General features: G+C 64.3%; 98 protein-coding genes, 1 tRNA gene and 1 pseudogene (1 of these 100 running past the window's edge). 53 read left to right on the top strand and 47 right to left on the bottom strand.

Annotation, left to right across the window (positions count from 1 at the left end; translation table 11 throughout):
• The 3 genes in view from ispG to AC0L3U_RS13040 are tightly spaced (at most 36 nt apart) and all read right to left on the bottom strand, a layout consistent with a single transcriptional unit that may run on beyond the window.
• Positions 1-779, bottom strand: partial view of a flavodoxin-dependent (E)-4-hydroxy-3-methylbut-2-enyl-diphosphate synthase gene (gene ispG / locus AC0L3U_RS13050; RefSeq protein ID WP_027514566.1) — the 5' portion only. The gene continues 505 nt to the left of window position 1, outside the view; the window shows 779 of its 1,284 coding nt (coding positions 1-779); it begins with the start codon at positions 777-779; the stop codon falls past the left edge of the window.
• 12 nt (positions 780-791) lie between these two features.
• A complete protein-coding gene (locus AC0L3U_RS13045) occupies positions 792-1,745 on the bottom strand; it encodes a DMT family transporter (RefSeq protein ID WP_007615962.1) in 954 nt (317 codons plus the stop codon).
• Positions 1,746-1,781: 36 nt separating this feature from the next.
• Positions 1,782-2,276, bottom strand: coding sequence for a Fur family transcriptional regulator (locus AC0L3U_RS13040; RefSeq protein WP_007615963.1), 495 nt, complete (start codon positions 2,274-2,276; stop codon positions 1,782-1,784).
• Positions 2,277-2,432: 156 nt separating this feature from the next.
• Here AC0L3U_RS13040 and AC0L3U_RS13035 point away from each other — a divergent pair, with 156 nt between their 5' ends.
• Genes AC0L3U_RS13035 through AC0L3U_RS13025 form a run of 3 tightly spaced genes read left to right on the top strand, consistent with a single transcriptional unit; the run spans position 2,433 to position 5,656 of the window.
• A complete protein-coding gene (locus tag AC0L3U_RS13035) occupies positions 2,433-2,915 on the top strand; it encodes a MarR family winged helix-turn-helix transcriptional regulator (RefSeq protein ID WP_007598134.1) in 483 nt (160 codons plus the stop codon).
• Entirely contained in the window at positions 2,908-4,083 is a 1,176-nt protein-coding gene (locus AC0L3U_RS13030) for an HlyD family secretion protein (RefSeq protein ID WP_473362023.1), read from the top strand. Before AC0L3U_RS13035 ends, AC0L3U_RS13030 begins: the two co-directional genes overlap by 8 nt.
• A 16-nt stretch (positions 4,084-4,099) precedes the next feature.
• Positions 4,100-5,656 carry an MDR family MFS transporter gene (locus AC0L3U_RS13025; RefSeq protein WP_473362022.1) on the top strand — a complete coding sequence of 519 codons (1,557 nt, stop codon included), beginning with the start codon at positions 4,100-4,102 and terminating at the stop codon, positions 5,654-5,656.
• Positions 5,657-5,837: 181 nt separating this feature from the next.
• Here AC0L3U_RS13025 and AC0L3U_RS13020 read toward each other — a convergent pair whose 3' ends face one another.
• From AC0L3U_RS13020 to pcaF, 6 genes are all read right to left on the bottom strand, one after another.
• Complete coding sequence (locus AC0L3U_RS13020; RefSeq protein WP_473362021.1) at positions 5,838-6,926, bottom strand: phosphotransferase; 1,089 nt, start codon at positions 6,924-6,926, stop codon at positions 5,838-5,840.
• A 48-nt stretch (positions 6,927-6,974) separates the two neighbouring features.
• Positions 6,975-8,666 (bottom strand): methyl-accepting chemotaxis protein, encoded by a 1,692-nt coding sequence (locus AC0L3U_RS13015; RefSeq protein WP_473362020.1) that lies wholly within the window; start codon positions 8,664-8,666, stop codon positions 6,975-6,977.
• Between the two features lie 207 nt (positions 8,667-8,873).
• Positions 8,874-9,464 (bottom strand): protocatechuate 3,4-dioxygenase subunit alpha, encoded by a 591-nt coding sequence (gene pcaG / locus AC0L3U_RS13010; RefSeq protein ID WP_473362019.1) that lies wholly within the window; start codon positions 9,462-9,464, stop codon positions 8,874-8,876.
• Positions 9,465-10,166, bottom strand: coding sequence for a protocatechuate 3,4-dioxygenase subunit beta (gene pcaH / locus AC0L3U_RS13005; protein ID WP_473362018.1), 702 nt, complete (start codon positions 10,164-10,166; stop codon positions 9,465-9,467).
• A 92-nt stretch (positions 10,167-10,258) separates the two neighbouring features.
• Complete coding sequence (locus AC0L3U_RS13000; RefSeq protein WP_473362017.1) at positions 10,259-11,152, bottom strand: dioxygenase family protein; 894 nt, start codon at positions 11,150-11,152, stop codon at positions 10,259-10,261.
• A gap of 190 nt (positions 11,153-11,342) precedes the next feature.
• A complete protein-coding gene (gene pcaF / locus AC0L3U_RS12995) occupies positions 11,343-12,551 on the bottom strand; it encodes a 3-oxoadipyl-CoA thiolase (RefSeq protein WP_473362016.1) in 1,209 nt (402 codons plus the stop codon).
• Between the two features lie 214 nt (positions 12,552-12,765).
• Between pcaF and mutS the strand changes: the two genes are divergently transcribed.
• Positions 12,766-15,504, top strand: coding sequence for a DNA mismatch repair protein MutS (mutS, locus tag AC0L3U_RS12990; RefSeq protein WP_473362015.1), 2,739 nt, complete (start codon positions 12,766-12,768; stop codon positions 15,502-15,504).
• 109 nt (positions 15,505-15,613) lie between these two features.
• Here mutS and AC0L3U_RS12985 read toward each other — a convergent pair whose 3' ends face one another.
• The 6 genes from AC0L3U_RS12985 to AC0L3U_RS12960 form a co-directional block, all read right to left on the bottom strand.
• The gene (locus AC0L3U_RS12985; RefSeq protein ID WP_473362014.1) at positions 15,614-17,290 is read right to left on the bottom strand and encodes a methyl-accepting chemotaxis protein; all 1,677 of its coding nucleotides are present in this window, start codon (positions 17,288-17,290) and stop codon (positions 15,614-15,616) included.
• 355 nt (positions 17,291-17,645) lie between these two features.
• Positions 17,646-18,449, bottom strand: coding sequence for a hypothetical protein (locus tag AC0L3U_RS12980; protein ID WP_473362013.1), 804 nt, complete (start codon positions 18,447-18,449; stop codon positions 17,646-17,648).
• 197 nt (positions 18,450-18,646) lie between these two features.
• The gene (locus tag AC0L3U_RS12975; protein ID WP_027566043.1) at positions 18,647-19,156 is read right to left on the bottom strand and encodes an OsmC family protein; all 510 of its coding nucleotides are present in this window, start codon (positions 19,154-19,156) and stop codon (positions 18,647-18,649) included.
• A 53-nt stretch (positions 19,157-19,209) separates the two neighbouring features.
• Positions 19,210-19,995 carry an ABC transporter ATP-binding protein gene (locus AC0L3U_RS12970; protein ID WP_473362012.1) on the bottom strand — a complete coding sequence of 262 codons (786 nt, stop codon included), beginning with the start codon at positions 19,993-19,995 and terminating at the stop codon, positions 19,210-19,212.
• 4 nt (positions 19,996-19,999) lie between these two features.
• Positions 20,000-20,842, bottom strand: a complete 843-nt coding sequence (locus AC0L3U_RS12965) for an ABC transporter permease (RefSeq protein ID WP_473362011.1) — start codon at positions 20,840-20,842, stop codon at positions 20,000-20,002.
• Positions 20,843-21,003: 161 nt separating this feature from the next.
• Entirely contained in the window at positions 21,004-21,975 is a 972-nt protein-coding gene (locus tag AC0L3U_RS12960; protein ID WP_473288391.1) for an aliphatic sulfonate ABC transporter substrate-binding protein, read from the bottom strand.
• Between the two features lie 187 nt (positions 21,976-22,162).
• On the opposite strand from AC0L3U_RS12960, the gene AC0L3U_RS12955 reads away from it, so the two are divergent.
• Positions 22,163-24,949 (top strand): [protein-PII] uridylyltransferase, encoded by a 2,787-nt coding sequence (locus AC0L3U_RS12955; RefSeq protein ID WP_473362010.1) that lies wholly within the window; start codon positions 22,163-22,165, stop codon positions 24,947-24,949.
• A gap of 25 nt (positions 24,950-24,974) precedes the next feature.
• Here the strand turns inward: AC0L3U_RS12955 and AC0L3U_RS12950 are convergent, their stop codons facing one another.
• Complete coding sequence (locus AC0L3U_RS12950; RefSeq protein ID WP_473288390.1) at positions 24,975-25,877, bottom strand: LysR substrate-binding domain-containing protein; 903 nt, start codon at positions 25,875-25,877, stop codon at positions 24,975-24,977.
• A 184-nt stretch (positions 25,878-26,061) separates the two neighbouring features.
• Between AC0L3U_RS12950 and AC0L3U_RS12945 the strand changes: the two genes are divergently transcribed.
• Complete coding sequence (locus tag AC0L3U_RS12945) at positions 26,062-26,430, top strand: nuclear transport factor 2 family protein (protein WP_473288389.1); 369 nt, start codon at positions 26,062-26,064, stop codon at positions 26,428-26,430.
• Positions 26,431-26,523: 93 nt separating this feature from the next.
• Here AC0L3U_RS12945 and AC0L3U_RS12940 read toward each other — a convergent pair whose 3' ends face one another.
• Positions 26,524-27,054, bottom strand: coding sequence for a methylated-DNA--[protein]-cysteine S-methyltransferase (locus AC0L3U_RS12940; protein WP_473288387.1), 531 nt, complete (start codon positions 27,052-27,054; stop codon positions 26,524-26,526).
• Positions 27,055-27,063: 9 nt separating this feature from the next.
• Between AC0L3U_RS12940 and AC0L3U_RS12935 the strand changes: the two genes are divergently transcribed.
• The 3 genes from AC0L3U_RS12935 (at position 27,064) to AC0L3U_RS12925 (ending at position 30,366) form a co-directional block, all read left to right on the top strand.
• On the top strand, positions 27,064-27,507 hold the full coding sequence (locus AC0L3U_RS12935; protein WP_473288385.1) for a DUF1304 domain-containing protein: 444 nt from the start codon (positions 27,064-27,066) through the stop codon (positions 27,505-27,507).
• Positions 27,508-27,642: 135 nt separating this feature from the next.
• Complete coding sequence (locus AC0L3U_RS12930) at positions 27,643-28,869, top strand: ABC transporter substrate-binding protein (RefSeq protein ID WP_473345771.1); 1,227 nt, start codon at positions 27,643-27,645, stop codon at positions 28,867-28,869.
• Between the two features lie 270 nt (positions 28,870-29,139).
• Complete coding sequence (locus tag AC0L3U_RS12925; protein ID WP_007615994.1) at positions 29,140-30,366, top strand: ABC transporter substrate-binding protein; 1,227 nt, start codon at positions 29,140-29,142, stop codon at positions 30,364-30,366.
• A 56-nt stretch (positions 30,367-30,422) separates the two neighbouring features.
• Here AC0L3U_RS12925 and AC0L3U_RS12920 read toward each other — a convergent pair whose 3' ends face one another.
• Entirely contained in the window at positions 30,423-30,848 is a 426-nt protein-coding gene (locus tag AC0L3U_RS12920) for a DUF1330 domain-containing protein (protein WP_473362009.1), read from the bottom strand.
• A gap of 167 nt (positions 30,849-31,015) precedes the next feature.
• Here AC0L3U_RS12920 and AC0L3U_RS12915 point away from each other — a divergent pair, with 167 nt between their 5' ends.
• Both AC0L3U_RS12915 and AC0L3U_RS12910 read left to right on the top strand, forming a co-directional pair.
• Positions 31,016-33,229 carry a transglycosylase domain-containing protein gene (locus AC0L3U_RS12915; RefSeq protein WP_473362008.1) on the top strand — a complete coding sequence of 738 codons (2,214 nt, stop codon included), beginning with the start codon at positions 31,016-31,018 and terminating at the stop codon, positions 33,227-33,229.
• A gap of 352 nt (positions 33,230-33,581) precedes the next feature.
• Positions 33,582-34,241 carry a hypothetical protein gene (locus tag AC0L3U_RS12910; protein WP_473362007.1) on the top strand — a complete coding sequence of 220 codons (660 nt, stop codon included), beginning with the start codon at positions 33,582-33,584 and terminating at the stop codon, positions 34,239-34,241.
• Positions 34,242-34,413: 172 nt separating this feature from the next.
• Here the strand turns inward: AC0L3U_RS12910 and AC0L3U_RS12905 are convergent, their stop codons facing one another.
• The 4 genes from AC0L3U_RS12905 to AC0L3U_RS12890 all read right to left on the bottom strand — a co-directional run bounded on the left by AC0L3U_RS12905 (position 34,414) and on the right by AC0L3U_RS12890 (position 38,652).
• The gene (locus AC0L3U_RS12905) at positions 34,414-35,253 is read right to left on the bottom strand and encodes a M48 family metallopeptidase (protein ID WP_007615997.1); all 840 of its coding nucleotides are present in this window, start codon (positions 35,251-35,253) and stop codon (positions 34,414-34,416) included.
• A gap of 217 nt (positions 35,254-35,470) precedes the next feature.
• Positions 35,471-36,799 carry a polyhydroxyalkanoate depolymerase gene (locus AC0L3U_RS12900; protein ID WP_456767092.1) on the bottom strand — a complete coding sequence of 443 codons (1,329 nt, stop codon included), beginning with the start codon at positions 36,797-36,799 and terminating at the stop codon, positions 35,471-35,473.
• Between the two features lie 121 nt (positions 36,800-36,920).
• Entirely contained in the window at positions 36,921-37,739 is an 819-nt protein-coding gene (locus AC0L3U_RS12895) for an ABC transporter permease (RefSeq protein WP_456767091.1), read from the bottom strand.
• A gap of 109 nt (positions 37,740-37,848) precedes the next feature.
• Entirely contained in the window at positions 37,849-38,652 is an 804-nt protein-coding gene (locus AC0L3U_RS12890; protein WP_473362006.1) for an ABC transporter ATP-binding protein, read from the bottom strand.
• Between the two features lie 105 nt (positions 38,653-38,757).
• Here AC0L3U_RS12890 and AC0L3U_RS12885 point away from each other — a divergent pair, with 105 nt between their 5' ends.
• Together AC0L3U_RS12885 and AC0L3U_RS12880 are read left to right on the top strand one after the other, a co-directional pair.
• Positions 38,758-40,068 carry an ActS/PrrB/RegB family redox-sensitive histidine kinase gene (locus tag AC0L3U_RS12885; protein WP_473362005.1) on the top strand — a complete coding sequence of 437 codons (1,311 nt, stop codon included), beginning with the start codon at positions 38,758-38,760 and terminating at the stop codon, positions 40,066-40,068.
• A 103-nt stretch (positions 40,069-40,171) separates the two neighbouring features.
• Entirely contained in the window at positions 40,172-40,726 is a 555-nt protein-coding gene (locus AC0L3U_RS12880; protein ID WP_007598178.1) for an ActR/PrrA/RegA family redox response regulator transcription factor, read from the top strand.
• A gap of 109 nt (positions 40,727-40,835) precedes the next feature.
• Here AC0L3U_RS12880 and AC0L3U_RS12875 read toward each other — a convergent pair whose 3' ends face one another.
• The gene (locus AC0L3U_RS12875; RefSeq protein ID WP_247357492.1) at positions 40,836-41,324 is read right to left on the bottom strand and encodes an MmcB family DNA repair protein; all 489 of its coding nucleotides are present in this window, start codon (positions 41,322-41,324) and stop codon (positions 40,836-40,838) included.
• A 276-nt stretch (positions 41,325-41,600) separates the two neighbouring features.
• Here AC0L3U_RS12875 and AC0L3U_RS12870 point away from each other — a divergent pair, with 276 nt between their 5' ends.
• The gene (locus AC0L3U_RS12870; RefSeq protein WP_473362004.1) at positions 41,601-43,298 is read left to right on the top strand and encodes an alpha-amylase family protein; all 1,698 of its coding nucleotides are present in this window, start codon (positions 41,601-41,603) and stop codon (positions 43,296-43,298) included.
• Between the two features lie 164 nt (positions 43,299-43,462).
• Here the strand turns inward: AC0L3U_RS12870 and AC0L3U_RS12865 are convergent, their stop codons facing one another.
• Positions 43,463-45,064 (bottom strand): alpha-amylase family glycosyl hydrolase, encoded by a 1,602-nt coding sequence (locus AC0L3U_RS12865; protein WP_473362003.1) that lies wholly within the window; start codon positions 45,062-45,064, stop codon positions 43,463-43,465.
• 171 nt (positions 45,065-45,235) lie between these two features.
• Here AC0L3U_RS12865 and AC0L3U_RS12860 point away from each other — a divergent pair, with 171 nt between their 5' ends.
• On the top strand, positions 45,236-45,916 hold the full coding sequence (locus AC0L3U_RS12860; RefSeq protein ID WP_473362111.1) for an MBL fold metallo-hydrolase: 681 nt from the start codon (positions 45,236-45,238) through the stop codon (positions 45,914-45,916).
• A gap of 118 nt (positions 45,917-46,034) precedes the next feature.
• On the opposite strand, the gene AC0L3U_RS12855 is transcribed toward AC0L3U_RS12860, so the two are convergent.
• Positions 46,035-47,201: an extracellular catalytic domain type 1 short-chain-length polyhydroxyalkanoate depolymerase gene (locus AC0L3U_RS12855; protein WP_473362002.1), complete on the bottom strand. Its 1,167-nt coding sequence runs from the start codon at positions 47,199-47,201 to the stop codon at positions 46,035-46,037.
• Between the two features lie 141 nt (positions 47,202-47,342).
• On the bottom strand, positions 47,343-48,755 hold the full coding sequence (locus AC0L3U_RS12850; protein WP_473362001.1) for an MFS transporter: 1,413 nt from the start codon (positions 48,753-48,755) through the stop codon (positions 47,343-47,345).
• Positions 48,756-48,990: 235 nt separating this feature from the next.
• Between AC0L3U_RS12850 and AC0L3U_RS12845 the strand changes: the two genes are divergently transcribed.
• Together AC0L3U_RS12845 and AC0L3U_RS12840 are read left to right on the top strand one after the other, a co-directional pair.
• Entirely contained in the window at positions 48,991-50,226 is a 1,236-nt protein-coding gene (locus AC0L3U_RS12845; RefSeq protein WP_473362000.1) for an LLM class flavin-dependent oxidoreductase, read from the top strand.
• A gap of 218 nt (positions 50,227-50,444) precedes the next feature.
• A complete protein-coding gene (locus tag AC0L3U_RS12840) occupies positions 50,445-51,821 on the top strand; it encodes a cytochrome P450 (protein WP_473361999.1) in 1,377 nt (458 codons plus the stop codon).
• A 119-nt stretch (positions 51,822-51,940) separates the two neighbouring features.
• Here AC0L3U_RS12840 and AC0L3U_RS12835 read toward each other — a convergent pair whose 3' ends face one another.
• The gene (locus AC0L3U_RS12835) at positions 51,941-52,780 is read right to left on the bottom strand and encodes an SDR family NAD(P)-dependent oxidoreductase (protein WP_473361998.1); all 840 of its coding nucleotides are present in this window, start codon (positions 52,778-52,780) and stop codon (positions 51,941-51,943) included.
• Positions 52,781-52,975: 195 nt separating this feature from the next.
• Here AC0L3U_RS12835 and AC0L3U_RS12830 point away from each other — a divergent pair, with 195 nt between their 5' ends.
• From AC0L3U_RS12830 to AC0L3U_RS12785, 10 genes are all read left to right on the top strand, one after another.
• Positions 52,976-53,941, top strand: coding sequence for a sensor histidine kinase (locus AC0L3U_RS12830; RefSeq protein WP_027566067.1), 966 nt, complete (start codon positions 52,976-52,978; stop codon positions 53,939-53,941).
• Between the two features lie 208 nt (positions 53,942-54,149).
• The gene (locus AC0L3U_RS12825; RefSeq protein WP_473361997.1) at positions 54,150-55,886 is read left to right on the top strand and encodes a putative bifunctional diguanylate cyclase/phosphodiesterase; all 1,737 of its coding nucleotides are present in this window, start codon (positions 54,150-54,152) and stop codon (positions 55,884-55,886) included.
• Between the two features lie 237 nt (positions 55,887-56,123).
• On the top strand, positions 56,124-57,290 hold the full coding sequence (locus AC0L3U_RS12820) for a substrate-binding domain-containing protein (RefSeq protein ID WP_473362110.1): 1,167 nt from the start codon (positions 56,124-56,126) through the stop codon (positions 57,288-57,290).
• Positions 57,291-57,510: 220 nt separating this feature from the next.
• A complete protein-coding gene (locus tag AC0L3U_RS12815) occupies positions 57,511-58,287 on the top strand; it encodes an ABC transporter ATP-binding protein (protein WP_473361996.1) in 777 nt (258 codons plus the stop codon).
• On the top strand, positions 58,284-59,006 hold the full coding sequence (locus tag AC0L3U_RS12810; RefSeq protein WP_473361995.1) for an ABC transporter ATP-binding protein: 723 nt from the start codon (positions 58,284-58,286) through the stop codon (positions 59,004-59,006). The genes AC0L3U_RS12815 and AC0L3U_RS12810 overlap by 4 nt, the downstream gene beginning before the upstream one ends.
• The gene (locus AC0L3U_RS12805) at positions 59,003-60,013 is read left to right on the top strand and encodes a branched-chain amino acid ABC transporter permease (protein WP_473361994.1); all 1,011 of its coding nucleotides are present in this window, start codon (positions 59,003-59,005) and stop codon (positions 60,011-60,013) included. The genes AC0L3U_RS12810 and AC0L3U_RS12805 overlap by 4 nt, the downstream gene beginning before the upstream one ends.
• A complete protein-coding gene (locus AC0L3U_RS12800) occupies positions 60,010-61,095 on the top strand; it encodes a branched-chain amino acid ABC transporter permease (RefSeq protein ID WP_473361993.1) in 1,086 nt (361 codons plus the stop codon). The genes AC0L3U_RS12805 and AC0L3U_RS12800 overlap by 4 nt, the downstream gene beginning before the upstream one ends.
• A gap of 136 nt (positions 61,096-61,231) precedes the next feature.
• On the top strand, positions 61,232-64,342 hold the full coding sequence (locus AC0L3U_RS12795; RefSeq protein WP_473361992.1) for a bifunctional diguanylate cyclase/phosphodiesterase: 3,111 nt from the start codon (positions 61,232-61,234) through the stop codon (positions 64,340-64,342).
• Position 64,343: 1 nt separating this feature from the next.
• Positions 64,344-65,399: a sensor domain-containing diguanylate cyclase gene (locus tag AC0L3U_RS12790; protein ID WP_473361991.1), complete on the top strand. Its 1,056-nt coding sequence runs from the start codon at positions 64,344-64,346 to the stop codon at positions 65,397-65,399.
• A gap of 73 nt (positions 65,400-65,472) precedes the next feature.
• Positions 65,473-65,549: transfer RNA gene (locus tag AC0L3U_RS12785), tRNA-Arg, on the top strand.
• 92 nt (positions 65,550-65,641) lie between these two features.
• Here the strand turns inward: AC0L3U_RS12785 and AC0L3U_RS12780 are convergent.
• A complete protein-coding gene (locus AC0L3U_RS12780) occupies positions 65,642-65,851 on the bottom strand; it encodes a hypothetical protein (protein ID WP_007616043.1) in 210 nt (69 codons plus the stop codon).
• 122 nt (positions 65,852-65,973) lie between these two features.
• On the opposite strand from AC0L3U_RS12780, the gene dinB reads away from it, so the two are divergent.
• A complete protein-coding gene (dinB, locus tag AC0L3U_RS12775; protein WP_473361990.1) occupies positions 65,974-67,077 on the top strand; it encodes a DNA polymerase IV in 1,104 nt (367 codons plus the stop codon).
• Positions 67,078-67,192: 115 nt separating this feature from the next.
• Here the strand turns inward: dinB and AC0L3U_RS12770 are convergent.
• The 3 genes and pseudogenes from AC0L3U_RS12770 to AC0L3U_RS12760 form a co-directional block, all read right to left on the bottom strand.
• Positions 67,193-67,486 (bottom strand): annotated as a pseudogene (locus AC0L3U_RS12770) (hypothetical protein).
• A 204-nt stretch (positions 67,487-67,690) separates the two neighbouring features.
• Positions 67,691-67,984: a DUF1330 domain-containing protein gene (locus AC0L3U_RS12765; RefSeq protein WP_106943743.1), complete on the bottom strand. Its 294-nt coding sequence runs from the start codon at positions 67,982-67,984 to the stop codon at positions 67,691-67,693.
• 24 nt (positions 67,985-68,008) lie between these two features.
• Entirely contained in the window at positions 68,009-68,698 is a 690-nt protein-coding gene (locus tag AC0L3U_RS12760) for a DNA-3-methyladenine glycosylase I (RefSeq protein ID WP_473361989.1), read from the bottom strand.
• 219 nt (positions 68,699-68,917) lie between these two features.
• Between AC0L3U_RS12760 and AC0L3U_RS12755 the strand changes: the two genes are divergently transcribed.
• The gene (locus AC0L3U_RS12755; protein ID WP_473361988.1) at positions 68,918-69,745 is read left to right on the top strand and encodes a metallophosphoesterase family protein; all 828 of its coding nucleotides are present in this window, start codon (positions 68,918-68,920) and stop codon (positions 69,743-69,745) included.
• Here the strand turns inward: AC0L3U_RS12755 and AC0L3U_RS12750 are convergent.
• From AC0L3U_RS12750 to AC0L3U_RS12730, 5 genes are all read right to left on the bottom strand, one after another.
• Positions 69,684-70,169: a Crp/Fnr family transcriptional regulator gene (locus tag AC0L3U_RS12750; protein ID WP_473361987.1), complete on the bottom strand. Its 486-nt coding sequence runs from the start codon at positions 70,167-70,169 to the stop codon at positions 69,684-69,686. The two genes, AC0L3U_RS12755 and AC0L3U_RS12750, sit on opposite strands and share 62 nt — an antisense overlap.
• A 56-nt stretch (positions 70,170-70,225) precedes the next feature.
• Positions 70,226-70,774: a GNAT family N-acetyltransferase gene (locus AC0L3U_RS12745; protein ID WP_473361986.1), complete on the bottom strand. Its 549-nt coding sequence runs from the start codon at positions 70,772-70,774 to the stop codon at positions 70,226-70,228.
• A 122-nt stretch (positions 70,775-70,896) separates the two neighbouring features.
• Positions 70,897-71,637 (bottom strand): di-trans,poly-cis-decaprenylcistransferase, encoded by a 741-nt coding sequence (locus tag AC0L3U_RS12740; protein ID WP_473361985.1) that lies wholly within the window; start codon positions 71,635-71,637, stop codon positions 70,897-70,899.
• A gap of 31 nt (positions 71,638-71,668) precedes the next feature.
• Entirely contained in the window at positions 71,669-72,043 is a 375-nt protein-coding gene (locus AC0L3U_RS12735; RefSeq protein ID WP_007616058.1) for a winged helix-turn-helix domain-containing protein, read from the bottom strand.
• Positions 72,030-72,647 carry a hypothetical protein gene (locus AC0L3U_RS12730; RefSeq protein ID WP_473345801.1) on the bottom strand — a complete coding sequence of 206 codons (618 nt, stop codon included), beginning with the start codon at positions 72,645-72,647 and terminating at the stop codon, positions 72,030-72,032. The genes AC0L3U_RS12735 and AC0L3U_RS12730 overlap by 14 nt, the downstream gene beginning before the upstream one ends.
• A 202-nt stretch (positions 72,648-72,849) precedes the next feature.
• Here AC0L3U_RS12730 and AC0L3U_RS12725 point away from each other — a divergent pair, with 202 nt between their 5' ends.
• Positions 72,850-74,100 (top strand): S1C family serine protease, encoded by a 1,251-nt coding sequence (locus tag AC0L3U_RS12725; protein WP_473361984.1) that lies wholly within the window; start codon positions 72,850-72,852, stop codon positions 74,098-74,100.
• 75 nt (positions 74,101-74,175) lie between these two features.
• Here AC0L3U_RS12725 and AC0L3U_RS12720 read toward each other — a convergent pair whose 3' ends face one another.
• The gene (locus tag AC0L3U_RS12720) at positions 74,176-74,454 is read right to left on the bottom strand and encodes a DUF3551 domain-containing protein (RefSeq protein ID WP_247404867.1); all 279 of its coding nucleotides are present in this window, start codon (positions 74,452-74,454) and stop codon (positions 74,176-74,178) included.
• 166 nt (positions 74,455-74,620) lie between these two features.
• A complete protein-coding gene (locus tag AC0L3U_RS12715; RefSeq protein ID WP_473361983.1) occupies positions 74,621-75,595 on the bottom strand; it encodes a Bug family tripartite tricarboxylate transporter substrate binding protein in 975 nt (324 codons plus the stop codon).
• A gap of 125 nt (positions 75,596-75,720) precedes the next feature.
• Between AC0L3U_RS12715 and AC0L3U_RS12710 the strand changes: the two genes are divergently transcribed.
• Both AC0L3U_RS12710 and AC0L3U_RS12705 read left to right on the top strand, forming a co-directional pair.
• Positions 75,721-76,140: a VOC family protein gene (locus tag AC0L3U_RS12710; RefSeq protein WP_473361982.1), complete on the top strand. Its 420-nt coding sequence runs from the start codon at positions 75,721-75,723 to the stop codon at positions 76,138-76,140.
• Between the two features lie 183 nt (positions 76,141-76,323).
• Positions 76,324-77,904 carry an AMP-binding protein gene (locus AC0L3U_RS12705; RefSeq protein WP_473361981.1) on the top strand — a complete coding sequence of 527 codons (1,581 nt, stop codon included), beginning with the start codon at positions 76,324-76,326 and terminating at the stop codon, positions 77,902-77,904.
• 117 nt (positions 77,905-78,021) lie between these two features.
• On the opposite strand, the gene AC0L3U_RS12700 is transcribed toward AC0L3U_RS12705, so the two are convergent.
• From AC0L3U_RS12700 to AC0L3U_RS12690, 3 genes are all read right to left on the bottom strand, one after another.
• Positions 78,022-79,116: an HD-GYP domain-containing protein gene (locus AC0L3U_RS12700; RefSeq protein ID WP_473288351.1), complete on the bottom strand. Its 1,095-nt coding sequence runs from the start codon at positions 79,114-79,116 to the stop codon at positions 78,022-78,024.
• A gap of 263 nt (positions 79,117-79,379) precedes the next feature.
• The gene (locus AC0L3U_RS12695; RefSeq protein ID WP_473361980.1) at positions 79,380-81,662 is read right to left on the bottom strand and encodes a xanthine dehydrogenase family protein molybdopterin-binding subunit; all 2,283 of its coding nucleotides are present in this window, start codon (positions 81,660-81,662) and stop codon (positions 79,380-79,382) included.
• Positions 81,659-82,150: a (2Fe-2S)-binding protein gene (locus AC0L3U_RS12690; protein ID WP_007616069.1), complete on the bottom strand. Its 492-nt coding sequence runs from the start codon at positions 82,148-82,150 to the stop codon at positions 81,659-81,661. Before AC0L3U_RS12690 ends, AC0L3U_RS12695 begins: the two co-directional genes overlap by 4 nt.
• 307 nt (positions 82,151-82,457) lie before the next feature.
• Here AC0L3U_RS12690 and AC0L3U_RS12685 point away from each other — a divergent pair, with 307 nt between their 5' ends.
• The 4 genes from AC0L3U_RS12685 to AC0L3U_RS12670 all read left to right on the top strand — a co-directional run bounded on the left by AC0L3U_RS12685 (position 82,458) and on the right by AC0L3U_RS12670 (position 85,010).
• The gene (locus AC0L3U_RS12685) at positions 82,458-83,222 is read left to right on the top strand and encodes an alpha/beta fold hydrolase (protein WP_473361979.1); all 765 of its coding nucleotides are present in this window, start codon (positions 82,458-82,460) and stop codon (positions 83,220-83,222) included.
• 24 nt (positions 83,223-83,246) lie between these two features.
• Positions 83,247-83,582 (top strand): hypothetical protein, encoded by a 336-nt coding sequence (locus AC0L3U_RS12680; protein ID WP_473361978.1) that lies wholly within the window; start codon positions 83,247-83,249, stop codon positions 83,580-83,582.
• A gap of 158 nt (positions 83,583-83,740) precedes the next feature.
• Positions 83,741-84,412 (top strand): dienelactone hydrolase family protein, encoded by a 672-nt coding sequence (locus tag AC0L3U_RS12675; protein WP_473361977.1) that lies wholly within the window; start codon positions 83,741-83,743, stop codon positions 84,410-84,412.
• Positions 84,413-84,530: 118 nt separating this feature from the next.
• On the top strand, positions 84,531-85,010 hold the full coding sequence (locus tag AC0L3U_RS12670) for a hypothetical protein (protein ID WP_473361976.1): 480 nt from the start codon (positions 84,531-84,533) through the stop codon (positions 85,008-85,010).
• Positions 85,011-85,035: 25 nt separating this feature from the next.
• Here AC0L3U_RS12670 and AC0L3U_RS12665 read toward each other — a convergent pair whose 3' ends face one another.
• From AC0L3U_RS12665 to AC0L3U_RS12655, 3 genes are all read right to left on the bottom strand, one after another.
• A complete protein-coding gene (locus AC0L3U_RS12665; RefSeq protein WP_473361975.1) occupies positions 85,036-85,782 on the bottom strand; it encodes a polysaccharide biosynthesis/export family protein in 747 nt (248 codons plus the stop codon).
• Positions 85,783-86,054: 272 nt separating this feature from the next.
• Positions 86,055-86,711 carry a peptide-methionine (S)-S-oxide reductase MsrA gene (gene msrA / locus AC0L3U_RS12660; RefSeq protein WP_473361974.1) on the bottom strand — a complete coding sequence of 219 codons (657 nt, stop codon included), beginning with the start codon at positions 86,709-86,711 and terminating at the stop codon, positions 86,055-86,057.
• A gap of 183 nt (positions 86,712-86,894) precedes the next feature.
• Positions 86,895-87,212, bottom strand: coding sequence for a hypothetical protein (locus AC0L3U_RS12655; protein ID WP_007616084.1), 318 nt, complete (start codon positions 87,210-87,212; stop codon positions 86,895-86,897).
• A 404-nt stretch (positions 87,213-87,616) separates the two neighbouring features.
• On the opposite strand from AC0L3U_RS12655, the gene rpsT reads away from it, so the two are divergent.
• From rpsT to AC0L3U_RS12590, 13 genes are all read left to right on the top strand, one after another.
• Positions 87,617-87,883 (top strand): 30S ribosomal protein S20, encoded by a 267-nt coding sequence (rpsT, locus tag AC0L3U_RS12650; protein ID WP_007598259.1) that lies wholly within the window; start codon positions 87,617-87,619, stop codon positions 87,881-87,883.
• 1,267 nt (positions 87,884-89,150) lie between these two features.
• Positions 89,151-90,563 carry a chromosomal replication initiator protein DnaA gene (gene dnaA, locus AC0L3U_RS12645; RefSeq protein ID WP_027514654.1) on the top strand — a complete coding sequence of 471 codons (1,413 nt, stop codon included), beginning with the start codon at positions 89,151-89,153 and terminating at the stop codon, positions 90,561-90,563.
• A gap of 382 nt (positions 90,564-90,945) precedes the next feature.
• Positions 90,946-92,064 carry a DNA polymerase III subunit beta gene (dnaN, locus tag AC0L3U_RS12640; RefSeq protein WP_473361973.1) on the top strand — a complete coding sequence of 373 codons (1,119 nt, stop codon included), beginning with the start codon at positions 90,946-90,948 and terminating at the stop codon, positions 92,062-92,064.
• A gap of 210 nt (positions 92,065-92,274) precedes the next feature.
• Positions 92,275-92,640 (top strand): endonuclease domain-containing protein, encoded by a 366-nt coding sequence (locus tag AC0L3U_RS12635; protein WP_473361972.1) that lies wholly within the window; start codon positions 92,275-92,277, stop codon positions 92,638-92,640.
• A gap of 87 nt (positions 92,641-92,727) precedes the next feature.
• Positions 92,728-93,864 carry a DNA replication/repair protein RecF gene (recF, locus tag AC0L3U_RS12630; RefSeq protein ID WP_473361971.1) on the top strand — a complete coding sequence of 379 codons (1,137 nt, stop codon included), beginning with the start codon at positions 92,728-92,730 and terminating at the stop codon, positions 93,862-93,864.
• Between the two features lie 135 nt (positions 93,865-93,999).
• Positions 94,000-94,737, top strand: coding sequence for a hypothetical protein (locus tag AC0L3U_RS12625; protein WP_473361970.1), 738 nt, complete (start codon positions 94,000-94,002; stop codon positions 94,735-94,737).
• Between the two features lie 125 nt (positions 94,738-94,862).
• Complete coding sequence (locus AC0L3U_RS12620) at positions 94,863-97,031, top strand: hypothetical protein (protein ID WP_473361969.1); 2,169 nt, start codon at positions 94,863-94,865, stop codon at positions 97,029-97,031.
• A 196-nt stretch (positions 97,032-97,227) separates the two neighbouring features.
• On the top strand, positions 97,228-97,803 hold the full coding sequence (locus tag AC0L3U_RS12615; RefSeq protein ID WP_473361968.1) for a hypothetical protein: 576 nt from the start codon (positions 97,228-97,230) through the stop codon (positions 97,801-97,803).
• 281 nt (positions 97,804-98,084) lie between these two features.
• On the top strand, positions 98,085-100,520 hold the full coding sequence (gyrB, locus tag AC0L3U_RS12610) for a DNA topoisomerase (ATP-hydrolyzing) subunit B (RefSeq protein ID WP_473361967.1): 2,436 nt from the start codon (positions 98,085-98,087) through the stop codon (positions 100,518-100,520).
• 238 nt (positions 100,521-100,758) lie between these two features.
• Positions 100,759-101,226 (top strand): hypothetical protein, encoded by a 468-nt coding sequence (locus AC0L3U_RS12605; protein ID WP_456767052.1) that lies wholly within the window; start codon positions 100,759-100,761, stop codon positions 101,224-101,226.
• Positions 101,227-101,469: 243 nt separating this feature from the next.
• A complete protein-coding gene (gene murA / locus AC0L3U_RS12600) occupies positions 101,470-102,765 on the top strand; it encodes a UDP-N-acetylglucosamine 1-carboxyvinyltransferase (RefSeq protein ID WP_247426415.1) in 1,296 nt (431 codons plus the stop codon).
• Between the two features lie 259 nt (positions 102,766-103,024).
• Entirely contained in the window at positions 103,025-104,419 is a 1,395-nt protein-coding gene (locus tag AC0L3U_RS12595) for an MATE family efflux transporter (protein ID WP_473361966.1), read from the top strand.
• Positions 104,416-105,066, top strand: coding sequence for a 2-hydroxychromene-2-carboxylate isomerase (locus tag AC0L3U_RS12590; RefSeq protein ID WP_473361965.1), 651 nt, complete (start codon positions 104,416-104,418; stop codon positions 105,064-105,066). Before AC0L3U_RS12595 ends, AC0L3U_RS12590 begins: the two co-directional genes overlap by 4 nt.
• A 1-nt stretch (position 105,067) precedes the next feature.
• Here AC0L3U_RS12590 and AC0L3U_RS12585 read toward each other — a convergent pair whose 3' ends face one another.
• Positions 105,068-106,183, bottom strand: coding sequence for an FUSC family protein (locus AC0L3U_RS12585; protein WP_473361964.1), 1,116 nt, complete (start codon positions 106,181-106,183; stop codon positions 105,068-105,070).
• Between the two features lie 124 nt (positions 106,184-106,307).
• On the opposite strand from AC0L3U_RS12585, the gene AC0L3U_RS12580 reads away from it, so the two are divergent.
• On the top strand, positions 106,308-107,675 hold the full coding sequence (locus AC0L3U_RS12580) for an MmgE/PrpD family protein (protein WP_456767049.1): 1,368 nt from the start codon (positions 106,308-106,310) through the stop codon (positions 107,673-107,675).
• Between the two features lie 188 nt (positions 107,676-107,863).
• On the opposite strand, the gene AC0L3U_RS12575 is transcribed toward AC0L3U_RS12580, so the two are convergent.
• On the bottom strand, positions 107,864-109,291 hold the full coding sequence (locus AC0L3U_RS12575; protein WP_473361963.1) for a serine hydrolase domain-containing protein: 1,428 nt from the start codon (positions 109,289-109,291) through the stop codon (positions 107,864-107,866).
• 146 nt (positions 109,292-109,437) lie between these two features.
• Positions 109,438-110,499, bottom strand: coding sequence for an AraC family transcriptional regulator (locus tag AC0L3U_RS12570; RefSeq protein ID WP_473361962.1), 1,062 nt, complete (start codon positions 110,497-110,499; stop codon positions 109,438-109,440).
• Positions 110,500-110,755: 256 nt separating this feature from the next.
• Between AC0L3U_RS12570 and AC0L3U_RS12565 the strand changes: the two genes are divergently transcribed.
• The 3 genes from AC0L3U_RS12565 (at position 110,756) to AC0L3U_RS12555 (ending at position 115,214) form a co-directional block, all read left to right on the top strand.
• Complete coding sequence (locus AC0L3U_RS12565; protein WP_473361961.1) at positions 110,756-111,673, top strand: pirin family protein; 918 nt, start codon at positions 110,756-110,758, stop codon at positions 111,671-111,673.
• Between the two features lie 77 nt (positions 111,674-111,750).
• Positions 111,751-112,665, top strand: coding sequence for a phosphoribosylaminoimidazolesuccinocarboxamide synthase (locus tag AC0L3U_RS12560; protein ID WP_473361960.1), 915 nt, complete (start codon positions 111,751-111,753; stop codon positions 112,663-112,665).
• A 332-nt stretch (positions 112,666-112,997) separates the two neighbouring features.
• Positions 112,998-115,214, top strand: a complete 2,217-nt coding sequence (locus AC0L3U_RS12555) for an SLC26A/SulP transporter family protein (RefSeq protein WP_473361959.1) — start codon at positions 112,998-113,000, stop codon at positions 115,212-115,214.
• Positions 115,215-115,343 lie beyond the last annotated feature (129 nt).

Genomic DNA, 115,343 nt, shown 5'->3' with positions numbered 1-115,343 from the left:
AGCGCCGCCGAAGACGCCACGATGCCCTTGGTGCCCATGCCGGCCTCGGTCAGGCCGAGATGGATCGCGTAATCGGAACGGCTGGCGAGATCCTGATAGACCGCGATCAGATCCTGCACGGCCGAGACCTTGGCCGAGAGAATGATGCGATCTTTGGGCATGCCGAGTTCTTCGGCGCGCGCGGCCGAGAGCAGCGCGGACTGCACCATGGCCTCGCGCGTCACCGCGCGCACGTCGCGCGGATCGGCGGACGCGGCGTTCTCGTCCATCAGCTTGGTCAGCAGCTCCTGGTCGAGCGAACCCCAATTGGCGCCGATGCGCACCGGCTTGTTGTTCTTGTTGGCGATCTCGATGATGTCGGCAAACTGGGTGTCGCGCTTGTCCTTGAAGCCGACATTGCCGGGATTGATACGATATTTGGCGAGCGCCTCGGCGCAGGCCGGATAGGCCGCGAGCAGCTTGTGGCCGATATAGTGGAAGTCGCCGATCAGCGGCGTGGTGATGCCGCGCTTGAGCAGGCCGTCGCGGATGTGCGGAACGGCGGCGGCCGCCTCCTCACGGTCCACGGTGATGCGGACCATTTCGGAGCCGGCGCGGGCGAGCGCTGCGACCTGGGCAATGGTGCCGTCGATATCGGCGGTGTCGGTGTTGGTCATCGACTGCACGACGATCGGCGCACCGCCGCCGACGGCGACGTCGCCGACCTTGACCTGGGTGGTCTTGTGCCGGGGCGCGGGGCCCGCAACGTCGGAATCGATGGTCTTTTCGAGCTTGTTCATGGCGTCCAAATATCAGGTTTTGGTGACGTTCAGCAATGCATCGCGCGGTGCCGCAGCGGATTGGCTGGGACGGTTAACCAGAAAAAGCCCAGCAATGACAAGGACGGCGGCAGCCCCGAATGTCAGGTTCAGCGTGTCGTGCATGATGAAATAGCTACCCACCACGCCAAACAAAGGGGTGATGAAGGTAAAAGCCGACAATTTGCTGGCCGAATAGGTCTTCACCAGCGCGAACCAAAGCGTGAACGTGGTTCCCACGACCCAGATCGCCTGGAAGGCCATCAGGCCCAGCGACAGCGGCGACGGGGTGTGGGGGATGGTCTCCCCGAACAGCCAGGCGGCCAGCCCCAGGATCGGGATCGAGGTCGCGACCTGGTAGCCCAGCGCCTTCTCGGGCGCGGCGAAGCGCAGCCGCGTTCCCTTGGCAACCAGCGTGGTCGCCGCCCACAGCGCGGCGCCGCCGACAATCATGAGGTCGCCGAGCAGAACATGCGAATCGACGTTGGGCTGCGGCACGCCGATCGCGAGTGCGACGCCTGCAAAGCTGATGGCGAGCCCCAGCCATTGCGTCCCGCCAAGTCGCTCGCCGAGCACCTGGTAGGAGCCGAGCGCGACGAAGAACGGCGCGGTGTAGAGGAACACGACCGCCCGCGATGCCGGTGTGAAGCGCAGGCCCTGGAAGATCAGCACGAACTCGATGCCGAACATCAGTCCGGCGATCACGCCGGGCTTCCAGGTGCCGTCGCGCTCGAAGAATTTAACGCCGCGCAAGCTGCCGATGATGAACAGCACCGGCAGCGCGCCCATCGAGCGGAACGTGGCCTGAAGCATCGGCGGAATGTCCGGCAGCACCAGCTTCACCGCGATCTGGTTGAATCCCCAGGTCAGGCACAGCATGAGCATCAGGGCGATGGCGCCGGCACTGAGGGGACGACCGGCGGACGGTATGGCTTGAGGTGAGGACATTTCTTCCTGAAAAACCGGCTTTGCGCCGTTGTTGCTCTATGCAGCTTTCTGACAATGCGCACAAACGCCCGTGATTTCCACCACGGACAATTTGGGAGCGAAGCCTGAGCTGCGCGCGGCGGCGTTGAGATCCCTGGCGAAGGAAGCCGACGGAATCTCACCGACCAGGCCACAGCGCTCGCAGATCAGGAACGTCACCGCCGAGGTCGCGTCGTGGTCGTGAGCGGCGCAGGCGAGATAGGCGTTGCGGCTTTCGATGCGGTGCACGAGGCCGTTGGCCATCAGGAAATCGAGAGCACGATAGACCGTGATCGGCGCCGGCCGCGGCATCGACTTCGCCAGCTCGTCGATCACCTCATAGGCGCCGAGCGGCCGGTGGCTCGAGAGCAGCGCCCCCAGCACATGGCGGCGTATCGGCGTGAATTTCTGCGCGCGCTCTCCGCAAACAGCCTCGGCATGCGCCAGCGCATCCGCGGTGCAGCGGCCGTGATCGTGGTCGGGCGCGGGAAATGCCGGCTTTGCGAGGGTCATGCGACGGCCTTCTAGCATTTCGAAAGGGGAACCCAAAGCGGGACCGGCGATGCGGCCATCAGCCATGCTCGGCCTGCGGGACAGTGTCCCGCAAACCCGCCATGAAATAATCATAAGCTTGCTTATTATATTCCAAGCTTATTGGAGACCAAGCTCATGAGCCCAGGGCCCGTGGACCAAAACTTCCTGTTTACGCTCGCCGAGCTCTATCGCCTGCTCCGGGTCTATGCCGACAAGGAAGCCTCGCGCTTCGGCATCACCCGCGCGCAATGGGCGGTGCTGGCCAAGGTCGAGCGCAGCGAAGGCATGAAGCAGTCGGAACTCGCCGAGCTTCTCGAGGTGCAGCCGATCACGCTGACGCGCCTGATCGACAAGCTCTGCGACAGCGACTGGATCGAGCGACGCAACGATCCTTCGGATCGCCGCGTCAAGCGGCTGTATCTGAAGAAGGCCGGGCGGCAATTGCTCGGGCGGATGAGCGGGCTGAAGTCCGAGCTCACGGCCAACGCGCTCGACGGCATCACTCCGGCGGACGCCCACCGCCTCCTCACCCAACTCGAAACAATCAAGGAAAACGTGCGGTCCGCGATCCAGACCAGCGGAGCGGAACAAGCGCGTAAGGAGCAGCGCTATGGCTGATCAGGTTCTCAAGTTCCAACCCGAGCAGAAAATCGACGGCGGCAAGCCCACCAAGAAAGCCGGCACCAATCCGCGCCGCCGCCTGGTGGCGGGCCTGCGCCGCTATCGCCGCGTGCTGCTCCTGGTCGTGCTGCCGGTCGTCGTCGCGGTTGCCGGCTTCACCTTCTATCTCAATGGCGGCCGCTATGTCGGCACCGACGATGCCTATGTCGGCGCGCAGAAGGTGCTGGTGACGCCCGACATCTCCGGCAAAATCCAGAAGGTCGTCGTCAAGGAAGGCCAGATCGTCAAGCACGGCGACGAGCTGTTCGAGATCGACCCCGCTCCGTTCCGTCACGCGCTGGAAGAAGCCAAAGCGCAACTCGCCCAAGCCCGCGTCACCTATGACAATCTCGTTGCCAACATCAAGATCTACGGCGACATGCTCAATCTCGCTCAGCAGGGCATGGACCTGAAGCAGCGCGACGTCGAACGCAAGCAGTCGCTGGTGAAGAACAATTACGGCTCGCAGCTCGATCTCGACAACGCGTCGAATGCACTGGTGACCGCCGGCGCGCAGGCGCAATACATCAAGCAGCAACTCTCCAATGCCAGGACCCAGTTGCTCGGCAACCCCGAGTTGCCGCTGGAGCAGTTCCCGGCCTATGCGCAAGCGAAAGCCAAGCTGGACGATGCCCAGCGCAACCTCGACCACACCGTGCTGCGGGCGCCGATGGATGGCGTGGCAACACAAGTCGAGCAGATCCAGCTCGGCCGCTACGTCGCTGCCGGCACGCCGGTGTTCTCCATCATCGACGTGGCCCATCCCTGGGTCGACGCCAATCCGAAGGAGAGCGACCTCACCTACGTCACCGAAGGACAGCCGGTCACGCTCGAGGTCGACGCGTTCCCGAACCATATCTTCAAAGGCAAGATCGGCTCGCTCTCGCCCGGCACCGGCGCGCAATTCGCGATCCTGCCGCCGCAGAACGCCAGCGGCAATTTCGTCAAGGTGGTGCAGCGCGTGCCGATCCGCATCTATTTCGACGAGACCGATAATTCCGTGCGCAAGCTGAAGGCCGGCATGAGCGTCTACGCCACCATCGATACCGGTCACCGGCGCTCGCTCGCCGGCCTGCTCGGCCTGTCGGCGACCGCGAGCCAGGACAAAGATACGGACAAAGACTGAGACAAGGACTGATCCGATGTCCGGCCCCAATGCCCATTTGATGGTTCCCGGCCTGCGCCGGAACATGGTGACGATCTGCGCCATGACGGCAACCATCATGCAGGCGCTGGACACCACCATCGCCAATGTTGCCCTGCCCTACATGCAGGGCACGCTGTCGGCTTCGCAGGACCAGATCAACTGGGTGCTGACCTCCTACATCGTCGCCGCCGCGATCATGACGGCACCGGTGGGCTGGATCGCCAACCGCTTCGGCCGCAAGCGCATCTTCATCATCTGCTCAGCCGGCTTCACCATGGCATCGGTGCTGTGCGGGCTTGCGCAGGACATCAACCAGATGGTGCTGTTTCGCCTGCTGCAGGGCGTGTTCGGCGCGGCCCTGGTGCCGTTGTCGCAATCGGTGATGCTCGACTATTACACGCTCCAGGAACGCGCCAAGGCGATGTCGATCTGGGGCATGGGCGTGATGATGGGGCCGATCATGGGTCCCTCGCTCGGCGCCTGGCTGACCGAGACTTATTCCTGGCACTGGGTGTTCTTCGTCAATTTGCCGTTCGGCGCCATCACCGTGATCGGGCTCATCATCTTCATGGACGAGACCCGGAAGGATCTCAGTCTCAGATTCGACTGGTTCGGCTTCGCGGCGCTGGCGCTCGCGATCGGCTCGCTTCAGCTCGCGCTCGACCGCGGCGAGCAATTGGGCTGGCTCGAATCGGCCGAGATCCTTGCGGAGTTCATCGTCTCGGCCGTCGCCTTCTACTTCTTCATCGCGCACTCCTTCACGACCTCGACGCCGTTCATCCGCTTCGCGCTGTTCAGGGATCGCAACTTCGTCACCGGCTGCATGTTCATGGTCGTGATGGGGCTCGTGCTGTTCTCGACCATGGCGCTGGCCTCGCCCTACATGCAGAACGTGATCGGCTATCCCATCATCACCGCGGGCCTGCTGCTGGCGAGCCGCGGCTTCGGCACCTTCTTCGCCATGATGCTGGTCGGCCGCATGATGCGTTACATCGAGGCCCGCACGCTGATCATCACGGGCCTGACGCTGACCGCGGGCTCGCTGTTCCAGATGACCGGCTGGACCGATTTGACCCAGGTGCCGGAGATCGTGACCGTCAGCGTCATCCAGGGCTTCGGCTTCGGCCTCGTCTTCGTGCCGCTATCGACGGTGGCGTTCCTGACCTTGTCGAACGAGCTGCGCACCGACGGCACCGCGATGCTGACCCTGATGCGCAACGTCGCGAGCTCAGTGGGCATTTCCGTCGTCATCGCCCAGCTGACGCAGGGTACACGGCGGACCTATGCGATCCTGTCCGAGCACATCAACCCATTCAACCACGCGCTCCAGATGCCCAGCGTCAGCGGCATGATCAATCTCTCCACCGACGCCGGCCGTGCCATGGCTGATCGCATGGTCAGCGTGCAGGCGCAGATCATCGCCTTCGCGCACGACTACCAGCTGGTGATGTTCTTCATCCTCTGCACCATCCCGCTCGCCCTGCTGATCGGCTCGACCAAGGCCACCCTGCGCAAGCAGGCGGCGGGGCCGGAACATGCGGTGATGGAGTAACGCCGTCGTCCCGGCGAAGGCCGGGACCCATTACCACAGAGCGCAGTTTGACGAAGACCGGGAATGATCTTCGTTCGGGACGAACATCGTTCGAGACCGATAGACCTCGCGGTATGGGTCCCGGCCCCCGTGCGCAATTGCGCACTAGGCCGGGACGACAGCGGTTTTGTGGCGCGAGCAGTTACAAAAGCTCCTCGCAGCCCAGATCCTCGACCGCCATCATCACCCGCTCCAGATTATTCCACCAGATCACCGGCGGGAGGTTGATGCTCCATTGCCAGACCGGCCTCGTGATGTGCCAGAGCACCGACAGACGATAGTCCTGGTCGAGCGCGCCGCGCGTATAGCCGCTGACGCCGCTGGCGATCAGCGTCTCGTGATACAGGTTGAGCAGCGGCCGCTCGAGCATCTGCCTGCGGTCCGGATACCACTGCATCGCCATCATGTAGGCGAGGTCACTCGTAGGCACGTTGATGCGCCACTGGTCGAAATCGAAGATGCGTGCGGTATCCGCGACACCGGCGCGCGGCAGCAGGAAATTCCAGATGTGGGCGTCACCATGGGCAATGCTGATGTGACGTCGCGAATGATAGCGCTGGGATAGCCGGTCCGAGTGCTCGATCAGGCGGCGGTAGAGGGTGCGGCGCTCTTCGCCGAGGCGATCGCCGAGCAGATCTGCAAAACGGTCGTAATGGCCGGCGAAGGTCTCCATGTGCTGCATGCGGTCCTCGGGGCTCGCCCAGGTCCCGACGGTATCACCAAGACCAGGATGGTCCCACCATGCCGCATGCCAGCGTGCCAGCGTCGTGACGATCGCCACCGCCTGCTCACGTGAGGGCGGCAGCGGCCATTCGGTCGCGATCTCATGGCTGTCGGTGAGATCCTCGAGCAGGAGGTGCCAATTGAGGCTTTCCTTGTCGAAACTCCCGTCGAAGCAGCGCGGCGCGAGCCCCTGCGGCATGCTTGGCGCGAGCTGCGTGTAGAAAGCCACTTCCTGTCGACCAGCATCTGCAAGCGTCTTGGCGAAGTCGGAATTTGCAGTCTTCAGGATCAGCGATTGCGGCGCACCGGCGGATTCCCCGACATAGCGCAGGCCGAGGCGAACGATGTGTGAGACGACGGTGTCGCGCTGATGCAGCACCTTCACTTCGCGCACTGCACCAGCGTCCAGTACGCCACTCCTGCGCAGCGCAGCTGTCAGTTGGGCGGGCTCAACGACCGCCGGCAATTGTGGAGTTGTCATAACCACGATGCCCCTGCCCCGCGTCATACTGCACGATCACGGCCGCAGGCGCCAGCGAACGACGTCGCGCCCGGCTCAAGCCGCGGCGGTCGAGTCGCGCACGGTCCTGACGACGACCGACCTGAGCTGTTCGAGATTGGCCGCCATGCCGGCGATCGCCTGGCTGACCTCCGCGGCGCGCTCGTTCACGGAGGCGGCGTCACGGCTGACATCACCGATCTTGGCCGAGACCTCCTTGGCCGCGGACGCCGATTCGGAGATTGACCGCGTGATCTCTCGCGTCGCGGCGTCCTGCTCTTCCATCGCGGCGGCAACCGAGGTGGCGACGCCGTCGATCTCAACGATGTGGCCTCCCATGGTTTCGACGGCATCGACTGCGGCCTGCGTCGAGGCCTGGATCTCGGCAATCAGCCGCGCGATCTCCTCGGTGGATTTGGCAGTCTGGTCGGAGAGGGATTTCACTTCGGCGGCGACCACCGCGAAGCCACGGCCGGCCTCCCCGGCGCGCGCCGCCTCGATGGTGGCGTTGAGTGCCAGCAGATTGGTCTGGCCGGCGATGCCGCCGATGAGGTCGGAGACCTCGGCGATCTTCTTCACCGATCCGGCCAGCGTCTGGATGGTCGAGCGCGCCTGTTCCCGACCGGCGACCGCCGATTTCGTCACCGTGCTGGTCCGCGCGACCTGGGTTGCGATCTCGCGGATCGAAGCACTGAGTTCTTCAGCTGCGGCCGAGACAGTCTGCGAGCTGCCGAGAGCCTGGTTGGAGGCGGCTGCGACCGCCTGCGATTGTGTCGAGAGCGACCTTGCGATCTCGGACAGACTGGAGGCGGCACGCTCCACGCCTTGCGTCGCGGCGCTCGCGGTGTCGACCGAGCGGCCGGTCTCGCGCTCGACAGTTTCGGCCATCTGGTGCAGGGCCTCACGTTTGGCGAGCGCCGCCTCCTGCGCCTTCTGCAACTGCTCCTCGCGCAGGCGGGAATTCTCGACCGCCGCCTGCTTGAACACCAGGAGCGCGCCCGCCATCGAGCCGACTTCGTCCTGCCGGTGCGCGAAAGGGATGTCGGCAGCGAGATCGCCGGTCGCGAGCTTTTGCATCGTGCTGGTCATCCGCACGATCGGGCGCATCACGCCGAGGGCGACGCCGAGCAGGCCCGCCGCAATGAAGGCGAGGACGGCGGCGGAGACGCCGAGGAGGATATAAAGCATGGAGCTGTCGCGGTCCGCGGCCAGCTTCTCCATGTCGGCATTCTGCTTGTTGGCGCTCTCGACGATGCTGTCGATGATGGCGCGATGCGCGGTGTAGGCGTCCTTGAGCTGCGCGTAGGCGCGCTCGGAGGCGGCGGTGTCCTTGGCCTTGAGCGCGGGGAGGAGCTGGTCGGACAACAGCTTCCAGAACTTCTGCACCTCGGCGTCCGATTTCGACACCAGGGCGGTCTTCAAGTCGGCCGAGAGGCTGGAGGTGACCCAGAATGCCTTGCGCTCGTCGTAATCCTTGCGGAGCTGGACCAGCCGTTCGCCATGGGCCGCCAGCTGGTCGGGCTCGCGCATGGCGAGCGTAGCCTCGAGATAGGCCTCGATCACATATTCCGGCGGCGGCAGGATGTCGGCGATGAGATCGTTGCCGAGCTTGATGTCGGAATAGAGCGGGCCGCCGACCTTGAGCTCTTTCAAGGCGTAAAGGCTGGTGGAGACCACGGCGGTGAAACCGAGGGCCAGAACGACTCCGAAAGCAATGATTGCGGAAGAAAGCGAAAGGCGAATTTTCATGGAACAATCCAATGGGGCGGCGCCGAATCCCACGGACCCTAAAGGATTACGGTAAACACGGGATTGCATCGCGCGGAAATTGCATCGCGCGAACTCCGGAAAAGTACGGGAAATGGCGTCAGGTGAACGGTTTCGGGCAGCGAAATCCGGCCCGTCCTTTGCTGTCGTCCCGGATCGGCGCTCCGCCTGTCCGGGACGACGCTGGACTCACACGTCGAAAAACACCGTTTCGTTGTCGCCCTGAAGCCGCAGGTCGAGCCGGTACAGCGGCTTGCCGGCCTCGCGCACGGCCGTCAGCGTGGCGCGACGGTCGGCGGGTACCACCGCCAGCACGGGATCGGCGGCATTGCCGGCCTCGTCGCTGAAATAGATGCGGGTGTAGAGATGCCGCAGCATGCCGCGGCCGAACACCGCAAGCAGGATATGCGGTGCCTGCGGCTTGCCGTCGGGATCGGGCACCGCGCCCGGCTTGATGGTTTCAAAGGAATAATTGCCGTCCTTGTCGGTGCCGCAGCGGGCAAAGCCACGGAAGCTCGCATTCGGCAGCGCGCGCTTGTCCTGCGGATCGGCGAAGCGCCCCTGCGCGTCGGCCTGCCAGATCTCCAGCATGACATCGGGCACGACGACGCCATCGCCGTCGAACACGCGGCCCTCGATCCGGACGCGATCGCCGGTGACGTCGGGCGTCAGGGTGGAGTTGGTAAACGCATCGTTCCAGGCGTACTCGCCGGTCGGCGTCAGGCCATACTTGAAGAACGGGCCGACGGTCTGCGACGGCGTGATCCCATTGTCCTGCACTTAATGGTTCTCCATAGGGGTAGCGTTCTTGCCGCGCAGCACGATGTCAAAGCGGTAACACAGCGCCCATTCGGGCTGGGTATTCTCGATATCGAACGATGACACCATCCGCGCCCGCGCCTTCTCGTCCGGCACCGAATTGAAGATCGGATCGAACGGGAATAGCGGATCGGCCGGGAAGTACATCTGCGTCACGAGACGCGTGACGAAGGAATGGCCGAACACCGAGAGATGGATGTGTGCGGGACGCCAGGCGTTGTGATGATTGCCCCAGGGATAGGCGCCAGGCTTGATCGTGACGAAACGGTAGTAACCGGAGGCGTCGCTCACGGTGCGACCGGCGCCCGTAAAGTTCGGATCGAGCGGCGCCGGATGCTGGTCGCGGACGTGAACGTAACGGCCGCAGGAATTGGCCTGCCAGATCTCGACCAGCGAACTCGGCACGCCGCGGCCGTCCTCGTCGCGCACATGGCCATGCACAATGATGCGTTCGCCGAGCGGCTCGCCAGTGTGTTGGGTGGTGAGGTCGTTGTCGCCCTCGCGCACGGTCTCGTGGCCGTAGACCGGGCCGGTCAGCTCCGACAGCGTATGGCGCATCGGGATCAAGGGCTTGTTCGGCGCGCGCTTGATCGAGCTCTTGTACTCGGGCGACAGCGGCAACGGATGCGCCGTGTTGCTGTCGACGGGATAGATGAATGTCATTGGCGAACTCCTCCCCCGGCCCTTTTCCGACCGGTCTACGCTTCAGCCAATCATTATAGGATATAACTAATTGGGGGAAGCGGCTTTGCGCCCTATTTGATCGGCGGACGCGGCAGGACGGCCTCGCCGGCTTCGAGCCGGTAGACATGGTCGAGCGAATACCAGGGCGTCACGACGTCGCGCTCGGTCGGATGTGGCGTGTCATGGCGCAGGAACTTGCCGACCAGCGCCTTGGTGACGCCGAACTGCACATCGCTATCGATATGCGGATCGGCGGGGTCGTAGACCTGCGAGATCAGCACCTTGAATCCGGGCTTGAAGACCAACGCGTGCAGGTGGGCGGGACGATAGGGATGCCGGCCTTGCGCCTCCAGGAGGCGGCCGACCACGCCGTCGGTCGGAATGGGATAGCCGACCATCATCACGGAGCGAAACGAGAAGCCTCCGTCCTGGTCGGTCGTAAACTTGCCGCGCAGGTTCATGTCGGCCTGCTCGGGGTCCTGGTTTTCATAGAGACCCACGGGCGATGCGTGCCAGACGTCGACCTCGGCGCCGGCGACGGGACGACCGTCCTTGTCCACGACGCGGCCGTTGACGAACAGCGGCGCGCCCGGCGTCTCGGAGCGGACGATCGATCCGCCATTTTCCACCCGCGGCGAGTTCAGCCGCCAGAACGGTCCGAGCAGCGACTGGTCGGTTTCCGTGTTGCCCTCATCGCCGTTGTTCAGCAGGCACACCAGCGGCGAGACGCCGAGCGAGCCTGCCATCAGCACGACCTCGTTATGCGTGTCGGTCGAGAGCTGGCCGAGCTCGGCGATGACAGCGGTGGCGTCGCGAAACTCTTTCTCGGTCAGGCGAACGTCGCGGACGAAGGCATGCAGGTGCTTGACCAGAGAGGTCATGATCTGGCGCAGCCGGGGATTGGACGTCTGCTCCATCACCGCCAATGCCGCAGCCGTGACGTCCTGCTCGCTCGCGATGATCATGGGATGCTCTCCTCACCTTGCGTCATGGCCGGGCTTGTCCCGGCCATCCACGACCTTCTCGCGGCACCAAGAACGTGGATGCCCGGGCCTTAGCCTCGCCGAAGCGGCTTCGGCCGCGCAGGCGGGCCAAGCCCGGGCATGACGAGTCTGGGGCACCCGGCTCCGGGATGCCCGAACGCTGCGCGTCCGCTCAGTTCAGCTTCTCGATCGCCACCGCAACGCCCTGACCGACGCCGACGCACATGGTGGCGAGCGCCAGCTTGCCGCCGCGCTTCTCCATGCCGTGCACCGCGGTGAGCGCAAGGCGCGCGCCGCTCATGCCGAGGGGATGACCGAGTGCGATCGCGCCGCCATGCGGATTGACGAAATCGGCATCGTCGGCAACGCCGAGCTGGCGCATGCAGGCGATCCCCTGCGAGGCAAAGGCTTCGTTGAGCTCGATCAGGTCGAAATCGCTGATTTTCTTGCCGAGACGTTCCATCAGCTTGCGGGTGGCCGGCACAGGTCCAATGCCCATGATGCGCGGCGGCACGCCGGCCGAAGCGAGGCCGAGGATGCGCGCACGCGGCGTCAGGCCGTGCTTCTTCACGGCAGCCTCGGACGCCAGGATCATCGCGGCGGCGCCGTCATTGACGCCGGAGGCATTGCCGGCGGTCACCGTGCCGGGATTGCGCACGATCGGCCTGAGCTTGGTCAGGGCTTCGAGCGTGGTCTCGGGACGCGGATGCTCGTCCTTGTCGACGGTCACAGGGCCGGCCTTGCCGCCGGGAATGATGATCGGGGTGATTTCCTCGGCGAAATAGCCGGCCGCGATCGCGACGCCCGCGCGCTGCTGCGAGCGGATCGCGAAGGCGTCCTGATCGGCGCGCGAGACCTGGAATTCCTCGGCGACGTTTTCGCCGGTCTCGGGCATCGCGTCGACACCATACTGCGCCTTCAGCAGCGGATTGATGAAGCGCCAGCCGATCGTGGTGTCGAAGATCTCAGCCGAGCGCGAGAACGCCTCCTGCGCCTTGCCCATCACGAAGGGCGCGCGCGTCATGGATTCGACGCCGCCAGCAATCGCAAGCTCGATCTCGCCGGAACGGATGGCGCGGCCGGCGGCACCAACCGCATCGAGGCCGGAGGCACAGAGCCGGTTCAGGGTCTGGCCCGGAACCGAATCCGGCAGACCCGCAAGCAGGAGCGCCATGCGTGCCACGTTGCGGTTGTCCTCGCCGGCCTGGTTGGCACAGCCGAAGAAGACCTCGTCAACCTGTGCCCAATCGAGATTGGGGTGCTTGGCCATCAGAGCCTTGATCGGGGCCGCAGCCAAGTCGTCGGCACGCACCTTGGCGAGCGAGCCGCCAAACCGGCCGATCGGGGTCCGCACGGCATCGCAGATAAAGACGTCACGCATCGTTGTTCTCCCTGATTGCCGCGGTCCGGCCAAATTCTTCAATGTCGGCGGAGTTTTAGGAGGGTGCCCGCGGCAGGTCAATTGACTGGGGCGCGCGTGTTCCGGGGACGTGCACGCCTGCGGCGCATGCCGCGGTGCGGACAACGTGGAAAACCTCCCCTCCGCGGCCAAAGCGATAGGAGCGCGGGGTGAAATTTTGTAGGTTGCGCCGCTCATGACGATGCAACAGCCGATCCCAGTGCCGCCCCCCGACGAAGCGCCCGCGCCGCAGGCGGAAGCTGCCGCGCGCGTGACCCCGATGATGGAACAGTACCTTGAAATCAAGGCGGCGCATCAGGGCCTCCTGCTGTTCTACCGGATGGGCGACTTTTACGAGCTGTTCTTCGAGGACGCCGAGATCGCCTCCAGGACACTCGGCATCGTCCTGACCAAGCGCGGCAAACATCAGGGCGCCGATATCCCGATGTGCGGCGTGCCGGTCGAGCGCTCCGAGGATTATCTGCACCGGCTGATCGCCGGCGGGCACCGGGTCGCGGTGTGCGAGCAGACCGAGGATCCCGCCGCCGCCAGGGCGCGCGGCAACAAGAGTGTCGTGCGCCGCGGCGTGGTGCGCCTGGTCACGCCGGGCACGCTGACCGAGGACACGCTGCTCGACGCGCGCGCCAACAATTACCTGCTGGCGCTCGCGCGCGCGCGCTCATCGGCGGGCGGTGACCGCTTTGGCCTCGCCTGGATCGACATCTCGACCGCCGAATTCATGGTGACGGAATGTTCGGGCGGCGAACTCGCTGCGACGCTCGCGCGCATCAATCCGAACGAGGTGATCGTCACCGACGCGCTCTATAACGATAGCGAGCTTGGACAGACCCTGCGCGAGCTGCCGGCGGTGACGCCGCTGACCCGCGACGTCTTCGACGGCGCCACCGCCGAGAAGCGGCTGTGCGACTATTTTGCCGTCGCGACCATGGACGGACTATCGCAGCTCACGCGGCTGGAAGCCACTGCTGCCGCCGCTGCCGTCACCTATGTTGACCGCACCCAGGTCGGCAAGCATCCGCCGCTGTCGCCGCCAGCGCGCGAAGCCTCGGGTGCGACCATGGCGATCGATCCCGCCACCCGCGCCAATCTCGAACTGACGCGGACGCTGGCCGGAGAACGCCGCGGTTCGCTGCTCGATGCGATCGACTGCACGGTGACCTCGGCCGGTTCGCGCCTGCTGGCGCAGCGGCTTGCCGCGCCGTTGACCGATGCGGCGGCGATTGCGCGGCGGCTCGATGCCGTCGGCAGCTTCGTTGCCGACTCGGCCGCGCGCGAGGACATCCGCAGCATCCTGCGTGGCGCCCCGGACATGTCGCGGGCGCTGGCCCGTATATCCGTCGGCCGCGGCGGGCCGCGCGACCTCGCCGGCCTGCGCGACGGCATCATCGCCGCCGACCAGGTGCTGACGCGGCTTGACGAACTCGACCAGCCGCCGCAGGAGATCGCCGCGGTGACGGCGGCGCTGCAAAGGCCATCGCGCGAGCTCGCGGCGGAATTCGCCCGGGCGCTCGACGATCAACTGCCGCTGATCAAGCGCGACGGCGGGTTCGTTCGACAGGGCTATGAGCCCGCGCTGGACGAAACGCGAAACCTGCGCGACGCCTCGCGCCTGGTGGTGGCCTCGATGCAGGCGCGCTACGCCGACAACACGGGGGTGAAGGGTCTCAAGATCCGGCACAACAACGTGCTCGGCTATTTCGTCGAGGTCACCGCGCAGCACGGCGACAAGCTGATGTCGGCGCCGCTGAACGCAACCTTCATCCATCGCCAGACGTTGGCCGGCCAGGTCCGCTTCACCACCTCGGAACTGGGAGAGATCGAAGCCAAGATCGCCAATGCCGGCGACCGCGCACTCGGGCTCGAGCTCGAGATTTTCGAGCGGCTCTGCGCCAAGGCGTTGGCAATCAGCGAGGAGCTGCGCGCCGCCGCCCACGCCTTTGCGCTGCTCGACGTCGCGACGTCGCTGGCCAAGCTGGCGATCGACGAGAACTATGTACGGCCCGAGGTGGACTCGTCTCTCGGCTTTGCCATCGAGGCCGGCCGTCATCCGGTGGTCGAGCAGGCCTTGAAGCGCAATGGCGAGCCGTTCATCGCCAATGCCTGCGACCTCTCGCCGGGCCCTGCGCAAAAATCCGGCCAGCTCTGGCTGCTGACCGGTCCGAACATGGCCGGTAAGTCGACCTTCCTGCGCCAGAATGCGCTGATTGCGTTGCTTGCCCAGATCGGCAGCTTCGTGCCGGCGACACGCGCGCGGATCGGCATCATCGACCGCCTGTTCTCGCGTGTCGGCGCCGCCGACGATCTCGCCCGCGGCCGTTCCACCTTCATGGTCGAGATGGTCGAGACGGCCGCGATCCTGAACCAGGCCGGCGAGCGCGCGCTCGTGATCCTCGATGAAATCGGCCGCGGCACCGCCACCTTCGATGGCCTCTCGATCGCCTGGGCCGCGATCGAGCATCTGCACGAGAGCAATCGTTGCCGCACGCTGTTCGCGACGCATTATCACGAGCTGACCGCGCTCTCGGCCAAGCTGCCGCGGATGTTCAACGCCACGGTGCGGGTGAAGGAGTGGCAGGGCAATGTCGTGTTCCTGCACGAGGTGCTGCCGGGCTCGGCCGATCGCTCTTACGGCATCCAGGTCGCCAAGCTCGCGGGCCTGCCGCCGGCCGTGATCACGCGCGCGAAATCGGTACTGGCGAAGCTGGAAGCCCAGGACCGCGGTCAGACGGCGCGCGCGCTCGCCGACGATCTGCCGCTGTTCGCAGTGCCCTCGCGCGCCGCCGCAGAAGCCGCCCCACTGAGCGAGGCCGAACTGCTGGTGGACGCGGTGAAGGCGCTGCATCCGGACGAGATGTCGCCACGCGAAGCGCTCGATGCGCTGTATGCGTTGAAGGCCAAGCTGCCGAAGCAGTGACGGTGCCGTAGGTGGGTCAGCCGAAGGCGTAACCCACCACTTCTGTCACCGCAGAAACTAAAGAGGTGGGTTACGCTCCGCTAACCCACCCTACCGTTCCGAGCGCTGGCTACGCCCTCGCCGAGATCGCCGCGGCTTCCGCAGCGGCGCGTTGCATGCTGGTCGACATCTCGTTGGTCACCGTGCTTTGCTCTTCGATTGCCGCGGCCGTCGACGTCACATATTCGCTGACGTTGCTGATGGCCGTCTTGATCGAAGCCAGGGCAGTGACGACGTCTCCGGAGATGCCGTTGAGGCTGCCGATCTCCGCGCCGATCTTGTCAGTGGCCTGCTTGGCTTGGTTCGCGAGGCTCTTGACCTCCGAAGCCACCACCGCAAAGCCCCGACCGGCTTCGCCGGCGCGGGCGGATTCGATGGTGGCGTTAAGTGCCAGGAGGTTGATCTGCCCGGTGATGTTGTTGATGAGCTCGACGATCCCGCTCATCGCCAGCGCCGCTTCAGTGAGGCGCTGGGCCTGGGCATCAGCGGACGCGACCTGCTCCACCGCGCTCATCGCGGTCTCGCGCGATTTGGTCATGGCCTCGGAAATCTCCCGCACCGAGGCGTTCAGCTCCTCCGAACCCGCGGCGACCGATTCCATCATGCTGCGGACGCGCTCGTTGCCCATGCGGACCAGCACCTGCTTCGTGACGTCGGTCGCATATTTCACGACCTTGAACGGCTTGCCGTTGAGATCCATGATCGGGTTGTAGGAGGCCTGGATATAGACCTCCCTGCCGCCCTTGCCAATGCGCTTGTATTCGGCCGCCTGATACTGGCCGCGGTTGAGCGCGGCCCAGAACTCGCGATAGCCATTGCCATCGCGCTCCGAGGGCTCGACAAACATGCTGTGATGCTTGCCCTTGATCTCCGCCAGCGAATAGCCGAGGGCGCCGAGGAAATTGGAGTTAGCGGTGATGATCGTGCCGTCCATGTTGAACTCGATCACCGCCTGCGCCTTCTCGATCGCCGCAATCTGACCGGCGAGATCGGCACTCTTGAGCTTCTGTTCAGTGACATCGGTCGCGAACTTCACCACCTTGGTGGGCCTGCCCTTCTCGTCGAAAACGGGATTGTATGAGGCTTGGATCCAGACTTCCTTGGCGCCCTTGCCGATCCGCTTGTATTCGGCGGCCTGATATTCGCCGCGGTTGAGCGCAGTCCAGAACTCGCGATAGGCCGGGCTTTCGCGTTCGACAGACGGAACGAACATGCTGTGATGTTTGCCCTGGATCTCGTTCATCGTGTATCCGAGCGTACGCAGGAAATTCTCGTTGGCGGTGAGGACCGTGCCATCCATCGCGAACTCGATGACCGCCTGTGAGCGGTTCGCGGCCGCAACCTGTCCCCCGAAGTCGAGGTTCTGAAGGCGGATCGAAGCATCGGACCATTCCACGACAGTTCCGGCCCGGCTGCCGTCTTCGTTCTTCAGCGGTGTCGCGACGAGGTCGAATTTGTGGCCACCAACCTGGATCATCGCACGATGCACCGCGGTGAGGCTCGCTAGCATCTTGCTCTGATGCTGGGGATTCTTATGAAACACATCGATGTTGGTTCCAACGAGCGTCGCCACATTGAAGTGGGGCAGCTCTTTCTTGAGATCGGGCTCAGCCGCGCGCAGCAGGTCTGTCACCGCATCATTCATGTAGACGATGTTCAGGTCGTTGTCGGCCACCATCAGGTTGGCGCTCACAGCCTTGGCAGCCATCATAACCAATGCACCGCTATTCGACTTGCGCTTGAACATGGTGTCTCCAAATTGATCTGGTTGTGCTCGGTGCCATGGACCGATGGCCGAAAAAAAATGGCGTTGAATGCTAAACTGGACGCCAACGAGTCCAAGGATAGGACGCAAGCTGAAACAAACCGCTAACTAAGCTATCGATAAATGGCACGCGCGAGTGATTGAAGAACGCTCGAAAAAAACCTGCACCGGAGCGCCGACGCATCGGCAGATGAATGATCATTCAATGACTTAGCGGGGCAACGATGCCTGGCAAGGATGAAAGGTGCACTGCAGGCTGCAGTTGCCGCCACACGTCAGCCCACCACCGTAGTACTCCGGGTGACCTGCGGCTCGCCTTGAAAAGTCTGCGATGTTGTCAGGCAGCGTGGCCTCGAAGCTTCCGCCGGCCCATCCACCACAGCGTCAGATTCCAGGCCACGCAAGTGCCAAGCGCAACAGAGAGTCCCACGGCGGAGCCGAACCACACGACCGCCACGTGCAACACCGCGATCGCCATTCCGAATCCGAGCAGACCCCAGGCCGAATTGGCCAGCACCGCGGCGGTCGGCGGACCGCCGATGCGCGGATGCAGGATCACCATGATGCTGGAGAACACCACGGGATACAGCGCAATGATGCCGCTGATGCGGGGACCGACCCAGCTCGAGGTCGAGACGACGATCGCGACAAGCGTCGCGACCAGCGCAGCCCGCATCGGCACGTCATACCAGCGCCGCGTCACCAGCGGCATCTTCACGTGGCGATAGCCCGCGAGCAGCGGAATGCAGATGCCGAATGCGATCAGATTGGCGGCGAGCCCGGCGGTGAGCGGCCAGTCGAACTGCTTGATGATCGACGCGAACACGATCCAGACCGCGATCGCGCTTCCGCAACTCACTAGAAGGCTGCGCCGCTGTGCCAGCACCACATAGGTAACGCACATGAAGATCGTCGCTGCATTGACCGGCAAGCTCGACAGTGCGCCCTGCGCGATGAAGGCGGCATCGTGGTCGAGCGCGAGGAAGACGTAGGATGGTCCGGCCGAAACCGGCAAGGTCGCGACCAGCGCGCCGATCACCGGCCCTGAGCGCTCGGTGATGATCGACGCCGTCACGACGAACGCCGCCGCGACCATCATGCGCAGAACGAGGATGAGGATGAAGTGGAGTTCGGGGGACATTTTTTTCTTTTGTCGTCCTGGACAAGCGAACGGAGTGAGCGCCGATCCAGGACCCATAACCACGGGCTTCGCTGTGTTAGACGGTCGTAGTCGCCAGTATCGCAACACAATCGGCGTCGGGGTAATGGATCCTGGCTCCAGTGCGCAGTTGCGCACAAGGCCAGGACGACACCGATTGTTGGACTGCGGTCCGCGCCTTACATCCGCTGCATCGACACCGAGACCTTCGGGCCGTTCTTGATGGTCTGATAGACCACGCAATAGCGCTCGGTGAGCTTGAGCAGCAGGTCGAGCTTGTCTTGCGGCGCATCGGTGTCGACGTCGAAGCGCAGACGGATCTCGGCGAAGCCGACCGGCGTCTCCTTGTCGACGCCGAGCGTGCCGCGGAAATCGAGATCGCCCTCGGCGTAAACGTTGCCGGTCTTCAAGGGCACCTCGATCGCGGTCGCGACCGATTTCAGCGTGACGCCGGCGCAGGCGACCAGCGCCTCCAGCAGCATGTCGCCGGAGCAGAGCTCGAGGCCGGAGCCGCCGGTCGCGGGATGCAATCCGGCCATTGCGATGGCGCGGCCGGTCTCGACCTTGCAGGCGATGCCCTCGCTGTCGGTCGAGCCCTTGGCCTTCAACGTGATCATCGCGGTCTTGGGGTCGGTCTTGTAGCGCTCCTTGATCGGGGCCTGCATCTGGCGCAGTGCTGCGGCGTCCATTTTGTCTCTCCCGGTAAAATTGCTTCTCGATGTACCGGCTCGGAGAGAAATTGTCACCACCACATGGCCTGACCGGGACCCTGGGTTGCGTCACGGTCGGGCACGCCGCGGTCGAGCGAACGGTCGAGTGACGTCAGCACACTTCGCTTGAAATTCTCGAACAGCGGCGAATTGCGGTCGCGCGGCCGGCCGAGATTGATCTCGATCTGGTCGAACAGCCGGCCCGGCCGCGGCCGCATCACCAGCACGCGGTCGGCCAGCACCACGGCCTCGTCGACGTCATGCGTGACGAGGATGAGCGTCGGCCGCGTGTCGGCCCACAGATCGAGCAGATGATCCTGGAGGTCCCGGCGGGTGAAAGCGTCAAGCGCCGAGAACGGCTCGTCGAGCAAGAGCACCTCGGGCTGCGGCACCAGCGCGCGGGCGATCGCGACGCGCTGTGCCTGCCCGCCCGAGAGCTCGCGCGGCCAGGCCTGCGCCTTTTCGGCAAGCCCGACACGATCGAGCGCACGCGCCACCTTTCCACGCCGCTCGGTCGCGGGCTCATCGGCAAGCCCAAAGCCGATATTGTCGGCGACGCTGAGCCAGGGCAGCAACCGCGGCTCCTGGAAGATGATGCCGATCTTGGCATGCGGCGCGGCGATCGCCTCGTTGTCGAGCGTCACCGTGCCCGAGCTTGCGCGGTCGAGGCCGGCGATGGCGCGCAGCAGCGTGGACTTGCCGCAGCCCGAGCCGCCGATGATGGCGACGATCTCGCCTTGCCTGATCTCGGCGGAGAAGCGCGCCAGCGCCTGCACGCGGTTGGGATAGGTCTTGCTGACCCGGTCGAGCGCCAGCATCGCCTTATGCTCCCACCGTACGCCCGAAGGCGTCCTGCCAGCGCAGGAAGGGCGCAGCCGCGATCTCGATCAACCAATCCGTGAGCTTGCCAAGGATCGCGAAGATCACGATGGCGGCGAGGATCTGCGCGGGCTTGCCGAGCTGCTGGCCGTCGAGCAGGAGATAGCCGAGGCCTTCGGACGCGCCGATCAGCTCGGCCGCCACCACGAACATCCAGCCCAGACCAAGACCGACGCGCAAGGACACGACATAGGCCGGCAGCACCGCGGGCAGCAGGATCCGCCGGATCATGGCGGATCCGGAGAGACGGAAGGTGCGACCGACCTCGACGATCTTGCGATCGACGATGAGGATCGCGCCCATTACGCCGAGATAGACCGGGAAGAACACGCCGACCGCGATCAGCGCGATCTTCGAGGTCTCGAAGATGCCGAGCCAGAGGATGAACAGCGGCACCCAGGCCAGCGAAGGGATCGCGCGCAGCGCCTGCACGGTCGGATCGAGCAGCCGCCGCGCCAGCGACCAATAGCCGGATATGGCGCCGAGCAAGGTGCCCGCGACCACGCCGAACGCAAAGCCAAGACCGACGCGCCACAGTGTCGCGGCGATGTGACGGACCAACTCGCCGGAGCGGGCAAGATCAACGATGGTTGCGAACACGCGCGAGGGCGGCGGCACCAGCCGGCCGTTGGACCAGCCGCGCCAGACCAGGAACTCCCAACCGAGCGCGAGGGTCAGCGGCAACAGCAATCCCAGCGCCGGTCCCGCATAGCACGACAGCCGCGAGGGCGCGGCGCTCTCGGCCGGTTCCGAGGTTTGTTGCACGGCTGGCGCGTCGGAGATCATGGCCGGTAGGAAGCGCGTCTCGTCAGGGAATGCAACACTACTCTTGCCAAGCCTTCCGCTACCTGAGTAGCCCGGATGGAGCGAAGCGCAATCCGGGAATCGTGCCCCAGGAAGGACCGCCCCGGATTTCGCTGCGCTCCATCCGGGCTACAAGGCCAACCTTAATTCGTCGGCAGCGGCACCTGATCGTCGATCAGAGCATCGAGCGTTGCCTTCACATCGACCTTGGCGTCGACCACGCCGGCCTGTTGCAGGGCGAGGCCCGCGGCGAGGATCGATTCGCGCTGGGGCGCGCCGATGCGGCTGTGGGTCAGCTCGGTACGCTCCTTGAGCTGCTTGTCGACGACAGGCTCCGGCAGCTTGGTCACGGCGATGAAGGTCTTCTTGAGCTCATCGTAATTCGCCAGCGAATACTTTCGCGCTTCTTCGTAAACGGCAAGCACGCGGCGGGCGACATCCGGATAGTCTTTCAAAAACTGCTCGCGCACATTGAGGATGCCCCAGGTGTTGGCGTCGGCCTTGCGGTAGAACAGTTTCGCGCCGTCCTCGACCTCGGCCTGCGCCATCATCGGATCGAGCCCGGCCCACGCATCGACGTCGCCGCGGATCAGCGCGGTCTTGCCGTCGGCGTGCTGGAGCAGCACCGGCGTGATGTCCTTTTCGGTGAGACCTGCGCCAAGCAGCGCGCGCACCAGGAAGATGTGCGGATCGGTGCCGCGCGTCACCGCGACGCGCTTACCCTTGAGGTCGGCGACATCGGCGATCTTGGAATCCTTCGATGTCACCAACGCCGTCCATTCGGGCCGCGAATAGACGTAGATCGACTTGATCGGGTTGCCGTTGATACGCGCGACCAGCGCCGCCGAGCCCGCGGTCGAGCCGAAGTCGATCGAACCCGCATTGAGGAATTCGAGCGCCTTGTTGGAGCCGGCCGACTGCACCCAAATGACGGTGATGCCGTCCTTGGCGAACTCCTTTTCCAGGAGCCCCTTCTGCTTCAGGACCATCGACACCGGATTATAGGTCGCCCAGTCGATACGGATTTCCTTGAGCGGATCCGCCGCCCGCGCCGCGGGGGACACGGCAAGAGCGACCGCTCCCGCCAGCAGTATGCGTCGTGTAATCCTGGTCATGCCCAGCCTCCTCAAAACTTCATTGTTTTTCAAGGAGTTATATCTAGAAATCAACGAGAAAATCCATCCCTCGAAAGCGCGCCGGCTGAGAACAGCTTTGCCCAAAGCCGCACCTTTCCAGCATGGAACGACTATTGCGAGAGAATGGCGGGTGACAGCGCCGGCCGCCTCTTATATCCGGTGAGACATGGACAGCGTTGCGACTGAGAAGGCCGAGGTGGACGATCGCTTCGACACCGCGCGGATCACCGCCGCGGTCGATGCGCTTGCCGAGAAGCACCAGGGACGCGAGGACGCGTTCCGCACGGCCATGGCACAACTGCTCAAGGCCGAGCTGATTGCATCGCGCGCCGCGGCACAGACGATCCTGCTCAAGGACCGTCACGGCCGGCGTTGCGCCGAGCGGCTGTGCCACGTGCAGGACGAGATCATCCGCATCCTGTATTCGGCGGCAACGCGTCATCTCTATCGCTCGCCGATCCCGAGCGGCGCCGAGCGCATGGCGGTGGTGGCGACCGGCGGCTACGGCCGCGGCCTGATGGCTCCCGAGTCCGACATCGATCTGCTCTTCATCCTGCCCTACAAGCAGACCGCCTGGGGCGAGCAGGTCGCCGAGGCCATCCTCTATTGTCTTTGGGACATGGGGCTGAAGGTCGGTCACGCCACCCGCTCGGTCGACGAGTCGATCCGGCAGGCGCGCGGCGACATGACCATCCGCACCGCGATCCTGGAGACGCGCTTCCTTACCGGCGACCGGCCGCTTTATGACGAGCTGGTCGCCCGCTTCGACAAGGAGGTCGTGCAAGGCACCGCGTCCGAATTCGTCACCGCAAAGCTCGCCGAGCGTGAGGAGCGGCATCGCCGCGGCGGCCAATCGCGATATCTGGTCGAACCCAACGTCAAGGACGGCAAGGGTGCGCTCCGCGACCTGCACACGCTGTTCTGGATCGCGAAATACGTCTACCGCGTGAGCGACACCGACGAGCTGGTCGACCGCGGCGTGTTCGACGCGCAGGAATACCGCACCTTCCGCCGCTGCGCCGACTTCCTCTGGTCGGTGCGCTGCAATCTTCACTTTTACTCCGGTCGCCCTGAAGAGCGCCTCTCCTTCGACCTCCAGCGCGAGATCGCGGTCCGGCTCGGCTACACCTCGCATCCCGGCATGCAGGACGTCGAACGCTTCATGAAGCACTACTTCCTGGTCGCCAAGGAAGTCGGCAATCTCACCGCCATCCTCTGCGCCAAGCTCGAGGACCAGCAGGCCAAGCCCGCACCGGTGCTGAGCCGAATGATGGCGCGGCTGCGCCCCACCGCGGTGAAGCGGCGGGTGCCCGACAGCGACGACTTCATCGTCGACAACAACCGCATCAACGTCGCCGCGCCCGACGTGTTCAAGCACGATCCGGTCAATCTGATCCGCATCTTCCGCCTGGCGCAGAAGAACAATCTCGCCTTCCACCCGGACGCGATGCGTGACGTGACGCGCTCGCTCGGCCTGATCAACGCGCAGATGCGCGAGAATCCCGAGGCCAACCGGCTGTTCATGGAAATCCTGACGTCCGACAACGCGGAAATCGTGCTGCGGCGGATGAACGAGACCGGCGTGCTCGGCCATTTCATCCGCGCCTTCGGCAAGATCGTCTCGATGATGCAGTTCAACATGTATCATCACTACACCGTCGACGAGCATTTGATCCGCTGCGTCGGCTTCCTCCAGGACATCGAGCGCGGCGGCATCGAGGAATTCGCGGTGGCGAGCGACCTGATGCGCAAGATCCGGCCGGAGCATCGCTCCGTGATCTACATCGCGACGCTGCTGCACGACGTCGCCAAGGGCCGGCCCGAAGACCACTCGATCGCCGGCGCCAAGGTGGCGCGACGGCTTTGCCCGCGGCTCGGCTTCAGTCCCGCCGACACCGAGCTCGTGGCCTGGCTGATCGAGGAGCATCTGACGATGTCCACGGTCGCGCAGTCGCGCGATCTCTCCGACCGCAAGACCATCGAGAACTTCGCCGCGGTGGTGCAGTCGGTCGAGCAGATGAAGCTCTTGACGATCCTGACCACCGCCGACATCCGCGGCGTCGGTCCAGGCGTATGGAATGGCTGGAAGGCGCAGCTCTTGCGCTCCCTCTACTACGAGACCGAACCGGTGCTGACGGGCGGCTTCTCGGAGGTTGACCGCGGCAAGCGACTCACGGCCGCATATGCCGAATTCCGTAACGCCTTCGCGGAATGGCCGGCGGAAGAGCTCGACGCCTATATCGGCCGGCACTATCCGGCCTACTGGCTCAAGGTCGAGCTGCCGCGCAAGATCCGCCACGCGCGCTTCGTCCGTGCCAGCGAGCAGGCGGGCCACAAGCTGGCGATCAATGTCGGCTTCGACGAGGTGCGTGGCGTCACCGAGCTGACCATCTTCGCCGCCGACCATCCCTGGCTGCTGTCGATCATCGCGGGTGCCTGTGCCTCGGCCGGCGCCAACATCGTCGACGCCCAGATCTACACCACGACCGACGGTCGCGCGCTCGACACCATCTCGATCTCCAGGGAATACGACCGCGACGAGGACGAGGGACGGCGCGCGACGCGTATCGGCGAGATGATCGAGGACGTTCTAGAAGGCAAGCTGCGTCTGCCCGAAGTGGTGGCGCGGCGCACCGTGCGCGGCAAGGCGCGGCCGTTCGTGATCGAGCCGGAAGTGACCATCAACAACCAATGGTCCGACCGCTACACTGTGATCGAAATGTCCGGCCTCGACCGGCCCGGTCTGCTCTACGAGCTGACCACCGCGATCTCGAAGCTCAACCTCAACATCGCCTCAGCCCATGTCGCGACCTTCGGCGAGCGCGCCCGCGACGTGTTCTACGTCACCGATCTCCTGGGCGCACAGATCAGCGCGCCGACACGCCAGGCCGCGATCAAGAGCGCGCTGACCCACGTGATGGCCGGCGACAAGGCGGTTCAGCCGGCAGCGTGACTTTCTCTCGTCATTTCGGGCTGAATCATCGCGCCGACTTTTGTTCGGAGAATCGCAGCGCGTTCACCAGTGCCGACAGCGCGGCCGGTTGATGCTGACGACTGGGGTAATACATGAAGAAGCCGGGAATGGGCGGAGTCCAATCCTCCAGCACCCGAACAAGGCGGCGCTCCGCGACATATTCGGCGACCTGCTCTTCATAGGCTAATCCGATACCAACCCCGGCGAGCGCCGCCTGAATCACCAGGTGAGTATCGTCAATGATGAGCGGGCCGTTCACGTTGATCGTGACCGACTTTCGTCCCTGCTCAAATTCCCACCGATATGGACCGCCCGCAAGGCGCAGCGTAATGCACCGATGATCGTTGAGATCCTTTGGCTTGTTGGGAATGCTTCGTGAAGCGAAATAGCGTGGCGACCCCACGACCGCCAATTGCAGCTCCGGCGTGACGCGAACCGCGATCATGTCCTTTTGAATGTACTCGCCAAGCTGGATACCGGCATCGAACTCGCCTGCCACAAGGTCCACAGGGCCAGTGACGGTGACAACGTCCAGAACGATGTCCGGGTAGGCTTCGGCGAAAGCTCTCAACCGCGGCAACAATACCATCACGGCAGCGGATCGTGACATTACAATTCGAAGGCGACCTTCAGGCCGGCGCCGAACGCTTCGGGCCCTGTCGAGGGCGTGACGAATTTGCTCAAGTGCCGGAGACAAGTCTTCCAAAAGAGCTGCCCCCGCAGCGGTTGGCGCAACGCTCTTGGTTGTTCGAGCGAGCAGCTGCAGCTCAAGCCGTTGCTCAAGCCTCCGGATCGTGTGGCTCAAGGCAGACTGGGAGACACCCAGCTTTACCGCAGCGCGTGTAAAGCTTCGTTCACGGGCCACGATGGCAAACGTCGCCAGTTCGTTCATTTCGTTGGTCATCATTGATGAATATCGCTCATAAGGCTGCGCCATTCAAGACGTCTAGTTTCATAAGCCACGACGCCGTAGGCTTGCGCGACCAAGAAAGCGCCGTGCAGTGCTTTCCTGCATGTTGTGGCAGGTTGATGCTCGGCCCAGCTGGCCGGGCCGCATCAATGAAGCCGGTGTAACAGCTTTGAGGATGACAATGGATATGGACGTCCGCGCCTTGCGCTCCCTTGCGCAGACCTATTTCGATGCTGCCTATGAAATGGATGCCGAGAAATTTGCATCCATATTTCACCCCTTGAGTTCCGTGACGAAGGTCGCCGAGGACGGCAACGTGAACGTGGCGCCGATTGCGACCTGGCTGGCAGCGGTCCGCAACATGAAAGCTCCAAAGCAACAGGGCTTCGAGCGAGCTGATCAGATCCTGTCAACGGATGTTGAAGGAGAGCTCGCGCTTGTGAAGGTGAAATTGCGCATTCCGCCGCGTTGCTTCACGGACCTGTTGTCTTGCTTGAAGGTGAACGGGACCTGGAAGATCGTGCAGAAAGTGATGACGTCGAACGCCTGACGGATTCGGGCACAAGAGAGGAGAGCGGCCGAAGGTTCGCTTGACGATCCTCCGCCGGTCGCCGCCAATCGTTCAACGCGTTGTCGAACCGGCTTAGACCGCCACGCCTTCATGCCGCAGCAGCCAGCGCTTGCGCTCGAGGCCGCCGCCGTACTTCACCAGAGAACCATCGGCGCCGATCAGACGGTGGCACGGCAGCACCACGCTGATCGGGTTGGAGCCGTTGGCATGGCCGACGGCGCGAATGGCCTTGGGCATGTCTATCCTTGCGGCCAGCGCGCCATAGCTCATCGTGGTGCCGGCAGGGATCTTTGCCAACGCATTCCAGACCTTCTGCTGGAACGGCGTGCCGGCGATGCGCCAGGCAATGCCTGAGAGCTGGCCGAGATCGCCGTCGAAATAATCCGACAGCGCAGTCCGCATGGCTGCGGGCGCGGGCTGGTCACTCAGCTCCACCGCACCGTAATGCAGGCGCAAGAGCTCGCGCATGCGGTGCTCGTAATCGTCCCAGTCGAGCGCGCGCAAGGCGCCCGCAGCGTCGGTGATCAGCAGCGCAATCCCGATCGGCGTCGCCAGCCGATCGAGGCCGAAGCTTACAGGTGATTTGGTCGGTCGCGCGGGCATCGCGGCACCATGGCATTGAAACACGCCATCGCAATTGCCACGCCGGCCGTGCTAGCGTCCACCCGAAAGCTGACGCTGGGGGAGCTCAACTTGGTCTGGATCGCGAATATCCTGGTGGCGCTGGTCGCCGCCCTGCACGCTTACTTCCTGATCCTGGAGATGTTTCTCTGGGACAAGCCGCAGGGCTTGAAGGTTTTCCGCAACACGCCGGAGAAGGCAGCCACCACAAAGGTGCTGGCCGCCAACCAGGGGCTCTATAACGGCTTCCTGGCCGCAGGCCTGGTCTGGGGGCTGGTGCACGGCAATCCGGCCTTCGCGTTCCAGATCAAGGCGTTCTTCCTGCTCTGCGTGATCGTGGCCGGCGCTTATGGCGCGGCGACCGTCAGCACGCGCATCCTGATGGTGCAGGCGCTGCCGGCGGCGCTCGCATTGTTAGTCTTGTTCCTGACCTGAGACGCCATAGCGCGGCGCCGCGATCCTTGCGCGTCGCCTGCCGTTCCTCCACAATCTCCGACAGCGATGGCGACCGTTGGCAATCAACGGGACAAGACCGTCGGTCGGAAATTCCGTCAGGAGGAACAACCCCACATGAGCAATCGCAGAGCCTTCATCACTGCCACGGCGGCGCTCGCCTTCGCGTTCTCCGCCAACCAAGCTCTCGCCCAGAAGAAATACGACACCGGCGCGAGCGACACCGAGATCAAGATCGGCCAGACCGTGCCGTTCTCCGGCGCCTATTCCGTCTACGCCAATATCGGCAAGACCCAGGCCGCCTATTTCAAGATGATCAACGATCAGGGCGGCATCAACGGCCGCAAGATCAATCTGATCCAGTATGACGATGCCTATTCGCCGCCGAAGACGGTCGAGCAGGTGCGCAAGCTCGTCGAAGGCGACGAGGTGCTGTTCACCTTCCAGATCATCGGCACCGCCGCGAACGCCGCCGTGCAAAAATATCTCAACGGCAAGAAGATCCCGCAGCTGCTGGCCTCGACCGGCGCCGCGCGCTTCAACGATCCGCAGAACTATCCCTGGACCATTGCCTATAATCCCAACTACGTGTCCGAGGGACGCATCTACGCCAAGTACATCCTCAAGGAGCATCCCAACGCCAAGATCGGCGTGCTCTATCAGAACGACGACATGGGCCGCGACTATCTCGCCGGCCTCAAGAGCGGTCTCGGCGACAAGGCCGCCAGCATGATCGTCGGCGAAGTCTCCTACGAGGTCACCGATCCGACGGTGGACTCGCAGGTGGTCAAGCTGAAGTCGTTGGGCGCCGATCTTTTCTATGATGCCTCGACACCCAAGTTCGCGGCGCAGGCGATCAAGAAGGTCGCCGAGCTCGGCTGGACGCCGGTGCACATTCTCGACATCAACGCGAGCCCGATCTCGGCGACGCTGAAGCCGGCCGGCCTCGACATCTCCAAGGGCATCATCTCGACCCAATACGGCAAGGAGCCCGGCGATCCGCAGTGGAAGGACGATCCGGGCGTGAAAGCGTTCTTCGCCTTCATGGACAAGTATTTCCCCGAAGGCGACAAGCTCAACACCGTCAACACCTATGCTTATTCCGTCGCCGAATTGCTGACGCAGGTGCTGAAACAGTGCGGCGACGACCTGTCGCGTGAGAACGTGATGAAGCAGGTCGCCAGCATCAAGGACTTCACCCCTAGCTTCGCGCTGCCCGGCATCAAGATCAACACCGGGCCGAACGACTACCGCGTCAACAAGCAGATGCAGATGATGAAGTTCAACGGCGAACGCTGGGAGCTGTTCGGCCCGATCATGGAGGATGCGGGTCCAGCGGGTTAGTTACTGGGTAGGGTGGGTGAGCGCAGCGTAACCCACCTCCTTGACTTCCGCGGAAAAAGAAGCGGTGGGTTACGCCCAGCGGACTGCGCTTTGCGCAGCCGCAAGGCTAACCCACCCTGCGAATTGAGACGTTGCGTATCCTACGAACTGCGGGTGCACGCCCACCTTGCGTTGCAACAATGCCTCATCCACACTCGCCCTCAGCGGTGACGCCCCGTGCGCATGAGCGCACCCGATTGATCACCGGCAATAAACAATGAGGAAATGCGAATGAGGAATGGAATTCTGCATCTGGCCACTGCAACGGCGCTGACCCTGGCGCTGTCGGTCTCGGCGGCCAATGCCCAGAAGAAATATGATCCGGGCGCCAGCGATACCGAGATCAAGGTCGGCCAGACGATGCCGTTTTCCGGACCGGCGTCGGCCTATTCGTCGATCGGCAAGACCCAGGCCGCCTATTTCAAGATGATCAACGACCAGGGCGGCGTCAACGGCCGCAAGATCAATCTGATCCAGTATGACGACGCCTACTCGCCGCCGAAAGCCGTGGAGCAGATTCGCAAGCTCGTCGAGAGCGACGAGGTCCTGCTGACCTTCCAGATCATCGGCACGCCGGTGAACGCAGCCGTGCAGAAATATCTCAACTCGAAGAAGGTGCCGCAACTGTTCGCGGCGACCGGTGCCTCGAGGTTCACGGATCCGAAGAACTTTCCGTGGACGATGGGCTTCAACCCCAACTACTTCGTCGAAGGCCGCATCTACGGACAGTACATCCTGAAGGAGCATCCGAACGCCAAGATCGGCGTGCTCTATCAGAACGACGACCTCGGCAAGGACTATCTGAACGGCATCAAGGCCGGCCTCGGCGACAAGGCTGCCAAGATGATCGTGACTGAAGCTTCCTACGAAGTCTCCGATCCGACTGTCGACTCGCAGATCCTCAAGATCAAGGACGCCGGCGCCGATTTGTTCTTCAGCGCCACCACGCCGAAGCAGGCGGCCCAGGCGATCAAGAAAATCGCCGAGATGGGCTGGCATCCGGTGCAGATCGTCGACATCAACGCCACCTCGGTCGGCGCAGTGCTGAAGCCGGCCGGCCTCGACGCCGCCAAGGGCCTGATCAGCGTCAATTACGGCAAGGAACCGCTCGATCCGACCTGGAAGGACGATGCCGGCCTCAAGAGGTATTTCGACTTCATGGCCAAGTATTATCCGGATGGCGACAAGGATTCGAACTTCAACACTTACGGCTACAGCACGGCGCAGCTGCTGGTCCATGTGCTGAAGCAGTGCGGCGACGACCTGACGCGCGAAAATGTCATGAAGCAGGCCGCGTCGCTGAAGGACGTGACCAGCGACACCGCGCTGCCCGGCATCAAGGCCAACACCTCACCGACCGACTACCGGGTCAACAAGCAGCTTCAGATGATGAAGTTCAACGGCGAACGCTGGGAGCTGTTCGGCCCGATCATTGAAGATGCGAGTCCGGCGGGTTAGTTCTGCACGGTCATTCCGGGCTGGCGCGCGAGCGCCAGACCCGGAACGACGTGGCTCTACTCCGGTATCTCGCCAAAGTTCTTCCCCACCGGCAGCACCGCGTGCCGAATGAGCCGTGAATCCTCCACGGCGGCCTGCCTGTGCTTCACCGCGTCGCGATAGACGGGATCGCGGATCATCTCGACGAAGGCGGCGACGCTTGGGTATTCGGCGATGAAGCAATGGTCCCAGCGCTCGGTCTCCGGGCCGATCAGCATCAGCTCGAATTTGCCCTGCCAGACGATGCGGCCGCCGAGGCGTTCGAACACCGGGCCGCTCTCGCGGCCATAGGCCGCATAGGCTTCCGCGCCGCTCGCCTTGCGCCCATCCGGATAGGCCGCCTCCTTGCGCAAGCGCACCAAATTGAGCATGTGGATCGGGCCGGGACGGTCGTTGTCCCGGAACTGTGCGAAAATCTCCTTGGTTGGATCGATGTGGCCCATCTGCGTTCCCTCTTGTTTTATGCCGGCGATCCTAGCGCCGCCGACTGCCCAGCGGAACTGCGGCCAGCGAATGCCGCACCTCCTAATCGCGCGTTAAGCTCTGGGTAACCGGGCCTTAAACAGCGACCGCTAGCGTGCGGCGGGGCGGGCTGACCGGGCGTTTGCGTATGGGGTTGGGAAAGAAAAAGGGTGGGCGCAAGGAGCCGCTGTTCGGCTTGCCTGCAGCACTCGCCGATCTGCGCCTGACCGCAGCCGACCGCATTCCCGGCGGCGATGAAAAGCCGAAGAAATCAACGAAATCATCTGCCAAGCGCAAGAGCGAGGATGCCGGCGACGCGCAGCCGCGCGAGCGGAAGGCGCCGGCTGGCCGCGGCAGTGCCAAGCGCCGATCCAAGTCGCGCATCGGCGCGAGCCTTGGCCGCCTGGTCTATTGGGGCGCGGTGCTGGGCTTGTGGGGCGCGATCGCCGTGATCGGCGTCGTGATCTATGTCGGCGCTCATCTGCCGCCGATCCAGTCGCTGGAAATCCCCAAGCGGCCGCCGACGATCCAGATCGTCGGCATCGACGGCAGCATGCTGGCGCAACGCGGCGAGATGGCCGGCGCCAACGTCTCGCTGAAGGATCTGCCGCAATATCTGCCCAAGGCGTTCATCGCCATCGAGGATCGCCGCTTCTATTCGCATTTCGGCATCGATCCCGTCGGCATCCTGCGCGCGCTCGTCACCAATTTGCTCCATCGCGGCGTGTCGCAGGGCGGCTCGACGCTGACGCAGCAATTGGCGAAAAACTTGTTCCTGACCCAGGAGCGCACCATGGCGCGCAAGCTGCAGGAAGCGGAGCTCGCAATCTGGCTGGAGCGCAAGCATTCCAAGAACGAGATTTTGGAGCTCTATCTCAACCGCGTCTATTTCGGCTCGGGCGCCTATGGCGTCGAGGCCGCCGCGCAGCGCTATTTCGGCAAGTCGGCCAAGAACGTCACCGTCGCGGAGGCCGCGATGCTGGCCGGCCTCGTCAAATCGCCTTCGCGGCTCGCGCCGAACCGCAACCCCGAGGGCGCCGAAGCGCGCGCGAAAATCGTGCTCACGGCGATGGCGGATGCCAAATTCATCACCGAGGCGCAGGCGCAGGCCTCGATCGGCCAACCCTCCTACAATGTGAAGCCGGTCGGCGCCGGCACGGTCAATTACGTCGCCGACTGGATCGGCGAAGTGCTGGACGATCTGGTCGGCCAGATCGACGAGAGCATCAAGGTCGAGACCACGATCGATCCGAAGCTCCAGAGCGTCGCGGAAGCCGCCATCATCGACGAGCTCGCGGCCAAGAGCGTGAAATTCAATGTCAGCCAGGGCGCGCTGGTTGCGATGACGCCTGACGGCGCGGTGCGCGCCATGGTCGGCGGCCGGAACTATTCCGAGAGCCAGTACAACCGCGCGGTCACCGCCAGGCGCCAGCCGGGCTCCTCGTTCAAGCCGTTCGTGTACCTCACCGCGCTCGAGCAGGGGCTGACGCCCGACACCCTCCGGCAGGACGCGCCGATCGAGGTCAAGGGCTGGAGACCCGAGAACTACACGCACGAATATTTCGGCGCGGTGACCCTGACCCAGGCGCTCGCGATGTCGCTCAACACGGTCGCCATCCGCCTCGGCCTCGAGGTCGGGCCGAAGAACGTGGTGCGCACCGCGCACCGGCTCGGCATCTCCTCGAAGCTCGAGCCGAACGCCTCGATCGCGCTCGGCACCTCCGAAGTCTCGATGGTCGAGCTGGTCGGCGCCTATGCACCCTTCGCCAATGGCGGCTTCACCGCGACGCCGCATGTCGTCACGCGGATCAGGACGCTCGGTGGCAAGCTGCTCTACATGCGCCAGGCGGACGAGCACAACCAGGTGGTCGACCCGCGCTATGTCGGCATGATGAACGCGATGATGCGGGAAACGCTGATCAGCGGCACCGCCAAGAAGGCGGAGATCCCGGGCTGGCCGGCGGCCGGCAAGACTGGCACCAGCCAAGACTATCGCGACGCCTGGTTCATCGGCTACACCGCCAACCTCGTCACCGGCGTTTGGCTCGGCAATGACGACAACTCGCCGACCAAGAAGGCGACCGGCGGCGGCTTGCCGGTCGAAGTCTGGTCGCGCTTCATGAAGACGGCGCATGAGGGCGTGCCGGTGGCAGCCTTGCCGAGCTCTCCAGGTGGCTGGGGCCTGTCGAACCTGGCGCAGGCGACGTCGCAGGTGTCGCCGCCAACAGCGGCAGCGCCCGCACCGGCACCGGCCAGCAACGGCGGCTATCGCCCGCCCCCCACGCGTGCCAATGCGCGACCGGAAGCAGCCGCAGGGCTCGATGGCTGGCTGATGGACCGGCTGTTCGGCGGAAATCGCTAGGTTCTGCGTGGGTCCTTGTGGCCTCAAAACAAAATCGCGAAAACAACCCCATGCACAGTAGCCAGTGATAGCGGAATCAACGGCTTACGCGAGTCGCAAGACGGCTGATTCTGGCAGCAAGGCCATTTGACACGTCGGGCAAAACAGAACCGTTCCGCCATCATCCCGAACGCGGCCGCTATCTCGGCTATCCCTGTTCGCCACCGGTCTCGTCTTCGGCAAGTCCTGCCTACCATGGCAAAATCGACCGATCCTCGCAGCTCCCGGAACGCAAAAAAACCAGTCTCTTCAAGCTCGGGGCCGCGGCCCGGGATTTGCTCTCATAGGTTGAGCAAGTATCGGAGAGCGTTCCATGATGTCAGGTGTATCCAGCGCGGCGTTGCCTCATCTGCGGCCCGCATCAACGTCCGCTTCGAATAGGGCATCGAGTCTTCAGCCGGCGGTGCCGGATGCAACTGATGCTGCGACCGACCGCTTTCGGATCGACGTCTCGCAGGTCAAGCCTCTGACAGGCGCCAAGTCGATATCGGCGGCCGACAATCCTCACCTGCGCGACCTCATGGCAACGAACTGGCTGATGACCCATGATACGAGCGCGACTCAATCGGTCCTCTCGGACGATGCACCGGAGAATGCCTATGCTCAGGTGAAGGTCGACGGCAAGGTGGTCGCCACCCTCTACAATGGCGGGTCCTCAACGATGACCAACGAGGCGGCTGCAAAGATCGGCAAGCTGGACGATCCACCCGATCTTAATGGACCGGATCTGGCGCAGTGGCGGGCCGACAGATACGCCGAGCGGCTCGGAGGCACCGTTGAAACAGCTTCCACCGCGATCACGCAATCGCAATGGACCCCGCGTGAAAGCGGCTCCGCAACCTATAGCCGCGATCAACTCGACGCGGCCTTCCAGGCGATGCTGGCCGAGGGCCAGAAGGCGGCCACGCAATTGCAGTCATCCTATCTCGCCTCGCGCACGCAGCCGGGGACAAGCGCGGATGTCAGCGCCTGAGCAGAGGGATGAATTGAGTTCGCGCGGACGTCGCCGCATTCTCAACTGTCATTCCCGCGAACGCGGGAATTTAGTACGCCGCGGCCTCTCGGTTCAATAACAACCGCCTCGGAATACTGGATCGCCCGGTCGAGCCGGGCGATGACAGCGTCACATGAGGCATCAACGAGCCCTAATCCTCGACCCCGTAGCGGTGCAAATCGTTGCCGTATGTATCGAGCCACTTCTTGGCGCGCTCCATCGACGGGCAGACCTTGCCGCAGACGCGCCAGAACCGCGCCGAGTGGTTCATCTCGACGAGATGGGCGACCTCGTGCGCGGCGAGATAGTCGAGCACATAGGGCGGCGCGAGGATCAGGCGCCAGGAGAACGACAGCGAGCCGGCCGAGGTGCAGGAGCCCCAGCGGCTCGATTGATCGCGGATCGAGAGCCGCTTCACCTTGACGCCGAGCTCGACGGCATAGGATTCCGCCGCGCGCTGGAGATCGCGACGGGCCTCGCGCTTGAGGAAGTCGCTGACGCGACGGTCCGCATGTTCGACGCCGCCGGCGACGCAGAGAATGCGTTCACCGCTATCGCGCACTTCCGTCCACACCGTACCGCGGGTGCCGGCGCGATGAACGATGCGATGAGACACGCCGCGAAGCGGTATCACTGTGCCAGGTTGGAACGGCGCGGCCTTCGGCAAACGGCCGAGACGTGCCGCGATCCACGCGCCGTGGCGTTGCGCGAAGTCTTTTGCTTCGGCGAGCGTGCCGCGTGGCGGCATGGTGAGGATGGCTTCGCGATCGCTCGGATGAATTCTGAGCGTGTAACGACGCGCGCGGCGATGCCGGCGCAGTCGAATCGCAAAATATTGCGATCCATGGGTGATCAGGAGGGTCTTCGGCTCGTGGGGCCGGCGATAGAGGAGTGCGCGAGTGGCCATGTCTGTCAGTCCGGGGGGCAGGAGAGCGCCCGGATTCTGCCATAACCGCCGCCAGGGAAAGCGCTCGGCGCAAAAACAAATCATTTGCCCAATATACAGGGGTCTGGCGTCCGGGAGACCCTACAGACTGGGGTTGGAACCGGCTTTTTTCGCCCCCATCAGACGCATGCGACACCCCCAAGGGGTGAGGTTGGACTCACTCTTACAAAGCTACCTAAATACCGCGAATCTGGCGGGAACTTGCCCCTGTCGGAGCCTCCGACAGGGCGTCGACTTTCAGCGGGAAAGCCGAAAAACGCGATTATTCGGCCGCGAGCGCCTGCAATGAGCTCGGATTCGCCGCCGAGACCATGAAGTCGTGGATGCGCGGCACGATTTCCGATTTGAAGCGCGAGCCATTGAACACGCCGTAATGTCCGACGCCCTTCTGAACGTAATGAACGCGGCGGTCATCGGGAATCGAGCTGCACAAGGTGTGCGTTGCTTCGGTCTGACCGATGCCGGAGATGTCGTCGTTCTCGCCTTCGACCGTCATCAACGCGACGCGCGTGACCTTGGAGGGATCGACGCGTGTTCCACGATGGGTCATCTCGCCCTTCGGCAGCGAATGCTTCACGAACACGGTATCGACCGTCTGCAGGTAATACTCGGCCGAGAGATCCATCACCGCGAGATACTCGTCGTAGAAGTCGCGATGCTTGTCGACCAGGTCGCCGTCGCCCTTCACCAGATTGGCGAACAGCTGCTTGTGGGCATCCATGTGCCGGTCGAGATTCATGCTGATGAAGCCGTTGAGCTGCAGGAAGCCCGGATAGACGTCGCGCATCATGCCCGGATGCGGAAACGGCACCTTGGTGATGACGTGGTTGCGGAACCAGTCGATGCCGCGCTCCTGGGCGAGGTTGTTCACCCCGGTCGGATTGCGACGGGTGTCGATCGGGCCTCCCATCAGCGTCATCGAGGTCGGCACGAAGGGATCACGACGCGCTTCCATGATCGAAACGGCAGCGACGACGGGAACCGAGGGCTGGCACACCGCCAGCACATGCGTGTTGCCGCCGAGGACATGCAGCATCTCGATGACATAGTCGATGTAGTCGTCGAGATCGAAGCGGCCATCGCTGAGCGGCACCATGCGGGCATCGGCCCAATCGGTGATGTAGACCTCATGCGCCGGCAGGAAAGCCTCGACGGTGCCGCGGAGCAGTGTCGCGTAATGGCCTGACATCGGCGCGACGATCAGCACGCGCGGCTGTGGGCTGCGCAGCGGACGGGTGAATTTGCGATCGAAGTAAAGCAGGCGGCAGAACGGCTTTTCCCAGACCGAGCGGACCTCGACGGGGACGCGGATGCCGTTGACCTCGGTGTCGTTGAGACCCCATTCCGGCTTGCCGTAGCGGCGCGTGGTGCGTTCGAACAACTCGCAGGCCGCGGCAACCGACTTGCCGACTTCGGTGCGCGCCCATGGGTTCAGCGGATTCTGAAACAGCAGCTTGGTTGCGTCCGTGATCGCACGCGCCGGATTGAGAGAGGCTTGCCCCATCTCGTACATCCAGTACATCGGCGTCGTCAGGACCGGACTGCCTTCGGCCACCAGGGGCGGCGCGCCGCCAAACTCACCAATCGGCATCGCTATATTCCTCTTCGCATCGCAGCATACTGCCGAATGCGTAATATTGCGTCAATGCGTGGTTCCGTACATCTACGTGGCCCAGGTGCCCAAACCGGGCTGAATCCACGAGAAAGTGACGTTATTCGCCGCCTGACAGCAGCGAGCCCTGCATCCGGGCGCTGCGCAAAAGAGCAAGGAATGCCCCAAAAGATGCAACCAACAGCACCGCGTTGATGGCCAACGCGCTCAGCATCAGATCGGTCCTGAAGGTGTTTTCGATCAGCAGCGCGCGCATCCCTTCGAACACGTAGGTCGGCGGCAGCGTCCAGGCGACATACTGCAACCAGACCGGCAGCACGCTGACGGGATAGTAGACGCAGGCGAGCGGCATGATTCCGAACATCAAGGTCCAGACGATGCTCTCGGCGCCGAGGCCGTTTCGCAGCACCAGGCCGGAGACGAAGATGCCGACCGACCAGCTCGTGAAGATCAGATTGCAGAAGAACGCGATCAGCGGGACGCCGAGCGCATAGACGTTGAAGTGAAACAGGAACAACGCGAGCAGCGTCATCGGGATGACGCCGATCGCGAGCCGGATCAGGCTCATGATCATCAGCGACAGCAGGAATTCGATCGGCTTCAACGGGCTCATCATGAGATTGCCGAGGTTGCGCGCCCACATCTCTTCCAGGAACGAGATCGAAAAGCCGAGCTGCCCGCGAAACAGGATGTCCCACAGGATGACGGCGCCGATCAGGGTTCCGCCGGCACGCGCGAAGAAATTTGCATTCTGCGCGATATAGAGCTGAAGAAAGCCCCAGGTGATGACTTGCAGCGCCGGCCAGTAGAGCAGCTCGAGCAGCCGCGGCCAGGACGACAACAAGAGGTACCAATAGCGCAGGATCATCGCGCCGATGCGGTGGATGGAGATGCCGCGGTGGAGGGAGGCCTCACTCATCGCTGCACCGCGTAGCCCGGATAAGCGAAGCGACATCCGGGACCTTGCTGGCGGCGTTCCCGGGTATCGCTTCGCTCACCCGGGCTACGGTCGCAACATACGGCTTCACTCATCGCACTGCCTCCTGCGCGCCGTTCACCCGGCCGCGCGCGACGTCCAGGAACACTTCTTCCAGCGTGGTGCGGTTGTAGCGGGCCATGATGGCTTCGGGCGTATCGTCGTCCTCGATACGGCCGCGCTTCATGATGATGACGCGGTCGCAGAGCCGCTCGACCTCGAGCATGTTGTGCGAGGCCAGCAGGATGGTGACGTTGTTCGCCTTGCGATAACGCTCCAGATGACCCCGGACCCAGTCGGCGGTGTCGGGATCGAGCGAGGCGGTCGGTTCGTCCAGCAACACAAGCTCGGGCTGGTTGATCAGCGCCTTGGCAAGCGCAACGCGCGTCTTTTGCCCTGCGGAGAGCTTGCCGTAGGCGCGGTCGATGAATTCGGTGAGATCGAGGTCGCAGGCCAGCTCGGCGATGCGGTCGGAGAGGTTCTTCACCGCATAGAGCTTGCCGAACACGGTGAGGTTCTGACGCACCGTGAGCCGCATCGGCATGTCGACATAGGGGCTCTCGAAATTCATCCGCCCCAGCACGGAAGCGCTGTCCTCCGGCATTCGATGCCCAAGCACCTGCACGTGGCCGGAGGTCGGCAGCACCAGGCCCGTGATAGTTGCGATGGTCGTGGTCTTGCCGGCGCCGTTGCCGCCCAGCAGCCCGGTGATGCTGCCCCGCGGAAGCGAAAAGGAGATGTCGTCGACGGCGCGGGTCTGCTTGTACACCTTGACGAGGTGATCGACCGCGATTGCCGCGGAGAGGCTGCGATCCGCGACAGTCGGCCAGCTTGAAGCCTTGTCATTCTCGGTCATGCTGGGCGTTCTTCTGCTATTGCAGCGGAGAGCGCAAGGCTTGTAATCCGGTGGTTCCGTGAGCCGCGCGCTTGTGATCGAGAAGGCACCGCCCCATTGGCCGAAATGACCGAACTTGCCGCTTCCGACTTTCGCCCCGCGCAGCGGCATATCCGCCTGGATACCATCCTGCGGCTGCGCTGGCTCGCGGTGCTGGGCCAGCTCGCCGCGATCTTCATCGTGGCGCAGGGGCTGGAATTCAACGTCGAGATCGTCCCCTGCGTCAGCATCATCGCGCTGTCGGCAGCGCTCAATCTGGGGCTCCAGACCGTGTCCAATCCGCTGCAGCGGCTGGAGCCGATGCAGGCGGCCGGACTGCTCGCGCTCAACATCGTGGAGTTGGCGGGTCTCCTGTTCTTCACCGGTGGACTCCAGAACCCGTTTTCGTTCCTGTTCCTCGCGCCTGTGCTGATCTCGGCGACCGCGCTGCCGGCCCGCTTTACCTTCGGCCTCGGCGTGCTGGCTGTCGCCTGCGCCTCGATCCTGTTCTTCTTCCATCTGCCGCTGCCCTGGGATTCCGACGATCCGCTGGTGCTGCCGCCGATCTATCTCGTCGGCGTCTGGCTCTCGATCGCGCTCGCGATCGGCGTCACCAGCCTCTACTCGTTCCAGGTCACCGAAGAGGCGCGCAAGCTCGCCGACGCGCTGGCCGCGACCGAGCTGGTGCTGACGCGCGAGCAGCATCTGACCCAGCTCGATGGCTTGGCTGCGGCCGCAGCGCACGAGCTCGGCACGCCGCTCGCGACGATCTTCCTGATCTCGCGCGAGCTGGAGAAGACGGTGAAGGAGCCGAACTTTGCCGCCGACCTGAAGACCCTGCGCGAGCAGACGCAGCGTTGCCGCGACATATTGAGCAAGATCACCCAGCTCTCCTCCACCGGGGCGCCGTTCGACCGCATGAAGCTGTCGGAGCTGATTGAGGAGGTGGTGGCGCCGCACCGCGATTTCGGCGTGGATATCAAGGTGCGCATCGCCGTCGCCATCGTGGCCGAGCCGGTCGGCTCGCGCAATCCGGCGATCCTCTACGGCGTCGGCAATATCGTCGAGAACGCAGTCGATTTCGCCCGCACCACCGTCGAGGTGAATGCGTGGTGGAACAAGGACACGATCGAGATCGTGATCTCCGACGATGGTCCCGGCATTCCGCCCGACATCCTCAACCGGATCGGCGAGCCCTATTTGTCGCGGCGGCGCAACCAGGACGAAGGCGGCGGCCTTGGGCTCGGCGTGTTCATCGCGCGCACTTTGCTGGAGCGCACCGGCGCCAAGGTCTCGTTTACCAACCGGACCTTTCCGGACCATGGCGCAGTGGTCCAGATCACGTGGCCGAGAGAGCGTTTTGAGGCTATCGAGACCTTCGAAGAAACAATAGGATAGGCCGCGACCTTGCGTCGCACAACGGGGCCGATCGACTATTGGCGCCCTTGGCACCGCCCGATTGCGCCGCCATATGTAGAAGCGCTGGAGAGAGGACGAAACCTTGAACGCCATCGCCGAACTGAACGAACAGACCGACCGCTCGCTCCTGATCGTGGAGGACGACAAGCCGTTTCTGGAGCGGCTGTCGCGCGCCATGGAAACGCGCGGTTTTGCGGTGACGTCATGCGACACCGTCTCGGACGGTCTGGCGCAGATCGGCAAGGCGGCGCCGGCATTCGCCGTGGTCGATCTCCGGCTCGGTGACGGCAACGGTCTCGACGTGGTCTCGGCGCTGAAGAAGAAGCGCCCCGACGCCCGCGCGATCGTGCTGACCGGCTATGGCAACATCGCTACCGCCGTCACCGCGGTGAAGATGGGCGCGGTCGATTATCTCTCGAAGCCCGCGGACGCCGACGACGTCGTCGCGGCGCTGCTGTCGACCGGCTCGGACAAGTCCGAATTGCCGGCGAACCCGATGTCGGCCGACCGCGTGCGCTGGGAACACATCCAGCGCATCTACGAGATGTGCAACCGCAACGTCTCGGAGACGGCGCGGCGGCTGAACATGCACCGGCGCACGTTGCAGCGGATTTTGGCGAAGCGCGCGCCGCGATAACGGCGTCGCGGATCATTGCGTAGCCCGGATGGAGCGAAGCGCAATCCGGGACAGCCGTTCCGTATGCGCAAATCCCGGATTTCGCTTGCGCTCCATCCGGGCTACGGACTCACTCCCAAAACTCCGCATGCCCCTGCGGATCGACCAGCCGGTTGATCCGCAATGCCGCCGCCATCGCGAACCGCACCGTCATCTGCTTGCGCGTGGCCGCAGCGAGCTTGTGCTCGGGCGCCTCGCACTGCAGGTGCGCGCCATAGGCGTCCGCGATGATCAGGCCGGTATCTTGCGGAAAGATCTCGCAAGGCAGGTCCTGCGTGAAGGCAAAGAACAACCGGTCGCAATGCGCGCGGTATTCGTGCCATTTCTGATCGGCGCGCAAATCCTCCACCGACGATTTGATCTCGACGATCCAGATCTCGCCGCGCTCGTTCAGCGCGACGAGATCGGCGCGCCGCCCCGAGGGCAGCGGCAATTCGCTGATGCAGGTGAAGCCGAGCGAGCGTAACAACCGCGCCGTGCCGCGCGCGATCGCCAGCGCCGTCTCGGATTGACGGCGGTCGGGCGGCGGCACGATGGCAATGCGGGCGGTGTTGTCCATGGGGGGAGGATAGCCGATTCCCGCGAGTGCGGACACCTTGCTCCATTCTCAAATGTCGTCCCGGCGAAGGCCGGGACCCATAACCACAGGGAGGAGTTTGGCGAAGGCTAGTGGTTGCGGCCCGCGGTACGTGCACCGCGCCTCACGGAGAAATCACGCGGTATGGGTCCCGGCCTTCGCCGGGACGACACCTGAGTAAAGAGGGGAACCTCCCCTCCCTTGCGCACTTATCACGCAGCCGCCGCACCTCGGCGGAACCACCGAGGCTGCGCGCGCATGATCGACGATCTCTGGTACAAGAACGCCATCATCTATTGCCTGTCCGTCGGCACCTATATGGACGCCAACGGCGATGGCATCGGCGATTTCAAGGGCCTGCTGCGCCGGCTCGATTATCTGCACGGCCTCGGCATCACCACGATCTGGCTGATGCCGTTCCAGACCTCGCCCGGCCGCGACGATGGCTACGATGTCGCGGATTATTACAGTGTCGATGCCCGCTACGGCACGCTCGGCGACTTCGTCGAGTTCACCCATGGCTGCAAGCAGCGCGGCATTCGCGTCATCATCGATCTCGTGGTCAACCACACCTCCGACCAGCATCCCTGGTTCAAGGCGGCGCGGAGCGACAGGAATTCGCCCTACCGCGACTGGTATGTCTGGTCCGACAAGAAGCCGGCCAACGCCAATCAGGGCATGGTGTTTCCCGGCGTTCAGAAATCGACCTGGACGCGCGACAAGGAAGCCGGCGCCTGGTACTTCCACCGCTTCTACGATTTCCAGCCCGATCTCAACACCTCGAACCCGAACGTGCAGGCCGAGATCCTCAAGATCATGGGCTTCTGGATCCAACTCGGCGTCTCAGGGTTTCGCATGGATGCCGTGCCTTTCGTCATCGCGACCAAAGGCGCCAAGGTGAAAAAACCGGCCGAGCAGTACGACATGCTGCGGACGTTTCGCGAATTCCTGCAATGGCGGCAGGGCGACGCCATCATCCTCGCCGAGGCCAACGTGCTGCCGAAGACGGACATGGAATATTTCGGCCGCGATGCCGACCGCATGCATATGATGTTCAATTTCCAGGTCAACCAGCATCTGTTCTATGCGCTGGCCTCGTCCGATTCCCGCCCGCTGGGGAAAGCGCTGAAGGCGACCAAGCCGCGGCCGGCCTCGGCGCAATGGGGACTGTTCCTGCGCAATCATGACGAGCTCGATCTCGGGCGATTGACGAAGGCGCAGCGCGACACCGTGTTCAAAAGCTTCGGTCCTGACAAGGACATGCAGCTCTACGACCGCGGCATTCGCCGTCGCCTGGCACCGATGCTGGGTGGCGACCGCCGGCGGCTCGAGCTCGCCTACAGCCTGATGTGCACACTGCCGGGAACGCCTGTCATCCGCTACGGCGACGAGATCGCGATGGGCGATGATCTTTCGCTGCCGGAACGCAATTGCGCGCGCACGCCGATGCAATGGTCGACGGAGCCGCATGGCGGCTTCACCACCAGCGACAAGCCGGCCTTGCCCGTCATCGACGAAGGACCGTACGGCTATCCGCACGTCAACGTCGCCAAGCAGCGGCGCGATCCCAACTCGATGCTGAACTGGACCGAGCGCATCGTCCGCATGCGCAAGGAGGTGCCGGAGATCGGCTGGGGCGATTTTTCGATCATCGCGACGCGCGATCCCGCCGTGTTCATCATGCGTTACGACTGGCGCAACAATTCCGTGCTGTTCGTGCACAATCTCGACGAGAAGCCGCGCGAGATCGCGTTCTCGGCGGGGCTGCCGGGCGAGGCCGGCGAGCACCTGATCAATCTGCTCGCGGAGGACCACAGCCACGCCGACAAGCGCGGCCAGCACCGCGTCGTGCTGGAGCCTTACGGTTATCGCTGGTACCGCGTCGGTGGCTTGGACTATCTGTTGAAGCGGAGTGACATCGACAAGACGGTGCGGGGGAACAAGCATCCGGGGTGATGTGGTGATGCTGGAGTTGCGCCGACGCTTCCACGATCGTCATTGCGAGCGCAGCGAAGCAATCCAGACTGTCACGCGGAAAGATTCTGGATTGCTTCGCTGCGCTCGCAATGACGAGGAAAGAGCGTCGGTCATCTCTGCGCTTCGCTTGTCCAGGACGACGGCTAAGATGGTGGCATCACCACCACCCCCTCATTGCCGCGCAAATCCAGCACGCCTTCGAGCCGCTCCCCCTCTCGATCCAGGAACGTCGACAGCAGAATCTCGCTGCCGAACTTGATCGCGCTGGTGGTGACCGGGATCGGCTCAGGGCCGAGATTGAGCACCACGATCACCGCCCTGCCCTCGGCCTCGCGGCGATAGACCAGGAGATCGCCTTGCGCCGCGATCGGATGATAATCACCCGCGACCAGCGGCGGACACCCCTGCCGCAACGCGATCAGGCGCTTGTAGAGCGTGAGGATCGAACGTGAATCGGCGTCGAGATCGACGACGTTGTTGTGGATGTGATCCTCCGGCAGCGGCAGCCATGGCCTGACGTCCGAGAACCCGGCGAAGTTGGAGGAATCCCACTGCATCGGCGTGCGGCAGCCGTCGCGGCCGACACCGATGCCGGGCACGTTCTTCTCGAAGGGGTCGCGCACGAACTCGGGCGCGATCGCGAGCTGATGCATGCCGATCTCGTCGCCATAGTAGAGCGTCGGCGTGCCGCGCAGCGTCAGCAGCAGCATGGCGGCGATTCGGGCCTGCTCCGGCCCGACGCGGCTTGCGACGCGCGGGCGATCGTGATTACCGAGCACCCAGTTCGGCCAGGCCCCCTTCGGCAGCGCCTTCTCGTAATCCTCGACGATCTTCTCGATCGAGCGCGCGCTCCAGAAGGTCGAGAGCAACGCGAAATTGAACGGCATCTGCGCGCCGGTGAGGTCGTTGCCGTAGTAAGCCATGAGGCGATGCAGCGGCAGATAGATCTCGCCGATCAGGACGCGGGCAGCATAGGCATCCGTGACGCGGCGCATCTCGGCGATGACGTCGTGCACCTCCGGCTGGTCGGTGGAATATTGCGTGAGGATCGTTTCGTTGGGCGGCCGGCCCTCGACATAATGCGGATTGGGCGGGTTGTCGCGGAACTCGGCATCCTTGATCAGGTGCCAGATCACGTCGACGCGAAAACCGTCGACGCCCTTCTCCAGCCAGAACCGCATCACGTCGTAGATCGCGGCGCGGACATCGGGATTGCGCCAATTGAGGTCCGGCTGCTGGGCGAGGAAGGCGTGATAGTAGTACTGACCGGTGGTCTCGTCGAACTGCCACGCGCTGCCGCCGAACTCGGACAGCCAATTGTTCGGCACGCCGCCACCCTCGCCCGGATCGCGCCAGATGTACCAATCGCGTTTGGGATTGTCGCGCGAGGAACGGCTCTCGACGAACCAGGGATGCTGGTCCGAGGTGTGGTTCGGCACGAGGTCGAGGATCAGCTTGAGGCCATTGTCATGCGCGGCAGCAAGAAGCGCATCGAAATCCGCCATCGTGCCGAACAGCGGCTCGATGCCGGTGTAGTCGGAGATGTCGTAGCCGAAATCGGCCATTGGCGAGGGGAAGATCGGCGACAGCCAGATCGCGTCGACGCCGAGCGATTTCACATAAGGCAGCCGCTGCAATATGCCGGCGAGATCGCCGACACCGTCGCCATCGGAGTCCTGAAAGGAGCGCGGATAGATCTGATAGAAGATGCCGTCGCGCCACCAATTGCTGCCGCCCTGAGCCATGCGGGAAATCCATCCAAAATCTGCTTGTCGCGCGGGAGAACGCGGAACGAGCGCCCCGGTTCAAACCAGCAGGCGAATTGGGACGGTCGTGTGACGACGGCTGCCGCTGTTCCCGGCGAGGGCACGAATCTTTTGCTTGGCGGCATGGCAAAAATCGGCATTGTGGGCCGCATGAGCGAGCAAAACGAGACACAAGCCGAGGCAGGCGCGAAGGCGGGCGCGATCATCGTCCCCGTGACGCTGTTCGAGCAGAATTGCACCATCATCTGGGACGAGCCTTCCAAGAAGGCCGTGGTGATCGATCCCGGCGGCGACGTGCCGAAGATCCTGGACGCGATCAAGCAGACCGGCGTCACCGTGGAGAAGATCTGGCTGACTCACGGCCATATCGACCATGTCGGCGGCGCGGCCGACCTGCGCGACGCGCTGAAGGTGCCGATCGAGGGCCCGCATGTCGCGGACAAATTCCTGCTCGACAACGTGGTCGAGAGCGGCGCGCGCTTCGGCATGACGGGGGTACGCAATTTCGAGCCGGACCGCTGGCTCGACGAAGGCGACAGCGTGGCGATCGGCGATCTCAGGTTCGAAATCTATCATTGCCCCGGCCACTCGCCCGGCAGCGTGGTGTTCTTCAACAAGGACTTGCGCTTCGCCCATGTCGGCGACGTCCTGTTCGCCGGCTCGGTCGGGCGCACCGATCTGCCCGGCGGCAGTCACGCGACGCTGATCGAATCGATCAAGACCAAGCTGCTGCCGCTCGGCGACGATGTCGGCTTCATCTGCGGCCACGGCGCCGGCTCGAGCATCGGCCAGGAGCGGATGACCAATCCGTTCATCACCGGCGAGATGTGAGCGCCTATTCCGCGGCGTCTGCAAACGCTGCGGGCTGGCTCAGGTTGCGGTCACCCCAGTCGCGGATCGCAGCGACGACCGGTACAAAACTCTTGCCTTATCGGCGCGACGGCCTGAGTTACTTCATCAATCCCGCGGCCGTGAGCGCGCGCGTGATGATCTGGCCGAGATCGAAGCCGCGGGCGTCCTCGCGCTTCGGCTCGGCCGTCTCTTCGGCGACCGCGGCGCGGATCGAGCGGGCCAGATGCGGCGCGGACGAGCGGGCCGGCGTCGGCTTTGGCTCGGCCTTCTTCGCCGCGTCGGGAATCCAGCCGGTGAGGCCGAAGAATTTGGCGATGTGATAGGACGAGGAGATGCCGGCCTCGATCAGGAACGCGCCTTCCACGCCATAGCGTTGGTCGTTGTCGGCAAGGCCGAGCGGCGTGCCGTGGGCCATGTCGGTGATGGCGTAGGACTCGACGAGAGTCTCGCCGTCCTTGTTCCACCAGGCCTGGCGCGGATAGCCGTCGATATTGGTTTCCGCCATCGGGGCCTCGGGCAGATCGTGCAGGTCGAGCCATTGCTTGACGATCTCGTTGGCATTGCCGGGATTGACGGTGCGATCGGCGCTGCCGTGCCACACCGAGATCCTCGGCCAGGGCCCGCGGTGATCCGAGGCCCGCCGCACCAGATCGCCAAGTTCGCGCGCCGGCCGCTCCGGGGAATGGAACATGCCGTCGAGCGCCTCGCGCAGATTGGTCGCGATACCGTAGGGAAGTCCCGCGATGACCGCGCCGGCCGCGAAGACTTCAGGGTAGGTCGCGAGCATCACCGACGTCATGCCGCCGCCGGCCGACAGGCCCGTGATGAAGATGCGCTTGGGATCGACGCGATGGGTTTCGATCATGTGCGCGATCATCTCGCGAATCGAACACGCCTCGCCGCTGTCCCGTGCCGTGTCTTCCGGATTGAACCAGTTGAAGCAGGTGTTGCTGTTGTTGACGCGCTGCTGCTCCGGCATCAACAGCGCGAAGCCATAGTGCTCGGCGAGCGTCGACCATCCGGCACCGAGGTCATAGCTTGCCGCCGTCTGGCCGCAGCCGTGCAGCACGACGACGAGCGCGCGCGGCTTCTGCAATTGCGGCGGCACGAACGCGAACAGGCGCAGATTGCCGGGATTGTCGCCGAAGCCCGTGACCTCCTGCAACGGACTGGACGCATCGGCGCTGCGGCCAAAGTCGGCGAAGCGCAATCCGTCCAGCTTTGGCAGACGTCTCAAGAGGTCGACATTTCTGGTTAACGACACGGCAACTCCTGGCAGGCGACGTTCAACGTCCACCCAAACCAAATAGTTGCTGCAGCGCAAAATAAAAAGACCGTGTGCTGTCGAAGATCCGCTAAATCGCAGGAACACCTGCAGAAATCCGCACGTATTAACCGCAATGCCTCAACTTCGTGCAGATGAACGGCGCATCCACGCCAGGAATGCGGCGCAGATCATGATTAATGTCACGAACAGCGCGAGCGAGACGAGAAATCCTGCGCGCGCTGATTGCACCGCTTCGGCGGCAAAAAACACGGCGCCGATTGCGGCCACTCCGGCCGCATTTCCGATCTGCGCCGTGGTGCCATACATGCCGGAGGCAGAGCCTGCGGCCACAGGCTTCACCGTCGAGAGCACCGCGCCGGACAGCGGCGCCATCACCAGCCCCTGACCGTAGCCGAAGACGATCATGGTGAGCGCGAGCTGGAGCGCGGACGGCGCATCGACAGAGAACGCGACAAGCGCAAGCGCCGCGAGACCCGCGATCTGAAGCGCGCAGCCTTCGATCAAGACCTTGGTGCCGCGATGGCGCGCCCGTGCGCCGCTATGGCGCGAGGCCACGACGAAAGCGAGCGCGAGCGGAATAAAGGCCATGCCGGCCGCGAGCGGCGGGATCATCAGCCCTCGCTGCATGAACAACGTCATGACCAGATAGAACGAGAGATTGGCGGAGAAGAAAAAGAACGCCGCACCGAGGCCGCGCAGGAAAGCGGCGTCCGTCAGCAACGAGAGATCGATCAGCGGCATGCCGCCAGCGCGTGCCACCGCATGCTCCAGCTTCGGGAACGCCAGGAGGATCACGGCGCCGATCGCCATCACCAGCCACAGCCAAGGCGCCCAGCCGACATCGTGACCGAGCAGCAGCGGACCGATCATGCACAGCAATCCGGCGAACAGGACGATGCTGCCCGCGATATCCAGCCGCGTGCCGGCGCGATGCGGTACCGAAGGCATGATGCGCCAGGCCGCCACCGCGATGACGAGACCGCATGGCACATTGACGAAGAACACCGCGCGCCAGCCGGTGCCGGCGAGATCGATCGTGACCAGGAGACCGCCGAGCAGAAAGCCCGCGGCACCCGCGAGCCCCAGCACGATGCCGTAGATGGCGAAGGCGCGGTTGCGCTGTTCGTCGGTGAACAGGAGATGCAGCGTCGCCAGCACCTGCGGCACCATCAGCGCGGCGGAGGCACCCTGCGCCAACCGCGCGACGATCAATTCCGCACCGGATTGCGCCAGTCCGCACCACAGCGACGTCAGGGTGAAGCCGAGCAGGCCAGCCAGGAACACGTTCCTGGTGCCGTGAATGTCGCCAAGCCGGCCGCCGGTGACGACCAGCGTGGCATAGGCGATCAGGTAGATCGCGATGACGGATTCGATCTGGGCCGGCGACGCCTTCAACTCGACCGCGATGGTCGGAATGGCGACATTGACCACGAAGGCATCGACACCGAACATGAACTGGGCGGCGACCACGATCGCCAGCACCCACCAGCGACGCGACGTATCGAGAGGCTTTGTGACGGTTTGATGCATCGGCGCGCGACCCTTCGGATGTCGTTGCCGATCATCGCAGGCCTCATGCGGCGTCGCGATTACCTCGAAGGTAGGATCCCCGCGCGCTCCGCCTCTCTCTGCGTGCCACAGAGAGGGAGACGACACACGCATGGCTGCATTCCGCCGTGCGGGACATCGCGCGATTGCGTTCGCTGCCTTCAGCACGTAGCTTCGCGCCACAAACAAACAAAAAATGTAAGTTGGAGAGAACGCCATGGCGCGCCTGAAGTTCGGAGCCTTCCTCGCCCCGCATCATCCGATCGGGGAGCATCCGATGCTCCAGTTCCGGCGCGATCTCGACCTGGTCGAGCAGTTGGATAGCCTCGGCTATGACGAGTTCTGGTGCGGCGAGCATCATTCCTCCGGCTGGGAGATGATCGCCTCCCCGGAGATGTTCCTGGCGGCGGCCGGCGAGCGCACCAAGCGGATCAAGCTCGGCACCGGCGTGGTGTCGCTGCCCTATCACCATCCCTACAACGTCGCGCAGCGCATGGTGCAGCTCGACCACATGACCGGCGGCCGCGCCATCTTCGGCTCCGGTCCCGGCGCGCTCGCCTCCGACGCGCATACGCTCGGTATCGATCCGATGACGCAGCGCGACCGCCAGGACGAGGCGATCGGGGTGATCCGCCGTCTCTTCAATGGCGAGCGCGTCACCGCCAAGAGCGACTGGTTCACCATGAACGACGCCGCGCTGCAGCTCCTGCCGCTGCAGGAGGAAATGCCGTTCGTCGTGGCCTCGCAGATCTCGCCTTCCGGCATGACGCTCGCCGGCAAATACGGCATCGGCATCATCTCGCTGGGTTCGATGACGACGCAGGGGCTGATGTCGCTGCAGCAGCAATGGCAGTTCGCCGAGGACGCGGCGAAAAAGCACGGCACCAAGGTCGATCGCGCGAACTGGCGCGTGCTGCTGACCTGGCACATCGCCGAGACTCGCGAGCAGGCCCGCCGCGAGGCCGGCGCCGGGCTGATGCGCTGGCACAACGAATATAATGTCGGCACGCTGCAACGGCCCGGGCTCACCGCGTTCGCGTCGCCGGACGAGGCCGTGGACAAGACCGCTTTCGTCGACGGCGCGGCCTCCGTCATCGGCACGCCCGACGATCTCGTCAAGATGATCAAGAACGTGATGCAGGTGTCCGGCGGCGTCGGCGCCGTCATCGGCTTCGTGCACGACTGGGCCAACCCGGAGAACACGCGCCGGAGCTGGGACATGGTCGCGCGCTATGTCGTGCCCGAAATCAACGGCTACATCGACAGCTTGCGCAAGTCGCAAAAATTCGTGATCGAGAACCGCGCGATCTTCGAGCGTGCGGGCCAGGCCGTGATGGCCAAGATCATGGAAAACGAGAAGGCCGCCGAGGCGCTGAAGGTGACCGGCGCGGGCCGCGTTGCGATTCCGGCCGTCAATGCACCGGATTTGCAGAAGGAAGCGGCGAAGCGATAGGCGGCACTGTCGTCCCGGCGAAGGCCGGGACCCATAGCCACCAAATTGTGTTTGGCGAAGATTCGCGATTACCGGCTCGCGACAAACTTCTCCCTGGGGTTATGGGTCCCGGCTTTCGCCGGGACGACCAATGGTATGTGTGCGCGCAGGACGACCGCCGCATCAGCGGACCCGGATTGTGCTATGTTGGCCGGGTCTAGCCAACCGGAGCAATCGTCATGTCGATGCAGAATGTGGCCGCACCTGCGCTCGGCTTCACTCCGCCCAAGCGCAACGAGCTGACTCACATCCCGGGCGACGAAGGCTGGCCGATCATCGGCAAGACCTTTCAGGTCCTCGCCGACCCCAAGAGGCATATCGAGGCGAACGGCGCCAAATACGGCCTGGTCTATCGCACGCATTTCTTCGGCGAGACCAATGTCGTGCTGCTTGGCCCCGAGGCCAACGAACTCGTGTTGTTCGACCAGCAAAAGCTGTTCTCCTCGACCCATGGCTGGAACAAGGTGCTCGGCCTGTTGTTTCCGCGCGGATTGATGCTGCTGGATTTCGAGGAGCACCGGCTGCACCGCAAGGCGCTATCGGTCGCATTCAAGTCCGGACCGATGAAATCGTATCTGAGCGATCTCGACCGCGGCATCGCCGCCCGCGTCGCGCAGTGGAAGGCAAAGCCCGGCGAGATGCAGCTTTATCCGGCGATGAAGCAGCTCACGCTCGATCTCGCCGCCGCATCCTTTCTCGGCGCCGATATCGGGCCGGAGGTCGACGAGATCAACCGCGCCTTCGTCGACATGGTCGCCGCCGCCGTCGCCCCGATCCGCCGACCGCTGCCCGGCACGCAGATGGCGGCCGGCGTCAGGGGACGCAAGCGCATCGTCGCTTATTTCCGCGAGCAGATTCCGCTGCGACGCGGCAATCACGGCGGCGATGATCTGTTCTCGCAGCTCTGCCGCGCAACCCACGAGAACGGCGCGCTGCTGTCGGAACAGGACATCATCGACCACATGAGCTTTCTGATGATGGCGGCGCACGACACGCTGACCTCGTCGCTGACGTCGTTCATCGGCGAGCTCGCGGCAAACCCCGACTGGCAGGACAAGCTGCGCGCGGAAGTCATGGCGCTTGGGCTCGCCCCCGATGCGCCGAGCAGCTTCGACGATCTCGAAAAGATGCCGCTGTCGGAGATGGCGTTCAAGGAAGCGCTACGGATCAAGCCGCCGGTGCCCTCGATGCCGCGCCGCGCCATGCGCGATTTCACCTTCAAGGGTTTTTCGATTCCGGCCGGCACCGCCATCGGCGTCAATCCGCTCTACACCCACCACATGAAGGACATCTGGCCGGAGCCGGAGCGCTTCGATCCGCTGCGTTTCACCGAGGAGGCCCAGCGCAACCGCCACCGCTTCGCCTGGGTCCCGTTCGGCGGCGGCGCGCATATGTGCCTCGGCCTGCACTTCGCCTACATGCAGGCCAAATGCTTCGCGCGGCACTTCTTGCAGAATATCGAGGTATCGCTGGAGCCCGGCTACAAGCCGGACTGGCAGATGTGGCCGATCCCGAAACCGCGCGACGGATTGCGGGTGCGGGTGAAGGCGGTGTGAGCATCGCTCTCGTAGGGTGGGTTAGCCGAAGGCGTAACCCACCTCTTTGCTGTCAGCAGTGACAAAAGTGGTGGGTTACGCTTCGCTAACCCACCCTACGGCTTCGTCGCCCGTGGCGCCTACGCCCCCTGATCGAACGCCTTGCGCAGGGCCACGTAGCCCTGCTGCTGCTGGCTCCAGTTGCGGCCGCCGGTCATCGCGCCATCGATGACGAGGTCATGGCCGTTGATGAAGCTGGATTCGTCGCTGGCCAGGAACACCGCTGCATGGGCGATGTCGTCAGGAAGGCCGGCACGCGGAATCGGCTGCGCGGTCTTGTAGACCTCGCGCATCACCGCCGGCGTCTTCTCCGCCGCGTCGGTCGAAAGCCCGAGCGCCTTGCCGAAAATGCCGGTCGCGATGGCGCCGGGCGAGATCGAGTTGACGCGGACGTTGGATTCGCCGAGCTCCATCGCCACGCATTTGGTGAGGTGGATCACCGCCGCCTTGGCCGCACCATAGACCATCGACGACGAGAAGCCGGCGAGACGGCCGGCGATGCTGCCATTGTTGATGATGCTGCCAAAGCCCTGCTTCTTCATGTGGGGCGCGGCGTGCTTCATGCCGAGCATGACGCTGCGCAGCAGGGTCGCCATCGCCGCGTCGAAGCGCTCGACCTCGAGGCCTTCGATGCCGCCGGTCTGCGCCGGGCCGCCGGCATTGTTGAACAGGCAGTCGATGCGGCCGAATTCGTCCATTGCGAGCGCGATCAGCGCCTGCATCTGCGCTTCGACCGTCACATCCGTCTGGCGGAAGACGCAATTCTCCCCGAGCCGCGATGCCAGCGCCTCGCCTTCCGGTATGCGCCGGCCCGCGATCACAATTTTGGCACCTTCGGCAACGAAGACTTCTACAGTCCGCAAACCGATCCCGCTCGTCGCGCCCGTGATCACCGCGACCTTGCCATCCAACCTGCCCATGGAATGTCCCTGTTTTCGAACCCCTTGATGCCAAATGGCGGACACCGATCGACGACGGCGCCGCGACGGTTGGCGCCGCAGCAGGCACTATTCCTGCCGGCTTCCGACAAGGCAAGCTTTGCTTGGGGCCGGCGACATGCGTAACATTCCTGGCGACCGCTCGATTGTCGAACGCGTATCGCCACCGGATCGCGCATGGGGAAGCTGATCGACGAATTCCGCAAGGGCTGGCAGGGCGTGGCACCGCCATCGCTCGGCTTGAGCCTTGCGTTTGCGGTCGCCTGCCTGCTGGTTGCGACGCTGGCGCGCTGGGCTCTCGCCCATGTGCGGCCCGACGTCTATTTCACGCCTTATTTCCCGGCCGTGTTCTTTGCGGCCGCGTTCGGCGGCTTCCGCATCGGCATCATCACGGCGCTCGTCGGCGGCGTGCTCGGCGTCGTCGTGAATTTTGGCGATGCCCTTGCCGATAACGCGCGATTCGCCCTGCTGGCGCTCTATTGGGCGGTCAGCGCCCTCACCATCTGGGGCGTCGAGCATTATCGCTCGCTCCTTGTCGAGCAGCGCCGGATTTCCAGACGCCTGATCGAAGAGGAAGACTATCGCAAGCTGCTGGTCGACGAGCTCCAGCACCGGCTGAAGAACAAGCTGTCGACGGTGCATGCGGTGCTGCATCAAGTGTTGCACGATCAGCCGCAAATCTGGGCCCGGATCGATCCGCGGCTGCGGTCGCTTGCCGCGACCGACGATTTGATCTCGCGGATCGACAAGGCCGGCTGCGACATTCGCGACCTCCTGATCTCCGAGCTCGGCCCTTATGGCCATGTCCGCTTCACGCTCAACGGCGACCGGCTGTTCCTGCCGCCGAAGCTTGCGGTCACACTGTCCCTGATGTTTCACGAGCTCGCCACCAACGCAGGCAAATATGGCGCGTTCTCCGCGCCGCGCGGGTTGTTGCAGGTGTCATGGACCGTCAGCGACGACCGTCTGACCGTGACCTGGGATGAAACCGAGGGCCCGAGCGTCGACAAGGTCTCCGAGCCGGGTTTCGGCACCAAGCTGTTGAAGTCCGCGCTGTCGGCCTTCGACGGCAAGACGGAGGTCTCCTATCTCAGGACCGGACTCCATTGCACCATGCAATGCCGTATCCCCAAGGACGGTTAGACACGGCGCCAACGAAAGCCGTTCGCGCGCTTCGTTCGCGGTTTCGCCGGACGCGTTGACGCCCTGTTAATGACGATGGGCTGCGCGCGTCGCATCGCCGCAAAACACCACCGTAATTCTCCGGACCCCTTAACCAAACTTAAGAGGGAACCGCGCAAAATCGCGGCCATTGCAAAAGCGCGCTGAAACAACAAGATTCATGACTTCTATGAACGACAACAAATATTCCGGCGCGAGCGAAGCCGAACTCGGATTTCTCAAGGAAATCGTTAGAATGCTGCCTGCCGGCCTGACCGTGCAGGACGCGCAAGGCGAACTTCTCCTGGTCAACGATGTCGCGGCCGCCCAGCTCGGCATGGACGGCAGCCGCCCCTCGCGCGATCTCGCGCCCCGCCAGGAAGCCTGCCGGCAGGCTCTGAGCTCCGGCCGTGCGGTCGTCGCCGAGGAAGCGCTCCACGACGGAGCCGCACGCCAGGTGCTGCTGACCACCCACCGTCCGGTCCGCTTCGACGGACGCGAGCTGCTGATCTCGGCCTCGTCCGACATCACCGAGCAGAAGAATTTCGAGGACCAGCTGTTCCGCTCGGCCTATTTCGACGAGCTGACCGGCCTGCCCTCGCGGCGCGTGATCGAACATCGCGCCACCAGCCTGCTCGCGCAGGGTCGCGCCGGCGAGCGCTTTGCGCTCGCCTTTCTCGACGTCGACAATTTCAAGCACATCAACGACTATTACGGCCACGCGGTGGGCGATGCCCTGCTGGTCGAGCTGTCGAAGCGGCTTGGACGCGGCTTGCGCGAGTCGGACATGCTGTCGCGCATCTCCGGCGACGAATTCCTGCTGCTGCTGTCACCGATCCAGAGCCAGGAGGAAGTCGCCGAATTCATGCAGTCGACGCTGGAGCGGCTGACCGCGCCGTTCTTCATCGACAATTCGGAAGTGTTCGCCTCGACTTCCGTCGGCATCAGCCTCTACCCCGATCACGGAAGCAGCTTCGAGACACTGCGTCAGAACGCCGACATCGCGATGTACCGCATCAAGAATGACGGCAAGGGATCGGCGGCCTTCTTCGATTCCAGCATGGAGCGCGAGGCGCTGGCGCGGATGAAGATCGAGCAGTCGCTGCGGCAGGCCATCCTGGAGAAGCGCTTCTGCTGCGCCTTCCAGTCGAAGGTCGACATCCGCACGCAGGAGGTGAAGGGCATCGAGGCCCTGGTGCGGCTGCGCGACGACGAGGGCGTGATCCAGGCGCCCGGCTCGTTCATCAATCTTGCCACCGAACTCGGGCTGATCGACGAGCTGACGCATCTCGTGCTCGCCGAGATCGTCAAGTCCATCGACCTCATCAACGAGACGTTCGGTGCGGAAGCGACCATCAGCATCAACGTCGCCGCCAAGCAGGCCGGCAACCCCGAATTCATGCGCAGCTTCGCCCAGGCGCTCGACGACACCGGCTTTCCGCAGCGCTTCATGATCGAGGTGACGGAAGACGCCTTCGTCGCCAAGAATCATTTCCAGGCCGAGATCCTGCCGATGTTCCGCAAGCTCGGCGTCGCCATCTCGATCGACGATTTCGGCACCGGCTATTCCTCGCTCTCGGCGCTGGCCGACATCACCGCGGACGAGATCAAGATCGACCGCTCCTTCATCACCGATATCCATAAGCGCCCGCGCAACCAGGGCATCCTGCGCGCGATCGAATCCCTGAGCGAAGCGCTCGGCATGACCGTGATTGCCGAAGGCATCGAATCCTACGAGGAGCTCGCCTACCTCCAGGCTGCGACCAAGATCCGTTACGCGCAGGGCTATTATTTTTCCCGGCCGATCTTCCTGGAGGAGCTGAAGCTCGCAACGCCGGTCTCCAGCGAAGCACGCGCCAGCGTCACAAACCGCTCGATGCAACAGAACCGGCAGGGCTATTCCCGCGCGAACGGATATCGGCGGTAACCCCTCGCCGTTCATTACTTTGCAAAGCCTGAGCAACCCGTTCCACGGGTGAGGTCGACAATTGCATCTGCCGATTTCCTCGGCAGAAGCGATCCGGCGCGGCCGGGCCGGGACAATGTCACACATGCCCGTCGCGTGGTCCGCCGGAAGGTGGAATTGCAATGTCCGCACGGTTGTGCAAATCGCTATGGCCAAAGCATTTCATCAGGAGGGACCACCGTGCGTCGATCACTCGTCATGGCAACCACCATCCTCGCCCTCGCCGCGGGCACCTCCGCACAGGCCGACGATCTCAAGGTCGCGCTGATCTACGGCAAGACCGGCCCGCTCGAGGCCTATGCCAAGCAGACCGAGACCGGCCTGCAAATGGGTTTTGAATACGCCACCAAGGGCACCATGACGCTCGACGGGCGCAAGATCGTCGTCATCACCAAGGACGACCAGGGCAAGCCCGATCTCTCCAAGGCCGCGCTCGCGGAAGCCTATCAGGACGACAAGGCCGACATCGCGATCGGCACGACCTCGTCGGCCGCGGCACTCGCGATCCTGCCCGTCGCCGAGGAGAACAAGAAGATCCTGATCGTCGAGCCCGCGGTCGCGGATCAGATTACCGGCGAGAAGTGGAATCGCTACATCTTCCGCACCGCGCGCAACTCGTCGCAGGACGCGATCTCGAACGCGGTCGCGATCGGCAAGCAGGGCGTCACCGTCGCGACGCTGGCGCAGGACTACGCCTTCGGCCGCGACGGCGTCGCCGCCTTCAAGGAGGCGCTCGGCAAGACCGGCGCGACGCTCGCCGCCGAAGAATATGCCCCGACTTCGACCACCGACTTCACCGCGGTCGGCCAGCGCCTGTTCGACGCGCTGAAGGACAAGCCGGGCCGCAAGGTGATCTGGGTGATCTGGGCCGGCGCCGGCAATCCGCTGGCAAAGCTCCAGGACATGGATCCGAAGCGCTACGGCATCGAACTGTCCACCGGCGGCAACATTCTGCCGGCGCTCGCCGCCTATAAGGGCCTGCCCGGCATGGAAGGCGCGACCTATTATTTCTACGCGATCCCGAAGAACCCTGTGAATGACTGGTTCGTCGCCGAGCACCAGAAGCGCTTCAACGCGCCGCCGGACTTCTTCACCGCGGGCGGATTCGCCGCCGCGATGTCCGTCGCCGCCGCCGTCACCAAGGCGAAGTCGACAGACACCGAGAAGCTGATCACGGCCATGGAAGGCCTGGAGTTCGACACGCCGAAGGGCAAGATGATGTTCCGCAAGGAAGACCATCAGGCGCTCCAGAGCATGTATCACTTCAAGGTCAAGGTCGATCCGAATGTCGCCTGGGCCGTGCTCGAGCCGGTGCGCGAGCTGAAGATCGAGGACATGGACGTTCCGATCAAGAACAAGCGCTGAGTTTTTTGACTTCACCTCTCCCGCTTGCGGGAGAGGCCGGGAGAGGGCTCCATCCTCTTGGGGTTCTCGATTGCCGAGACCCCTCTCCCATAGCCGATGCTCCGCATCGGCGTTCTTTCAAGAACGGCGGCCGAAGGCCGCCTGTGCCTCCCCCGCAAGCGGGAGAGGGTGCGCAGCGCGGCCGCTGATACATCTCATTTCATCATTTGCCAGATCCTCCATGACGCTGACCCTCGAAACCCGCGACCTCACCATCCGCTTCGGCGGCCATGTCGCGGTCAACAGCGTCACCTGCAGCTTCCGCCCGGGCGAGCTCACCGCGATCGTCGGCCCGAACGGCGCCGGCAAGACGACTTATTTCAACCTGATCTCCGGTCAGCTCCGCGCATCGAGCGGCAGCATTCTGTTCAATGGCACCGACATCACCCAGCATTCCGCGCCGATGCGGACGCGCGCGGGCCTGGGACGCGCGTTCCAGCTCACCAACCTCTTTCCGAATCTGTCGGTGGAGGAAAACGTCCGCCTTGCCGTGCAGGCCGCCGACGGCACTCACTACGACATGCTGCGGCCCTGGATGGTCCGCCGCGATCTGATCGCCCGCGCCGATGCTATCCTGGATCAGGTCGCGCTCGGCGGCCGCCGCGGCGTCGCCGCGACCGCACTGTCGCACGGCGATCAGCGCAAGCTCGAGGTCGCGCTGATGATGGCGCTCGAACCGAAGGTTTTCATGTTCGACGAGCCGACCGCGGGCATGAGCATCGACGAGGTGCCGGTCGTGCTGAATCTGATCGCGCAGCTCAAGCAGGACAAGAGCAGGATCATTCTGCTCGTCGAGCACAAGATGGACGTGGTGCGATCGCTCGCCGACCGCATCATCGTGCTGCATAACGGGCAGCTTGTTGCGGACGGTCCGCCTGCCGAGGTGATCGCGTCACCGATCGTGCAGGAAGCCTATCTCGGCGTCGCGCCGAGTAAAGTTGCAGGGAGCGCAGCATGACCGATCTGTTGAAGCTCTCCGGTGTTCACACCCATATCGGCCGCTATCACATCCTCCAGGGCATCGATCTCGCTGTCGCGCAGGGGCAGACCACGATGCTGCTCGGCCGCAATGGCGCCGGCAAGACCACGACGTTGCGCACCATCATGGGCCTCTGGCAGGCCTCCTCCGGCGAGATCAGCCTCGCCGGCGAGCGCATCGAGAGCCGTGCGACGCCCGACATCGCGCGGCTCGGCGTCGGCTACGTGCCGGAGAGCATGGCAGTGTTTTCCGACCTCACGGTGAAGGAAAACCTGGTGCTGGCGGCGCGCGACGGGCCGCTCGACGACGCCCAGCTCGACTGGATTTTTGGCTTCTTCCCGGCGCTGCGCCGGTTCTGGCTGTCGCGCGCGGGAAGTCTCTCGGGCGGACAGAAGCAGATGCTGTCGATTGCCCGCGCTATCATCGAACCGCGCAAGCTCCTGCTGATCGACGAGCCGACCAAGGGACTGGCGCCGGCAATCGTGATGGCGCTGATCGAGTGCCTGAAGGAGATCAAGCGCAAGGGCGCCACCATCCTGATGGTCGAGCAGAATTTCTTTGCCGCCCGCGAGCTCGGCGACAACGTGCTGGTGATGGACAACGGCACCATCGTTCATCGCGGCGAGATGGCGGCCTTGGCCTCCGACGTGCCGCTGCAGGAGCGGCTGCTCGGCCTGAGCCTGGAGACGCATCAATGACCGAGCTCGCCGCAACCGATCCGCTGCCGAAGCTGAAGCGCGACATCGCGCCGATCCTGCTGCCGATCGCGGTCGCGCTCGTGATGATCCCGCTGATCGGCTCGCCCAGCACCTGGCTGACGCTGACGGCCGCGAGCCTCGCGATGGGCATGATGATCTTCATCATGGCCTCCGGCCTCACGCTCGTGTTCGGCCTGATGGACGTGCTCAATTTCGGCCATGGCGCCTTCATCGCGGTAGGGGCCTATGTCGCGACCCTGGTGCTGGCGCCGTTCGCCGCTTCCCTCCAGGCGGATTCGCTGTGGATCAACCTCGCGGTCCTGGCGCCGGCGGCATTGCTGTCGATGGCGGTCTCCGGCGCGCTCGGCCTGATCGTCGAGCGGGTGCTGATCCTGCCCGTCTACGGCCAGCATCTGAAGCAGATCCTGATGACGACGGGCGGCCTGATCGTCGCCGAGCAGACGCTGTATGCGGTGTGGGGGCCGCAGATCATCCCGACGCCGCTGCCGACGTCGCTGCGCGGCTCCTTCATCCTCGGCGACGTCGCGATCGCGAAATACCGCGTGCTGGCGACGCTGATTGGCCTTGCCGTCTTCATCGCGATCCAGCTCGTGCTCAACCGGACCAAGCTCGGGCTTCTGATCCGCGCCGGCGTCGAGAACCGCGAGATGGTCGAGGCCCTCGGCTATCGCATCCGCCGTCTGTTCCTCGGCGTGTTCATGACGGGATCGGCGCTGGCCGGCCTCGGCGGCGTGATGTGGGCGCTGTATCGCGAGCAGGTTCACGCCTCCATGAGCGATGACCTCACCGTCCTGATCTTCATCGTCGTCATCATCGGCGGCCTCGGCTCGATCGGCGGCTGCTTCATCGGCGCGATCCTGGTGGCGATGATTGCCAATTACGGCGGCTTCCTGGTGCCGAAGCTCGCCCTCGTCTCCAATATCCTGCTGATGGTCGCCATTCTGATGTGGCGGCCGCGCGGCCTTTATGCGGTGACCAGCCGATGATGATCCTGTCAGGCGATCCGCCGAAGAGCCGCGTGCTCACGCTCGTTCTCGTCCTCATCATCCTGGCGCTGGTGGCGACGCCGTTCCTGTTTCCCGGGGCGAAGGCGCTCAACGTCGCGGCCAAGATCTGTGTCTTTGCAGCCCTAGTCGCCTCTTACGATTTGCTGCTCGGCTATACCGGCTCGGTGTCGTTCGCACACACTATGTTCTACGGAATCGGCAGCTACGCGATCGCGATCGCGCTGTACGGGATGGGCCCGAATTGGGGTGCGGTTGCAACCGGCATCGTGGTCGGCCTGCCGCTTGCCGCGCTGCTTGCGCTTGCGATCGGACTGTTCTCGCTGCGGGTCGCCGCGATCTTCTTTGCCATGATCACGCTCGCCGTTGCATCCGCCTTCCAGGTGCTGGCCTCGCAGCTGTCCTGGCTGACCGGCGGCGAAGATGGCCGCAGCTTTCAGCTGCCCGAGCTGCTCAGGCCCGGCACGGTACTGATCTCCAGGAACGTGCTGGGATTCGAGATCAACGGCCGCATCCTGACCTACTATCTGGTGTTCACCGTCTCGGCCCTGATGATCCTCGCTCTGCTGCGGGTGGTGAACTCGCCGTTCGGGCGCGTGCTGCAGGCGATCCGCGAGAACCGCTTCCGCGCCGAGGCGCTCGGCTTCCGCACTGTCTTCCACCTGAGCTACGCCAACTGCATCGCCGCACTGGTCGCCGCCGGCGCCGGCATTCTCAATGCACTGTGGCTGCGTTATGCCGGCCCCGATACCTCGCTCAGCTTCTCGATCATGCTGGACATTCTCCTGATGGTCGTGATCGGCGGCATGGGCACGATCTACGGCGCGATCATCGGCGCCACCATCTTCATCCTCGCCCAAAACTATCTGCAGGCGCTGATGGGCGTCGCCTCCAAGGCGGCGTCGGAAGCCGGCCTGCCGCTGCTGCCGGGGCTGTTGCATCCGGACCGCTGGCTGCTATGGCTCGGGCTGCTCTTCATCGCCAGCGTCTACTTCTTTCCGACCGGCGTGGTCGGACGGTTGCGCAATCTCGGCGGCGACAAGAGCGCGGGCAGCTCGCATTAACGCGTGATTCATGATGCAGCGCAGCGGCTCGCTGTACAGCACCGTGATCGCGCAACGCGATTAACGCTCAGGTAACTGGCTTTCCTAAGCTTTACGCCATTTGTGTGGTGTATCCCTGTCCCTTCAGGGAGGGGGAATGCGCCAGGTCTTTGCAGGAATTGCGGCCGGAATGTTCCTAGCCGCGAAGCACGGCTGGGAGGCAGCCATTCGGCGCGGACCGGTGCTGTGGCTCACTTTGTGCGGCGTGTTGCTGGTCGCCGGGATCTTCGCCGTGACCGCGATGGCCGTCGGCGAATTTCGCGAACGTACCCTGGCCAACCGCGAGCGCGAGCTGGAAAATACGGTACAGCTGATCGCGCGGCACTTCGATCAGCAATTCGAAGATTCCGACGTCGTCGCCGCCGATGTGATCGGGCAGATGAACCTGCCGGAGATCAGTTCGGCCGCGATGTTCCGCGAGCGCATGTCCGGAGCCGCGACGAACCAGATGCTGCGGAGCAAGATCGGCCCGGTGTCCTACCTCGGCGACATCGCGATCTACGACGCCGACGGCGAACTGATCAACTGGTCGCGGGCCCAACCGCTGCCCAAGATCAACATCTCCTCGCGCACCTACTTTCAGACCTTCAAATCGAATCCGATGGCCGAGCCGGTGGCGCTGGAATCGGTCCGCAGCTTCATCATCGGAAAATGGACCACGGTCGTCGCGCGTCGGCTGAGCGGCGCAGACGGCAGCTTCCTCGGCACGATGGTCCGCCGGATCGATCCGGACAGCTACCAGAACTATTTCGCGTCCGTTGCGCTTGCTGAGGGCACGGCGATCTCGCTGTTCGACCGCAATGGCAGGATGCTGTCGCGCTACCCGCATGTCGAAGAGCTGATCGGCAGGGACTTCAAGGACGCGCCGCTGATGCGCAAGATGCTGGCCGAAGGTGGCCGGCACACCCTGCGCGTCAAGGGCCCGATCGACGGCGACGAGCGCCTCGGCTCCGGGGCCTCGCTGTCGCACTTCCCGCTGGTCATCGTCGCGACCAACACCACGAAGGCCGCGCTGGCCGACTGGCGGCAGCAGACCGGTTTCATGGTCACCACCGCCGCGCTTTCGGCCACGGTGATTGCGCTGATCCTGTTCCTGATCGTTCGCCAGATCAACCGGCAGAACCGCGAGGCGCAGCAGCGGCTGGAAGCGGAGCGAGGGCGGCTCGACACCGCCTTGAACAACATGTCGCAAGGCCTGATCCTGTACGATGCCGCGGGCTACATCGTCACCTGCAACCGCCGCTACGCCGACATGTTCGGCCTCTCTCACGACGTCATCAAGCCCGGCTGTCACATCCGCGAGGCGATGTATCACCGCAAGGAGCGCGGCGCGTTCGAAGGCGATGTCGAGGCATTTTGCGCCGAGGTCATGAGGATCGTCGCGGAGGGCACCGTCTCCACCAGAAGCCATCACTTGCCGAGCGGCCGCGCTTTCCAGGTCATCAACACCCCGCTCGCGCAGGGCGGATGGGTGGCTACGATCGAAGACATCACCGAGCGCCGTAAGCTGGAGCAGGAACGCGATCGCAACTACATGTTCCTGCGCGAGATCATCGACCACATCCCGTCGCAGATCACGGTGAAGGATGCCCAAACGCGGCGATATCTGCTGGTCAATCGGACCGCCGAAGAGCAATTCGGTCAGTTGAGTGAAGACATCGTCGGCAAGACTCCCTTCGATATCTACCCGGATGCATCCGCCAGGATCGTCACCGACGACGACAGCAAGGCGCTGAAGGCGGGCGGGGGATTGTTCAAGGACGAGCATGCCTGGCAGAGCCAGGCCAAGGGGATGCGCTACATCACCTCGACCCGGATCGGAATCCGCGACGAATCCGGCGAGCCGCGTTACCTCATCAACGTCGTCGAGGATGTCACCGAACGACGGCGCGCCGACGAGAAGATCGCGCATATGGCGCATTACGATGCGCTCACCGACCTGCCGAACCGGGCGCTGTTCCGCGAGCAGATCGAGCGCGAACTCGAGAAGGTCGGCGGCGGCAATCAGTTCGCGCTGCTCTATATCGACGTCGACGAGTTCAAGGGCATCAACGATTCGCTCGGTCATCATGTCGGCGACGAGCTTTTGAAGGGAATCGCGGCCCGCATCCGCGGCTGCCTCGGGCAGGGCGACCTGATCGCGCGGCTCGGCGGCGACGAATTCGCGGTGATCCAGACCGGGATCGAGTCATCCGCCGACGTGGTGTCATTCGTGATGCGGATCTTCGAGGCGATCCGCCGGCCCTATCATTGCTTCGGCCATCAGCTCTCCACCGACGCCAGCATCGGCATCGCGATGGCGCCGCAGGACGGCACCGATCTCGACCAGCTCATCAAGAATGCCGATCTCGCGATGTACGGCGCCAAGGCCGAGGGCCGCCGCACCCACCGCTTCTTCGAGCCGGAGATGGATGCGAGCGCCAAGGCGCGCCTGAGCCTGGAGCAGGATTTGCGCCAGGCCCTGGTGAACGGCGGCTTCGAGATCCACTATCAGCCGCTGGTCGACCTGCGCACCAACGAGGTCACGGGCTGCGAGGCGCTGCTGCGCTGGCGGCATCCGCAGCGCGGCATGGTGTCGCCGGCCGAGTTCATCCCGATTGCCGAGGACACCGGCCTGATCAACGAGCTCGGCGACTGGGTGCTGCGCATGGCCTGCAACGAGGCCGCGACCTGGCCGACGCATGTGCGCGTCGCGGTCAACGTCTCGCCGGTGCAGCTCAAATGCGAGACGCTGGCGCTGCGGATCGCCGGCGCGCTCGCGGATTCCGGACTTGCCCCGTGCCGGCTCGAGCTCGAGATCACCGAGGCCGTGCTGATCCGCGACGACGAGGCGGCGCTCTCGATCCTCCACCAGCTCCGCGCCATCGGCGTGCGCATCGCGCTCGACGATTTCGGCACCGGCTACTCCTCGCTCAGCTATCTGAAGCGCTTCCCGTTCGACAAGATCAAGATCGACCGCTGCTTCGTCGCTGATATCGCCGAGGCGAGCGGCGCGCCCGTGATCGTGCAGGCGGTGGTGAACATCGCCGCCGCCAGCAACATGACCACGGTCGCGGAGGGCGTCGAGACCGAGGCGCAGCGCGAGATGCTGCGCGCGCTCGGCTGCACCGAGATGCAGGGCTATCTCTTCAGCAGACCGAAGCCGGCCAGCGAAGTGCGACAGCTGTTCGGTCGGAGCCATGCCTTGCCGGTGGCGGCGGTGGCATGACATGACGAAGCCGGGGAAAACGTCAGCCAAGACGGTCGACGTTGCGGATTCCTATGCCGTGCGGCTGATGCAGCATCTGGTGGTGCCGACCTTCGTGATCGACCCCAAGCGCCGCGTCGTGATCTGGAACAGAGCCTGCGAGCGGCTGACCGGCGTCGCCGCCTCCGAGGTGATCGGTACCAATAAGCACTGGCAGGCCTTCTACGAGACCAGGCGCCCTTGCCTCGCCGATCTTGTCGCGCTCGACCGCCCGGAACAGCTGCCGGAGTTCTATTCCGAATATGCCGCGCGCGGCCATAACGGGCTCGGCTTCAGCGCCGAGAATTGGTGCGTGATGCCGAAGCTCGGCAGCCAGCTCTATCTCGCCATCGACGCCGGCCCGATCCACGACGAAGCCGGCCATCTGATTGCGGTGGTGGAGACGCTGCGCGACCTCACCGACCAGAAGCGCGCCGAGATGGCCCTGAAGGAGCTTGCCACCAAGGACGGGCTGACCGGCCTGTCGAACCGTCGCGCGTTCGACCAGATGCTGATGAGCGAATGGGCCCGCGCCCAGCGGACGCAGAAGCCGATGGCGCTGCTGTTCGTCGACGTCGATCATTTCAAGCTGTTCAACGACCGCCACGGCCATCAGAGCGGCGACGAATGCCTGCGCGCGGTCGCGTCCGTCGTCAGCCGCTATGCCGTGCGCCCGCTCGATCTCGCCAGCCGCTATGGCGGCGAGGAATTCGCGCTGATCCTGCCGGACATGGATTGCGATGCCGCCTGCGTCATCGCCGACGAGATCCGCTGCGCCGTGATGGCCTTGCGGATCACCCATGGCGCCGTCGGGGCCGGTGACCGCGTCACCCTCAGCGTCGGCGTCGCCAGCCACATTCCCAGCGAAACCGACGGCAGCCCCGACCGGCTGCTGGGCGCGGCCGACCAGGCGCTCTATGCGGCCAAACGGCTCGGCCGCAACCGCGTCTTGTGCTCCGAACGGCTGCTCGCCGAGTTCGCCAAGCTCGGGCGGGACGGCGTGCCGGTTCCTGGCCGTGCGGGCCGTAAATCAGCCTAGCCCAAATCAGCCTGCAGGAGACGGTGGAAGCGGTTGCCCACCCCTCGCCAATCGGCTAAATGAAGCTCGACTAGCACCCGTAGCTCAGCTGGATAGAGCGTTGCCCTCCGAAGGCAAAGGTCACACGTTCGAATCGTGTCGGGTGCGCCAGTCTCTTCCAGTCCGCGCTGGAAGCACCCTCACCCGATTTGCCTTGTTACCGCACGCGCTCAAGTCATCGCCTGCCCAGCGCAAGCCCGCGCTCATGTCAGCATCGAGATGATCGCCTGGACCTGGTCGGAAGCCGACGTCACCAGTCCGTCGTAGGACGTCTGACCGTGTGCGGCCGCCTTCAGGATGCATTCGGCGACGGCCGCCTTCAGGCCGAAGACCGACTGATCGGGCGGCACGCTTGCCATCACGGCCTCCAGCGCCTGACGCATCGTTCGAATGAGTTCGGAGCTGTATTGCATGGGCTGTCCTCCGCGACCTCATATTAGAGCGCATGCCCATGCTTGCCACTCACAAGCCTGAGATTGCTCTGTGAATCACACCTCACCTCGCACTTCTCATCGCTCAATTGTATCATCTTGCCATGAGCGAATCCGACACGGTGGCCGGCGAGACCTCGCCCGTCCGCAAGATCATCCATATCGACATGGATGCCTTCTACGCGTCCGTGGAACAGCGCGACAATCCGGACCTGCGCGGAAAGCCGGTCGCCGTTGGAGGCTCGGCGGAACGTGGCGTCGTCGCGGCCGCCAGCTATGAGGCCCGCGAGTTCGGCGTTCGCTCCGCCATGCCGTCCGTGACGGCGAAGCGGCAATGTCCCGATCTGGTCTTCGTCAAGCCGCGCTTCGAGGTCTACAAGGCGATCTCCAGGCAGATCCGCGACATCTTCGCGGAGCATACCCCGATCATCGAGCCGTTGTCGCTCGACGAGGCCTATCTCGACGTGACGGAAAACCTGCAAGGCATCCCGCTGGCGCGCGACATTGCACTCAAGATCCGCGAGAGGATCAAGGCCGAGACCGGCCTCAACGCTTCGGCCGGCATCTCCTACAATAAATTTCTGGCCAAGCTCGCCTCCGATCATCGCAAGCCCAACGGTCAGTTCGTGATCTCACCGGAGATGGGATCCGCCTTCGTCGAGACGCTCCCTGTCGGAAAATTCCATGGGATAGGCCCGGCCACGGGCGCGAAGATGAACGCGCTCGGCATGTTCACCGGTCTCGATATTCGTCGTCAGACGCTGGAGTTCATGAATGCGAATTTCGGCAAGTCGGGCGCCTATTACTACTGGATCTCGCGCGGCGTCGACGAACGGCCGGTCCGGGCCAACCGGGTCCGCAAGTCCATCGGCGCGGAGACCACGTTCTCGAGCGACCTCACCGAATTCGACGCGCTGGTCGCCGAGCTCAAGCCGCTCGTCGACAAGGTGTGGCGCCATTGCGAGGCGACCGGCAGCCGTGGCCGCACCATCACCTTGAAGATCAAGTTTGCCGACTTCGAGATCATCACGCGCAGCAGGTCCGCTCTTTCGCCGGTTGCAGGCCGCGACGATCTTGAGCGGCTGGCTTGCGGCCTGCTCGAAGCCGAGATACCGCTGCCCAAGAGCGTCAGGCTGCTGGGGGTCTCGCTGTCTTCCCTCCAGGCCGGGGACGATGCGGAGCCGCCGCAGCTGACTCTTGGCATCTGAACCAAACTGACGGGCTTTCGGCGGACGCAGACAGCCACGTAGAGCGCGCTCACCACGCGAATCTACGGTGGCGGGTTTTCAGACTCGCCACCGAAGGTCGATCCGCTGGGCCCGATCAATGCCTCACGTGCTCGAACACCACGATCACGCCGGTCGGCTCGGGCTCGTGCGCCATCAGGCGGGTCAGCTCGGAATCGCCCCAATCGGCGAGGCTGACGACTTCGCCGCTCTGGCGCTCGGTGCCGGGGGGCGCCGTAGGCTCGACGACCTTCAGCCCGGTCTCATCGACGAAGAAAGTGTGCTAGCCGAACATGCTGTTGAGCTGCGGCATGGCGGGATGCTCGTCGGGCAGCACCTGAGCGCCGAGCTGGTTGACGGTCTGCTTCACCTGTTCGGATGTGAGCTTCATGAGCTGCTCCGTTTCTGTCACGTCGGTTTCATTGAGGTAAGCCAGAGCGGGCGTTCCCTGCGCCGATGTTCGCCTGGCTCAATGTCCCGAACGGGTGCTGCGCACAAATGTTCCGGAAAAATGTAATTCGTGATCGCGCGTGGCAGCCGCCCCGCTCATGGCACGGGATCGCCACACGATGTCCACGATCCCGCCGATGCAGCGCTACTCGGCGGCTTCGACGATCCGGATGTCACGATCGGCGCCGTCGCCGAGCAGATCGTGGGCGGCCTTGTAGGCCGGGCTTTCATATGCCGCCTTGGCGCTCGCGACGCTGTCGAACTCGATGAGCACGACGCGTTCCATCAAGCCGAGCTCGAATGTTGCAGCCGGCATCCCGCGCGCGATCACGCGGCCCCCAGCCGCTTCGATGGCCTGGCGCGACACCTTGGCATAGGCCGCCATGGCGTCGGGGTTCTTGATCGCGCGATAAGTGGCAACCCAATAGGCTTTGGCCATGATTGTTCTCCTGGTTTTCGTGGCCTAATGATCGCTTCTGTTCTCGCCGACGGACAGCGCACAGATGCGTGACAGATATGTGTAGGACAGCCCGGTCTCCTCGGCCCAGGCGTTGAACTGCGCCTGCACCTTTGCCAGATCGCCCTTCGACTTGACCTCTTCGGCAACGTCGAGACCGGCATCGCGCAGACACGCCACGACGTCCCTGGACGTCACAAAGCCGTCCCAGCCGACGAACCGCAGCAGCATCTGGCCGGTGTTGCCACCCAACCGGCTGCCGCGCTTGCTCAGGAGATCGAGCAGGCCGATTTGGTCGGACGGCGGCCACTTCGCCAGAAACCTGCCGAAGCTGCCGTGTTCCTTTGCGATCTCCTGGACGAAGGCCGCGTTGTCGCGCACCGACATGATCTTGGCACCGTTGCGCACGATGCGCGCGTCGCGCAGCAGGCCCTCCCAATAATCCTCCGGCTGGAAGGTGAGTTTGGTCGGCTGGTAACGCAGGAAGGCGTCTTCAAACGCCTCCCATTTCGTCTCGATCACGCTCCAGGCAAAGCCCGCGCAAAACACACGCTTCGTCATCTCTGCGAGGATGCGGTCGTCGCCGCGTTTGGCGAGGCCCTTCAGGTCGGGCTTTTCGGGCATCAGCTTTTCGAGCGCCTTGGGCCCGCCCTTGCGTTTTTCGGCGCGCGCACGAATGGTCTTGAAGGAGGTCATGGGAAGACGAGCTGTTGGGGACACGAGCTGTTGAGGATACGCCACGACATCAGAATTCGATGATCCGGTCCAGCCCGGCGACGCTTCGATGCTTGCACCCGCGGATGCGCCGCAGCATACTGCCCGCATTGAATTGGCGAGAGATGCGGCTGGTCTGCGTCTTACGTTTAGATATTTTGCAATCCCGAGCGTTTTTGACGTCTCACCCCTGGATTTCCAATGCGCTGCCTGGTCGTGGCCGACCTGCACTATTCGCTGCCTCAGCTCGACTGGCTCGTCAGCGCCGCTCCGCAATTCGACCTCGTGATCTTCGCCGGCGATGCGCTCGACATCGGCTCGATGGTGGATTTTCGCGCGCAGATCGTGGTGGTGAAGAAGTACCTCACCCTGCTCGCCGGCAAGACCCGCGTGATCCTGTGCTCCGGCAATCACGACCTCGACGAGCGCAATGCGGAAGGCGAAAAGATCTCGCGCTGGATCTCGGAGGTGCGCGAGTTGGGCATCGTCTGCGATGGTGACAGCCTCAGCGTCGGCGACACGTTGTTCACGGTGTGCCCATGGTGGGACGGGCCACTGGTCAAGCAACGCCTCGTCGCGCAGCTCGCCGCCGCCGCGGCCGGCCGGCCGCAGCGCTGGATCTGGATCCATCATGCGCCGCCGGCGGATTCACCGACGAGCTGGGGCGGCAAGCGTTTCTTCGGCGACGTCGAATTGGTGCAATGGATCATGCAGTACCAGCCCTCGATCGTGATCTCGGGCCATGTGCATCAGTCGCCGTTCATTACCGATGGCTCGTGGTTCGACCGGCTCGGCCAGACCTGGGTCTTCAACACCGGCCTGCAACCCGGCCGCCCGCCGACCTATATCGTACTGGACCTCGATGCGGACAGGGCGTTCTGGCTTGCGGCCGGCGAGGCGCAATGGATCGATCTTGACGGGTCGCTGCAGCGACCCGCCGCTCCGATCGAGGCGCCGCCCGACTGGCTCACATTCTTGGATCGGATTGCCGATCCGAGCCTGGCGAGACCTCGAGCGGCGGCAGGTTGATCATGCTCTGGAGCACCTCGCCGACCATGGCCAGATGGGTGCCGTGGCCGGCATATTGCTGCTTGAGATCGGCGAGATAGGTGTTGGCGACATTGAGCCGCTGCGCCAGCATCTTGGCGATCAGAAGCGCCACGCCCGCCTCCTGCCTGAGGAACGAAGCGGCGTCCTCGAATTCGTAGACGACGGAGTCGGAGCAGGCCCGTACGGTCGCAGTGTGCGGCTGCCCCAGCAGCACCGACATTTCGCCGAGCACGGCGCCGGGCTCGGTGACGGTGGCGACCACCATCTCGCCCTTGAGCACTTCGAGCTTGCCCTGCATCAGCACATAGAGATGACCGGTGGTGCCGCCTTCAGCGACGATCAGCGTGCCGGCCGCAACCTGCCGCTCCGACCCACCGGTGCAATAATCCAGAACTGCGCGCATCCGACCAAGCTCCGTCGCAGGGAGATACTAGGGCACGATCGGCGTCGCGCGCTTGCTCAAATTTGTGGCAAGCCGCGCACCCGCGACAGACGCTTCGCGAGATGGACCGACTGCCAGTCTCCGAGCCCGGTGTCCTCGAACCCGGCCTTCTTCGCAAGGCCGCGCATCTCGGCGTTCACGCGTGCGGTCTCGGCTGCAATCATCTCGTGACCAAGATCGCTCGCGTGCCTCTCCATCGCCGTCATCATGCGGAGGCCGACGCCCTGGCGCTGAAAGCCATCGGCAACAGAGATGGCGAAATCACCATGCCGTGCAGCCGCATCGTAGGCGTATCTGGTTTCACCGACGATCGTGCCTTGCCCCTCCTGCCTGATCTCGGCGAGCAGGGTGAAATGATCGGGATGGCTGGTCCTGGCGACGCATTCGGCCGCGACCACGGCAATGTCCGCCCGCGCGCCCATGAAGCGCTTGTTGCGCGATGTCGCGGAGAGGCTCGTGAAATAGATCGAGAGGCTCTCGACATCGGACGCGCTGGCCGGCCTGATACGGACCGTGGCGCTGGCTTCGGCTGACTCGAGAACGGCATCCAGCAATAAGTGTGACATGCGCGAGGCTTTCGGCAGGTTGCATCGAATGCAGACCTAGCCGAGACCGCGCGCTTAGCGCTTGGACGGTGTTGCCAATCTTGCGGCCGAAAACGAACAGTTTCGTGCCTCAGTGCCGGGCGTCACACGCGAGAGAGTGAAGGCACCTCCTCCGGCACGATCGCCTGGAGCCCGCCAAAGCGGCGCTCGCGGCCGTGGAAGGAGACCAGGGCCGCGGCGAGATCGCCCGCGTCGAATTCGGGCCACATCCGCTCGGTGAAGTGCAGCTCGGCATAGGCACCTTCCCAGAGCAGGAAGTCCGACAGCCGTTTCTCACCCGAGGTACGGATGATGAGGTCGACGTCGCGCAAACCGGCCTCGCCGGTAACGAGCTGCGAGAACGCCTCGCGGGTGAGACTCGTCAGCGCCGCCGCCTTCGCCGCTGCGTTGAGAATGGCGTCGCGCGCGGAATAGTCGACGGCGATGCGCAGATGAAGCGTGCTGCCGTGCGCGGTGGCGTCTTCCGCACGCGCAATCGCATTGGCGATGCCGTCGGGCAGGCGGTCGCGGCGGCCGATCACGGTGAGGCGCACGCCGTTCTTGACCAGGCTCTGCACCTCGTTGGCGAGGTAGAAGCGCAGAAGCGTCATCAGCGCGGCGACCTCGGCCTTCGGCCTTCGCCAATTGTCGGTGGAGAAGGCGTAGAGCGTCAGCGTGCCGATGCCCTGCTTGGGCGCGGCTTCGACGATGCGGCGGATTGCCTCGACGCCGGCCTCATGCCCGCGCACGCGCGACAGGCCGCGCCGTGTCGCCCATCTCCCGTTGCCGTCCATGATGATGCCGACGTGAAGCTTCTCGTTGCGGGACACAAGTTCACTTTGCATTGCAAAGTCTCCGGTCAAAAAAGGGGGAGGATCAGGTCGAGACGATACCGAGGCGGCCGAGCGGCGCCGCCTCGCGCCCGGCGGCCTTGGCGGCGTCGCGCACCAGCCGTTCGAGCACGGCGAGATAATCGAGGAAGCGGCGGCGGCCGGCCTTGGTCAGGCGGCAGGTCGTGTGCGGGCGATTGCCCTCATAGCCCTTGGTCACCTCGACGAGGCCGGCTTCCTGGAGCACGGCGAGATGCCGGCTGAGATTGCCGTCAGTGAGGCCGCAGAGCTGCTTGAGATCGGCGAACGCCAGACCCTTCGGATGCGCCATCAGCGAGGTCAGAAGTCCGAGCCTCGCCTTCTCGTGGATCACGCGGTCCAGTCCTTCATAAGAGAAGGGTGCGCTGTCAATCTTCGACATCATGGTCTCCGGATGCGAAATACAGAATGCCCGCCATCACCGACTGCCCGATCACGAAGGGCAGGCCCATGGTCCAGGGCGACAGCGTATGGGTTTGGCTCGCGAGCACCACCACGGCGAAGCCGGACATGAAATACCAGGCGCCGGCGAGCGCCACGGTGCGCGGCAGCGAGCGGACGGAAGCGAAAATGCCGAGCGACACCAGGATCTGCCACAGACCCGGCAGCAACCACAGCGTTTCGCCCGCGAACTTCCACATCACCACCGCAAGCAGAACACCGGCAACGCCTGCGGGCAGGAACTGCTCGACGGCCTGGTGGATCATCGCATCGGCGAGACCCGAATGATGGCGGCGCGAACGTGCGCGCATCTCGATACCGATCGTCAGGCCGGAGAGCGCGGCGGCAATGAACCAACCGAGGAAGAAACCGAGCGGCTCGCCGGTGGGATCATCGAGCAACCAGAATTGCAGGATTGCGGTGAGAAGCGCGACGGCACCGGTCGCCGCCATCGTCGCCGGGCCGTAGCCGCGGAACGCCGTGCCGGCCGCAATCTGACTGCGGATCGCCACGATGTCAGCCAGTGCCTTGTCGAGATCGCGCATTGGCAACGCCAAAACCTCGTTCCGCCCATGCTTGCCGGGACTATCGATCCCGTTACTTTGTACCGCAAAGTATATCGGATCGCAAAGTAAAGGCAAGTCCCGAACGTCGCCTCTTGGCACTGGCGCTCGCCGGACAACTGCCGGTTGCGCGACACCTGCTCCCACAGATAAGATGCCCGCGAGCGCGTTCTGGGGGGAAAGCATGTGGCTTAAGTCATTCATCGTTGCGTCTTTATTGCAGCTGAGCGTTGGCAGCGTTGCGCACGCGGCCGGGCCATTCGGCAGCGTCAAAATCGGCAACTGGGTTGGCGGCGCGTTCAGCAATGACGAAACGGGAGCCTTCTCGCATTGTGCCGCGACGGCGCCTTATGCCAACGGCGTCATTCTCGTCGTCGGCCAGAATACTGGGGGCTCGTGGATATTGAGCTTTGCGAGTCCCAGCTACCACTTCAAGCAGGGCGAGAACGCCGCGATCGACGTCATCTTTGACGGACAGGAGCAGGCCAGACTGTTCGCCACGGCCAACCAGACGAACATGCTCAGCTCCGTCATGCCTGCCAACGTGGTACGAGCGTTTCAGAAGGCAAGCCTGATGGTCGCGACGAGCGGCCGCACCGTGCTGAATTTCGACCTGACCTCGGCCGGGCCCGTGATTGCGGCATTGGCCAATTGCGTCACCAAGGTGAAAGCCGACGGACTGAACAAGGCCGGAGACTTTACGAAGGTCGCGGCAAAGCCGCAGGCCGCGTCCGACAAGCAGGCATCACCGCCAGCCAACGGCACCAAACCTGCCAGAGCCAAGAGCGGCACCGGCTTTGTCGTGAGCGCCAGCGGACACATCGTCACCAATAACCATGTGATCAATGGCTGCGTCGGCGACATCAAGGGCAATCTCACGGGCGAAGCCGGAATGGTTTTGCGCGTGGTGTCGAGCGACGCCAACAACGATCTCGCGTTGCTCCAGGCGCCGTCGACGACCACGTTCAAGGAGTTCGCCCGGATCCGCGACCGCTCGATCCGCTCCGGCGATTCCGTCGTCGCGATCGGCTTTCCGTTCCATGGATTGCTGACTTCGGATTTCACCGTGACGACTGGCATCGTCAGCTCGCTCAGCGGCATGCGCAACGATTCGCGTTTCCTGCAAATCAGTGCGCCGGTGCAGCCCGGCAATAGCGGCGGCCCGCTGTTCGACACCACCGGGCAGATCGTCGGCGTGGTTACGGGAAAGCTGGACGGATTACGGGTCGCCGCGGCGACCGGCAACATCCCCGAGAACATCAACTTCGCGATCAAGACCGGCGCGCTGCGCGACTTCCTCGACAACTCCGTGGTGCCCTACCAGACTGCCGAACCGAAGGGCGAGATCAAGACCACCGACATCGCCGGCAACGCGCGGCCGTATACGATGCTGATCTCGTGCAACGGCACGGAGCAGGCCGAGGCGAAGCGGTAGCGGCAATGCAGGTGGCGTCCGCGCGGCCGCGGATGGCGCGAACGCGATCCGGACTGCCAGTCAACCGCGAGTTCCTCAATACGGCGCGACGGGACGCGTGCGCCGCGGCTGCCGCGGTTGCGGCAGGGACGATTGACCGTAGGCGACGAGCGGATTGGGCCCGCAGGCCATGAGCCGGCCCGACACACTGGCCTGACATTGTCCATAGGTGCTGTAGGTGCAATCGCCGGGATACTCGTAGCCGCCGCCCTGGGCGCACCAGGGATAGTCGTGCGCCGCGGCGGGGGTGACGGCGGAGAAGCCGGCAAGGAGTGTCGCGCCGAGGCCCAGCAGTGCCAATTGCGTCTTGCGCATGATCCCAACTCCTATCCTCATAGCGCGAGATACGCGCCATATAACATCAGGTTTCGCCACGCCGTTTTATTCCAGATCGACGGGCGCTGACACGCAAGAAACCTTGATGCGCAAGAAAAAAGCCCTGCCGAACGGGCAGGGCTCCATCACGGACATCACAAGATCGCTACTCGACCTTCAGGCCGGCGAACTCGACGACCTTCTTCCATTTCTCGGTCTCGGCCTTGATCTCCTCGCCGAACGCCTCTGGCGTCTGCGCCCGCGGCTCGCCGCCGAGCTCGATCAGCCGCTTGGCCATGTCCGGCTCCTTTATCAGCGTGTTGATCTCGCTGTTGAGCTTGGCGATGATCTCCTTGGGCGTGTTCTTCGGCGCACCCATGCCGAACAGCGCGCTCGCCTCGTAGCCCTTCACGGTCTCGCCGATCGCCGGCACGTCGGGCAGCTGCGGCGAGCGCTCCGCCGTGGTGACGCCGATGGCGCGGAGCGAGCCGGACCGGATGTGCTGGATGATCGAGGGCATGTTGTCGAAGATCACCTGCACCTGGCCGCCGAGCATGTCGGTGATCGCGGGCGCGGCGCCGCGATAGGGCACGTGCTGCATCTTGCAGCCCGTCAGCGCCATGAACATCTCGCCGGACAGATGCACCGAGGTGCCGTTGCCTGAGGAAGCCATGTTGACCTTGCCGGGATTGGCCTTCACGTATTCGATGAACTCGGCGACGGTCTTGGCCGGCACGTCCTTGTTGACGGTCATCACGTTCGGTACGCGCTGGAACGAGGCGACCGGCGCGATGTCGCGCACGAAGTTGAACTTCAGGTTGGTGTAGAGCGAGGCGTTGATGTAGTTGGCCGGATTGACCAGTTGCAGCGTATAGCCGTCGGGCTCGGCGTTGACGACCGATTCGGTGGCGATATTGTTGCCGGCACCCGGCTTGTTCTCGATCACGAATTGCTGGCCGAACTTCTCCGACAGCCGCTGACCGATCAGCCGCGCCAGGATGTCGGTGGCCCCGCCCGGCGGATAGCCGACCACCCATTTCACCGGGTGGGTCGGATAATCGGCGGCAAAGGCCTTCGACAGCGGGCTGGCTGCAAGCGGACTGGCGGCGAGCAGGCTCAGCGCGGTACGGCGAGTGATCATTTCAAGGGTTCTCCCAACGTGTTGTTCTTGAAGCCAGATAGCTTGAAAATGGCGTCGGCGCGGTTGTAACAAAGCTTGCCGCAGGCGGAAAGTGCACGGGGCGCATCACGACGAAAGGATAAGGCATGGCGGTCAAGGTCGAAGCCCTCGATCATCTCGTGATCAACGTCGCGGACGTCGCAGTGACCGCCGCGTGGTACGGCAAGATTCTCGGCATGGAAGTCAAGGCGTTCGACCCCGGCGGCGGCAAAGCGCCGCGGACTTCGTTGCAATTCGGTAACCAGAAGATCAACGTCCGGCCGCGCGATGCCGACAAGGTGGAGTGGTTCACCGCGGACCACCAGACCGCCGGCAGCGAGGATCTGTGCTTCCTCACATCCGCCGGCCCCGACGAGGTGGTGGCGCATTTGAAGGCACATGGCGTCGCGATCGAACAAGGCCCGGTTCTCAAGCAGGGCGCCCGCGGCACCCTGCGGTCGGTCTATTGCAGGGATCCGGATGGCAGCCTGATCGAGATTTCGTCGTATGAGGACGGCGGCCGGTAAGGCCAAGCCGCCTGCCCCACGCATCGTCATTGCGAGGAGCCGTTGCGACGAAGCAATCCAGACTGTCCCCGCGGAGAGATTCTGGATTGCTTCGCTCCGCTCGCAATGACGACGGAGAGAGCAGGAAGACGCAATCATCAAAACGCAGCCGCCAGCAAGATGCGGGCTGCACGGGAGAGACGTATGCCGAATTCGCAAGCCGCCGCCGGAATCGTGGGCCCGTTCGACGGACTCGACGTGCCCTGGTTGCTGAAGATGCGGGCTGAGGTGCGCAACTCACATCCGTTCCTGATCTGGGCGCCGTTCGACGCGCCCGCGCGGCGCTGGAGCTATGGCGAATTTCACGAGCGGGTCGGCGCGCTCGCGGCGGGACTGACGAAGCGCGGCGTCAAGCCGGGCGAATATGTGCTCATTCATCTCGACAATTGCATCGAGGCGCTGCTGGCCTGGTTCGCCTGTGTCGAACTCGGCGCTATCGCGGTGACCACCAACACGCGCTCGGCGCCGGCCGAGCTCGACTATTTTGCCGATCATTGCAGCGCTGTTGCCGCGATCACGCAGCCGGCCTATGCCGAGATCGTCGCGCAGAATTGCCGCAACATCCGCTGGATGGCGGTGACCTCGCACGATTCGGGCGCGGCGCCCGCGAACCCGGTCTCACGCGGCGACAGCTTTGAGGAGCTGTTCGCCGACAGCGCCGACCGTCCCGGGCGCGCGACCGATCCGCGCGCGCCCTGCAGCGTGCAATACACCTCGGGCACGACATCGCGCCCCAAGGCGGTGCTGTGGACCCACGCCAACGCGCTGTGGGGTGCCAAGATCAACGCCGCGCACGAAGACCTGCACGCAAGCGACGTGCATCAAGCCTATCTGCCGCTATTCCACACCAACGCGCTGGCCTATTCGATGCTGGCGACGCTATGGGTCGGCGCCACCTGCGTGATCCAGCCGCGCTTTTCCGCCAGCCGGTTCTGGCACGCCGCGCGCGAGCACGGCTCGACCTGGACTTCGACGATCCCGTTCTGCATGAAGGCGCTGCTCGAGCACGAGATCCCGCGCGATCACAAATTCCGTCTGTGGGGCACCGCGATCAACGAGCCGCCGGCCTTCGCGGCCTTCGGCGTCAAGATCATCGGCTGGTGGGGCATGACCGAGACCATCACCCACGGCATCGTCGGCGAGATCGACCAGCCCAACATCCCGATGTCGATCGGCCGCGCCGCGCCGGAATATGAAATCCGCATCACCGACGACGACGGGCGGCCGACCGAAATCGGCGGCACCGGCAATCTCTCGATCAAGGGCATTATCGGCCTGTCGCTGTTCGCCGAATATCTGCACAACGAAAAGGCGACGCGCGAGAGCTTCGACGAGCACGGCTTCTTTCTCACCGGTGACCGCGTGGTGCGGCTGGAGAACGGCTACATTCGCTTCGCAGACCGCAGCAAGGACATGCTCAAGGTCGGCGGCGAGAACGTCGCGGCGTCCGAGATCGAGCAGGTGGTCGCACTCGTCCCCGGCGTGCGCGAGGCCGCCGTGGTGGCGAAGACGCATCCGATGCTGGACGAGGTGCCGGTCGTCTTCATCATCCCGCAGGGCGGCGTCGCCGCTGCGCGGCCGGATCTGCACGAGGCGGTGATGGCCGCCTGCCGCGCCGGCCTCGCCGACTTCAAGGTGCCGCGCGAGATCCGCTTCGTCGACGACATGCCGCGCTCGACGCTGGAGAAGGTCGCGAAGGCGGAGCTGAGGAAGATGGTGGGGTGAAGCCTAGAGATCGTAGGGTGGATTAGCCGAAGGCGTAACCCACCAACTTCGTCCGGCAAATGCGGAAGCATGGTGGGTTACGCTACGCTAACCCACCCTACAGCTACGACACCGACATCAGAACGACCCCAGCGCCACCGGGCGGAAGGCCTGCAACAGCTGCTGGTCCAGCTTGCCGCCCATGCCTTCCATCATCGTAAACGCGCGCGAGTGGGTGAATGGCATGCGATAGGCGCGCTTCTCCACGAGTGCCGCGTAGATGTCGACGATCGTCGTGACCCGCACGATATCGCTGATCTGGTTCGACGAGAGATTGTTGGGATAGCCGGAGCCGTCGAGGAATTCGTGGTGATGCAGCACGACGTCGAGCATCTCCGGAGGGAAGCCGCCTTGGGCTGCGAGTGCGTCATAGCCGCGGCGCGGATGCTGGCGGACTTCCGCCATCTCCTCGTCGGTGAGCTTGCCGGGCTTGTCGAGCAGCGCGGAGGGAACGAACGCCTTGCCGACGTCATGCAGCAGCGCGGCGCGGGTCAGCCGGCGCTGGTCGTCCTCGCGCATGCCGAGATGCTGGGCGAAGGAGACCGCAAATCCGGTCACGAACAGGCAGTGGCGGTAGCTGCCGACATGGTGGCAGCCCACCGTGGTGAGCCACTCGCGCAGCGAGGAGTGCTTGATCGCCTTCAGGATCTTGCTCTCGGCGGCGATGACGTCGTCGAAGGTCAGGGGCACGCCGAGCGGCAGCTTCTCGAACATCTTCTTCAGCACCGCATGCGCGGCCTCGACGCCGCGATTGAGCGTCTTGCCGCGATCGGTGGCGTCATAGACGGCGGTGTCAGGGAAGGCCGCACGGATGCGCTGCAGGATGTCCTCGGGCTGAAGCGGCCGCGAGATGGTGTCGGTGGCGCCCAAGGCCCAGGCTTGCATGGTGCCGTGATGCAGGGCGTCCGCAAGCACGAACAGACGAGGCATCGCGCGATAGGCGTCGCCGCGCAGCTTGTTGCGCACCCGCTGCACGCTCTCGGGCGAGCGCAGATTGATGTCGACCACGAGGCCGGAGAGATCGCGCGAGGGCTGCTCGGGGAGCTCCTGCGTCGTCACTGTCGCGACGTCGCCGACCGCCTTGAGGATGCTGGCGAGCTCGCTGCTCTCGTCGCTCCGGTCGGAGGCGAGCAGGAGCCGGCGTTTGGCGGCTGGTTTGGCTGAGGCGTTCATGGCTTCCCCAAGAGCACGGGCGTGTTTCGGGCCAAAGCCTAAGCCGGATCAGGTTCTCCGGCCCTTAAGAGGCGTGCTCAATGGAACCCTGCGGAATCAGGAACAATTTTACGGAGTTCGGCTCCCCGGGCGGCTCCAATCAAAACCTCGAAAACAACCCCATGCACAGTAGAGATGTGTTTGTAAACACAGAGCTTTTTCAAAGACGAATCCGCCGGGGCTGCCCCCGGCGGATCATGTCAGGTCAACAATCGCAACCAGCCTTACGCCTTCATCGCGCTCTTCACGGCTTCGGCGGTGATCGGCAGGGCCCGGACGCGGGCGCCCGAGGCGTTGAAAATGGCGTTGCCGATCGCGGGGGCGATCACCGTCACCGCGGGTTCGCCGACGCCGGTGGCCTTCTCGCCATTGGCGATTACGGCGATCGCGACCTCGGGCACCTGGCTCATGCGCAAGGGCGTGTAGCTGTCGAAATTGGTCTGTTCGATGCCACCATCCTTGAGCGTCGCCTTTTCGTACATCGCCAGCGACAGGCCCCACAGCGCCGCACCCTCGACCTGGGCGCGGATATTGTCGGGATGCACCTGCGTGCCGACGTCGGTGGCGACCGTGAGCTTCTTCACGGTCACCTCGCCCGAGGGCGCGACGGCGACGTGGGCGACGCAGGCCGTCCAGCTTGCGGTCGCGCGTTCCTGCGAGGAGACGCAGGCTACGCCCATGCCCTCACCCTTCGGCAGCTTCCTGCTGCCGTAGCCGGCAAGGCCCATCGCGGCGAGCAACGTGTTGCGCAGCCGCTGCGCGCCGCCGTCGTTCTTGCCGGCGCCGTCGAGCAGCGAGATGCGGAACTGGGCGGGGTCCTTGCCCGCCGCAGCCGCGATCTCGTCGATCATGCTTTCGACCGCCCAGAAGGTCCAACCCGGCGCGACCGAGCGGAGCTGGCCGGACGGCGTGGCGTTGTGCGCCATCTCGTTCTTGATCGCGCGCACATGATGGTTGGGCACGGTGTAGAAGAAGTCGGCCCCGTTCACCGTGAAGGAGTCGAGCGGACCCTTCTTGTCGACCGAGGGCGTCAGGAAATCGGGAATGCCCCAACGTTGGGTCGGCCAGGCCGAAACCACGTCGTGGCTGAGCGCGACGAGCTTGCCGTCGCCGTCGACGCCCGCCTTCACTTTCTGGTAGGTGAGCGGACGCGAGAAATCCATCGTCATGTCGTTCTCGCGCGTGTAGATCACCTTCACCGGCTTGCCGATCGCCTTCGCCGCCTGCACCGCCGGAATCATCATGTCGGCATCCAGCCTGCGGCCAAAGCCGCCGCCGAGCCACATCTGATGCATGACGACGAATTTTGGATCGATCCCGGCCGCGCCCGCCGCGATCGCACCGGAGCGCGTCGCGAACTGGTTGCCGGAATAGATGTGCAGGATCTCGCCCTTGAACTCCGCCGTGGCGTTCATTGGCTCCATCGGTGCATGGATATTGATGCTGGTGGTGTACTCCGCCTCCAGCACCTTGGCCGCCGTGCCGAACGCCGCCGCGGGATCGCCGTCCTTGACGAAGAACTGGCCGGAATCCTCCTGCTTCTGAAGCCGCATGGCCTCGTCGAGCAGCGACTGGCTCGACACTTTCGCGTTCGGACCGCCGTCATAGGCGATCTTGAGCGCCTGCGCCGCCTTCTTGGCATTGGCATAGGTGCCGGCGACCGCGACGACCCAGCCCGAGGTCGTTCCGGTCTTGTCATCGAGGGTGACGGCCTTGATGAAGCCCGGCACTTTCTTGGCGGCGCTGTCGTCGACCGACTTGACCGTGGCGCCGAAGCGCACCGGCGGCGTCACCACCGCGCCATAGGCCATGCCCGGCAGCATCACGTCGATGCCGTATTTGGCCGTGCCGTTGGTCTTGGAGGGGATGTCGAGCTGCGGCACCGACACGCCGATCATGGTGTATTGATCCGGCGTCTTCAGCTTGATCGCCTTTAGCTCGTCCGGCGTGAAGGACTTGGTCGCCTTGCCGCTCTTGACGACATCGGCAAACGACATCGCCTTCTTCGACTTCGGATGCGAGATCATGGAATCGCGCACCACCAGTTCCGACGCCGGCACGCCCATCGCGGCGGCTGCGCCTTCCGTCAACGCCATCCGTCCGGCGGCGCCCGCGCGGCTCATGGCCTCGAAGTTCATCATGGTCGACCAGCTGCCGCCGGTGATCTGCGCGCCGAGCACGGGATCGTTGAACTTCGGATCATTGGAGGCAAGCTGAACCCGCATGTCGCTCCATTTGGCGCCCAGCTCTTCGGCCACGATCTGCGCCATGGTGGAGGCGATGTGCTGGCCCATGTCGGCCTTGCCGCAGGTGACGGTGACGAGACCATCGGGCGCGATCGCGTACCAGACGCTGGGCTCGAAGTTCTGGGGCGCCGCGAGCGCCTCACCGATGCCGGGCACGCCGGCATAACCGAGCACGAGGCCGGTTGCCGCGGTGCCGACCAGGAAGGAGCGGCGGCTGAGATCTGTCGTTTCGGCTGTGACGCTCTTGATGTGCTTATTCATGTGGGCCTCCGCTCGTTGCCGGAGGCGGATGCGGTGCGCATCTCGGTTGCGGCGCGCATGATTGCCTTCTGGATCCGCGAATAGGTCATGCAACGGCAGAGATTGCCGTCCATATGGGCCACGACCTCTTCCTTGGTCGGGTTGGGATTTTTCGCCAGCAGCGAGGCCGCCTGCATGATCTGCCCGGACTGGCAGTAGCCGCATTGCGGCACCTGCTCGGCGATCCACGCCTTCTGCAAGGGATGGTCGCCCTTGGCGGCGAGGCCTTCGATGGTGGTGATCTTCTTGCCGGCGACATCGCCGACCATGGTCTGGCACGACCGCACGGCTTCGCCGTTGACGTGCACGGTGCAGGCGCCGCAAAGCCCGGCACCGCAGCCGAACTTGGTGCCGGTCATCTGCAATTGCTCGCGGATCGCCCAGAGGAGCGGCGTATCATTCGCCGCATCCACGGACAGACTCCGCCCGTTGATGGTGAGAGTTGGCATAGGCGTCTTCCCCTGCCGGTGCATGAAGCCGCTTACGGCGGCAACTTGTGTTGACGGACGCCCACCGGGCCGGCGCCAGCCTTGATCGCAAGAATGATCGCGTTCAGGCGCGGAGGCAAATGCAATTTGGAATCGATCGAAACAAACGCGACGCCTGCTCGTTGTGCGTCGCGAGAAGGGCGGTGATGCAGCGGCTGAACGCAATAGAGTGCACGCCAAGCATGCAGGCCATCGCGGCACGGCAGTTTCCTCCGAGTAACCGACCGCGTTAGGATGAGCGAAGAAACGAGATAACAGGGTGGATGCAATGCCTCGGGTCGATCGGGACGGCGTCAAAATCTACTACGAGGTTCATGGCGAAGGTCCGCCGCTGCTGCTGACCCACGGCTACTCATCGACCTCGGCGATGTGGCATGGGCAGGTCGAGGCGCTTGCCAGGGATCACAAGCTGATCTTGTGGGACATGCGCGGTCACGGCCAGTCCGACTATCCCGACGATCCCGCCGCCTACAGCGAAGCACTCACGGTCGGCGACATCGCGGCGATCCTCGATGCCGTCGGCACTGAGCGCGCCATCATCGGCGGGCTGTCGCTCGGCGGCTACATGTCGCTTGCCTTCGCTCGCGCGCATCCAAAGCGCGTCCGCGCGCTGCTGATCATCGACACCGGACCGGGCTTCAAGAAGGACGACGCACGCGAGGCCTGGAACGCGCGGGCGCTCTCCACCGCCGACAAGTTCGACCGCGAAGGGCTCGACGTGCTGAAGGCGGCGACGCGCGAGCGCGCCACCGCGAACCATCGCAATGCCAGGGGATTGGCGCTCGCCGCACGCGGCATGCTGACCCAGCGCGATGCGCAGGTGATCGAGCTGCTGCCGGAGATCAAGGTGCCCAGCCTGATCGTGGTCGGTGCCGACGACGCGCCGTTCCTCGCCGCGTCGGACTACATGGCCGCGAAAATTCCCGGCGCACAAAAAATCGTGATTCCCGCCGCCGGACACGCCGTCAACATCGACCAGCCGCAGGCTTTTGTTGACGCGGTGCTGCCTTTCCTGAAGAACTTGCCGGAATAGGACGATCGGACGGGAACACAAGCAATGAAGCGAGCGATGTTGGCTGCAGGCGCGGTGTTGCTGTCAGTATCCGCGCAAGCCGAGCCATTCGGCGGGACATCACCCCGCCTGCCCTTCGTCGCGACCTTGTCGAACAACACGCCGCTCGCCTTCGGCATGGATGCCGGGCAGACCGCGCGGGCGCTGGGGCAACCGCTGCAATATGTGCGCGGACGTCCCGGCAACGAGATCTATCTCGCGCTTCGCAACATCGGCGGCAGCGGACTGATCCCGTACCGTCACCGCCTGTTCCTGCAGTTTCGCCATGGCCGGCTGGCGGGATGGAAGGAGGACTATGGCGAGAACTGGATGTGGGAATAGGTGGTTCTCCTCATGGTGAGGAGGCGCGAAGCGCCGTCTCGAACCATGCAGGCCCGCCTCTCGCAGCTCGGCCTCTATCCTTCGAGACGCGCGCCGGGGCGCGCTCCTCAGGATGAGGGGAGATAGTGAATTCGTGACAACCAACAAGGACAACCCGCGTGGGACAAGACATCAAGCTGACGGCCTCCGACAATTTCCAGCTCAGTGGCTATCGCGCTGACCCCGCGGGCACGGCGAAGGGCGCGGTGGTGGTGATCCAGGAAATTTTCGGGGTCAACCATCACATCCGCTCGGTCTGCGATCGCCTCGCCGGGGAAGGCTATGTCGCGATCGCCCCGTCGATCTTCGACCGGACCTCGCCGGGCTTCCAGTCCGGCTACACGCCTGACGAGATCGCGGAAGCGCGCAAGTTCGTCGCCAGTCCGGATTGGGACGCGATGCTGCGCGACACCCAGGCGGCGATCGATGCGATGAAGAGCGTCGGCCCGGTCGGCATCATCGGCTTTTGCCTGGGCGGCAGCGTCGCCTTCGTCGCGGCGACACGGCTGTCGGGCCTGAAGGCCGCGATCGGCTATTACGGCGGCGCCGTCGTGCGCTTTGCCGATGAGACACCCAAAGCGCCGACGCAGCTGCATTTTGGCGAGAAGGATGCCGGCATTCCCCTGACCGACGTCGAGACCATCAAGACGAAGCGGCCGGACGTCGAGGTCTTCGTCTATCCGGGCGCGCAGCACGGCTTTCACTGCGACGAGCGGGCGAGCTACGACAAGGCCAGCGCCGACATCGCCTGGCCGCGCAGCATGGAATTTTTCACGAGGCATTTGAAATAGGGCCGCACTTGCTGCCGTCATTCCGGGATGCGTCGAGGAGAGCAGGAATCGGGTGGCTGCATCCTGCCGCACGGCGATAGAGCTGGCTGATCAAGCCACCGCACGCCGGGAGATCGTGATGCAGCAGGCCAACACGAATATCGTCATCCGCAATCCGTTCGGCACCATGGACGTGCCCGCGCCTGATGATCGCGACGTCATGGACTATGCCGCAACCGCCTTACTTTCGGGCGATGCCGCCGACGTCAACGCGGCCCATTGGGCAGACATTCAGGCGCCCTCCGATCCTCTGGAAGGCCCGTGGGCCAGCCGCTGGAATGGCGGCGCCGATCGGACCATCGCCGGCGATACGCCGGGGACGTGGAAAGACGGGCGCGCGGAGGTGCGGGTCGCAGGCGGACGCATCTATCTGCGCTTTGATTGGGATCACGGCCGACGGCACGGGCTGATCGATGCTGCGCGCGAGGGCACGCGCCTGGTCGGGAAATACATCAACCTGACCAACCCGGTGATCACACGGCCATGGGTCGGACTGGTGGTCGATGCCACCAGGATCGACGGATGTTTTCCGAACGGGCGGCTGGATTTCAGGCGGTAAGCTAGAGCTTCGCTCGAAAAGCGCTCTAGAACCAGCGCTCGCCGACGAACACGGTGTCGCCGGGGCTCAAGGGGGTGCCAAGCGGCACCACGGCGCGCATGGCGCCGCCGGCTTCCGTGTGCGTGACGGTGACCACGTCGCGCTTGGCGCGGGGCGAGAAGCCGCCGGCAATCGCGACGGCGCTTTCGACCGTCATGTTCGGCACATACGGATACTGGCCGGGCGCGGAAACTTCGCCGAGAATGAAGAACGGGCGATAGGCCTCGATCTCGACGGCGACCGAAGGCTCGCGGATGTAGCCGTTGCGCAGCCGCGCGGCGATCTCGCCGGCAAGGCCCGCCGGGGTGCGGCCGCGTGCAGGCACGCCGCCGATCAGCGGCATGGTGATGGAGCCGCCGGCGTCGATCGCGTAGCTGTTGGTGAGACCTTCCTGGCCATAGACCACGACGCGCAGCCTGTCGCCGGCGTCGAGATGGTAGGAGGAATCGTAGCGGACCGGCGCCGCCATCGGTGCGGCGTAACCGACCGGCATGGGCGCAGGCGAAGAGGCAAAGGAACTGCTGAGTGCTGCGATGGCACCGCCGCCACTGCCGACGACGACCGGCTGCGGCGCGTTGTACGGCTGGCCATAGGCCATCGAATCGAGATCGGCGCGCGGCTGCACATAGGCGACGGGACCAGCGGTTTGCATGCAGCCGCCAAGGGTCAGCGCGGCGGACGCTGCCAGGGACGCTGCCGAGATCGACCATCGAAACGCGCGTGCAACCGGCACCGGACTTATCCCTCGAAACGAGACAGCTTCAGTGATGCACCGGTTATGGTTAATAAAGCGTTGCGGGGGTAGGTGGCGCGACGATGCGGCTACGGGCGCAGTGCGCTCCCTCTCCCGCCTGCGGGAGAGGGTTAGGGAGAGGGTGCCTCCACAACGGGACAATCCCCCAGGGGAGAGAACCCTCACCCGGCGCGCGGGACGATGCTTCGCATCGCCCGGGACGCGCCGACCTCTCCCGCAAGCGGGAGAGGTGCACCACCTTCGCGGCTGGCTTACGCGCTTACACCGACGCCGATCGGGCAGGACACGCCGGTGCCGCCCAGGCCGCAATAGCCGGCGGGATTCTTGGCCAGATATTGCTGATGATAGTCCTCGGCAAAGTAGAATTCGCCGGCGGGCGCGATCTCGGTGGTGATGGTGCCGAGACCTTTTGCAGCAAGCGCCTTCTGATAGAGCGCCTTCGATTGATCGGCCGCTGTCTTCTGCGCGTCTGAAGTGGTGTAGATCGCGCTTCGGTACTGCGTGCCGACGTCGTTGCCCTGACGCATGCCCTGCGTTGGGTTGTGGCTCTCCCAGAACGTCTTCAACAGCTTCTCGTACGACACCTTGTTCTGATCGAACACGACCAGCACCACTTCGGTGTGACCGGTGCGGCCCGAGCAGGTCTCTTCATAAGTCGGGTTCGGCGTGTGGCCGCCGGCATAGCCAACAGCCGTTGTGTAAACGCCCTCGCCCAGCTCCCAGAACTTGCGCTCGGCGCCCCAGAAGCAGCCGAGCCCGAACACCGCCTGCTCGAGGCCGGCGGGATAAGGCGGCTGCAACTTCGTGCCGTTGACGAAATGGGTGGTCGCGGTCGGAATGGCTTGCGCACGGCCGGGCAGCGCTTCCGTGGCGCTCGGCAATGCGGTGGTCTTGCGCATGAACAGCATGGACGGGTCTCCGGGAACGAGCTGTGCCTCGCCTGAGCCAAGGCGATGAGCCAAGCGCTCAGGCGGCGTGCTCGCGATCAGTTGGGAATATAGGTCTTTACGCGCAAAGGGGCAGCCCTGTTACGCCGTCCGCGCGCAGGTTCGAGTCGCGCGAATTGAAAGCTCAATCCCGGGATTGAAAGCTCAATCCCGGGAATAGCCGATCAGCGGCTTGCGCGGGCGGAACAGGATCATCAGGAGGATGCCGAGAATGCCGAGGACGGCGAAAACCGGCTGATCCAGCACCAGGCGGATCACCGAGGTCCAGAGCCAGGGCGCCTTGGCCTCGACCCAGGTCCGGAATGCGGTCTGGCTGGCCTGATTGATGTCGTTCCAGAACTGGCCGAAGCGGGTGAACCGCAGGGTCTGGTCGGCCACCCAGCGGGCCCCGTCGTAGACCATGAAGATGAACCCGCCGGCGAGCAGCAGCAGCCCAATCAGTCGGAAAAAGCCGCGGATCATGCCTCACCCTCTATAGTCGTCCGATCGGACGACCCTCGGAACGCCGCCAGCCAATACAAGGGAGACGGCAGAAATTCAACCTCTTCAGGGCGTTACGGCACTCATCCGCGCCCTGAGGGGTTGCTTTTGCAGCCCCGGAAAGCGTTGACGGTGCCAAAGACCCTCTCTATAAGGGCGCCAACTGGCGGCGGGCGCAATCCTGCCGCCGCTGTTCTTTGAGCAGATGCAGGCTCCTTGGGCTGAGAGGCTCCCTGGGCCTCAGAGACGGCCCGCAAGGCTGTCGCTCACGTTCCGGGAACAGCCTAGCAACCGAACACCCTAATTCCGAGCGTCGATTACGCGGTCAAGCAAGCCGGCGCTACCCGACCAAGACGCGACCGGTACCCGCAAAGGACATTGAGACCATGGCCAATACCACTTCCGCCAAGAAAGCGACGCGCAAGATCGCCCGCCGCACCGCCGTCAACAAGTCGCGCCGCACCCAGATGCGCGGTGCCGTTCGTAACGTCGAAGAAGCGATCAAGACCGGCGACCGCGCCGCAGCCGTGACGGCGCTGGCGAACGCCGAGCCCGCCTTGATGCGCGCCGCGCAGCGAAACATCATTCACAAGAACAATGCCAGCCGCAAAGTCTCGCGGCTCACCGCGCAGATCGCCAAGCTCGCCAAGTAACCTCGCGAGTGATCTAGCAGCATTCGTTCGATCGGACGATCCGGTCGCACATCGCATACGTCAAACAGCCCGGCATCGCGCCGGGCTTTTTTGTTGCCCGTCATATTCACGCAAGCAGTCACGCGTCGAGCGACCTTCGATCGGAGGATTGCGACGTTTGCACCATGATGCGTCCCGTAGTTTTACCTGCGAATGGTTTTGCAACAGCGGAAACTTCCACCGCGGTGCAAAAAGTCCTTGCGAGGCGGGCTCAAGTTGAATTCGCGGCACCTGCGAGTTCTGCACACCGTAGTTTCCCCGGATCGCGTTACGCGATGGAGTTACCCTGTCAAACGAGACTCAAAAAACGATGTCTCGCTAATCACTTATCGACATAGTGAGGCCAAGCATTTGGAAAAATCGCCCGCGCGTCGTGCGCGTGACGCTTTTGTAAAAAATTTTTGGCGGTGGCGGAGAATTGTCACATGAAACGTGGCGTCTTCGATTCTGTGCACGAATCCAAAAACTTGCTCTGAAGCCTGTGCACAAGTCCGCGTGGCGTTAACGCAGATCAAGATTTTTGATGCCTCAAGTGTGAATCAATTCCGTTGCGAGTCTTCCCGCATAGTGTATTCCTTAAGAGGTCAGCGGCGCCCACGATCTTGAGACCAGCGCGGTATCGGAAACGGGGCGAGCGTGCAAATCGGCGGCGATGTGCACGTAGGCGGCGCTTCAACAAGCGATTGTCGGATCAAAACCCACAGCAATGTGGGAACGGTAGCTCTTTGTCTGAATGTCTCCAAGCGGGATCTTTCTCTCGCGCTTAAGAGACATCTTGAAAGCTGCCCCGACAGGCATGATGGCGAGGCCGAGCGGACGAGTACACGGGCAGGCATCCGATGACGACGCGGGTGTCGTTTGGACACGCAGGACCTTGTCGTGAGCAATCACGGCAGGACGGGGAGGTATCATGTCTTACGAACTCAACGCGGTATTGAAACACATTTCGACTTCCAGCATTTCGACTTCCAGCGATGCCGTTTTAGATTCGTCGGACACCAAGCCTCCCGCGTGTCACGGAGCGCCGAGTACGCGCTGACCTCGCGACCCCTCCATCTCTAGACATTGCTGATCGGACGCGGCGTTTCCGCCGAACGGTCGAGCCATGCCTGCAGGTGAAATCGCTTGAGGTCCCGCCATTGCAAATAATCCTGGGCAGGTATTGCTGGCAGGAACTCTGCATGGCGCTCACCACGCAACCTTATCTCTCAAGAAAAGTTCTCAAATGATGACAACCCCGGAACAGGATCGCTGGTCACGCGTGAAGAGTCGGCTGCGCTCGAACGTCGGCGAAGACGTCTATACGAGCTGGTTTGCGCGCATGGATCTGGAAGGCGTCCAGGACGAGAGCGTGCGTCTGTCGGTGCCGACCCGCTTCCTGAAGAGCTGGATCCAGGCCCATTATGCCGAGCGCGTACTGTCGTGCTGGCAGGCAGAGATGCCGGAAGTGCATCGCATCGATCTCACCGTGCGCACGGCGGTGCGCCCCGTGGTTCAGCAGAAGGAAGCGCCCGCGCCGGTCGAAACGCGCCGCTCGCCTGCGCCGGAGCTGCGTTCGACCGCGACGGCGCCGGTCTCGGCCAATCATGATGCGCTCGGCGGTTCGCCGCTCGATCCGCGCCTGACCTTCGCAAGCTTCGTCGTCGGCCGTTCCAACACGCTGGCGCATGCGGCGGCGCGTCAGGTCGCCGAGGGTCGTCGCGGCGATCCCGTCATGTTCAATCCGCTCTACATCCATGCGGGCGTCGGCCTCGGCAAGACGCATCTCTTGCAGGCGGTGACCTGGGCCGGCAATTCCGGCAACGAGCGCAAGGTGCTTTATCTCACCGCCGAGAAATTCATGTACGGCTTCGTCGCCGCGCTGAAGACGCAGACGGCGCTCGCCTTCAAGGAAGCGTTGCGCGGCATCGACGTGCTCGTGATCGACGATCTCCAGTTCCTGCAGGGCAAGTCGACCCAGGCTGAGTTCTGTCACACGCTGAACGCGCTGATCGATGCCGGCCGCCAGGTCGTGATCGCGGCCGACCGTCCGCCGTCCGATCTCGAAAGCCTCGACGACCGCGTGCGCTCGCGGCTGGCCGGCGGCCTCGTGGTCGAGATGGCCTCGCTCGGCGAGGAGCTGCGGCACGGTATTCTCAAGTCGCGCGTCGCAGCCGCCCGCGCCCATCATGCAACCTTCGAGGTGCCGGAGGAGGTGCTGACCTATCTGGCCCGCGCCATCACCCACAACGGCCGCGATCTCGAAGGGGCGATCAACCGCCTGCTCGCGCACTCGAAGCTCAACAACCGGCCGGTGACGCTGGAGATGGCGGAGCACGAGGTGCGCGACCTGATCCGGCCGCAGGAACCGAAGCGGATCAAGATCGAGGACATCCAGCGCGTGGTGGCGCGGCAGTATAATGTCAGCCGCTCCGACCTCTTGTCCTCGCGCCGGACCGCCAACGTGGTCCGTCCGCGCCAGGTGGCGATGTATCTCGCCAAGACGCTGACCCTGCGATCGCTCCCGGAAATCGGCCGCCGCTTCGGCGGGCGCGACCACACCACGGTGCTGCACGCCGTTCGCAAGATCGAGGCCCTGGTTTCCAAGGACACGGCGCTGTCGGACGAGGTCGAATCGCTCAAGCGCCAGCTTCAGGAATAAAGGCCTATTTCCTTCTGCGCGGGTGCGATCGCATCCCAAGCTGCATCGCAGGTCGTCATGCCCGGGCTTGTCCCGGGCATCCACGTTCTTAGGACCGCGAACCAAGACGTGGATGGCCGGGACAAGCCCGGCCATGACGGGTGCAGAGACGTCCGTGCCCGGCGAGGCGTTCAGCGCGTTGCGGAAACATCGGTAAATCGTGGGGAACTGCCTCCCGATCCCTTGAATCCGGGGGCCATCCGCGCCACCTTGCGCGACCCTGACGGCTTTGGTCATATCGGCTGGATGATCCGGCTTTCCGGGGTCTTCGGTGCCGTGGCGCGCGTCCCGCCGCCCGGCTTTTCCAGATTTGTGTTTCCTTGGGGATCGGGCGAGTAGTGCAATGAAGGTTACGGTCGAACGCGCGCAACTCCTGAAGTCGCTGGGCCACGTCCACCGCGTGGTCGAGCGCCGCAACACGATTCCGATCCTCGGCAACGTGCTTGTTAGGGCCGAGAACGCTAAATTGTCGCTGAAGGCGACCGACCTCGATCTTGAGGTCACGGAAACGCTCGCGGCGGAAACCGCGACCGCGGGCTCCACCACCGTGCCGGCGCACATGTTCTACGACATCGTGCGCAAGCTGCCGGACGGTTCGCAGATCGTGCTCGAAGCCGACGGCGACCGCGCCGTGCTGGCGATCCGCGCCGGCCGCTCCCGCTTCACACTGCAGACCCTGCCGGAGAATGATTTTCCGGATCTCGCCGCCGGCGACATGTCGCACTCGTTCAATCTCGCCGCCAAGGACATCAAGCGGCTGATCGACCGCACCCAGTTCGCGATCTCCACGGAGGAGACCCGCTACTATCTCAACGGCATTTATCTGCATGCCGCAGGCTCGGCCAAAGCCGCCACCTTGCGCGGCGTCGCCACCGACGGCCACCGCCTCGCCCAGCTCGACCTGGTCCAGCCCAAGGGCGCCGAGGGCATGCCCGGCGTGATCGTGCCGCGCAAGACGGTCGGCGAGGTACAGCGTCTGATCGAGGACAACGAGGCCGAGGTCACGATCGAGCTGTCGCAGGCCAAGATCCGTTTCACCATCGGCAATGTGGTGCTGACCTCGAAGCTGATCGACGGCACCTTCCCCGACTACGGCCGTGTGATCCCGCAGGGCAACGACAAGGAGCTCGTCGTCGACAAGAAGGATTTCGAGAACGCGGTCGACCGCGTCTCGACGATTTCCAGCGAGCGCGGGCGCGCCGTGAAACTCTCGCTGTCGCCGGGCAAGCTGGTGCTGTCGGTGACCAATCCGGATTCCGGCAGCGCGACCGAAGAGCTCGAAGTCGAATACGTCTCCGACGCCCTCGATATCGGCTTCAACTCCCGCTATCTGCTCGACATCGCCGCCCAGATCGAAGGCGACGTCGCAACCCTCCGGCTCGCCGACCCGGGCTCACCGACCCTGGTGCAAGACCGCGACGACAAGAGCGCGCTCTACGTGCTGATGCCGATGCGGGTGTGAAGGACGTGGTCCTCCTCTCGCGACACCTTTTATGCGGAGACAACCCCTCACCCGGCTTCGCTGCGCGAAGCCACCCTCTCCCACAGGGGAAGAGGGTGAAGCTACAGCTTCGCCCGACGAAACAAGCGCAATACACGTTGCTGCGCCCTCTCCCCTTGTGGGAGAGGGCATCTCCGCGGGCGGATACATACTCAGTCGGGTGAGGGGTTCGTGCCGCAGGAACCATCCCACCGACCAGTCCCCAAACGTCTCCGCCAATTCGCGAAAAATATGCGGCACGACCCGACGGATGCGGAAGCGGCAATGTGGCGCCTGCTCAGGCATCGGCAACTCTCCGCTTTCAAGTTTCGCCGACAAGTCCCGTTCAAAAGCTACATTCTCGATTTCGTCTGCTTGGAAAAGCGCCTCGTGATCGAAATCGACGGCGGTCAGCATGCGGAATCGCGACGCGACGCAGCTCGTGACGCAACTCTCTCCGCTGAAGGCTTTGTGATCGCGCGCTACTGGAACAATGACGTGTTGCAGCAGCCCGCTTCTGTATTGGAGGACGTCCTTGCAAAGCTCGCCCTGCGGTAACATACCCCTCACCCGTCGCCTCACTTCGTGAGGCGCCACCCTCTCCCACAAGGGGAGAGGGGAAGAACCGCGGCCACGACGAGCACAATGACCCCCTCCCGCATTCATCGCCTGACGCTGACGCATTTTCGTAATTACCGGGCGGCGGGGCTCGAGGTGAAGGCTGACATGGTGGCGCTGGTCGGGCCGAACGGAGCGGGCAAGACCAATTGCATCGAGGCGATCTCGTTCCTGTCGCCGGGACGCGGCCTGCGGCGCGCGACGCTGGACGACGTCGCCGACAACCAAGGCGACGGCTCCTGGGCGGTGTCGGCACAGGTCGAGGGCGCGCTGGGCCTTGCCACGCTCGGCACCGGCATCGATCCGCCGCGCGCAGATAGCCCGGTCAGCCGGCGCTGCCGCATCGACCGCGAACCGGTCAGTTCGGCGGCGTCGTTCGGCGACCACATCCGCATGGTGTGGCTGACGCCGGCGATGGACGGGCTGTTCATGGGCGCGGCATCCGAGCGGCGGCGCTTCTTCGACCGGCTAGTGCTTGCCATCGACAGCGACCATTCCAGCCGCATTTCCGCGCTCGAACGTTCGCTGCGCTCGCGCAACCGCCTGCTCGAGACCCGCAATTACGACGACCATTGGTGTGACGCGATCGAGCGCGAGACCGCGGAGCTTGCGGTCGCGGTCGCCGCGACCCGGGGCCAGACCGCGGCGCGGCTGACCGGCATGCTCAACGCGCGCGCGCAGGCCTCCGCCTTCCCCTCGGCGCAGATCGCGCTCGACGGCTGGATGGAGAACGCGCTGCTCAACGAGACCGCGACGTCGGTCGAGGACCGCTACCGTCAGATCCTGCGCGACAACCGTCCGCGTGACGCCATCGCCGGCCGCACCACGGATGGTCCGCATCTCACCGATCTGCAGGTGATCTACGCGCCGAAAAGCATGCCGGCGCGCGATGCCTCGACCGGCGAGCAGAAAGCGTTGCTGATCGGGCTGGTGCTGGCGCATGCGAGCCTAGTCGCCGAGATGACCGGCATCGTGCCGCTGCTGCTGCTCGACGAGGTCGTCGCGCATCTCGATCCCGGCAGGCGCGCGGCGCTGTTCGACGAGCTGCGCAAGCTCGGCGCGCAGGTGTGGCTGACCGGCGCAGACCCCGCCGCCTTCGCCGAGATCGGCGCCGGGGGCGAGATCTTTGACGTCGAAAGCGGACAGGTATCGGCCCGGCGCTAGTCGCAGCCGTTGAACCAGCCCCATTTCCGCCGCGACTAGTTGCCGGAGGCGGCGCCGACGGCGTCGCAGCCGGTTTGCAATCGCGCAATGACGTCGCGCGCGAGACCCTGGACGCGCGATACCCTGGAGAGTGAGATGCGGGCGGCAAGGTCCGGGGCGCGAGCCCCGGCACGATGGCGGGCGTTTGCGTGCGGCCTCGTCCTGCTCGCGACGTGCATGCTCGCAGCAAGCGCCGGCGCCTGGATGCCGCAGCCGCTGTTTTCGGCCGATCTCACGCCGGATCCCGATGCCAGGCTACCCGCACCGACCCGCTACAGCTTTCGAGGAATCCACACCACCCTGATGCGGGGCGTCGAAGCGCCACTTCGCGTCAAGCTCGAAGCCACCGTGCCCGCCGAGCTCAGCGACGTTCTTTCCTTCTACCGCAGGGAGCTCGCAAGGCTCGGCTGGCAGGAGCAGCACGATGGCGCCGTCCTCTCCGCCGATCACGTCCAGCTCGCGTTCGCATCTCCGCTCGGGCCGGCCATGCTGGAGCTCGGCCGCAAGGACAGCAGCACCTCCGTTCATCTCGTGCAGAAGAACTCGGATACAGCAACCCGGGCGAACGTCATGCCCGAACCGGGCCGGGCGAAGCTGGTGTTCAGCAACATCGGCGAGACGGAAGCCGTGCTCGGGATCGACGCGCGGATCATCAAGCGCGGCGCCGGCACTAACGCCGTCTCGCTAGATCTGGCGCCCGGCCAATATTCCTACGAACTGGGCGTGCCCGGCCGTCCGGCCCACACTGACATCCTTAACCTCGCGGCCGGCGACGCCTGGGAGCTCACCGTCGGGCGCGACGGCGAGGCATGGTCGCCGCTCCAGCTGTATTGACCGGTTCGGGATCTTTGAACCTGCCCGGTTCCTGCCGCGACTTCTGGTCTGAGGCCCGCCGACGGCGTTGCAGCCGTTGCAATCGCGCGCGCCAAAGCGCCGCGCGGCATCCTGGAGACGTAACGATGGCGATGATCCCGCGCGGGATGCAAATTCCGGCACGATGGCGGCTGCTTGCATGCGGTCTCTTCCTGATGGCGAGCTGCTCGATCGCGGCCGGCGCAGACGAGGGTATCGTCGACGTCCACGCGCTACCGCAGCTCGAAGGTGCGGTGGAAGACATTTCGCGCCCCGATCCCTATAGCGTCGAATATCGCGTGCCGACGCGGCAGGCCGTGACACTGCCCGCGGTCCAAAAGCTCCTGAGCGACAACGGCTGGGTGCCCTATGTGATGCCGCTTGAGGAGAAAAGCAGCCTGCTGAAGTTCAGGAAGGGGCGGCAGGGTCTTTCCGTTCATTTCACGCAGGCGCCCGGCCGGCCCGACCAGTCCGTGGTTTATTACACCACCGAGCGGATTTACGGGAACGTGCCGTTTCCGGAAGGCGCAGGCGAGATCGTGTTTGACGGCACCCGGCCCTATCTCGGCTGCATCGCGCCGACGCCGCTCGATGCAACGTCGGATTTCTATGCCAGCCAGATGGCTGCGATCGGCTGGCAGAAGCTCACGCCGGAAACCGCTGCGCGCTGGACGACCAGCCTGGATGAAACCGTTCCCAACGGCCTGCGCGCGTTCTACGCGCATGCCGATAGCAAGGAGACCGGATTCTATCAGCAGAAGCCTGTGATGCTGACGCTGACGCGCCGTGACGATGGCCGCACCAATATCGATATCCGGGTCGCGCCCTTCGCGCTGCCCAGTGAGCTCAAGGCCGATAGCGATATGGCCGGCCTGCCGCGGCCGAGCCCGACCAAGACGGCCAGGGGTCTCGGCGGCGCGAGCGACAACAAGCGCGAAATGTCGGCCGCCGCGATGGCCGAGCTGCCCGCCGTGCTCGCCTTCTATCACCGCGAGCTCGCCGCGCGCGGCTGGCAGGAGGACGGCAGCGCGCCGCTCGCACCCGGCGACGAGGTCGCGATCAAGATCTCTTCGGCGGAGGAAACCGGCGTGCTGCGGCTCGGCCGCAAATATGATTTCACCATGGTTAGCCTGACCGCGCAGGTGAAAGAATCCGCGCTTGCCGCCCGCGCAAAGGCGAAGAAGGAGGCCGACGACAAGTTCCTTGGGGATGCGTTAGGTGCGGCCAAGCAGCTCATTACCGCCGACGAAGCAAGGCGCAAGGTGCAGGCGGCCGCATTGTCCGACGCGCCGCTGAATGCGCTGGCCGACAGCAAGACGCCGGTGCCGCTGCCTGAAAACGCCGAAGGTGTGAAGTTCGAGGGCGACGACGGCCAGCTCGAATTCTCCTCGACATCGAGCGTAAAGGCACTCACCGCGTTTTATCGCGCATCGCTCAAGCCAGCGGGCTGGAAGGAGCAGCCCTCCGTAATCAACCAGCCCAACATGGCGGTGATGGAATTCTCCAAGAGCGGCAAGTCGATCTCGATGACCGTGATGCAGATGGGGCCGAAGGTGAACGTTAGCGCCAACGGCTCCGGTCTTGTTATCGCCGCGGCGAAGCCCGTCGAGGCCAAATCGAATCAAGCCAAGGCGCCCCAGACCAAATCGAAGGAGCCGCTCACGCCCGATCCCGATTCGGCCCTGCCGGTGCCGACGCAGCACAGCTCGACCGGCATCAGCTCCACGAAGTTTCCCGGCAGCGACCAGTCGTTCCGGGCCGAGCTCGAAGCCAGCATCCCCGCCGAGCTTGGCGAGGTCCTCGCCTTCTATCGCGCGGAGCTGACCAAGCGCGGCTGGCAGGAGAAGGCCGACGGCGCAACCGTGACCGCCGAGCGGGCGGAGCTCGCGTTCACCTCGCCGGAGGGACCGGCCGTGCTGAAGCTCGGCCGCGCCAGGGACGAGACCACGGTCAGCCTGATGCAGCGGAATCCGCAGGCCGCGGCCAAGGCCGACATCATCCCGAAGGCGGGACAGGCGAGGCTGATGCTCGGCAATATGGGGCCGAAGGAAGCATCGCTGACGATCAACAATCAAACCGTGAAGATCGCGGCCGGCGCGGGCGGTCCGCAATCGCCGAAAGGTCCGATGCTCGATCTACCGCCCGGCAAGTACCAGTACGCGCTGCGTCTGCCGGGACGCCCTGCTCGCACCGAGACCCTCACCGTGGCCGCCGGCGATGCCTGGGGCCTCCTGGTGGGGCCAAGCGGAGACGTGCTGCCGCTTCAGATGTATTGAGCCGGGGGCGCTGATGCGGAGAACGGAGATGCCGACTGTAAGGCGCGTAATGAGAGGGCCGGCACGCTGGTTGCTGCCGCTGTGCGGCGTCGTGCTTCTCGCAGGCGGCCTGGCCGCCGCAAGCGCGGGCGGATGGATACCACATCCACGGCCACAAACTTCGGCCGCACTCACACCGGCGGATCCCAGCGCCGACATGCCGGTGCCGAAGCAACACAACTTCTTCGCCTCCAAAACCACCCGTGCGACCGGCATTGAAGTCCCGCTGCGTGCCGGATACGAAACCCGTGTGCAAGCCGAGCTCAGCGATGTGCTGGCCTTCTACCGCACGGAGCTCGCAAAGCGCGGCTGGGAGGAAAAGCCGCACGGCACGATGGTCGCCGCCGATCACGCTCAACTCGCCTTCGTCTCCCCAAAGGGGCCGGCCACCTTGAAGCTGGCCCGCGCCAAGCACGAGACCACGGTCGAGCTTGTGCAGCGGAATACCGAGGCCGCGGCCAAGGCCAACTTCCTGCCGATAGCCGGACAAGCGCGGCTGATATTCGGCTATCTTGTACCTGACGTGGCTTCGCTCACGATCAACGATAGGACCGTCAAGATCGCGGGCGGCGCAAATCACCCACAAACCCTGGATCTGCCGCCCGGCACCTATTCCTACGAGCTGCGCGTGTCCGGCCATCTGTCGCGTACCGACACCATCACCCTGGCTGCGGGCGAAGCTTGGTCCCTCAGGTGGGATGACGACGATCAGAAGCCGGATCAGATCTACTGAACCCGCTGGCCGGTTCCGGGGCGCCGCGGCACTCTCAGATCGCTTCTCCGCCCCGCAAAATCCACGTCTCTGAGGGCTAAAAACAGGGCCTCGAATCAGGCTTTTTGCAGCGGCCAAAATCGGCCATCGTGAGGCTTGAAAATAGGCTCAAAAACCCTATCTCATCAAAGGGTTGCCGGGGGATACTTTGCGCTAGGCGCAATCCGTCTTTCGTGGCACAAATAGCCCGTAGATCAGCGCCTTTTGCGCCGCTGATTCGGGCGACATCTCGAAGGCCTCTCATGACAGAACCTGCTCGGCAGACGCCTGCCGAAAACGAACCCTCAAATCCGAGCGATTACGGGGCGGAATCGATCCGCGTGCTCAAGGGTCTCGACGCCGTCCGCAAGCGCCCGGGCATGTATATCGGCGACACCGATGACGGCTCGGGCCTGCATCACATGGTCTACGAGGTCGTCGACAACGCGATCGACGAGGCGCTCGCGGGCCACGCCACGCGCGTCGACGTGATCCTCAACGCCGACAATTCCGTCACCGTGCGCGACGACGGCCGCGGCATTCCCGTCGACATCCACAAGGGCGAAGGCATCTCGGCGGCCGAGGTCATCATGACCCAGCTCCACGCCGGCGGTAAGTTCGACCAGAATTCCTACAAGGTTTCCGGCGGCCTGCACGGCGTCGGCGTCTCCGTCGTCAACGCGCTGTCGAGCAAGCTCGGCTTGCGCATCTGGCGCGACAACAAGGAACACTACATTGAATTCGCCCATGGCGATGCCGTCGCACCGTTGGTGGTCGTTGGCGATGCGCCCGGCAGGCGCGGCACCGAGGTGACGTTCCAGGCCTCGACGGAAACCTTCAAGAACATCGAGTATGACTTCGCCACGCTGGAGCACCGGCTGCGCGAGCTCGCCTTCCTCAATTCCGGCGTCAACATCGCCCTCTCCGACATGCGTCACGCGGTCGAGAAGCGCGAGGAGATGCACTATTCCGGTGGCGTCGAGGAATTCGTCAAATATCTCGACCGCAACAAGAAGGCGATCGTGCCGGCGCCGATCATGGTGCGCGCGGAAGCCAACGGCATCGGTGTCGAGGCCGCGCTGTGGTGGAACGACAGCTACCACGAGAACGTGCTGTGCTTCACCAACAACATCCCGCAGCGCGACGGCGGCACTCATCTGGCCGGCTTCCGCGGCGCGCTGACGCGCCAGGTCAACGGCTATGCCGAGGCCAATGCGAAAAAGGAAAAGATCGCGCTCACCGGCGACGACTGCCGCGAAGGCCTCACCGCCGTGCTGTCGGTGAAGGTGCCCGATCCGAAGTTTTCTTCGCAGACCAAGGACAAGCTGGTGTCCTCGGAAGTGCGGCCCGTGGTCGAGAACGTGCTCAACGAGGCGCTGCAGGCCTGGTTCGAGGAGCACCCCTCCGAAGCCAAGATGATCGTCGGCAAGGTGATCCAGGCCGCAGCTGCCCGCGAAGCCGCACGAAAGGCGCGCGAGCTGACGCGCAAGAGCCCGCTCTCGGTCTCCTCGCTGCCCGGCAAGCTCGCCGACTGCCAGGAGAAGGATCCGGCCAAGTCCGAGCTCTTCATCGTCGAGGGTGACTCGGCAGGCGGCAGTGCCAAACAGGGCCGCAACCGCGAATTCCAGGCCGTGCTGCCGCTGCGCGGCAAGATCCTCAATGTCGAACGCGTGCGTCCCGACAAGATGCTGGGCAGCGAGCAGATCGGCACGCTGATCACCGCGCTCGGAACGAGCATCGGCGACGAATTCTCGATCGAGAAGCTGCGCTATCACAAGATCATCGTGATGACGGACGCCGATGTCGACGGCGCCCACATCCGCACGCTGCTGCTCACGTTCTTCTACCGGCAGATGCGCGAGATCATCGACGGCGGCTATCTCTACATCGCCCAGCCGCCGCTCTATAAGGTCAACCGCGGCAAGTCCGAGCAATATCTGAAGGACGAGCGGGCGCTGGAAGATTATCTGATCGATACCGGGCTGGACGATTGCGTCTATATCCCCGGCACCGGCGGCGATCGTACCGGCCGCGACCTGCGCTCGCTGGTCGACGACGCCCGCGCCGTCCGCGGCGTCCTGCGCAGCCTGCACACCCGCTACAATCGCAAGGTGATCGAGCAGGCCGCCATCACCGGCGTGCTCAACAAGGCGATCTACGGCGATCCGGAGAAGGCCGCCGCGGCCGCGCAATATATCGCCGCCCGCCTCGACACGCTCGCCGACGAGGTCGAGCGCGGCTGGATCGGCCAATACGTGGAAGGTCAGGGTTTCCAGTTCGAGCGCACTGTGCGCGGCGTCAAGGACGTCGCCCTCATCGATGACGCGTTCCTGGGCTCGGTCGAAGCCCGCAAGCTCGACGAGTACACGGTCAAGCTCCAGGACGTTTATGCCCGCCCCGGCAAGCTGCGGCGCAAAGACACCGAGCACATGGTCTACGGCCCGGTCGATCTGTTCGAAGCCGTCACCGACGCTGGCCGCAAGGGCGTCTCGCTGCAGCGCTACAAAGGGCTGGGCGAGATGAACCCGGAGCAGCTCTGGCAGACGACGCTGGATATCAATGCGCGATCACTGCTCCAGGTGAAGGTCAAGGAGGTCGACGAGGCCGACGACATCTTCACCAAGCTGATGGGCGACGTGGTCGAGCCGCGCCGCGACTTCATCCAGGAACATTCGCTGAGCGCGACGATCGATATCTGAGATCGAGCGGCTTGTACGGTCGTCATGCCCGGGCTTGTCCCGCCTGCGCGACCGAAGCCGCTTCGGCGAGGCGAAGGCCCGGGCATCCACGTTCTTCGTGCGACGAGGCAAGGCGTGGATGGCCGGGACAGGCCCGGCCATGACCTTGTGGAAACACAAGCGCTGAACCTCACCACCCGCCATCGCGACGAAGTGGCATAAACCCGCAAGGCCTGTTCCGGCCGGGAAGCGCCACGCCATGACCAGCTCCGCAGCAAGCAGTTCCGCTGTCCCATCCCGCCGTCTCGGCATTATCGGCAGCATTGTCGGCGTGCTGGCGCTGATGGCGGCGGTCTTGCCGCACTGGGTCGTGCCGATCGTGTTTCCGCCGCCACCGGCTGACCAGGTCATCGTCGACACCGGGCATCGAATCAAGGACCGCGTGATCGCGCGCGTGAAGGGCGTCGAATATCAGGCGCCAAAGGTCGAGAAATCGGCCGGACGCAGTTGGAGCGAAACCGCTTCAGCCACCGCGATCTCGCTCGGCCTGCTGGCGATCCTGCTGTCGGTCCTCTCGCTGATCTTCCGAGAGGAACGGCTCCTCGCAGGCGTCGCCGCCATCCTCGGCACCGGCGCCATTGCGATCGAGATCTCCTTCGTCATGATCGGAGCCCTGATCCTGATCGCCATCCTCTATGTGGTGGGGAATATCATCGGGTTGTTCTGAGCACCCGCCACACACGCCGACCTCATCCTGAGGAGCCTGCACAAGCGGGCGTCTCGAAGGATGGCCGCAGGGGACATACGGGCCTTATGGTTCGAGACGCGCGTTCCGCGCTCCTCACCATGAGGGTCTGGCAGCCACATCGGCGCGGGCGGCCGCGGCCGGCGCAATTGCTACCGCGCTCAATTCTCTGTAGTTTCCGCCTCGAAAACCCGCCCCTCACTCAACACGACAGCGAGAGACCCCGTGGCGCCCATCCAGTACATCGTCGAGGGCGGTCACCGGCTCTCGGGCTCGATCGAGCCGTCCGGCAACAAGAATGCGGCCCTGCCGATCATCGCGGCAGCCCTGCTCACCGAGCATCCGGTGACGCTGGAAAACGTGCCGCGGATCCGCGACACCGAGACGCTGGTCGAGCTGATCCGCTCGGTTGGTGCTGCGGCCGAATGGACCGCCCGCAACACGCTTCATATTCACGCCAAGAGCATCCGCGCCGCCGATCTCGATCCTGAGCTATGCGTGCGCATCCGCGCCTCGATCCTGCTCGCGGGCCCCCTGCTCGCCCGCTGCGGCGAAGTGATGCTGCCGCCGCCCGGCGGCGACGTCATCGGCCGCCGCAGGCTCGACACGCATGTGCTTGCGCTCGAGCAATTGGGAGCCAAGGTCACGGCGACCGACCGGCTCGAATTCCGCGCTTCGAAACTGACCGGCGCCGACGTGTTCCTGGACGAGCCCAGCGTGACCGCGACCGAGAACGCGCTGGTCGCAGCCGTCGCCGCCGAAGGCACCACCTATTTGCGCAACGCCGCGTCCGAGCCGCATGTGCAGGACCTCGCGAACTTCCTGGTCGCGCTCGGCGCAGGGATCGAGGGCATCGGCACCAACACGATGATCGTGCACGGTCCGGCGACGCTGGGCGGTGCGACCTACCGGATCCAGCCCGACCATATCGAGGTCGGCTCGCTGATCGGACTTGCTGCCGTCACGCGTTCGCCGCTTCGCATCGTGCGCGCGGGCGTCGAGCATCTGCGCTCGATCCGCATGGGATTCGAGCGGCTCGGCATCGTCTGCCGCATCGAGGGCGACGATCTCATCGTGCCTTCGAACCAGACGCTGAAGATCCAGGACGATTTTGGCGGCCACGTGCCGAAGCTGGAGGACCAGCCCTGGCCGGCCTTCCCGGCCGATCTGATGTCGATCGCGATCGTCACCGCCACGCAATGCGAGGGCGTGATCCTGATGTTCGAGAAGATGTTCGAATCGCGGATGTTCTTCGTCGACAAGCTGATCGCGATGGGCGCGCGCATCGTGCTGTGCGACCCGCATCGCGCCATCATCGCCGGTCCAAGCCGGCTGCACGGCGCGACGATGACCTCACCCGACATTCGCGCCGGAATGGCCATGTTGCTCGCGGCCGTCTGCGCCGAGGGCACCTCCACGATCAACAACGCCGACCAGATCGAGCGCGGCTACGAGCGCATCGACGAACGGCTGAATGCGCTCGGCGCGAAGATCCGGCGCGTGCCGGAACGGAAGGGGTGAGAGTTTTCTTCCCTTCTCCCCTTGTGGGAGAAGGTGGCGTAGGCGGCCTTCGGCCGCCGTTTTTGAGAACGCCGAAGCTTCGCATCGGCTATGGCGCCGGATGAGGGGTTCTCTCCGCGAATCCAAATGAGAGCTGGATTCGCCGAGAGAACCCCTCACCCGTCTCGCCGCTTCGCGGCGAGCCACCCTCTCCCACAAGGGGAGAGGGGAAGAAGCCAAGGCCATGTTTTCGTCGCCCGGCTGTGCTATTGACCCGGCCATGCTCGACACCGTCCAGCCTCGTTCGCAGCCGCAAGCCGGCGTGCCGCCAAATCCTCTCGCCGACGAATTCGTCGCGACGCTGCGGCTGGCCGTGCCGATGATGCTGACGCAGCTCGGGCAGATCGCCATGATCACGACCGATCTCGCGCTGATCGGGCGGCTCGGCGAGAGCGCGGTCGCAGCCGCAGCGCTGGCGCATACGGTCTATTTCGTCAGCTTCACGTTCGGGCTCGGATTGATGGCGGCGGTATCACCGCTGGTCGCGCAAGCCTTCGGCGCCGGCGATGTCAGGCGCATCCGCCGCTCCTTGCGCGTCGGCTTGTGGGTCGCGTTGCTGATCTCGCTGCCGATGATGGCCTCGCCGCTCTATGGCGAGCACATCCTGGTCGCACTCGGTCAGGCGCCGCATTCGGCCGCGCTCGCCCAGCACTATCTGAATGGCTTGGCCTGGGGCATCGCGCCGGCGCTCGGATTCATCGCGCTGCGCAGCATGATGAGCGCGGTGAACCGGCCGCAGGCCCCGCTGTGGATCACGCTCGCCGCGATCCCCGTCAATGCCGCGCTGGTTTACGCCCTGATCCACGGGCTGTTCGGCCTGCCGGAGCTTGGCCTGTTCGGCGCGGGGCTTGCGACGACCATCGTCAATCTCGGCACGTTCGTCGCCACGCTCGCCATTGCCGGGCTGCGCAAGCCGTTCGCGGACTATCGTCCGCTTGCCCATCTCTGGCGGATCGACTGGCCCCTGATGCGCAAACTCATCGCGATCGGCGCCCCGATCTCGTTCTCGCTGCTGCTGGAATATGGCCTGTTCTCTTCGGCGGCGCTGCTGATGGGCTTGATCTCGACCACGGCGCTCGCGGCGCATCAGATCGCGCTCCAGGTCACTGCGGTGCTGTTCATGGTCCCGCTCGGCATCGGCATGGCGGCCACCGTGCGGGTTGGCCATGCCTTCGGCCGCGGTGAGCCGCTCGCGGTGAAGCGCGCAGGCCTCGTCGCAGCCGTGATCGGGATCGCGTTCGTCTCGGCCCTGACCGTCGCGATCATTCTCGGCCGCTATCAGCTCGGACGGCTGTTCTTCGGCAGCGGCGAGGCGAGCATGGCGACCGTCGAGCTGACCGCAACCCTGCTGCTGGTCGGCGCGACCTTCTTCATCGCCGATGCGATCCAGACCATCATGGGCGGCGCGCTGCGCGGCATCAATGACACCAGGATGACGCTGGCATTCGCCGCGATCGGCTATTGGTGCGTGGGCTTTCCGATCGCCTGGTGGCTCGCTTTTCACGCCGATCTCGGTGCGGTCGGTGTCTGGATCGGACTGTCGATCGGATCGTTCGTCTATGCCGGACTTCTGATCTTGCGCTTCCGGATGCTGACGCGCAGACTGGCGGGATGACGCTCTCCGTCGACCTCTTCTATTCCTTTCGCAGCCCATTCAGCTATCTGGCGCTGCCGAAAACGCTGAAGCTAGTCGAAGACTACGATCTGGCGGTGAATTTGCGGCCGGTCTATCCGCTTGCCGTCCGTGTGCCCGGATTTTTCAAGAAGGCGAGCCCGAACTTCATTCGCTATGTGGTGCTCGACAGCACGCGCGTGGCGCAGCACGAGGGCATTCCGTTCCGCTTTCCGAGGCCCGACCCGATCGTGCAGGACAAGACGACATTCGACGTCGCGGCCGAGCAGCCCTACATCCACCGCCTGACCCGGCTGGGTGCCATGGCGCAGCTCGAGGGACGCTCGCTCGCATTCACCGATGCGATCGCCCGCGTGCTGTGGGACGGCTCGGTGGCGGGCTGGAACGAAGGCGATCATCTCGCGCGCGCGGCCGACAAGGCCGGCTTCGATCTCGCCGCAATGGATGCCGCAATCAAAGCCGACCCGGATCGCTACGAGCAGGTGATCACCGAGAACGAGAAGGACCACGCCGCCTCCGGCCATTGGGGCGTGCCGACCTTCGTGTTCGACAACGAGCCGTTCTTCGGCCAGGACCGCATCGATTTGCTGGTCTGGCGCATGCAAGGCAAGGGCCTGACGCGACGCTAGCTCATTCCGCCACACGCGCGGGCTTGTCGGCCGCGGCCTCCGACCATTCGCCGACGACGCGATCGAGATCGCAGAGATTCTGGTGCATCTGCTCCAGCGAAAAGCCGAGCGCGAAGAAGCGCTCCGCGGTGTCGCTGGGCTGGCCGCGGATCAGGCCGTCCTGGCGCACGGCGGCGACCGCCTCGGCATAATGCTGGAGCGCGACATGGACGGGATGAATCGGCGGCGCGCCGGCGCCTTCGCGCAAGGCGGCGGCGGCCGAACGCAGGAAGCGTGCGATCACCGTCGAGACTTCCGTCAGCGGCGCGGCAAGCCGTGTCTGCACCTCGGCCGGCAACGGCACCACGGTCGAGCGGCCGATCATCACGACGTCATGGCGCAGCCGCAAGATCGTGCGTAGCAACGGGCCAGTGTCCGGCCCGCTCGACAATCGCGCAGAGCGCTCGCGCTCGGCTTCGGCGCCAATGGTATTCATGCCGACCATTGCGGTACCGATACCGTCCTGAATCCGATGCAGCGCGTCGTTGTCCCGGCCGCGCGTCAGGCCCGCGAGCAATTCGGTGAAGGCCTCCGCGATCAATTCGAGCAGCTTTGCCGCGCTGGCGCGGATTTGCCGCACAGCGCGCGATGGCAGCACCAGGAACGAGACGAGCAGCCCCGTCACCGCGCCGACCGCGACTTCGCTGACGCGATCGATCGCCGAGGCCATGGGATCGGCATGATGCATCGAGGGAAGCACGAGCACGATCACGGCCGTCACCGTTGCAGAGCTCAGATTCGGATAGATCGATGCGACAAAGGCAAGCGGCGCCACGGCCAGCACCAGCAGACCCAGCAGGCCCAGTTCGCCCGAATAGGGGATCAGGATCGCGATGGCACCGCCATAGATGGCGCCGCCGATGGTGCCGAGCATGTAGTCGCGTGTCGCCTTCAGCGAGCGCCCGACGCTCATCTGGGTCACGATGATAGAGGTGAGGACGGCCCAGAGCGGCAACAAGAGATGCAGCGCGGTGGCGAGCGCATAGGCGCCGGTGGCCGCCACGGTGACCCGGATCGCCAACCCCAATTGGGTCTTTCGCGACCAGACCCGGTCGAACAGCTCTTCTGCGAATGCCATGGTCGCGTATCCCGGTCCGATCCTCGCAAAGCCAGCCAAAAGCATAGCTGATGCCCGCGGCCCCGAGGCCGCTTGAAAGGCCAAATCAGCCCGCCTAACTTGCGCGCCAAAACGAGGAAACACGATGGCTCACGAAACCGCAACGCTCGCCGCCTATGTCGCCAACCTGAAATTCCAGGATATTCCGGCGGAAGTGCTGGATCGGGCAAAAGTGCTGACGCTGGACTTCCTCGGCAGCGCCATCCGGGCCCGCAGCGAGGCGGAATCGACCCCCTCGATCCTGAAGATGCTGGAGGCGCTCGCGCTCGATACCAAGGGCGAATCCACCGTGTTCGGCGACAGCAAGACCTGGACGCCGGCAGTCGCGGCCCTGCTCAACGGCGCGCTCGGCCATTCCCTCGACTTCGACGACACCCATGCGGACTCCTCGCTGCACCCGAGCGCGCCGGTGGTTCCGGCCGCCTTCGCCATCGGCGAGATGGTCGGCGCGTCGGGCCGCGACGTGCTGACCGCGATCGTTGCCGGCTATGAGGTCTGCTGCCGGCTTGGCAACGCACTCGACCCGACCTCGCATTATGCCCGCGGCTTTCATCCGACCGCCACCGCCGGCACCTATGGCGCAGCCGCGGCCGCCGGCAAATTGTTCGGCCTCTCCGAGCAACAGCTCATCGCCGCCTTCGGCGTCGCCGGCAGCCAAGCCGCGGGCTCGCTGCAATTCCTGGTCAACGGCGCCTGGAACAAGCGCTACCAGGTCGGCGCCGCCGCCATGAATGGCGTGATCGCCGCGACGCTGGCGCGCAACGATTTCGTCGGCGCGACGGAATCGGTCGAGGGCAAGCACGGCCTGCTCGCCGGCTACACCGACGATGCGCATCCGGACAAGGCGGTCGCCGAACTCGGCAAGACCTACGAGACCATGAAGATCGGCGTCAAACCGTATCCGAGCTGCCGCTATACCCACGCCGCGATCGACGCGCTGATCGCCATGCGGCGCGAACACAATCTGACGCCCGATCAAGTCAAGCGCGTCGAGATCGGCCTGCATCGCAACGGCATCACGCTCACCGGCGACGCCGCGACCAAGCGGCACCCGACCTCGATCGTCGGCGGCCAGTTCTCGATGTTCTTCACCGGCGCGCTCGCGCTCGACCAGGGCTCATTTGGCTGGGACGACTACACCCGCCTTGGCGACGCCGCCATCGACGCGCTCGCCGACAAGTTCGACGTGGTGCAGGACGATCGCCTCGAAATCGGCCGTACCCATCCGTTCGGCGCGCGCGTGAGTATCACGACCGACGACGGCGTGCATGAGCGGCTCTATGCCGATCCCTCGGGAGAGCCGACATCCTTCCCCGACGCGCAGGCGATGCAGCAGAAGTTCTTGACGCTGGCCCGCCCGGTGCTGAACGCCCGCGCGGAGAAATTCGCGGACGCAATCATGACGCTGGAGCGGTTCGATCGCGTGGCGAAGGCGACGGAACTGGGGCGTTAGTAGAATTGCGCTACACGAGCGGTGCACCCTCGCCCCTTGTGGGAGAGGGTGGCTCGCCGTGCAGCGGCGAGACGGGTGAGGGGTTCTCTCCGCGAGCACACCTCTCACAATTGCATTCGCAGAAGCATACCCCTCATCCGGCGCTTCGCGCCACCTTCTCCCACAAGGGGAGAAGGGAAGAGAGCACCTCAATTTACCCCCGCCACCTTCCCCTTCTCGCGCGTTGCCTTAACCACATCCCGCACCAGATCGAACACACCGTCCGCTTCCGGCGGTGCGTTCGGCGAGCGGCCTATCCGCACGATCACCAGACGCTCCGAGGGAATTACGATCGTGTATTGCCCGATCGTGCCCTTGGCGAAGAAGGTATCGCGCGGCCAGCCGTGCTGGACGCGGAAGGTCGCGCCAAAGCTGTCGCCCTGGTTGGTCCAGAAGCCGGCGCCGATGCCGACCCATGCATTGAGCGTCGCCGACGCCGAGTAATTCACCCAGCCCTCGGGCAGGATGCGCCGGCCGCCGGCGACGCCGTCGTTGAGATAGAGCTGGCCGAAGCGTGCCCAGTCGCGCGCGGATGCGAGCATCTCGCTCGACCCCCTGATCGTGCCGGCGCCGTCGAGCTGGAGCGTGACATGTCGCATGCCGAGCGGCGCAAACAATTCGCGGCGCGCGAAGGCAAGCGCTCCTTCGGGATTGCCGCCGGCGGCGTTGCGGATCAGATGCGCGAGCAGGATGGTGTTGCCATCGTGATAATTCCACACGGTGCCCGGCGCGGTCGCAAGCGGCATGCTCGCGGCATAGGCGGCCATGTCGTCTTCGGTGAATTTCATGCGATTGACCGGCTCGAACGCGGAGCCAAGCGAGGCCTGGAGCGAGCTGCCGAGCGCCAGGCCGGCGGTGTGGCGCAGCAATTGATCGACGGTGATGGCGTGACGCGGATCGTCCGGATTTGTCCAGGCGGCGACCGGTGCGGGCCCGTCGAGCTTCAGTCTGCCCTGGCGCACGAGGATCCCGGTGAGAGCCGAGATCACGGACTTGGTCATGGAGAAACCGAGCAGCGGCGTCTCCGGTCCGATGCCGTCCGCATAGCGCTCGGCGATGACGCGGCCCGACTTCATGACGACGATCGCGCGGGTGCGGCGGTATGGCGGCGATGTCGGCTCGGCGAAGGCGCGATCGAGCGCGGCTGACAGCTCCGGGCTCTGCGGCGACACGAGCGCGGGGCCGGCGATCTCGGGCAGCAACGCCAGCTGCCTGTCCTCAGGCGGCAGCCTGAGGTCGGCGATCTCAGCGCCGTGCTCGAGCGTGCAGCCGAGTCCCTCGCGATAGACGGCGTGGCTGCGACCGATGCCGAACAGCGTCACCGTGACGTCCTTGCGCATGCGATCGACCTGATAGTCCATCGCCCATGTGAGCAAACCGGCGCCCGGCATCGCATCAATGGTCTCGGTCAAATTACGCCTGACATCGAGGCCCGAGACAAACGTCTCCGAGCAGAGCACGTCGGCGATGAAGCCGGTGGCGACCTTGGGCACGTCATGGGCGCGAACCGCGCCGAGCGCGAGGCCGGCAAAGGCGATGGATGTGGCGAGAAGGACGATCTTGCGGCGGCGGGTCACGGGCTTGCTCCGGCTTTGAGGCGTGTGCCGGAGACGAAGCGGCATTCACGAGGCGCCGGCTCGCCGGATTTGGAAAGCGGCATAGCCGAAAGCCGCGAGACGCTCGCCGATTCTGAAATAAGCTAGATGTTTCAGTGCACTAAAGATTAGACGGCATTCACCTTGAGCCGCCGATATTCCGTCGGCGTCACGCCGGTCACGGCCTTGAAGGCGCGGTTGAACGGGCCGAGCGACTGGAAGCCGGAATCCATCGCGATGGTGATGACGGGGACTTCGGCCTGGGCGGGATCGGCCAGCGCGGCCTTGGCCTCCTCGATCCGGTGATTGTTCAGGAACACATTGAAATTGCGGTAGCCGAGCCGCTGGTTGATCAGCCGGCGCAGCCGGTATTCGGGAATTTTCAGCCGGCCCGCCAGCACGCCGATGCTGATGTTCTCCTGGCGATAGATCCGTTCGTCCGCCATCAGCCGCATCAGGGCGTCGATGAGCTTTTGGTCGGCGGCGTCCTCGCCCACAGGCTGGCTCGCCGCGATCGCCGGCGCCGCCTCCGTGGCGGCCGGAAACAGATCGGCGCCATCGACGCGCATCATCGCATAGGCGATGGCCGCGACGATGCCGGCGAGCACGCCCGCGTTGACGGTGTTGGCGACGTCGCCGACGTCGCTGCCGACGACAAGGATCTGGAGCAGCGCGTTCAATCCGCCATAGAGCGCGGCAGCACAGACGATGAAGATGCGAACACGGCGGCGGCGCTCGACCAGATCGGCTGACCATGAGGCGATGGTCTGCATGATCGCGAGCGCAATAAAGCCGAGCACGATCAGGTTCACCGCGGTGACCGAGAACCGCACATGTCCGCCGGGTGCGATCCAGAGACAGCTGACGAAGCTGAACGCTGTCACCAGCCCCCAGGTCAATCCGTGCCGCCGACGCAGGCGAAACTCGTCGTCGAACAGCGCGCGCGTGAACAGCCAGAACACCACGATATTGCCGGTCGACACCGCGATCAGCGGCGCATGCCATGCCGGGACCAGCGATGATGTTCCGACAGAATAGCTCACAGCATGCGCGGCCGAGCCGAGCGCAAAGGCCGCACCGAGCCGGGCTGCCAGCACAGTGCGGAAATCGCTGACAAGCGATGCCGCCAGCACTAATAGCAACGCCACAGAAGCGGCGCGGAATGCGAGTTCAAGGGCGGCTGACGTCATCAGATGCTGTGGCTGATCGGTATGAGCGAGCCGAACATCGTCCGTCGGGTTGATTTTTTCAAGCACCATCCGCACCACAGCTGTCATCGTCCGGCTTGACCGGACGATCCAGTACTCCGAGACGGTCATGATTGGACCGATAGGCCGCGGCGTACTGGATGCCCCGCCTTCGCGGGGCATGACAGCGGGCTTAGCCGCGACGCTGGCGCGGAATCCTGCTAGTATCGAACGCAAGCAATTCAGACGGAGTTTTACCATGAGCTGGCAACCCTCGAACGATCCCGTGCTCGGCGATCCCATGTCCTGCGACGCGCTCGATCTCGTCATCGTGCCGCGCACGCGCGATCTCGGCGACGGCTTCGCGGTGCGGCGCGCGCTGCCGCACGGCAAGCGGCAGATGGTCGGACCCTTCATCTTCTTCGACCATTTCGGGCCGGTGCAATTCGTCTCCGGCAAGGGCATGGATGTACGGCCGCACCCGCATATCGGGCTTGCCACCGTCACCTATCTGTTTGACGGCGCGATCATGCATCGCGACAGCGAGGGCAACATCCAGGAGATCCAGCCCGGCGCGATGAATTTGATGACCGCCGGCCGCGGCATCGCGCATTCCGAGCGCACGCCGGACGTGCAGCGCGCCTCGGGGCAGAAGATGCTGGGCCTGCAAAGCTGGATCGCACTGCCGGCAGGATCGGAAGAAATCGCCCCGTCATTCCAGCACTACGGCGCGGGTGACCTGCCGATGGTCACCGAGCGCGACTTCACCGCGAAGGTGATCGCGGGCTCGGGCTTCGGCGTCACCTCGCCTGTTTCGATGGTCTCGCCCTGGTTCTACACCGAGGTCACGGCGGTCGCGGGCGCCACCGTGCCGCTCGATCCCGATCACGAGGAGCGCGCCATCTACGTCGTCGACGGCGAGGTCGAGATCGCGAACGAGCGCTACGAAGGGCCGCGACTGCTGATCTTCCGTCCGGGCGACCGCATCACGGTGAAGGCGCTCAAGGCCACGCGGATGATGTTTTTGGGCGGCGACGCCCTGGAGGGCCCGCGCCACATCTGGTGGAATTTCGTCTCCTCCAGCAAGGAGCGGATCGAGCAGGCCAAGCAGGACTGGAAAACCGGCCGCTTCGCCGCAGTTCCGCAGGAACATGAGTTCATTCCGCTGCCGGAATAGGCTATCCCGGTCTCCGGTCGCGCGATCAGGCGCGGCCGGATGTCCTGTCGCAAGGCCTTGCTCCGAAAGTTCTGCCGATGACCACCATGCTCTCCAGCGACCTGCCGCTGCCCAAGATCGGGCGCGGCAAGGTGCGCGATATCTACGCCGTCGACGACGATCGCCTGCTGCTCGTCACGACCGACCGCATCAGCGCCTTCGACGTCGTGATGGGCGAGACCATCCCGATGAAGGGCGCGGTGCTGACGCAAATCAGCGCGTTCTGGTTCAACGAGCTCGAAGGCGTGGTGCCGCATCACATGATCAGCGCCGACACCGACGAGATCACCGCCGCCGTGCCGGCGTTGAAGCCGCATCGCGCCGAAATTCTCGGCCGCGCCATGCTGTGCCGCCGCACCACGGTATTTCCGATCGAATGCGTGATCCGCGGTTATCTCTCGGGCTCGGCCTGGAAAGAATATGCGGCAAGCGGCACACTGGCCGGCGAGAGGCTGAAGGCGGGTCTGGTCGAGAGCGAGAAGCTGGAGCCTTCGATCTTCAGCCCGGCGACCAAGGCCGAGACCGGCCATGACGAGAACATCACCATCGCAAGGATGCGCGAGGTCGTCGGCGACGAGACGGCCTACACGCTCGAGAGCATGACGCGCGCGATCTACACGCTCGGCGAGGAGCTCGCCCGCGAGCAGGGCATCATCATCGCCGACACCAAGTTCGAATTCGGCCGCGACAAGGACGGCCGCGTCATCCTGATCGACGAAGTCATGACGCCGGATAGTTCGCGGTTCTGGGCCGTCGACGCCTACAAGCCGGGCCAGCCGCAGGCGAGCTTCGACAAGCAGCCGCTGCGCGACTATCTCGACGTCGAGCGCCGCGCCGGCCGCTGGAACGGCGACGCTCCGCCGCCGCCTTTGCCCGCAAGCGTAGTGGACGCGACCAGCAGGCGGTATCTGGAAGCATATCGCCGGGTGACGGGAAGCGAGCTGAAGATTTAGCGCAGGTTTTATCGTCGTCCCGGCGAAGGCCGGGACCCATACCGCGAGGTCTATCGATCGCTGACGGTTCTAATCCCGAACAACCGATCTTCGCCACACATCTCCGTGGGGGTATGGGTCCCGGCCTTCGCCGGGACGACACCGAGTATGTGTGCCTGCTCGGTGGCTCTCCATCCGCCTGCTGCGCATGATTGGCCGTTCGCACGCCGTGGACCGCATCCCCACCGAATGCTCCCAGTGTCGGGTACTCCACATTTGAAAGAAACTTGTTGCGCTACCGTCCGAGTCGTCTACCTCTCGGAAGCGGAATATTCACGAGCGAGTGGCACGGCGTGACAGATCCAGCAATTGGCTTCACTCCGTCGGCCGGGCTCACTCCGGCCCTCAAGCGTGCGCTGACTGATATATTGGGCGGGAGCGCCGCCAGCGTCCTGACCGTCACGTTCGGACTGTCCTACTCGCTGCTGATCTTCGCGGGGCCGTTGTCGCCCTATCTGTCCTACGGCATCACGGCCACTTTCGTCAGCTCCGCGGTGCTTGCGGCCGTCGTCGGGCTCGGCAGCTCCCTGCCCTTCGCGATTGCAGCCCCTGACAGCTCGACCGCCGCGGTGACGGGTATCCTGGCGGCCTCGGTGGTCGAACGTATCGAGACGGCGCACCTGTCGGCGCCGTTGCTGTCACCAATCCTGATCACGCTCGGCCTGTCGACGATGCTGACAGGCTTGGTGCTGTGTGGGCTGGGCCTGACGCGGCTTGGCCGCGCCATCCGCTACGTGCCTTATCCGGTGGTCGGCGGCTTCCTCGGCGCAACCGGACTTCTCATCGTCATGGGTGCGGTCCGGGTGATCACCGACCACCCGCTGCAACTGGCGACACTGTCGCACTTCGCCAACCGCACCATCGTGCTGGAGCTGGGTGCCGCCTGCGCGATGGCGCTGGTGCTGTATCTCACCTGGCACCGCTCGCGCAGCCCGTTCGGACTGCCGATCATCCTGGTCGGCGGCGTGCTCACCGCGCATCTGGCGTTCTGGATCACCGGCGTTTCCTTCGATGAGGCGCACACATTGGGCTGGACCTTTCAGTCCCCACCGCAAGCGGTCTTCGTGCTGCCCTGGCACACCGACGATCTCGCCCGCTATCCCTGGTTTGTCATACCGGACCTGCTCGGCAACGTCGTCGCCGTCATCTTCGTCACGGCCTCCAGTACGCTGTTCAACACCACCGGGATCGAGGTGGCCACGCATCGCGAAGCCAATCTGGAGTGTGAGCTGAACGTTACCGGCGCCGCCAATATCCTGACCGGCATGCTGGGCGGCTATCCCGGCTGCAGCTCGACCAGCCGCTCGATGCTTAATTTCTCCAGCGGCGGCCGCGGGCGCCTGTCAGGCCTCACGGCCGCAGCGCTGTCGCTGCTGGTGCTCGCCGTCGCACCCGAGCTGCTCGGCTTCATCCCCAAATTCGTGCTCGGCGGCCTGTTGCTCTATCTCGGCGCCGACCAGCTGCACAAATGGATCATCGAGTCGCGCAAGCGGCTGTCGAAGCTGGAATATCTGTCGCTGATCGCCATCATCGCGATCATCGTCGCCTGGGGTTTCGTACCGGGCATCCTGATCGGCGTGATCATCGGCTGCGCGACGTTTGCGTTCAGCGCCGCGCGGGTCGAATCGATCAAATACAGTTTCGACGGTTCGGAGTACCGCTCCTCGCTCGATCGCTCGCGCGACGACCAGGACGTGCTGCTGGCCCATGGCGGCAAGATCCAGGGCCTCAATCTCCAGAGCTATCTGTTCTTCGGCTCCGCCAACCGGCTCTATCAGCACGTCAAGCGGCTGCTGCAGGAACGCCCCGAATGCCGCTATCTGCTGTTCGACTTCAAGCTCGTCACCGGCGTCGATTCATCGGCTGCCTATAGCTTTGCCCAGATCAAGCGCAGCGCCGGCGAACTCGGCGTCGAGCTGATCCTGGTGCATCTGTCGGCTGCGGCCGAAAAGGTGCTGCGCTCCAGTGACTTCGTCGGCGAGGGTGTCACCATCATCCCCGAGCTCGATCGCGCGCTGGAATGGTGCGAGAACGAGCTCATCTCGCAACATCAGGAGCTGGCGCAGGAAGAAGCCAGCCTGCGCGACTGGTTCACGCGAATGCTCGGCAGCGAGGACGGCGCCGACGAGCTGATCCGCCGCTGCCAGCGCATCGAGGTCGAAGCCGGCGAGGTCATCGTGCAGGCCGGCGACCCCGCCGATTCCATGCATTTCATCCTCGACGGCCGCGTCGGCATCATGATTCCTGCCGATGATGACCGCACCACGCGCGTGCGCAGCCTCGGCCGTTACACCACGATCGGCGAGATGGGGCTGGTGTCACAAACACCGCGCAGCGCCACGATCCAGGCCGAGGTCGACAGCGTGCTCTACGTGCTGAACACGCACCAGTTCGACGCCATCAAGAGCGAGGATCCCGCGCTCAGCCACAAGCTGCTGACCTATTTCGTGTCGGTGATGGCGGAGCGGCTGACCTTTGCGAACCGCACGATCGCGGTGCTGAGGCGCTAGCGAGGCCGTAGCGCAACTAGCGCACCACACTTTGGATGTCGTCCTGGCGAAAGCCAGGAGGTGGATTCACACTCGAAGTGCAACAGTTGAGAGGAGAAGGCCTCTGCCGGGGTTCTGAAGTCAAGGCAT

This window comes from Bradyrhizobium sp. Kon69, assembly GCF_055807515.1.
Note: the sequence above shows the minus strand (reverse complement) of the source record. Positions and strands in the feature narration are given on the sequence as shown.

Bases quoted from the DNA above. Each gene is read 5' to 3' on its own strand.
- AC0L3U_RS13045 (WP_007615962.1), bottom strand. From the start codon at position 1,745: ATGTCCTCACCTCAAGCCATACCGTCCGCCGGTCGTCCCCTCAGTGCC.
- AC0L3U_RS13040 (WP_007615963.1), bottom strand. From the start codon at position 2,276: ATGACCCTCGCAAAGCCGGCATTTCCCGCGCCCGACCACGATCACGGC.
- AC0L3U_RS13035 (WP_007598134.1), top strand. From the start codon at position 2,433: ATGAGCCCAGGGCCCGTGGACCAAAACTTCCTGTTTACGCTCGCCGAG.
- AC0L3U_RS13030 (WP_473362023.1), top strand. From the start codon at position 2,908: ATGGCTGATCAGGTTCTCAAGTTCCAACCCGAGCAGAAAATCGACGGC.
- AC0L3U_RS13025 (WP_473362022.1), top strand. From the start codon at position 4,100: ATGTCCGGCCCCAATGCCCATTTGATGGTTCCCGGCCTGCGCCGGAAC.
- AC0L3U_RS13020 (WP_473362021.1), bottom strand. From the start codon at position 6,926: ATGACGCGGGGCAGGGGCATCGTGGTTATGACAACTCCACAATTGCCG.
- AC0L3U_RS13015 (WP_473362020.1), bottom strand. From the start codon at position 8,666: ATGAAAATTCGCCTTTCGCTTTCTTCCGCAATCATTGCTTTCGGAGTC.
- pcaH (WP_473362018.1), bottom strand. From the start codon at position 10,166: ATGACATTCATCTATCCCGTCGACAGCAACACGGCGCATCCGTTGCCG.
- AC0L3U_RS13000 (WP_473362017.1), bottom strand. From the start codon at position 11,152: ATGATCATCGCGAGCGAGCAGGACGTCACGGCTGCGGCATTGGCGGTG.
- pcaF (WP_473362016.1), bottom strand. From the start codon at position 12,551: ATGCGTGACGTCTTTATCTGCGATGCCGTGCGGACCCCGATCGGCCGG.
- mutS (WP_473362015.1), top strand. From the start codon at position 12,766: ATGACGATGCAACAGCCGATCCCAGTGCCGCCCCCCGACGAAGCGCCC.
- AC0L3U_RS12985 (WP_473362014.1), bottom strand. From the start codon at position 17,290: ATGTTCAAGCGCAAGTCGAATAGCGGTGCATTGGTTATGATGGCTGCC.
- AC0L3U_RS12980 (WP_473362013.1), bottom strand. From the start codon at position 18,449: ATGTCCCCCGAACTCCACTTCATCCTCATCCTCGTTCTGCGCATGATG.
- AC0L3U_RS12975 (WP_027566043.1), bottom strand. From the start codon at position 19,156: ATGGACGCCGCAGCACTGCGCCAGATGCAGGCCCCGATCAAGGAGCGC.
- AC0L3U_RS12970 (WP_473362012.1), bottom strand. From the start codon at position 19,995: ATGCTGGCGCTCGACCGGGTCAGCAAGACCTATCCCAACCGCGTGCAG.
- AC0L3U_RS12965 (WP_473362011.1), bottom strand. From the start codon at position 20,842: ATGATCTCCGACGCGCCAGCCGTGCAACAAACCTCGGAACCGGCCGAG.
- AC0L3U_RS12960 (WP_473288391.1), bottom strand. From the start codon at position 21,975: ATGACCAGGATTACACGACGCATACTGCTGGCGGGAGCGGTCGCTCTT.
- AC0L3U_RS12955 (WP_473362010.1), top strand. From the start codon at position 22,163: ATGGACAGCGTTGCGACTGAGAAGGCCGAGGTGGACGATCGCTTCGAC.
- AC0L3U_RS12950 (WP_473288390.1), bottom strand. From the start codon at position 25,877: ATGATGACCAACGAAATGAACGAACTGGCGACGTTTGCCATCGTGGCC.
- AC0L3U_RS12945 (WP_473288389.1), top strand. From the start codon at position 26,062: ATGGATATGGACGTCCGCGCCTTGCGCTCCCTTGCGCAGACCTATTTC.
- AC0L3U_RS12940 (WP_473288387.1), bottom strand. From the start codon at position 27,054: ATGCCCGCGCGACCGACCAAATCACCTGTAAGCTTCGGCCTCGATCGG.
- AC0L3U_RS12935 (WP_473288385.1), top strand. From the start codon at position 27,064: ATGGCATTGAAACACGCCATCGCAATTGCCACGCCGGCCGTGCTAGCG.
- AC0L3U_RS12930 (WP_473345771.1), top strand. From the start codon at position 27,643: ATGAGCAATCGCAGAGCCTTCATCACTGCCACGGCGGCGCTCGCCTTC.
- AC0L3U_RS12925 (WP_007615994.1), top strand. From the start codon at position 29,140: ATGAGGAATGGAATTCTGCATCTGGCCACTGCAACGGCGCTGACCCTG.
- AC0L3U_RS12920 (WP_473362009.1), bottom strand. From the start codon at position 30,848: ATGGGCCACATCGATCCAACCAAGGAGATTTTCGCACAGTTCCGGGAC.
- AC0L3U_RS12915 (WP_473362008.1), top strand. From the start codon at position 31,016: ATGGGGTTGGGAAAGAAAAAGGGTGGGCGCAAGGAGCCGCTGTTCGGC.
- AC0L3U_RS12910 (WP_473362007.1), top strand. From the start codon at position 33,582: ATGATGTCAGGTGTATCCAGCGCGGCGTTGCCTCATCTGCGGCCCGCA.
- AC0L3U_RS12905 (WP_007615997.1), bottom strand. From the start codon at position 35,253: ATGATTTGTTTTTGCGCCGAGCGCTTTCCCTGGCGGCGGTTATGGCAG.
- AC0L3U_RS12900 (WP_456767092.1), bottom strand. From the start codon at position 36,799: ATGCCGATTGGTGAGTTTGGCGGCGCGCCGCCCCTGGTGGCCGAAGGC.
- AC0L3U_RS12895 (WP_456767091.1), bottom strand. From the start codon at position 37,739: ATGAGTGAGGCCTCCCTCCACCGCGGCATCTCCATCCACCGCATCGGC.
- AC0L3U_RS12890 (WP_473362006.1), bottom strand. From the start codon at position 38,652: ATGACCGAGAATGACAAGGCTTCAAGCTGGCCGACTGTCGCGGATCGC.
- AC0L3U_RS12885 (WP_473362005.1), top strand. From the start codon at position 38,758: ATGACCGAACTTGCCGCTTCCGACTTTCGCCCCGCGCAGCGGCATATC.
- AC0L3U_RS12875 (WP_247357492.1), bottom strand. From the start codon at position 41,324: ATGGACAACACCGCCCGCATTGCCATCGTGCCGCCGCCCGACCGCCGT.
- AC0L3U_RS12870 (WP_473362004.1), top strand. From the start codon at position 41,601: ATGATCGACGATCTCTGGTACAAGAACGCCATCATCTATTGCCTGTCC.
- AC0L3U_RS12865 (WP_473362003.1), bottom strand. From the start codon at position 45,064: ATGGCTCAGGGCGGCAGCAATTGGTGGCGCGACGGCATCTTCTATCAG.
- AC0L3U_RS12860 (WP_473362111.1), top strand. From the start codon at position 45,236: ATGAGCGAGCAAAACGAGACACAAGCCGAGGCAGGCGCGAAGGCGGGC.
- AC0L3U_RS12850 (WP_473362001.1), bottom strand. From the start codon at position 48,755: ATGCATCAAACCGTCACAAAGCCTCTCGATACGTCGCGTCGCTGGTGG.
- AC0L3U_RS12845 (WP_473362000.1), top strand. From the start codon at position 48,991: ATGGCGCGCCTGAAGTTCGGAGCCTTCCTCGCCCCGCATCATCCGATC.
- AC0L3U_RS12840 (WP_473361999.1), top strand. From the start codon at position 50,445: ATGTCGATGCAGAATGTGGCCGCACCTGCGCTCGGCTTCACTCCGCCC.
- AC0L3U_RS12835 (WP_473361998.1), bottom strand. From the start codon at position 52,780: ATGGGCAGGTTGGATGGCAAGGTCGCGGTGATCACGGGCGCGACGAGC.
- AC0L3U_RS12830 (WP_027566067.1), top strand. From the start codon at position 52,976: ATGGGGAAGCTGATCGACGAATTCCGCAAGGGCTGGCAGGGCGTGGCA.
- AC0L3U_RS12825 (WP_473361997.1), top strand. From the start codon at position 54,150: ATGAACGACAACAAATATTCCGGCGCGAGCGAAGCCGAACTCGGATTT.
- AC0L3U_RS12820 (WP_473362110.1), top strand. From the start codon at position 56,124: ATGGCAACCACCATCCTCGCCCTCGCCGCGGGCACCTCCGCACAGGCC.
- AC0L3U_RS12815 (WP_473361996.1), top strand. From the start codon at position 57,511: ATGACGCTGACCCTCGAAACCCGCGACCTCACCATCCGCTTCGGCGGC.
- AC0L3U_RS12810 (WP_473361995.1), top strand. From the start codon at position 58,284: ATGACCGATCTGTTGAAGCTCTCCGGTGTTCACACCCATATCGGCCGC.
- AC0L3U_RS12805 (WP_473361994.1), top strand. From the start codon at position 59,003: ATGACCGAGCTCGCCGCAACCGATCCGCTGCCGAAGCTGAAGCGCGAC.
- AC0L3U_RS12800 (WP_473361993.1), top strand. From the start codon at position 60,010: ATGATGATCCTGTCAGGCGATCCGCCGAAGAGCCGCGTGCTCACGCTC.
- AC0L3U_RS12795 (WP_473361992.1), top strand. From the start codon at position 61,232: ATGCGCCAGGTCTTTGCAGGAATTGCGGCCGGAATGTTCCTAGCCGCG.
- AC0L3U_RS12790 (WP_473361991.1), top strand. From the start codon at position 64,344: ATGACGAAGCCGGGGAAAACGTCAGCCAAGACGGTCGACGTTGCGGAT.
- AC0L3U_RS12780 (WP_007616043.1), bottom strand. From the start codon at position 65,851: ATGCAATACAGCTCCGAACTCATTCGAACGATGCGTCAGGCGCTGGAG.
- dinB (WP_473361990.1), top strand. From the start codon at position 65,974: ATGAGCGAATCCGACACGGTGGCCGGCGAGACCTCGCCCGTCCGCAAG.
- AC0L3U_RS12765 (WP_106943743.1), bottom strand. From the start codon at position 67,984: ATGGCCAAAGCCTATTGGGTTGCCACTTATCGCGCGATCAAGAACCCC.
- AC0L3U_RS12760 (WP_473361989.1), bottom strand. From the start codon at position 68,698: ATGACCTCCTTCAAGACCATTCGTGCGCGCGCCGAAAAACGCAAGGGC.
- AC0L3U_RS12755 (WP_473361988.1), top strand. From the start codon at position 68,918: ATGCGCTGCCTGGTCGTGGCCGACCTGCACTATTCGCTGCCTCAGCTC.
- AC0L3U_RS12750 (WP_473361987.1), bottom strand. From the start codon at position 70,169: ATGCGCGCAGTTCTGGATTATTGCACCGGTGGGTCGGAGCGGCAGGTT.
- AC0L3U_RS12745 (WP_473361986.1), bottom strand. From the start codon at position 70,774: ATGTCACACTTATTGCTGGATGCCGTTCTCGAGTCAGCCGAAGCCAGC.
- AC0L3U_RS12740 (WP_473361985.1), bottom strand. From the start codon at position 71,637: ATGCAAAGTGAACTTGTGTCCCGCAACGAGAAGCTTCACGTCGGCATC.
- AC0L3U_RS12735 (WP_007616058.1), bottom strand. From the start codon at position 72,043: ATGTCGAAGATTGACAGCGCACCCTTCTCTTATGAAGGACTGGACCGC.
- AC0L3U_RS12730 (WP_473345801.1), bottom strand. From the start codon at position 72,647: ATGCGCGATCTCGACAAGGCACTGGCTGACATCGTGGCGATCCGCAGT.
- AC0L3U_RS12725 (WP_473361984.1), top strand. From the start codon at position 72,850: ATGTGGCTTAAGTCATTCATCGTTGCGTCTTTATTGCAGCTGAGCGTT.
- AC0L3U_RS12720 (WP_247404867.1), bottom strand. From the start codon at position 74,454: ATGCGCAAGACGCAATTGGCACTGCTGGGCCTCGGCGCGACACTCCTT.
- AC0L3U_RS12715 (WP_473361983.1), bottom strand. From the start codon at position 75,595: ATGATCACTCGCCGTACCGCGCTGAGCCTGCTCGCCGCCAGTCCGCTT.
- AC0L3U_RS12710 (WP_473361982.1), top strand. From the start codon at position 75,721: ATGGCGGTCAAGGTCGAAGCCCTCGATCATCTCGTGATCAACGTCGCG.
- AC0L3U_RS12705 (WP_473361981.1), top strand. From the start codon at position 76,324: ATGCCGAATTCGCAAGCCGCCGCCGGAATCGTGGGCCCGTTCGACGGA.
- AC0L3U_RS12700 (WP_473288351.1), bottom strand. From the start codon at position 79,116: ATGAACGCCTCAGCCAAACCAGCCGCCAAACGCCGGCTCCTGCTCGCC.
- AC0L3U_RS12695 (WP_473361980.1), bottom strand. From the start codon at position 81,662: ATGAATAAGCACATCAAGAGCGTCACAGCCGAAACGACAGATCTCAGC.
- AC0L3U_RS12690 (WP_007616069.1), bottom strand. From the start codon at position 82,150: ATGCCAACTCTCACCATCAACGGGCGGAGTCTGTCCGTGGATGCGGCG.
- AC0L3U_RS12685 (WP_473361979.1), top strand. From the start codon at position 82,458: ATGCCTCGGGTCGATCGGGACGGCGTCAAAATCTACTACGAGGTTCAT.
- AC0L3U_RS12680 (WP_473361978.1), top strand. From the start codon at position 83,247: ATGAAGCGAGCGATGTTGGCTGCAGGCGCGGTGTTGCTGTCAGTATCC.
- AC0L3U_RS12670 (WP_473361976.1), top strand. From the start codon at position 84,531: ATGCAGCAGGCCAACACGAATATCGTCATCCGCAATCCGTTCGGCACC.
- msrA (WP_473361974.1), bottom strand. From the start codon at position 86,711: ATGCTGTTCATGCGCAAGACCACCGCATTGCCGAGCGCCACGGAAGCG.
- AC0L3U_RS12655 (WP_007616084.1), bottom strand. From the start codon at position 87,212: ATGATCCGCGGCTTTTTCCGACTGATTGGGCTGCTGCTGCTCGCCGGC.
- rpsT (WP_007598259.1), top strand. From the start codon at position 87,617: ATGGCCAATACCACTTCCGCCAAGAAAGCGACGCGCAAGATCGCCCGC.
- dnaA (WP_027514654.1), top strand. From the start codon at position 89,151: ATGACAACCCCGGAACAGGATCGCTGGTCACGCGTGAAGAGTCGGCTG.
- dnaN (WP_473361973.1), top strand. From the start codon at position 90,946: ATGAAGGTTACGGTCGAACGCGCGCAACTCCTGAAGTCGCTGGGCCAC.
- recF (WP_473361971.1), top strand. From the start codon at position 92,728: ATGACCCCCTCCCGCATTCATCGCCTGACGCTGACGCATTTTCGTAAT.
- AC0L3U_RS12625 (WP_473361970.1), top strand. From the start codon at position 94,000: ATGCGGGCGGCAAGGTCCGGGGCGCGAGCCCCGGCACGATGGCGGGCG.
- AC0L3U_RS12620 (WP_473361969.1), top strand. From the start codon at position 94,863: ATGGCGATGATCCCGCGCGGGATGCAAATTCCGGCACGATGGCGGCTG.
- AC0L3U_RS12615 (WP_473361968.1), top strand. From the start codon at position 97,228: ATGCCGGTGCCGAAGCAACACAACTTCTTCGCCTCCAAAACCACCCGT.
- gyrB (WP_473361967.1), top strand. From the start codon at position 98,085: ATGACAGAACCTGCTCGGCAGACGCCTGCCGAAAACGAACCCTCAAAT.
- AC0L3U_RS12605 (WP_456767052.1), top strand. From the start codon at position 100,759: ATGACCAGCTCCGCAGCAAGCAGTTCCGCTGTCCCATCCCGCCGTCTC.
- AC0L3U_RS12595 (WP_473361966.1), top strand. From the start codon at position 103,025: ATGCTCGACACCGTCCAGCCTCGTTCGCAGCCGCAAGCCGGCGTGCCG.
- AC0L3U_RS12590 (WP_473361965.1), top strand. From the start codon at position 104,416: ATGACGCTCTCCGTCGACCTCTTCTATTCCTTTCGCAGCCCATTCAGC.
- AC0L3U_RS12585 (WP_473361964.1), bottom strand. From the start codon at position 106,183: ATGGCATTCGCAGAAGAGCTGTTCGACCGGGTCTGGTCGCGAAAGACC.
- AC0L3U_RS12580 (WP_456767049.1), top strand. From the start codon at position 106,308: ATGGCTCACGAAACCGCAACGCTCGCCGCCTATGTCGCCAACCTGAAA.
- AC0L3U_RS12570 (WP_473361962.1), bottom strand. From the start codon at position 110,499: ATGACGTCAGCCGCCCTTGAACTCGCATTCCGCGCCGCTTCTGTGGCG.
- AC0L3U_RS12565 (WP_473361961.1), top strand. From the start codon at position 110,756: ATGAGCTGGCAACCCTCGAACGATCCCGTGCTCGGCGATCCCATGTCC.
- AC0L3U_RS12560 (WP_473361960.1), top strand. From the start codon at position 111,751: ATGACCACCATGCTCTCCAGCGACCTGCCGCTGCCCAAGATCGGGCGC.